This is a genomic window from Streptomyces albidicamelliae, assembly GCF_025642175.1.
GTDB lineage: Bacteria > Actinomycetota > Actinomycetes > Streptomycetales > Streptomycetaceae > Streptomyces > Streptomyces albidocamelliae.
This window is the reverse complement of record NZ_CP106795.1, coordinates 4,683,065-4,794,764: the sequence shown is the minus strand read 5'-3', so window position 1 is coordinate 4,794,764 and position 111,700 is coordinate 4,683,065. Positions and strand designations below refer to the sequence as shown.

General features: G+C 73.2%; 98 protein-coding genes and 6 pseudogenes (1 of these 104 only partly in view). 38 read left to right on the top strand and 66 right to left on the bottom strand.

Going from position 1 to position 111,700, the window contains the following annotated elements; all coding sequences use genetic code 11:
* Positions 1 to 64 precede the first annotated feature (64 nt).
* A complete protein-coding gene (locus N8I86_RS22105) occupies positions 65 to 853 on the top strand; it encodes an SDR family oxidoreductase (protein ID WP_073888374.1) in 789 nt (262 codons plus the stop codon).
* A 160-nt stretch (positions 854 to 1,013) separates the two neighbouring features.
* Positions 1,014 to 2,594, top strand: coding sequence for a sodium:solute symporter family protein (locus tag N8I86_RS22100; protein ID WP_263278525.1), 1,581 nt, complete (start codon positions 1,014 to 1,016; stop codon positions 2,592 to 2,594).
* A gap of 448 nt (positions 2,595 to 3,042) precedes the next feature.
* On the opposite strand, the gene N8I86_RS22095 is transcribed toward N8I86_RS22100, so the two are convergent.
* Positions 3,043 to 4,158, bottom strand: a complete 1,116-nt coding sequence (locus N8I86_RS22095; protein ID WP_073888371.1) for an ADP-ribosylglycohydrolase family protein — start codon at positions 4,156 to 4,158, stop codon at positions 3,043 to 3,045.
* Between the two features lie 207 nt (positions 4,159 to 4,365).
* Here N8I86_RS22095 and N8I86_RS22090 point away from each other — a divergent pair, with 207 nt between their 5' ends.
* A complete protein-coding gene (locus N8I86_RS22090) occupies positions 4,366 to 4,902 on the top strand; it encodes a DUF2165 domain-containing protein (RefSeq protein WP_263278524.1) in 537 nt (178 codons plus the stop codon).
* Here the strand turns inward: N8I86_RS22090 and N8I86_RS22085 are convergent.
* From N8I86_RS22085 to N8I86_RS22075, 3 genes are all read right to left on the bottom strand, one after another.
* Complete coding sequence (locus N8I86_RS22085; RefSeq protein ID WP_263278523.1) at positions 4,895 to 5,467, bottom strand: hypothetical protein; 573 nt, start codon at positions 5,465 to 5,467, stop codon at positions 4,895 to 4,897. The genes N8I86_RS22090 and N8I86_RS22085 overlap by 8 nt on opposite strands.
* Positions 5,468 to 5,526: 59 nt before the next feature.
* Positions 5,527 to 8,112 (bottom strand): bifunctional FO biosynthesis protein CofGH, encoded by a 2,586-nt coding sequence (locus N8I86_RS22080; protein ID WP_073888367.1) that lies wholly within the window; start codon positions 8,110 to 8,112, stop codon positions 5,527 to 5,529.
* A gap of 105 nt (positions 8,113 to 8,217) precedes the next feature.
* Positions 8,218 to 9,063: an LLM class F420-dependent oxidoreductase gene (locus N8I86_RS22075; RefSeq protein ID WP_263278522.1), complete on the bottom strand. Its 846-nt coding sequence runs from the start codon at positions 9,061 to 9,063 to the stop codon at positions 8,218 to 8,220.
* 98 nt (positions 9,064 to 9,161) lie between these two features.
* Between N8I86_RS22075 and N8I86_RS22070 the strand changes: the two genes are divergently transcribed.
* A complete protein-coding gene (locus N8I86_RS22070; RefSeq protein ID WP_263278521.1) occupies positions 9,162 to 10,553 on the top strand; it encodes a CehA/McbA family metallohydrolase in 1,392 nt (463 codons plus the stop codon).
* On the opposite strand, the gene N8I86_RS22065 is transcribed toward N8I86_RS22070, so the two are convergent.
* The gene (locus tag N8I86_RS22065; protein ID WP_263278520.1) at positions 10,540 to 11,058 is read right to left on the bottom strand and encodes a PadR family transcriptional regulator; all 519 of its coding nucleotides are present in this window, start codon (positions 11,056 to 11,058) and stop codon (positions 10,540 to 10,542) included. The two genes, N8I86_RS22070 and N8I86_RS22065, sit on opposite strands and share 14 nt — an antisense overlap.
* Before the next feature lie 126 nt (positions 11,059 to 11,184).
* Here N8I86_RS22065 and N8I86_RS22060 point away from each other — a divergent pair, with 126 nt between their 5' ends.
* Positions 11,185 to 11,754 carry a hypothetical protein gene (locus tag N8I86_RS22060; protein WP_263278519.1) on the top strand — a complete coding sequence of 190 codons (570 nt, stop codon included), beginning with the start codon at positions 11,185 to 11,187 and terminating at the stop codon, positions 11,752 to 11,754.
* An 80-nt stretch (positions 11,755 to 11,834) separates the two neighbouring features.
* Here N8I86_RS22060 and N8I86_RS22055 read toward each other — a convergent pair whose 3' ends face one another.
* The 4 genes from N8I86_RS22055 to N8I86_RS22040 all read right to left on the bottom strand — a co-directional run bounded on the left by N8I86_RS22055 (position 11,835) and on the right by N8I86_RS22040 (position 14,933).
* Positions 11,835 to 12,230, bottom strand: coding sequence for a hypothetical protein (locus tag N8I86_RS22055; protein WP_073888359.1), 396 nt, complete (start codon positions 12,228 to 12,230; stop codon positions 11,835 to 11,837).
* Positions 12,231 to 12,253: 23 nt separating this feature from the next.
* Positions 12,254 to 12,832, bottom strand: a complete 579-nt coding sequence (locus N8I86_RS22050) for a protease inhibitor I42 family protein (protein WP_263278518.1) — start codon at positions 12,830 to 12,832, stop codon at positions 12,254 to 12,256.
* A 66-nt stretch (positions 12,833 to 12,898) separates the two neighbouring features.
* Positions 12,899 to 14,515, bottom strand: coding sequence for a peptidoglycan-binding protein (locus N8I86_RS22045; RefSeq protein ID WP_123437088.1), 1,617 nt, complete (start codon positions 14,513 to 14,515; stop codon positions 12,899 to 12,901).
* 10 nt (positions 14,516 to 14,525) lie between these two features.
* On the bottom strand, positions 14,526 to 14,933 hold the full coding sequence (locus N8I86_RS22040; RefSeq protein ID WP_073888355.1) for a hypothetical protein: 408 nt from the start codon (positions 14,931 to 14,933) through the stop codon (positions 14,526 to 14,528).
* 136 nt (positions 14,934 to 15,069) lie between these two features.
* Between N8I86_RS22040 and N8I86_RS22035 the strand changes: the two genes are divergently transcribed.
* The gene (locus N8I86_RS22035; RefSeq protein WP_073888353.1) at positions 15,070 to 15,465 is read left to right on the top strand and encodes a nitroreductase/quinone reductase family protein; all 396 of its coding nucleotides are present in this window, start codon (positions 15,070 to 15,072) and stop codon (positions 15,463 to 15,465) included.
* 3 nt (positions 15,466 to 15,468) lie between these two features.
* Here N8I86_RS22035 and N8I86_RS22030 read toward each other — a convergent pair whose 3' ends face one another.
* From N8I86_RS22030 to N8I86_RS22005, 6 genes and pseudogenes are all read right to left on the bottom strand, one after another.
* Positions 15,469 to 16,920 (bottom strand): aldehyde dehydrogenase family protein, encoded by a 1,452-nt coding sequence (locus N8I86_RS22030; RefSeq protein WP_263278517.1) that lies wholly within the window; start codon positions 16,918 to 16,920, stop codon positions 15,469 to 15,471.
* Positions 16,917 to 18,647: an N-acyl-D-amino-acid deacylase family protein gene (locus N8I86_RS22025; protein WP_263278516.1), complete on the bottom strand. Its 1,731-nt coding sequence runs from the start codon at positions 18,645 to 18,647 to the stop codon at positions 16,917 to 16,919. The genes N8I86_RS22030 and N8I86_RS22025 overlap by 4 nt, the downstream gene beginning before the upstream one ends.
* Before the next feature lie 32 nt (positions 18,648 to 18,679).
* Entirely contained in the window at positions 18,680 to 19,798 is a 1,119-nt protein-coding gene (locus N8I86_RS22020; RefSeq protein ID WP_404830824.1) for an LLM class flavin-dependent oxidoreductase, read from the bottom strand.
* Between the two features lie 98 nt (positions 19,799 to 19,896).
* Positions 19,897 to 20,667, bottom strand: coding sequence for an SDR family NAD(P)-dependent oxidoreductase (locus tag N8I86_RS22015; RefSeq protein WP_263278514.1), 771 nt, complete (start codon positions 20,665 to 20,667; stop codon positions 19,897 to 19,899).
* A 15-nt stretch (positions 20,668 to 20,682) separates the two neighbouring features.
* Positions 20,683 to 21,605 (bottom strand): annotated as a pseudogene (locus tag N8I86_RS22010) (LLM class F420-dependent oxidoreductase).
* A complete protein-coding gene (locus N8I86_RS22005) occupies positions 21,602 to 22,834 on the bottom strand; it encodes an amidohydrolase family protein (RefSeq protein ID WP_263278513.1) in 1,233 nt (410 codons plus the stop codon). The pseudogene N8I86_RS22010 and the gene N8I86_RS22005 overlap by 4 nt, the downstream one beginning before the upstream one ends.
* 189 nt (positions 22,835 to 23,023) lie before the next feature.
* Here N8I86_RS22005 and N8I86_RS22000 point away from each other — a divergent pair, with 189 nt between their 5' ends.
* The gene (locus tag N8I86_RS22000; RefSeq protein ID WP_263278512.1) at positions 23,024 to 26,005 is read left to right on the top strand and encodes an AfsR/SARP family transcriptional regulator; all 2,982 of its coding nucleotides are present in this window, start codon (positions 23,024 to 23,026) and stop codon (positions 26,003 to 26,005) included.
* Positions 26,006 to 26,212: 207 nt separating this feature from the next.
* Positions 26,213 to 26,395 carry a sigma-like protein gene (locus N8I86_RS21995; RefSeq protein WP_073888337.1) on the top strand — a complete coding sequence of 61 codons (183 nt, stop codon included), beginning with the start codon at positions 26,213 to 26,215 and terminating at the stop codon, positions 26,393 to 26,395.
* Between the two features lie 88 nt (positions 26,396 to 26,483).
* On the opposite strand, the gene N8I86_RS21990 is transcribed toward N8I86_RS21995, so the two are convergent.
* A complete protein-coding gene (locus tag N8I86_RS21990) occupies positions 26,484 to 28,094 on the bottom strand; it encodes a FadD3 family acyl-CoA ligase (protein WP_241840726.1) in 1,611 nt (536 codons plus the stop codon).
* A gap of 84 nt (positions 28,095 to 28,178) precedes the next feature.
* On the opposite strand from N8I86_RS21990, the gene N8I86_RS21985 reads away from it, so the two are divergent.
* The 3 genes from N8I86_RS21985 to N8I86_RS21975 are packed head-to-tail and all read left to right on the top strand — an operon-like array spanning position 28,179 to position 30,517.
* The gene (locus N8I86_RS21985) at positions 28,179 to 29,333 is read left to right on the top strand and encodes a lipid-transfer protein (RefSeq protein ID WP_073888334.1); all 1,155 of its coding nucleotides are present in this window, start codon (positions 28,179 to 28,181) and stop codon (positions 29,331 to 29,333) included.
* A 6-nt stretch (positions 29,334 to 29,339) separates the two neighbouring features.
* Complete coding sequence (locus tag N8I86_RS21980; RefSeq protein ID WP_073888332.1) at positions 29,340 to 29,747, top strand: Zn-ribbon domain-containing OB-fold protein; 408 nt, start codon at positions 29,340 to 29,342, stop codon at positions 29,745 to 29,747.
* A complete protein-coding gene (locus N8I86_RS21975; RefSeq protein ID WP_073888330.1) occupies positions 29,744 to 30,517 on the top strand; it encodes an enoyl-CoA hydratase/isomerase family protein in 774 nt (257 codons plus the stop codon). The genes N8I86_RS21980 and N8I86_RS21975 overlap by 4 nt, the downstream gene beginning before the upstream one ends.
* Here N8I86_RS21975 and N8I86_RS21970 read toward each other — a convergent pair.
* From N8I86_RS21970 to N8I86_RS21960, 3 genes and pseudogenes are all read right to left on the bottom strand, one after another.
* Positions 30,514 to 31,134, bottom strand: coding sequence for a hypothetical protein (locus tag N8I86_RS21970; RefSeq protein WP_263278511.1), 621 nt, complete (start codon positions 31,132 to 31,134; stop codon positions 30,514 to 30,516). The genes N8I86_RS21975 and N8I86_RS21970 overlap by 4 nt on opposite strands.
* Before the next feature lie 134 nt (positions 31,135 to 31,268).
* Positions 31,269 to 33,613: pseudogene (locus N8I86_RS21965) on the bottom strand (outer membrane protein assembly factor BamB family protein).
* Positions 33,614 to 33,782: 169 nt separating this feature from the next.
* Positions 33,783 to 34,517 (bottom strand): VOC family protein, encoded by a 735-nt coding sequence (locus N8I86_RS21960; protein ID WP_185091286.1) that lies wholly within the window; start codon positions 34,515 to 34,517, stop codon positions 33,783 to 33,785.
* Positions 34,518 to 34,651: 134 nt separating this feature from the next.
* On the opposite strand from N8I86_RS21960, the gene N8I86_RS21955 reads away from it, so the two are divergent.
* A complete protein-coding gene (locus N8I86_RS21955) occupies positions 34,652 to 35,287 on the top strand; it encodes a TetR family transcriptional regulator (RefSeq protein WP_073888325.1) in 636 nt (211 codons plus the stop codon).
* 88 nt (positions 35,288 to 35,375) lie between these two features.
* Here N8I86_RS21955 and N8I86_RS21950 read toward each other — a convergent pair whose 3' ends face one another.
* Complete coding sequence (locus N8I86_RS21950) at positions 35,376 to 35,828, bottom strand: Lrp/AsnC family transcriptional regulator (RefSeq protein WP_073888324.1); 453 nt, start codon at positions 35,826 to 35,828, stop codon at positions 35,376 to 35,378.
* An 82-nt stretch (positions 35,829 to 35,910) separates the two neighbouring features.
* Between N8I86_RS21950 and N8I86_RS21945 the strand changes: the two genes are divergently transcribed.
* A complete protein-coding gene (locus N8I86_RS21945; RefSeq protein ID WP_073888322.1) occupies positions 35,911 to 36,528 on the top strand; it encodes a LysE family translocator in 618 nt (205 codons plus the stop codon).
* Positions 36,529 to 36,561: 33 nt separating this feature from the next.
* On the opposite strand, the gene N8I86_RS21940 is transcribed toward N8I86_RS21945, so the two are convergent.
* Together N8I86_RS21940 and N8I86_RS21935 are read right to left on the bottom strand one after the other, a co-directional pair.
* On the bottom strand, positions 36,562 to 37,044 hold the full coding sequence (locus tag N8I86_RS21940) for a nitroreductase family deazaflavin-dependent oxidoreductase (RefSeq protein ID WP_263278510.1): 483 nt from the start codon (positions 37,042 to 37,044) through the stop codon (positions 36,562 to 36,564).
* A pseudogene (locus N8I86_RS21935) lies at positions 37,044 to 38,227 on the bottom strand (acyl-CoA dehydrogenase family protein). Before N8I86_RS21935 ends, N8I86_RS21940 begins: the two are co-directional and overlap by 1 nt.
* Positions 38,228 to 38,340: 113 nt before the next feature.
* On the opposite strand from N8I86_RS21935, the gene N8I86_RS21930 reads away from it, so the two are divergent.
* Positions 38,341 to 39,513 carry a thiolase C-terminal domain-containing protein gene (locus N8I86_RS21930; protein WP_073888303.1) on the top strand — a complete coding sequence of 391 codons (1,173 nt, stop codon included), beginning with the start codon at positions 38,341 to 38,343 and terminating at the stop codon, positions 39,511 to 39,513.
* A 101-nt stretch (positions 39,514 to 39,614) separates the two neighbouring features.
* Positions 39,615 to 40,283, top strand: a complete 669-nt coding sequence (locus N8I86_RS21925; RefSeq protein ID WP_073888302.1) for a pyridoxine/pyridoxamine 5'-phosphate oxidase — start codon at positions 39,615 to 39,617, stop codon at positions 40,281 to 40,283.
* A gap of 289 nt (positions 40,284 to 40,572) precedes the next feature.
* Here the strand turns inward: N8I86_RS21925 and N8I86_RS21920 are convergent.
* The 4 genes and pseudogenes from N8I86_RS21920 to N8I86_RS21905 all read right to left on the bottom strand — a co-directional run.
* Positions 40,573 to 40,770: pseudogene (locus N8I86_RS21920) on the bottom strand (NUDIX domain-containing protein); the annotation flags it as partial.
* A gap of 81 nt (positions 40,771 to 40,851) precedes the next feature.
* Positions 40,852 to 41,709 carry a GNAT family N-acetyltransferase gene (locus tag N8I86_RS21915; protein ID WP_263278509.1) on the bottom strand — a complete coding sequence of 286 codons (858 nt, stop codon included), beginning with the start codon at positions 41,707 to 41,709 and terminating at the stop codon, positions 40,852 to 40,854.
* Between the two features lie 4 nt (positions 41,710 to 41,713).
* Positions 41,714 to 42,121 carry a Zn-ribbon domain-containing OB-fold protein gene (locus N8I86_RS21910; protein ID WP_263278508.1) on the bottom strand — a complete coding sequence of 136 codons (408 nt, stop codon included), beginning with the start codon at positions 42,119 to 42,121 and terminating at the stop codon, positions 41,714 to 41,716.
* A complete protein-coding gene (locus tag N8I86_RS21905; protein ID WP_263278507.1) occupies positions 42,121 to 42,570 on the bottom strand; it encodes a DoxX family protein in 450 nt (149 codons plus the stop codon). The genes N8I86_RS21910 and N8I86_RS21905 overlap by 1 nt, the downstream gene beginning before the upstream one ends.
* Positions 42,571 to 42,736: 166 nt before the next feature.
* Between N8I86_RS21905 and N8I86_RS21900 the strand changes: the two genes are divergently transcribed.
* The 4 genes from N8I86_RS21900 to N8I86_RS21885 all read left to right on the top strand — a co-directional run bounded on the left by N8I86_RS21900 (position 42,737) and on the right by N8I86_RS21885 (position 47,695).
* Entirely contained in the window at positions 42,737 to 43,915 is a 1,179-nt protein-coding gene (locus tag N8I86_RS21900; protein ID WP_073888298.1) for a flavin-containing monooxygenase, read from the top strand.
* Between the two features lie 105 nt (positions 43,916 to 44,020).
* Positions 44,021 to 46,249 carry an acetate--CoA ligase family protein gene (locus N8I86_RS21895; RefSeq protein WP_263278506.1) on the top strand — a complete coding sequence of 743 codons (2,229 nt, stop codon included), beginning with the start codon at positions 44,021 to 44,023 and terminating at the stop codon, positions 46,247 to 46,249.
* Positions 46,240 to 47,034 carry an enoyl-CoA hydratase/isomerase family protein gene (locus N8I86_RS21890; protein ID WP_263278505.1) on the top strand — a complete coding sequence of 265 codons (795 nt, stop codon included), beginning with the start codon at positions 46,240 to 46,242 and terminating at the stop codon, positions 47,032 to 47,034. Before N8I86_RS21895 ends, N8I86_RS21890 begins: the two co-directional genes overlap by 10 nt.
* A gap of 64 nt (positions 47,035 to 47,098) precedes the next feature.
* Positions 47,099 to 47,695 (top strand): flavin reductase family protein, encoded by a 597-nt coding sequence (locus N8I86_RS21885; protein ID WP_073888294.1) that lies wholly within the window; start codon positions 47,099 to 47,101, stop codon positions 47,693 to 47,695.
* A 14-nt stretch (positions 47,696 to 47,709) separates the two neighbouring features.
* Here the strand turns inward: N8I86_RS21885 and N8I86_RS21880 are convergent, their stop codons facing one another.
* Positions 47,710 to 49,017 (bottom strand): MFS transporter, encoded by a 1,308-nt coding sequence (locus N8I86_RS21880; protein ID WP_263278504.1) that lies wholly within the window; start codon positions 49,015 to 49,017, stop codon positions 47,710 to 47,712.
* Positions 49,018 to 49,088: 71 nt separating this feature from the next.
* Between N8I86_RS21880 and N8I86_RS21875 the strand changes: the two genes are divergently transcribed.
* Positions 49,089 to 50,087, top strand: coding sequence for a GlxA family transcriptional regulator (locus N8I86_RS21875; RefSeq protein WP_263278503.1), 999 nt, complete (start codon positions 49,089 to 49,091; stop codon positions 50,085 to 50,087).
* Here N8I86_RS21875 and N8I86_RS21870 read toward each other — a convergent pair.
* Genes N8I86_RS21870 through N8I86_RS21860 form a run of 3 tightly spaced genes read right to left on the bottom strand, consistent with a single transcriptional unit; the run spans position 50,084 to position 53,293 of the window.
* Entirely contained in the window at positions 50,084 to 51,178 is a 1,095-nt protein-coding gene (locus N8I86_RS21870; RefSeq protein WP_263278502.1) for a Zn-dependent alcohol dehydrogenase, read from the bottom strand. The two genes, N8I86_RS21875 and N8I86_RS21870, sit on opposite strands and share 4 nt — an antisense overlap.
* Positions 51,178 to 52,326: an acyl-CoA dehydrogenase family protein gene (locus N8I86_RS21865; protein ID WP_263278501.1), complete on the bottom strand. Its 1,149-nt coding sequence runs from the start codon at positions 52,324 to 52,326 to the stop codon at positions 51,178 to 51,180. The genes N8I86_RS21870 and N8I86_RS21865 overlap by 1 nt, the downstream gene beginning before the upstream one ends.
* A 55-nt stretch (positions 52,327 to 52,381) precedes the next feature.
* Complete coding sequence (locus N8I86_RS21860; RefSeq protein WP_073888285.1) at positions 52,382 to 53,293, bottom strand: SDR family NAD(P)-dependent oxidoreductase; 912 nt, start codon at positions 53,291 to 53,293, stop codon at positions 52,382 to 52,384.
* Positions 53,294 to 53,379: 86 nt separating this feature from the next.
* On the opposite strand from N8I86_RS21860, the gene N8I86_RS21855 reads away from it, so the two are divergent.
* Positions 53,380 to 54,306 carry a cyclase family protein gene (locus tag N8I86_RS21855; protein WP_263278500.1) on the top strand — a complete coding sequence of 309 codons (927 nt, stop codon included), beginning with the start codon at positions 53,380 to 53,382 and terminating at the stop codon, positions 54,304 to 54,306.
* 311 nt (positions 54,307 to 54,617) lie between these two features.
* On the opposite strand, the gene N8I86_RS21850 is transcribed toward N8I86_RS21855, so the two are convergent.
* The 4 genes from N8I86_RS21850 to N8I86_RS21835 form a co-directional block, all read right to left on the bottom strand.
* On the bottom strand, positions 54,618 to 55,091 hold the full coding sequence (locus N8I86_RS21850) for an ATP-binding protein (protein WP_263280137.1): 474 nt from the start codon (positions 55,089 to 55,091) through the stop codon (positions 54,618 to 54,620).
* Positions 55,092 to 55,646: 555 nt separating this feature from the next.
* Positions 55,647 to 56,534, bottom strand: a complete 888-nt coding sequence (locus N8I86_RS21845) for an acyl-CoA dehydrogenase family protein (RefSeq protein ID WP_073888279.1) — start codon at positions 56,532 to 56,534, stop codon at positions 55,647 to 55,649.
* A 2-nt stretch (positions 56,535 to 56,536) separates the two neighbouring features.
* Positions 56,537 to 57,670, bottom strand: coding sequence for an acyl-CoA dehydrogenase family protein (locus N8I86_RS21840; RefSeq protein ID WP_263278499.1), 1,134 nt, complete (start codon positions 57,668 to 57,670; stop codon positions 56,537 to 56,539).
* Complete coding sequence (locus N8I86_RS21835; RefSeq protein WP_123437112.1) at positions 57,670 to 58,866, bottom strand: amidohydrolase family protein; 1,197 nt, start codon at positions 58,864 to 58,866, stop codon at positions 57,670 to 57,672. The genes N8I86_RS21840 and N8I86_RS21835 overlap by 1 nt, the downstream gene beginning before the upstream one ends.
* Before the next feature lie 47 nt (positions 58,867 to 58,913).
* On the opposite strand from N8I86_RS21835, the gene N8I86_RS21830 reads away from it, so the two are divergent.
* Positions 58,914 to 60,461 (top strand): class I adenylate-forming enzyme family protein, encoded by a 1,548-nt coding sequence (locus N8I86_RS21830; protein ID WP_404830823.1) that lies wholly within the window; start codon positions 58,914 to 58,916, stop codon positions 60,459 to 60,461.
* On the opposite strand, the gene N8I86_RS21825 is transcribed toward N8I86_RS21830, so the two are convergent.
* The gene (locus tag N8I86_RS21825; protein WP_073888272.1) at positions 60,440 to 60,952 is read right to left on the bottom strand and encodes an EF-hand domain-containing protein; all 513 of its coding nucleotides are present in this window, start codon (positions 60,950 to 60,952) and stop codon (positions 60,440 to 60,442) included. The two genes, N8I86_RS21830 and N8I86_RS21825, sit on opposite strands and share 22 nt — an antisense overlap.
* Before the next feature lie 183 nt (positions 60,953 to 61,135).
* A complete protein-coding gene (locus N8I86_RS21820) occupies positions 61,136 to 61,516 on the bottom strand; it encodes an STAS domain-containing protein (RefSeq protein WP_073888270.1) in 381 nt (126 codons plus the stop codon).
* A gap of 352 nt (positions 61,517 to 61,868) precedes the next feature.
* Between N8I86_RS21820 and N8I86_RS21815 the strand changes: the two genes are divergently transcribed.
* Both N8I86_RS21815 and N8I86_RS21810 read left to right on the top strand, forming a co-directional pair.
* Entirely contained in the window at positions 61,869 to 62,441 is a 573-nt protein-coding gene (locus tag N8I86_RS21815) for a sigma-70 family RNA polymerase sigma factor (protein WP_263278497.1), read from the top strand.
* A complete protein-coding gene (locus N8I86_RS21810) occupies positions 62,438 to 63,895 on the top strand; it encodes a maleylpyruvate isomerase N-terminal domain-containing protein (RefSeq protein ID WP_404830822.1) in 1,458 nt (485 codons plus the stop codon). The genes N8I86_RS21815 and N8I86_RS21810 overlap by 4 nt, the downstream gene beginning before the upstream one ends.
* Before the next feature lie 45 nt (positions 63,896 to 63,940).
* Here the strand turns inward: N8I86_RS21810 and N8I86_RS21805 are convergent, their stop codons facing one another.
* From N8I86_RS21805 to N8I86_RS21795, 3 genes are all read right to left on the bottom strand, one after another.
* Positions 63,941 to 64,384, bottom strand: coding sequence for a VOC family protein (locus N8I86_RS21805; RefSeq protein WP_073888265.1), 444 nt, complete (start codon positions 64,382 to 64,384; stop codon positions 63,941 to 63,943).
* Positions 64,385 to 64,596: 212 nt separating this feature from the next.
* Positions 64,597 to 65,475: a formyltetrahydrofolate deformylase gene (gene purU, locus N8I86_RS21800; RefSeq protein WP_073888263.1), complete on the bottom strand. Its 879-nt coding sequence runs from the start codon at positions 65,473 to 65,475 to the stop codon at positions 64,597 to 64,599.
* Between the two features lie 66 nt (positions 65,476 to 65,541).
* Positions 65,542 to 66,042, bottom strand: a complete 501-nt coding sequence (locus N8I86_RS21795) for an SCO4402 family protein (protein WP_073888261.1) — start codon at positions 66,040 to 66,042, stop codon at positions 65,542 to 65,544.
* A gap of 117 nt (positions 66,043 to 66,159) precedes the next feature.
* On the opposite strand from N8I86_RS21795, the gene N8I86_RS21790 reads away from it, so the two are divergent.
* On the top strand, positions 66,160 to 67,485 hold the full coding sequence (locus tag N8I86_RS21790; protein WP_198960337.1) for an ABC transporter substrate-binding protein: 1,326 nt from the start codon (positions 66,160 to 66,162) through the stop codon (positions 67,483 to 67,485).
* A 51-nt stretch (positions 67,486 to 67,536) separates the two neighbouring features.
* Here N8I86_RS21790 and N8I86_RS39395 read toward each other — a convergent pair whose 3' ends face one another.
* Positions 67,537 to 68,598 carry a hypothetical protein gene (locus N8I86_RS39395; RefSeq protein WP_404830821.1) on the bottom strand — a complete coding sequence of 354 codons (1,062 nt, stop codon included), beginning with the start codon at positions 68,596 to 68,598 and terminating at the stop codon, positions 67,537 to 67,539.
* Between the two features lie 809 nt (positions 68,599 to 69,407).
* Positions 69,408 to 70,792 (bottom strand): annotated as a pseudogene (locus N8I86_RS21780) (transcriptional regulator).
* Between the two features lie 258 nt (positions 70,793 to 71,050).
* Between N8I86_RS21780 and N8I86_RS21775 the strand changes: the two are divergent.
* Genes N8I86_RS21775 through N8I86_RS21765 form a run of 3 tightly spaced genes read left to right on the top strand, consistent with a single transcriptional unit; the run spans position 71,051 to position 74,137 of the window.
* Entirely contained in the window at positions 71,051 to 71,716 is a 666-nt protein-coding gene (locus tag N8I86_RS21775) for a bifunctional DNA primase/polymerase (RefSeq protein WP_263278496.1), read from the top strand.
* A 58-nt stretch (positions 71,717 to 71,774) separates the two neighbouring features.
* Positions 71,775 to 72,551 carry an ABC transporter ATP-binding protein gene (locus N8I86_RS21770; protein ID WP_263278495.1) on the top strand — a complete coding sequence of 259 codons (777 nt, stop codon included), beginning with the start codon at positions 71,775 to 71,777 and terminating at the stop codon, positions 72,549 to 72,551.
* Positions 72,548 to 74,137 (top strand): transporter, encoded by a 1,590-nt coding sequence (locus N8I86_RS21765; RefSeq protein ID WP_073888251.1) that lies wholly within the window; start codon positions 72,548 to 72,550, stop codon positions 74,135 to 74,137. Before N8I86_RS21770 ends, N8I86_RS21765 begins: the two co-directional genes overlap by 4 nt.
* Positions 74,138 to 74,252: 115 nt before the next feature.
* On the opposite strand, the gene N8I86_RS21760 is transcribed toward N8I86_RS21765, so the two are convergent.
* The gene (locus tag N8I86_RS21760) at positions 74,253 to 75,140 is read right to left on the bottom strand and encodes an alpha/beta fold hydrolase (RefSeq protein WP_073888249.1); all 888 of its coding nucleotides are present in this window, start codon (positions 75,138 to 75,140) and stop codon (positions 74,253 to 74,255) included.
* A 287-nt stretch (positions 75,141 to 75,427) separates the two neighbouring features.
* On the bottom strand, positions 75,428 to 76,120 hold the full coding sequence (locus N8I86_RS21755) for a metal-dependent transcriptional regulator (protein ID WP_073888247.1): 693 nt from the start codon (positions 76,118 to 76,120) through the stop codon (positions 75,428 to 75,430).
* A gap of 287 nt (positions 76,121 to 76,407) precedes the next feature.
* Here N8I86_RS21755 and N8I86_RS21750 point away from each other — a divergent pair, with 287 nt between their 5' ends.
* Positions 76,408 to 77,163 (top strand): SIS domain-containing protein, encoded by a 756-nt coding sequence (locus N8I86_RS21750; RefSeq protein WP_123437121.1) that lies wholly within the window; start codon positions 76,408 to 76,410, stop codon positions 77,161 to 77,163.
* A gap of 45 nt (positions 77,164 to 77,208) precedes the next feature.
* Here the strand turns inward: N8I86_RS21750 and N8I86_RS21745 are convergent, their stop codons facing one another.
* From N8I86_RS21745 to pdxH, 3 genes are all read right to left on the bottom strand, one after another.
* Positions 77,209 to 78,612, bottom strand: a complete 1,404-nt coding sequence (locus N8I86_RS21745) for a PAS domain-containing protein (protein ID WP_073890315.1) — start codon at positions 78,610 to 78,612, stop codon at positions 77,209 to 77,211.
* 111 nt (positions 78,613 to 78,723) lie between these two features.
* Positions 78,724 to 79,176: a GNAT family N-acetyltransferase gene (locus tag N8I86_RS21740; protein ID WP_263278494.1), complete on the bottom strand. Its 453-nt coding sequence runs from the start codon at positions 79,174 to 79,176 to the stop codon at positions 78,724 to 78,726.
* A 285-nt stretch (positions 79,177 to 79,461) separates the two neighbouring features.
* Positions 79,462 to 80,148, bottom strand: coding sequence for a pyridoxamine 5'-phosphate oxidase (pdxH, locus tag N8I86_RS21735; RefSeq protein ID WP_073888241.1), 687 nt, complete (start codon positions 80,146 to 80,148; stop codon positions 79,462 to 79,464).
* A 176-nt stretch (positions 80,149 to 80,324) separates the two neighbouring features.
* On the opposite strand from pdxH, the gene N8I86_RS21730 reads away from it, so the two are divergent.
* Positions 80,325 to 81,425, top strand: coding sequence for a citrate synthase 2 (locus N8I86_RS21730; RefSeq protein ID WP_073888239.1), 1,101 nt, complete (start codon positions 80,325 to 80,327; stop codon positions 81,423 to 81,425).
* 55 nt (positions 81,426 to 81,480) lie between these two features.
* Here N8I86_RS21730 and N8I86_RS21725 read toward each other — a convergent pair whose 3' ends face one another.
* The 10 genes and pseudogenes from N8I86_RS21725 to N8I86_RS21680 all read right to left on the bottom strand — a co-directional run bounded on the left by N8I86_RS21725 (position 81,481) and on the right by N8I86_RS21680 (position 94,673).
* Positions 81,481 to 82,512: an isopenicillin N synthase family dioxygenase gene (locus tag N8I86_RS21725; RefSeq protein ID WP_263278493.1), complete on the bottom strand. Its 1,032-nt coding sequence runs from the start codon at positions 82,510 to 82,512 to the stop codon at positions 81,481 to 81,483.
* Positions 82,513 to 82,787: 275 nt separating this feature from the next.
* The gene (locus N8I86_RS21720) at positions 82,788 to 83,420 is read right to left on the bottom strand and encodes a TetR/AcrR family transcriptional regulator (RefSeq protein ID WP_073888235.1); all 633 of its coding nucleotides are present in this window, start codon (positions 83,418 to 83,420) and stop codon (positions 82,788 to 82,790) included.
* 4 nt (positions 83,421 to 83,424) lie between these two features.
* Positions 83,425 to 84,162 (bottom strand): enoyl-CoA hydratase family protein, encoded by a 738-nt coding sequence (locus tag N8I86_RS21715; protein ID WP_263278492.1) that lies wholly within the window; start codon positions 84,160 to 84,162, stop codon positions 83,425 to 83,427.
* Positions 84,159 to 85,727, bottom strand: a complete 1,569-nt coding sequence (locus N8I86_RS21710) for a 4-coumarate--CoA ligase family protein (protein ID WP_263278491.1) — start codon at positions 85,725 to 85,727, stop codon at positions 84,159 to 84,161. Before N8I86_RS21710 ends, N8I86_RS21715 begins: the two co-directional genes overlap by 4 nt.
* A gap of 24 nt (positions 85,728 to 85,751) precedes the next feature.
* A complete protein-coding gene (locus N8I86_RS21705; RefSeq protein WP_073888185.1) occupies positions 85,752 to 86,912 on the bottom strand; it encodes an acyl-CoA dehydrogenase family protein in 1,161 nt (386 codons plus the stop codon).
* A 7-nt stretch (positions 86,913 to 86,919) separates the two neighbouring features.
* Positions 86,920 to 88,773 carry an acetyl/propionyl/methylcrotonyl-CoA carboxylase subunit alpha gene (locus N8I86_RS21700; protein WP_263278490.1) on the bottom strand — a complete coding sequence of 618 codons (1,854 nt, stop codon included), beginning with the start codon at positions 88,771 to 88,773 and terminating at the stop codon, positions 86,920 to 86,922.
* Between the two features lie 8 nt (positions 88,774 to 88,781).
* Positions 88,782 to 90,380: an acyl-CoA carboxylase subunit beta gene (locus N8I86_RS21695; protein WP_073888182.1), complete on the bottom strand. Its 1,599-nt coding sequence runs from the start codon at positions 90,378 to 90,380 to the stop codon at positions 88,782 to 88,784.
* Positions 90,377 to 92,052: pseudogene (locus N8I86_RS21690) on the bottom strand (acyclic terpene utilization AtuA family protein). Before N8I86_RS21690 ends, N8I86_RS21695 begins: the two are co-directional and overlap by 4 nt.
* Positions 92,049 to 92,843 (bottom strand): TIGR03084 family metal-binding protein, encoded by a 795-nt coding sequence (locus N8I86_RS21685; RefSeq protein WP_073888178.1) that lies wholly within the window; start codon positions 92,841 to 92,843, stop codon positions 92,049 to 92,051. Before N8I86_RS21685 ends, N8I86_RS21690 begins: the two are co-directional and overlap by 4 nt.
* A 120-nt stretch (positions 92,844 to 92,963) precedes the next feature.
* Entirely contained in the window at positions 92,964 to 94,673 is a 1,710-nt protein-coding gene (locus N8I86_RS21680) for an NAD-dependent malic enzyme (protein ID WP_263278489.1), read from the bottom strand.
* A 133-nt stretch (positions 94,674 to 94,806) separates the two neighbouring features.
* On the opposite strand from N8I86_RS21680, the gene N8I86_RS21675 reads away from it, so the two are divergent.
* Genes N8I86_RS21675 through N8I86_RS21665 form a run of 3 tightly spaced genes read left to right on the top strand, consistent with a single transcriptional unit; the run spans position 94,807 to position 96,581 of the window.
* Positions 94,807 to 95,682: a helix-turn-helix domain-containing protein gene (locus N8I86_RS21675; protein ID WP_385327885.1), complete on the top strand. Its 876-nt coding sequence runs from the start codon at positions 94,807 to 94,809 to the stop codon at positions 95,680 to 95,682.
* A complete protein-coding gene (locus tag N8I86_RS21670; protein WP_263278487.1) occupies positions 95,612 to 95,803 on the top strand; it encodes a DUF397 domain-containing protein in 192 nt (63 codons plus the stop codon). The genes N8I86_RS21675 and N8I86_RS21670 overlap by 71 nt, the downstream gene beginning before the upstream one ends.
* Positions 95,804 to 95,837: 34 nt before the next feature.
* A complete protein-coding gene (locus tag N8I86_RS21665) occupies positions 95,838 to 96,581 on the top strand; it encodes a class I SAM-dependent methyltransferase (RefSeq protein ID WP_263278486.1) in 744 nt (247 codons plus the stop codon).
* 21 nt (positions 96,582 to 96,602) lie between these two features.
* Here N8I86_RS21665 and N8I86_RS21660 read toward each other — a convergent pair whose 3' ends face one another.
* The 4 genes from N8I86_RS21660 to N8I86_RS21645 form a co-directional block, all read right to left on the bottom strand.
* Positions 96,603 to 97,544, bottom strand: coding sequence for an EamA family transporter (locus N8I86_RS21660; RefSeq protein ID WP_073888168.1), 942 nt, complete (start codon positions 97,542 to 97,544; stop codon positions 96,603 to 96,605).
* A 151-nt stretch (positions 97,545 to 97,695) separates the two neighbouring features.
* On the bottom strand, positions 97,696 to 98,817 hold the full coding sequence (locus N8I86_RS21655; RefSeq protein WP_263278485.1) for a lipid II:glycine glycyltransferase FemX: 1,122 nt from the start codon (positions 98,815 to 98,817) through the stop codon (positions 97,696 to 97,698).
* Between the two features lie 82 nt (positions 98,818 to 98,899).
* Positions 98,900 to 99,664: a metallophosphoesterase family protein gene (locus tag N8I86_RS21650; protein ID WP_263278484.1), complete on the bottom strand. Its 765-nt coding sequence runs from the start codon at positions 99,662 to 99,664 to the stop codon at positions 98,900 to 98,902.
* Positions 99,664 to 102,570 carry an FAD-binding and (Fe-S)-binding domain-containing protein gene (locus tag N8I86_RS21645; protein WP_263278483.1) on the bottom strand — a complete coding sequence of 969 codons (2,907 nt, stop codon included), beginning with the start codon at positions 102,568 to 102,570 and terminating at the stop codon, positions 99,664 to 99,666. Before N8I86_RS21645 ends, N8I86_RS21650 begins: the two co-directional genes overlap by 1 nt.
* 156 nt (positions 102,571 to 102,726) lie before the next feature.
* Here N8I86_RS21645 and serC point away from each other — a divergent pair, with 156 nt between their 5' ends.
* Entirely contained in the window at positions 102,727 to 103,845 is a 1,119-nt protein-coding gene (gene serC, locus N8I86_RS21640) for a phosphoserine transaminase (protein ID WP_093475782.1), read from the top strand.
* A gap of 87 nt (positions 103,846 to 103,932) precedes the next feature.
* Here the strand turns inward: serC and N8I86_RS21635 are convergent, their stop codons facing one another.
* Positions 103,933 to 104,454 (bottom strand): hypothetical protein, encoded by a 522-nt coding sequence (locus N8I86_RS21635; protein WP_263278482.1) that lies wholly within the window; start codon positions 104,452 to 104,454, stop codon positions 103,933 to 103,935.
* Between the two features lie 131 nt (positions 104,455 to 104,585).
* Entirely contained in the window at positions 104,586 to 105,557 is a 972-nt protein-coding gene (locus N8I86_RS21630) for a WD40 repeat domain-containing protein (protein WP_263278481.1), read from the bottom strand.
* An 89-nt stretch (positions 105,558 to 105,646) separates the two neighbouring features.
* Here N8I86_RS21630 and N8I86_RS21625 point away from each other — a divergent pair, with 89 nt between their 5' ends.
* Positions 105,647 to 106,360: an SGNH/GDSL hydrolase family protein gene (locus N8I86_RS21625; RefSeq protein ID WP_263278480.1), complete on the top strand. Its 714-nt coding sequence runs from the start codon at positions 105,647 to 105,649 to the stop codon at positions 106,358 to 106,360.
* Positions 106,361 to 106,390: 30 nt separating this feature from the next.
* Positions 106,391 to 107,383, top strand: coding sequence for an aldo/keto reductase (locus N8I86_RS21620; RefSeq protein ID WP_073888154.1), 993 nt, complete (start codon positions 106,391 to 106,393; stop codon positions 107,381 to 107,383).
* 166 nt (positions 107,384 to 107,549) lie between these two features.
* Here the strand turns inward: N8I86_RS21620 and thpR are convergent, their stop codons facing one another.
* Entirely contained in the window at positions 107,550 to 108,122 is a 573-nt protein-coding gene (gene thpR, locus N8I86_RS21615; RefSeq protein WP_073888152.1) for an RNA 2',3'-cyclic phosphodiesterase, read from the bottom strand.
* A 39-nt stretch (positions 108,123 to 108,161) separates the two neighbouring features.
* Between thpR and N8I86_RS21610 the strand changes: the two genes are divergently transcribed.
* A complete protein-coding gene (locus N8I86_RS21610) occupies positions 108,162 to 108,677 on the top strand; it encodes a GNAT family N-acetyltransferase (protein WP_263278479.1) in 516 nt (171 codons plus the stop codon).
* A gap of 28 nt (positions 108,678 to 108,705) precedes the next feature.
* Here N8I86_RS21610 and N8I86_RS21605 read toward each other — a convergent pair whose 3' ends face one another.
* Both N8I86_RS21605 and N8I86_RS21600 read right to left on the bottom strand, forming a co-directional pair.
* The gene (locus N8I86_RS21605) at positions 108,706 to 110,052 is read right to left on the bottom strand and encodes an MFS transporter (protein ID WP_317633615.1); all 1,347 of its coding nucleotides are present in this window, start codon (positions 110,050 to 110,052) and stop codon (positions 108,706 to 108,708) included.
* Between the two features lie 26 nt (positions 110,053 to 110,078).
* The gene (locus N8I86_RS21600) at positions 110,079 to 110,516 is read right to left on the bottom strand and encodes a MarR family winged helix-turn-helix transcriptional regulator (RefSeq protein WP_073888146.1); all 438 of its coding nucleotides are present in this window, start codon (positions 110,514 to 110,516) and stop codon (positions 110,079 to 110,081) included.
* 154 nt (positions 110,517 to 110,670) lie between these two features.
* Between N8I86_RS21600 and N8I86_RS21595 the strand changes: the two genes are divergently transcribed.
* A complete protein-coding gene (locus N8I86_RS21595) occupies positions 110,671 to 110,853 on the top strand; it encodes a ribbon-helix-helix protein, CopG family (protein WP_073890313.1) in 183 nt (60 codons plus the stop codon).
* Positions 110,854 to 110,869: 16 nt separating this feature from the next.
* Here the strand turns inward: N8I86_RS21595 and N8I86_RS21590 are convergent, their stop codons facing one another.
* Positions 110,870 to 111,700: the 3' portion of an NCS2 family permease gene (locus N8I86_RS21590; protein WP_073888144.1), read on the bottom strand. The gene runs 621 nt beyond the window's last position; 831 of the gene's 1,452 nt are visible here — the last part of the coding sequence; its start codon lies off the right edge, out of view — the gene reads right to left on this strand; it ends in the stop codon at positions 110,870 to 110,872.

The following is a 111,700-nucleotide window of genomic DNA, read 5'->3' as shown; positions in this document are numbered from 1 at the left end:
CCTCCCGCGGTCGCCCATACTCTGACGCCCCGTCAGATAGAACGCCATACCCCGGGAGGCACCGATGTCCCTGCTCACCGGCAAGACCGTCGTCGTCTCGGGCGTGGGGGCCGGGCTCGGCCACCAGGTCGCCGCGGCCGTCGTACGGGACGGCGGCAACGCGGTGCTCGGGGCCCGCACCGAGGCGAACCTCGCCAAGAGCGCGGCCGACATCGATCCGGACGGCGGCCGAACGGCGTACCGGACGACCGACATCACCGACGAGAAGCAGTGCGAGGCACTTGCCGCGCTGGCCCGGGAGCGGTTCGGCTCGATCGACGCCGTGGTGCACGTGGCCGCCTGGGACTCCTACTTCGGCGGGGTCGAGGACGCGGACTTCGCGACCTGGCGGTCGGTCATCGACGTGAACCTGCTGGGGACGCTGCGGATGACGCGGGCGTGCCTGCCGGCCCTCAGGGCCGGCGGCGGCGGGTCGGTGGTGTTCATCGGGACGCAGTCGGCCGTCGCCGCGCCCTCGCAGGTGAAGCAGGCCGCGTACGCCGCCTCGAAGGGGGCGCTGACCAGCGCGATGTACTCGCTGGCACGGGAGCTGGGGCCGCAGCGGATCCGGGTCAACACGGTGCTGCCGGGGTGGATGTGGGGGCCGCCGGTGCAGGCGTACGTGCGGTTCGCCGCGCAGTCGGAGGGGGTGCCGGAGGACGAGGTGCTCGCACGGCTGACGGAGCGGATGGCGTTGCCGGAACTGGCGACGGACGGGGACGTGGCCGACGCGGCGGTGTTCCTGGCCTCGGACCGGGCGCGGTCCATCACGGGACAGTCGCTGCTGGTCAACGCGGGTGAGCTGATGCACTGAGCCGATCGGGCCAGTCGTTTCCTCGTTCATGTAGATGAACCGAGGTCATCTAGCCGAACAATTTTACGCGCTCTTGACCTTCCACTTCCTTGCCCAGTGTCCATGTTCGAAACCAGAGTTCACATGCCTGACCCTGGCTGCGAACCCTGGAAGGGGACACATGAACGGTCTCGACTGGGCCGTGCTGATCGGCTACTTCGGAGTGATGGTCGCGATCGGCGTCTGGTCGCACAAGCGCGTGGACAACGTCTCCGACTTCTTCACGGCCGGCGGCAAGATGCCCTGGTGGCTTTCCGGCATCTCGCACCACATGTCGGGCTACAGCGCGGTGATGTTCACCGGATACGCGGGCATCGCCTACACCTACGGCGTCACGTCGTTCATCACCTGGTCGTTCCCGATCGCGCTCGGCATCGCCATCGGCTCGAAGCTGTTCGCGCCGCGGATCAACCGGCTGCGTTCCCGGCTGCACGTGGCCTCGCCGCTGGAGTACCTGAAGAACCGCTACGACCTGCCCACGCAGCAGGCGCTCGCCTGGTCGGGCATGCTGTTGAAGATCGTCGACGTGGGCGCCAAGTGGGCGGCGATCGCGACCCTGCTGTCGGTGTTCACGGGGGTGTCCCTGAACCAGGGCATCGTCATCACCGGGGCGATCACCGCCGTCTACTGCACGATCGGCGGCCTGTGGGCGGACGCGCTGACCGAACTCGGCCAGTTCGTCATCCAGTTGCTGGCCGGCGTCTCCATGTTCGTCGCGGTCGTGCTGAAGCTGAGCGACCAGCACATCGGCTTCCTCGGCGCCTGGGACGAGCCCGCCCTGCACGGCCACGGCAAGCCGCTCGTCGGGCCGTACGGGACGGTGTTCCTGCTGGCGTTCCTCTTCATCAAGCTCTTCGAGTACAACGGCGGCATGCTCAACCAGGCGCAGCGCTACATGGCGACGGGCAGCGCGCACCAGGCCGAGCGCTCGGCGCGGCTGTCGGCGATCCTGTGGCTGGTCTGGCCGGTGGTCCTGTTCTTCCCCATGTGGATGTCCCCGCTCCTGGTCCACGCGCAGAAGCCGGACGGCTCGGACTCGTACGCGCTGATGACCGAGCAGTTGCTGCCGCACGGCCTGCTGGGCCTGGTCATCGTCGGATTCTTCTCGCACACCATGGCCATGTGCTCCTCCGACGCCAACGCGATCGCCGCGGTGTTCACCCGTGACGTGGCGCCGGTGCTGTCGGCACGGGCGCGTGGGTGGGGCGAGCGTTCGGGTCTGGTCGCGGCCCGGGTGACCACGGTCGTCTTCCTCGCGCTGTCCATGGCGGTGGCCACGCAGGTGAACTCGCCCGCGTTCAAGGACATCATCACGGTCGTCATCAAGTGGGTGGCCGGTCTCATGGGGCCGATCGCGATCCCGATGATGCTGGGTCTGCTCCGCGCGTTCCGCCGCTCCGGCCCCACGGCGGCGCTGACCAGCTGGGCGGCGGGTCTGCTGGCCTTCTGGCTGGTCAACTACCCGGTCAACTGGAACGTCGACGGCGGGGTGCCGCTCCAATACCAGGTCTCGGTGCCGCTCGCGGTCTCGCTGGTCCTGTACGTCCTCATCGGCTACCTCAAGCCGGAGGACACCCCGGAGCGCCTGGCCGTCATCGAGACGGTCAACACGGACGGGGGCGCTGCGCTGGCTGTGCCGGTGTCTTCGGGTGCCGGGGACGACGCGGCTGCCGCGACCTCGTCCGGGGGGAACGTGTCGTAGGACTGCTGCCGGGGGTGCGGGCGTGGGTGCGGGTACGTCGTGGCTGGTCGCGCAGTTCCCCGCGCCCCTAGGGGAATCGCCGGGGCGTCGGCCGAGGGGTGCCGGTCGTGCCTGCCGATGCATCGATCGTGCGGGTGCGTCCGGGCCGGTCGCGCAGTTCCCCGCGCCCCTCGGGGAGTCGCCGGGGCGTTGGCCGAGGGGTGCCGGTCGGACCTGCCGATGCATCGAACCGTGCGGGTGCGTCGGGGCCGGTCGCGCAGTTCCCCGCGCCCCTAGGACAGTCGCCGGGGCGTTGGCCGGGGGGTGCCGGTCGTGCCTGCCGATGCATCGATCGTGCGGGTGCGTCGGGGCCGGTCGCGCAGTTCCCCGCGCCCGTCGGGGAATCATCGGGCCCGTCGGCTGCGAGATTGTCGCCTGCGCACGCGTTCCCCGCGTCCCTGGGAGCGGGTCAGGCGCGGGGGTATCTGGTCAGCCAGGCCGGGGAGGAGCCGGCCGGGCCGTGCAGGGCGGGGCCCTGCGTCATCTCCATCGCGAAGTCGTCGGCGAGTTCCAGGACGGTCGGACGGCCCTCCAGCTCGGCCAGCCAGGCCGGCGGGAGGGCCGTCTCGCCGTGCAGGGCGCCCAGCAGGCCGCCGGTGAGGGCGCCGGCCGCGGCCGAGGGGCCACTCTGGTTCACCGCCAGGCACAGCCCGTGCCGTACGTCCTCCCCCACCAGCGCGCAGTACACGGACGCGGCCAGCAGCCCGTCCGCCGTGCCGTCCCCGGCCAGCTCCTCCACCCGGGCCGGGGTGGGCATGCCCTGCCGCACCGCGCCGAGGGCGTGCTGGAGGGCGTCGGAGACGGGCTGGTGCCCGGGGCGGACGGCGAGCAGGGCGAGCGCCCGCTGCACGGCGCCGTCCAGGCTCTCGCCGCGGGCCAGCGCGTGCACGATCACGGCGTACGCGCCCGCCGACAGGTTGGCGATGGGATGCCCGTGGGTCTGGGCCGCGCACTCCACGGCCAGCTGGACGACGAGCTGCGGCTCCCAGCCGACCAGCAGGCCGAAGGGCGCCGAGCGGGCGACCGCCTCGGGGCCGAGCTCCGTGGGGTTCTTGGGCTGCTCCAGGGTGCCCATCGTCTCGTCGCCGAGGCCGATGAGCAGCGCGCGGCTCGGCTCGCGCCGGGCGTACAGCCACTCCTCCCGCGCCAGCCAGCCGTCGTCCTTGCGGCGCTCGTCGGGTCCCCAGTCCCGCTGGGTGGCCGCCCAGCGCAGGTAGGCCCGGTGCAGATCGGTCGGCGGGTGCCAGGCGCCGGTGTCGCGGCGCACCTGGGCGCGGATCAGCCCGTCCACGGTGAACAGGGTGAGCTGGGTGTGGTGGGTGACCGTACCGCGCCGCCCGTGCCCGAAGGCGAGGTCGAGCAGGCCCTCCGGACCGTAGGCCGAGCGGATCTCCTCCAGGGACAGCGCGTCGGCGGGGCCGCCCAGCGCATCACCGACGGCGCCCCCGAGCAGCGTGCCACGCACCCTGCTGCGGAAGTCCTGCTGTTCGGCACGGCCCCAGACGGCGCCGGACGTCGCACTCACCAGATCTCCTCACGACACCGCCCGCCCGTACGACGCTAGGCACTGTAATCGACCGCGAACGGTCCGTTCAGCGGGGCGAACCGTCACCGACGGGTCATTCCCGACCGGCCGTGAGCGCTCCGGGCCCGGGCGCGACCGGGCCGGACCGGCCCGATTGTGGCTCAATGCGCGTGGGAACAGCGGGTGTTCGTCGGGGAGAATCCAGCCATGACCACCACCCCCACCACCGTCACCACCCCCACCGGCCGTACCTCCGGTACCGCCCTTCCGCTGGCCGCGGGCGTCCTCACCGGCATACTCGCCCTCTACATCGCCCTGGTCGCCCTCGGGAACATCACCGATTTCGGGACGAACCAGCAGTTCGTGCGGCACGTGCTCGCGATGGACACGACGTTCAAGGACGACGACCTGATGTGGCGGGCCGTCACGAGCACCGCTCTCCAGGACACCGCGTACGTCCTGATCATCGTGTGGGAGACCGTGGCCGCGCTGGTACTCGTCGCGGGCACCTGGTTCTGGGCGCGGCGGGACCACGACCGCGCACGGCGCCTGTCCACCTACGGTCTGCTGATGCTCGTGCTGCTGTTCGGCGCGGGGTTCATCGCCGTCGGCGGGGAGTGGTTCGCCATGTGGCAGTCGAAGACCTGGAACGGGCTGGACGCGGCGACCCGGGTGTTCCTGCTCAGCGGGGTCGCGCTGATCGTCAACCAGCTGCCGGGCGCCGTGCGCCGCGACGCTAGCTGACCACCGCGACCGTCGTCCCCTTCGCGCCGAAGTCCCACAGCGCCGACCCGTTCTGCTTGTTCAGCCGGACGGCGCCCAGCTTCTTGCCGTTCGCGGGCGGCGGCGAGGCGCCGTCGAGGGCGTTCGAGAAGGCTATGGACACGCCCGACACCTTGTTGAAGTACATGATGTGCTCCACCGCGGTGCCGTCCGAGCCCGTGAGCGACTGGGTACGCAGGGTGATCGAGTAGCTGCCGGGACGCGGGGCCACCGTGCCCGGCCACACCGGGAAGCTGCGGGCGACCTTGCCGGCCGCGTCGACCAGCCACACCCGCTTCTCGCCGAGCGAGTAGACGATCCGGCGGCCCGTGCCCGACCCGGCCGGCAGGGCGGGTACGGCCGGCGTCTTCGGCTTCGCGGACGGGTGGGCGCCCGCCGGCGCCGACGCCGTGGCGCTGGGCCTGGCCGCCGAGGAGGCCGTGGGATGCGGCCCGCGGTCCGCCTGGACGGCAAGGGCGATCACGGCCGCGGTCGCTCCCGCCGTCAGACCGGTGACCCAGGCCCACGAGGGCAGTCGGGCAGCCACGGGTACGCATCTCCTCCGCTACGGGTCCCCCCTTGGGATCGGGGGTCGGATCATCGTACTCAGTCCAGGACGGGCAGCAGATCCGGCAGGTGCCCGTCGGACGCCTCGGCCGCCCGCCGCCGCTCCTCGGGGACCTCTCCGTAGAGCGTGGTGCGCGGCCTGGCGGGGCGGCCCGCGGCCTCGGCGACCGCGACGAGCTCGCGGACCGACTTGTACGAGCCGTAGGAGGAGCCCGCCATGCGGGAGATCGTCTCCTCCATCAGGGTCCCGCCGACGTCGTTCGCGCCGGAGCGGAGCATCTCCGCCGCACCCTCCGTGCCCAGTTTCACCCAGCTCGTCTGGATGTTGGGGATCCAGGGGTGCAGCAGCAGCCGGGCCATCGCGGTCACCGCGCGGTTGTCCCGCATCGAGGGGCCGGGGCGCGCGATGCCCGCCAGGTACACCGGCGCGTTGGTGTGGATGAAGGGGAGGGTGACGAACTCCGTGAAGCCGCCCGTCCGCTGCTGGATCCCGGCGAGCGTGCGCAGGTGGCCGAGCCAGTGGCGGGGCTGGTCCACGTGGCCGTACATCATCGTCGACGACGAGCGGATGCCCAGTTCGTGCGCCGTCGTGATCACGTCGATCCAGGTGGCCGCCGGCAGCTTGCCCTTGGTCAGCACCCAGCGGACCTCGTCGTCCAGGATCTCCGCCGCGGTGCCGGGCACGGAGTCCAGACCGGCCTCCTTGGCGGCGGTCAGCCACTCGCGGACGGACAGGCCCGTCCTCGTCGCGCCGTTCACCACCTCCATCGGCGAGAAGGCGTGCACGTGCATGCCGGGGACACGCTCCTTGACCGCCCTGGCGATGTCGAAGTAGGCCGTGCCGGGCAGGTCGGGGTGGATGCCGCCCTGCATGCAGACCTCGACCGCGCCCACGTCCCACGCCTGCCGGGCGCGGTCCGCGACCTGTTCCAGCGACAGGGTGTAGGCGTCCGCGTCGGTGCGGCGCTGGGCGAAGGCGCAGAAACGGCAGCCGGTGTAGCAGACGTTGGTGAAGTTGATGTTGCGCGTGACGATGTACGTCACGTCGTCGCCGACCGCCGTCCTGCGCACGTCGTCCGCCACCCGGCACAGCGCGTCCAGCGCCGGGCCGTCCGCGTGCAGCAGGGCCAGGGCCTCGGCGTCGGTCAGCCGCGTCGGGTCGTCGGCCGCCGTGCGCAGCGCCTGCCGTACGTCCGTGTCGATGCGCTCCGGTGCCATGCCGGGGGCCGCCGCCTCGCGCAGGGCCTCCCAGTCGCCGTAGACCTCGTCGAAGTCGTCGCGCCGGTCGCGGGTGCGGCCCTCGGTGTCGATGGTGCGGTGCAGGTCCGTGCGGCCGGACGGCACGAAGGCCTCCTCCGGCTCCTGCCACGGCAGACCCCGCGGGAGGGCGCCGGGCAGCGCCAGACCGGTCTCCGGGTCGGCGAGGGCGGCCACGTGCGGGCGTACCCGCGGGTCCAGCCAGGGCTCGCCGCGGCGGACGAACTCCGGGTACACGCACAGGCGTTCGCGCAGCTCGAAACCGGCGGCCGCCGACCTCGCGGCCAGTTCCTCGATCTGCGGCCAGGGGCGCTCGGGGTTGACGTGGTCGATGGTGAGCGGGGAGACCCCGCCCCAGTCGTCGATGCCGGCGCCGATCAGGCGCTCGTACTCGCCGGCCACGAGGTTCGGCGGGGCCTGGAGGCAGGCGCCCGGGCCCATGATGTGCCGGGCGACGGCCACCGTGGCCACCAGGTCGTCGAGTTCGGCGTCCGGCATGCCGCGCATCGCCGTGTCCGGCTTGGCGCGGAAGTTCTGGATGATCAGTTCCTGGATGCCGTGGTGGGCCCGCGCCACCTTGCGCAGCGCGAACACGGACTCCGCGCGCTCCTCGTAGGTCTCCCCGATGCCGATGAGGAGACCGGAGGTGAAGGGGACGGAGGAGCGGCCGGCGTCCTCCAGCACCCGCAGGCGCACGGCCGGTTCCTTGTCCGGGGAGCCGTGGTGCGGGCCGCCGGGCTCGGACCAGAGCCGGGTCGCGGTCGTCTCCAGCATCATGCCCATCGAGGGGGCCACCGGCTTCAGGCGCTGGAAGTCCGTCCACGTCAGCACGCCCGGGTTGAGGTGGGGCAGCAGACCCGTCTCCTCCAGGACGCGGATGGAGATCGCGCGCACGTAGGCGATGGTGTCGTCGTAGCCGTGCGCGTCCAGCCACTCGCGCGCCTCGGGCCAGCGGTCCTCGGGCTTGTCGCCGAGGGTGATGAGGGCTTCCTTGCAGCCGAGCGCGGCACCCTTGCGGGCGATGTCGAGGACGTCGTCGGGGGACATGAACATCCCGTGGCCCGCCCGGCGCAGCTTGCCGGGGACGGTGACGAAGGTGCAGTAGTGGCACTTGTCGCGGCACAGCCGGGTGAGGGGGACGAAGACGCTCTTCGAGTAGGTGATGACGCCCGGCCTGCCCGCCGCGTCGAGTCCCGCGTCCCGCACCCGGGCGGCGGACGCGGCGAGATCGGTCAGGGCATCGCCGCGCGCCTGGAGCAGCACCGCGGCCTCGGCGACGTCGAGGGCGACGCCGTCCCGGGCACGTTTGAGGGCGCGACGCATGGAGTTCTCGGTCGGGCCGGTTCCGGAGGTCGCGGAAGTCGTCATCTCTCGAGCATACGTAGGGGGAAGGGCTGTTCAGCGAGGTCGGGGGTGCCGCCGGGACCGGCGGGCGCGCGCGGCACGCGCCGCGCCGTGCGCCGGCCGGCCCGGTCACAGGAAGGCCGCGTACGCGTCCAGCACCCGCAGGACCTCCGTCTCCCCAGCCGGGGGCAGTTGCAGGACGACCTCCTCGATGCCCAGCGCGGCGTAGTGCGCGAGCTTGCCCGGGGTGGGCAGGACGGCGTACGGGACGACCTGGAGGGCGGCCGGGTCGCGGCCCGCGTCGGCCCATGCGGCGCGCAGGACCGGCAGCGATTCGGACAGCCCGCGGCCGCCGATCGGCAGCCAGCCGTCGGCGTACTCGCCGATGTGCGCGAACAGGGTCGGCCCGGCGGCTCCGCCGACGAGCGTGCGGGGCCCGACGACCGGGCCGCGCGGCTTCTGCGCGGGCTTGGGGTGGGCGCTGCTGGCCCGTACGCTCGCGAACTCGCCGTCGTGGGCGACGGGTTCCTCGGACCACAGCGCGCGCATCAGCGCCATCCGGTCCCGGACCAGTTCGCGCCGGGTGCGCCAGCGCACTCCGTGGTCGGCGGCCTCCTCCACGTTCCAGCCGAATCCGAGGCCGAGGGTGAAGCGCCCGCCGGACAGATGGTCGAGGGTGGCGACCTGCTTGGCGAGGCCGATCGGGTCGTGCTGCGCGACCAGGGTGACGCCGGTGCCGAGGCAGAGACGCTCGGTGACGGCCGCAGCCTGGCCGAGGGCGACGAAGGGGTCGAGGGTACGGCCGTACTCGGGCGGCAGGTCGCCCCCGGCCGGGTAGGGGGTGGCCCGTTCGACGGGGATGTGGGTGTGCTCGGGCAGGTAGAGCCCGGCGTAACCGCGCTGTTCGAGCTCGCGGGCGAGCGCGGTGGGGGTGATGGTCTCGTCCGTGAGGAAGATCGTGACGGCGATACGCATGGGTCATCTGTACCGGGCACGGCCGGAACTGTCCATACCGACTGGTCGGCATTCGGTGTCGGCTGTCCCGTACGTCACCGGGCGCCTACCGTGGACCGGTGACCACCCTGCGCGGCACCCTCGCACCCGGCGCACCGGACTACGTCTACCTCCCCTTCGAAGTCCCGCCCGGTACGGCCGAGTTGCAGGTCTCCTACACCTACGACCGGCCCGCCGTCCCGCCGGGCACCCCCGGCAACGCGCTCGACATCGGACTCTTCGACGAACGCGGCACCGAACTGGGCGGGCGCGGCTTCCGGGGCTGGTCCGGCGGCGCCCGGACGGAGTTCCGGGTGCGGGCCGACGAGGCGACGCCCGGCTATCTGCCCGGCCCGCTGAACCCCGGCACCTGGCACATCGCCCTCGGCCCGTACACGGTCGCGCCCCAGGGGCTGCGCTACGAGGTGACGGTCACGCTCACCGGGGGCGGGCCCGGCCGGACGCCGACGCCCTCGTATCCGCCCGCCCGGGCCGCCGGCCGGGGACGCGACTGGTACCGGGGCGACTGCCACCTGCACTCCTGGCACTCCGACGGCCGGCGCACCCCGGCCGAGATCGCGGCGCTGGCCCGCGCCGCCGGTCTGGACTTCATCAACAGCTCCGACCACAACACCACGGCCGCGCACGCCCACTGGGCCGACGCGGCCGGGGACGACCTGCTGGTGCTGCTCGGCGAGGAGGTCACCACCAGGAACGGTCACGTCCTGGCCCTCGGCACCGATCCGGGCACCTTCGTCGACTGGCGCCACCGGGCCCGGGACCACCGCTGGGCCCGCTTCGCCCGGGAGATCCGCCGCGCCGGCGGGCTGGCCGTACCGGCCCATCCGCACGGCGACTGCGTCGGCTGCGCCTGGAAGTTCGGGTTCGCGGAGGCGGACGCCGTCGAGGTGTGGAACGGGCAGTGGACGCCCGACGACGAGGTGACCCTGGCCGCCTGGGACGCCCGGCTGGTCTCCTCGGCGCGCGCCGACCGGGCCTGGCTGCCCGCCATGGGGGACAGCGACGCCCATCGCGACCCGGACGTGGTCGGCCACCCCCAGACGGTGGTCCTGGCCGAGGACCTGACCCGGGAGGCGATCCTCGAGGGTCTGCGGGCCGGGCGGTCGTACGTGGCCGAGTCGCGGGCCGTCTCCCTGGCCTTCACCGTGACCGCCGAGGGGGGCCGCCGCGCGGGGATCGGCGAGCGGCTGACGGCTCCCGCCGACGCCCCCGTGACGGTACGGCTGGAGGCCCGGGGCGCCCCGCGCTGCTCCGTGCGGCTGGTGACCGACCAGGGCGTGGTGCTCACCGGGGAGCCGCTGCCCGTCGCCGGCGCCGGTGCGGTCGAGTGGCGCACCACCACGGCCCACGCCGCCTACGTGCGGGCGGAGTTGCGGCACGAGGCGGCGGCGGGTCCGCTGCCCGGGGCGATGGCGGCGTTCACCAACCCCGTGTTCCTCAAAGCGGCTTGATCTGGTCCGCCGCCCACTCGGCCCATTCGCGCCGCATCGCCTGGAAGCGCAGTCCGTACTCCAGCGCGATCCGGCCGTAGACCGAGAGGTTGTCGTCGTCCCAGTCGATGGAGTCGTGGAGCTGCCGAAGCTGCTCGTGCCCCTCCTCGGACATCGCGATCAGCTCGGTGAGGTACGCGTGTGCCTGGTCGGGCCGGAGCACGCCGAGGAAGAAGACGCGCAGCAGGATGTCGCTGCGGGTGTTGCGCTGGGGCGCGACCTCGGTGAGCCAGTGGCGCAGCTCCGCCATGCCCTCGTCGGCGATCCGGTACTCCTTGCGGCCGCGCGGGCCTTCGGCGGCCACCGTGATCAGCCCGGAGCCGGCCAGCCTGGTCAGCTCGGTGTAGATCTGGCTCTGGGTCGCCGGCCAGACGTTGGCCAGCGACGTCTCGAACGTCTTCAGCAGGTCGTAGCCGCTGGCGGGACGTTCCGAGAGCAGGCCGAGCAGTGCGTGTCTGAGGCTCATACCTCCACTTTACCTTCCACTGTTGACATGTCGAGACCCGACCTTCTACTTTTGACATGTCGAAAAAGGAATACCGTCGCACCGCAGACCGGAACACCGACCGCTTCCGACCGTCCGGGGGATCTCATGTCGTACCTGCGCACGTTCTTGCCGTGGATCGTCTTCGCCGTCGTCCCCTCGCGGGACTGGCAGTGGGGCGCCCTGGCCGCCCTGGTGGCCGCCGCCGCGCTCATCGCCCTGGAGAAGCGGTCCGGTGCGGGCTTCGACGCGCTGATCATCGAGACCGGTTCGGCCCTCTTCTTCGCCGCCCTCGCCGCCGTCGCCTTCGCCGACCCGCACTCGGGCGTGCACGGCTACTCGGCGGCCCTCTCCTCGGGTTCCCTCGCCGTCATCGCCGGCGTCTCCCTGGCCATCGGCCGGCCGTTCACCCTGGGCATCGCCAAGCGCACCACCCCGCGCGAGTACTGGGGCCTGAAGCCGTTCATCCGGACCAACGTGGTCATCACCGCCGTGTGGACCGCCGCGTTCGCCGTGACCGCCGCCGTCCTCGCCCTGCTGGCCCAGGCCGGGGACGCCCACTCCACCCCCGCCACCCTCGTGCAGATCGCCGGCTTCGCCGTCCCGATGGTGTTCACCGTCCGCTACGTCGCCCACGTCCAGGCGAAGGCCGGCGCCGCCGGGCAGGTGGCCCGGTGACCGCCGCCCCGAAGCACCTCTGCGGCAACTACGCCCCGGTCACCGAGGAACACGGCGACTGGCTGGCCGACGCGGACGCCCTAGGCGGTGCCGCCCCGGGCCGACCGGCGCAGGGCGACGATCTCGGCGACCGCCTCCAGCCAGCGGGCGGCCCGCGTCTCGGCCTCCGGGGTGGTGGCGGTCTGCGCCGCACCGCTCAGCCAGTCACGCAGCACGGCCGCCGGCTCGGGGGACGGCAGCGGCTCGGGCAGCCCGGCGGCGTACGCGAGACCGCCGGAGCGGACGATCTCCGCGACGAAGACCAGCGAGCGGGGCAGCACGCCGAGCCGGTCGAGGGTGACCGCGGCGGCGATCGCGCCGTCGCCGAACAGGGCCGTCCGGAACGCCTCCTCGGTCAGGCCGTAACGGAGCAGCAGGGTGACGTCCGTGCCGGCGAGCACCTCGTCGTCGCTGCGGCTTTCGGGAGCTGGGGACATGAGGGCCTCGGTTCCGGTCCGGGTCAGCGGACGGTGATCGTGAAGACGTAGTAGGCGGCGCGGGCGTTGGGGGTGCCGGTGGCGGTCGGGTACGGCGACGGGGACGCCGTGCCGTCGGGCGTGGGCCCCAGGGTGGACCGGTCGTGCGGGCCGGGTCCGGTGCACGTGTGCAGAGGGCAGTACAGCAGCCGTACGGTCGTCCTGCCCTCGGCGACCGCGGAGAACTCGAAGGAGCGGCTGCCGCCCGTGGCCCCGTCGGCGTCGCTGCCGTCCCCGGAGCTCCGCTCGCCCCGGAACCTCAGCACGGCCGCGTCCGGCCCGGGGTCGGCGAGGTACCAGTTCTGGCCGAGGGTCGCGGCGGACGGGACGGTGAGGGTGATCGCCTCGCCCGGCACCGCGGTGATGGTCCGGTCCCGCGGGCCGTACCGGGACGCGGGGGCGCCCTGGGAGGGGGTGCCCGTGGCCGGTGTCGTGGGGGCGGGGGTGCCGGAGGCAGGAGTGCTCGCGGCGGACGTGCCGTTCCCGCCCCCTGCGCCGCAGCCGGTGAGGGCCAGCAGGCAGACGAGGGCGGCGGAGCCGAGAAGAGTCGGGCGTGCGGTCATGGTCGATCGGTGTTCCTGGGTCTCTCGGTCCGGGTTCGTCGGTCCGGGTCTGTCAGGCCGGGTCCGTCAGTCCTGGGGCAGGTGGACGGCGTACGCGTCGGGCAGGCGGCTGTCGCTGGCCTTCGCCATGCCGCCGTTGACGAAGTCGTCCTCGCTGACCCAGGTGGTCTGGCCCCACGGGTTGTAGATCTCCAGCTTGTCGCCCTCCTGGCCGACGATCATCATGGCGTGGCCGGAGCGCTCGCCCTGGGCGTCGTAGCCCTCGACGCCGATCGGCACCGGCCTGCCCTCCGCCACCGCCTTCTCGATGTCCGGCAGGACGTTGCGCCGGGCGTCCGCGTCCCGGACCTCGTGCAGTTCGTAGGAGCTCCCGGTCTCGGGGCTGATCTCCTTGTTGACGACCTCGGTCTTGCCGTCCTGGCCCATGCCGTTGTAATTGGCGCCGCCGTGCCCCTCCTCGTGCACCCGGTGCTGCTCGTCCACCAGACGGCGCCGGAAGGCCGCCGGATCGTTCTCCTGGCCCGTCGGGCCGCCGGTGAGCGAGAGGGCGTACACCGGGTCGACCATGGCCCGGGCGGTGACGGTGGACGACGCGACACACGTGCCCTCACTGCCGTCGCCGCCCTGGGACCACTGCTGGGTGCCGAAGCTCTGCAGGTCGGTGTTGACGTTGGCGCCGTTGCCCGGGTCGGTGCCCTCGTCCTTGAGGCTGTCCCCCTTGGTGACGATCGGCGACAGGTGCTGCTGCAGCCACGCCGGGTCCTTGCCGTGGATCTTCCCGTCGAACGCCGCGACGTCGTCGACGCCGTGGCCCGCGGCGAGGGCCTTCATCAGGTACGCCTTCTCCTGCGGGGACGAGGCGTGCGCCAGCAGGGTCTCCATCCGGGTCCGGTCGGCCGCCGACAGCCTGTCCATGGCCCGGCCCGAGCGTTCCAGGTCGCCCGCGGTGAGGATCTCGTTGTAGTCGGCGGCGCCGGCCGGGCCGCTGGAGTCGGCGAGCATCAGCCGGTCCACGGCGGACAGTTCACCGGTGTGCATCTTCCCGGCCCGGGCCTCGGCCGCCCACTTGTTCAGGTCGCGGGTGGCGGCACGGACGGCGTCGTCCGCGGCGACGGCCGCCTTGTGCATCAGGTCGACCCCGGCGGCGGCCACGGAACGGGCCGACGCGAGAGCCCTCTTCTCCTCGTCCGTCTCGATCATCCGGTCGAGGAAGCCGTCCTTGCCGCCGAGCTGCTGCTTCGCCTGCCGCATCCTGGAGCGGCCCTCGGTGTCCTGCTTCCGCGCGTCCGCGAGCGCGTCGGCCAGGGCGATCAGCGCCTTGGCGCCGCCCTCGAACGCCTCGGCCATCTTCGTCGCCGCCCGGCCCGCGGCACCCACCGCGTCGGAGGCGAGGACGCCGGTGTCACCCACCCACACCTCCGGCAGCCCCTTGCGGGCCACCTTGTGCACGCGGTCGTGCACGTCCCCGGCCTTGTCCACCTGGCCCCGGTAGCGCTTGCCCAGCGATTCCAGCGTCGCGGTGTCGCCCACCGGCGCGCAGGCGAACAGCGCGCCGTCGATCTGGTCGAGCAGATCGTTCTTGGACCCGGCCTTGGGAATGCTCTCGCACAGCCCGGCCAGCCAGGAGCGGCGGCCGGCGGGGGTGTCCGTGGGCAGCGGGGGCAGCCCGAAGAATCCGGTCATCGATCCGTCCTCAGTACCGCGACAGGGCCGACGGCCGGCCGGCGTGCGCCGGCATCGTGGTGACGTCGTTCCCGGCGGGCGCCGGCATCGTCGTGAGTCCGTCGGCGCCCACCCGTACCGCCTCGGCCCGGGTGCCGACGGCGTGGTCGCCGCCCGTGTACGCGCCCTTGGCGAGGCGCACCTTGCCCGCGAGTTCGTGCAGCGCCGACTCCAGCGTGGCCGCGTCGGTCTCCCAGGCCGCGGCGAAGGCGTTGAACGCCGCCGCCGACTCGGAGCCGCCCAGCGCGTCCTCGGTGTAGCACATGGCGGGGCTGACCGCCGCGCGGATGTGTCCCGCGTCGTCCCCGGCCCCGTCCAGTTCCTTCGCCTGCCCGGACATGCCGGACCTGACCGTGTAGCCGTCCGAAGACGCGCCCATCACGCTCCCCCGTTGCGATAGATCATGGCTGCGGGGGAGGCTAACACGCGTCTTTCGTACGAACGTCCACGTATCACAGGCCCCGCACCGGGCCGACACAGCATCCGCGCCCGGAGAGAGCAGGGGAGTCACCGACATGCCAGGCCGTGCCGAGCTCAAGCACCGCATCGTGACCCGTTTCCAGCGGTACCTCGCCAACCCGGTCAACCGGCGGCTGCCGTTCCAGACGCTCCTGGAGACCACCGGCCGCAGCTCCGGGCTGCCCCGGCGGACCCCGGTCGGCGGGCGCCGGGTCGGCGACTCCTTCTGGCTGGTGTCGGAGTTCGGCACCAAGTCGCAGTACGTGCGCAACATCCAGGCCGACCCGGCGGTCCGCGTCCGCATCGCCGGCCGCTGGCACCGGGGCACCGCCCGCCTCCTGCCCGAGGACGACGCCCGGGCCAGGCTGCGCGCCCTGCCCCGGTTCAACAGCGCGGCGGTGCGGGCGTTCGGCACGGACCTGCTGACGGTGCGGGTGGACCTGGCGGACTGACCGTCAGCCCGGCCAGACGAGGGCCTGCACCTCGCTGTAGGCGTGCAGGGCGTACACGCCGACGTCCCGGCCGACCCCGCTCCTCTTGAAGCCGCCGAACGGCGCCTCCATGTTGCGGCCGACCGTGTTGACGCCGACACCGCCGGCCCGCAGCCGCCGCGCCACCCGGAAGGCCCTGGCCACGTCACCGGACCAGACGTAGTCGACGAGTCCGTAGTCGGAGTCGTTGGCGAGGGCCACCCCCTCCTCCTCGTCGTCGAAGGGGATCACCACGACGACGGGCCCGAAGATCTCCTCCCGGGCCACCCGCATGTCGTTGCCGCAGTCGGCGAGGAGGGTGGGCGCGACGTAGAACCCCCGCGCCAGGGGAGGACGTTCGCCACCGGTGACGACGACCGCCCCTTCCTTGCGGCCGAGTTCCACGTACGACTCCACGCGGGACCGGTGCTCGGCGGAGATCACCGGCCCCACGACGGTGTCCGGCTCCCCGGGGTCACCGACCTTCAGCCGGGCCGCGTATCCGGCCAGTCGCTCCACCAGCCGGTCGTACACCCCACGCTGGGCCAGCACCCGGGTGGGCGCGGTGCAGATCTGCCCGCTGTAGAAGGAGAACGTGGTGCCGATACCGGCGACGGCCGAGCCGAGGTCGGCGTCGTCGAAGACGAGCGCCGCCCCCTTGCCACCCAGCTCCATCAACTGGCGTTTCATGTCCCGTCCGCACACCTCGGCGATGCGCCGGCCGACGGACGTGGAACCGGTGAAGCTGACCATGTCGACGTCGTCGCAGGCCACCGCCGCCTCGCCCACCGCCGTGTCCCGGCCGGAGACGACGTTCACCACGCCCGGCGGCACCCCGGCCGCCTCCAGCGCCTCGGCCATCCGGTAGACCGAGAGCGGGTCCTGCGGCGCGGGCTTGACCACCACCGTGTTCCCCATGGCCAGGGCCGGGGCGACCTTGCCCGCCGGGTTGGCCCACGGGTTGTTGTACGAGGTGACGCAGGTGACCACGCCGACGGGCTGCCGTACCGCCAGGGCGCCCATCACAGCGGCCCCGCCCATCGGCCCCGCCTCGTTGATCTGCGGGAGGACGGCCCACTCGGCGGGCTCCACCGCGGCGTACCGGCGGAAGCGGGCCGCGGCCACCCCGACCTGCATGGCGCGGGCGGTCCCTGCCGTCGCGCCGGTCTCCGCCCGGGCGAGGTCGGCGTACGGCTCCAGGGAGTCCCGGATGACGCCGGCCGCCCGGGCGAGTACCGCCGCCCGCTCCTCCGGCCGGGTCCGCGACCACGGCCCGAACGCCTCGCGGGCCGCCGCGCAGGCCGCCCGCACCTGCTCCGGTGAGGCCTCGGGCGCCCAGCCGACGGTTCCCTCGGTGGCCGGATCGGTCACCGGGTAGTGCCCGCCGTCCGGTTCGGTCCACTCGCCGCCGACGAACAGCCGCTGTCCCTCGCTCACCGGGTGCTCACCGTCCGCGTGTCCCGTCCGGACCGCAGCACCCGGCCCGGCACGGCGCCGGTCACCACGTCGTCCCGGATCGCCTCGACGCCGTTGACCCACACCGCGCGCACCCCGATCGCCCGGGAGTCCAGCCGGGGGCTGTCACCCGGCAGGTCGTGCACCAGCCGGGCCTGCCCCGCGTCGATCCGCTCGGGGTCGAGGAGCACGAGGTCCGCGTGCCAGCCCTCCCGCACCCGCCCCCGCTCGCGGAGCCCGAACAGCCGCGCCGGGTCGTCGGTCAGCATCTTCACGGCCTGTTCCAGACCGGCCAGCTTCCGGCCGCGCAGACAGTCCCCGAGGAACCGGGTGGTGTACGGCGCCCCGCACATCCGGTCCAGGTGGGCGCCCGCGTCGGAGCCGCCCAGCAGCACGTCCTCGTGCTGCCAGGTCTCCGCGCGCAGCGCCCAGGAGGCGGGGTCGTTGTCGCTCGGCATCGGCCACAGCACCGTGCGCAGTCCGTCCTCGGCGCAGATCTCCACCAGGCACGCGAACGGGTCCTGCCCGCGCTCGGCGGCGATGTCCCGGACGACCCGGCCGGTCAGACCGCGGTTCGCCTCGCTGTAGGTGTCCCCGATGACGTACCGGCCGAAGTCCGCGAGTCGCCGGAAGACGCCCGCCTCCTTGGACCGGGCCCGCCGCAGCAGTTCGGCCCGGACCTTTGCGTCCCGCAGCCTCGCGATCCGTTCGGCCACGGGCAGTCCGAGGACCGGCCCCCAGCCGGGGATCAGGTTCAGGGCGCAGAAGGTGCCGAGGGACATGTTCATCGGGGTGAGGATGGGCATGGTCAGGGCGACGATGCGGCCGCCGGCCTTCCGGGCCCGTTCGCTCGCGCCGAGCTGCCGGGGCACGCGCTCCGGGACGGCCGCGTCGACGGTCAGGACGTTCCAGTTCAGGGGCCGCCCGGCGGCCGCGCTCATCTCCACGAGGAGATCGATCTCGGCATCGCTGAACTGGTCCAGGCAGCCGGCGACGATCGCCTCGATCTGCGTGCCCTCGTGCTCCCCGACGGCCCGCGCGAGCGCCAGCAGCTCGGCGGGTTCGGCGTGCCGGGAGGCCACGGGCCGCCCGTCCCCGTCCGAGTGGGTGCTGGACTGGGTGGTGGACAGTCCCCAGGCGCCGGCGTCCATGGCCTCGTGCAGCAGCGCGACCATGGCCTCCAGCTGCCGCCGGCTCGGCTGTCCCCCGACGGCGTCCGGGCCCATGACGTACCGCCGGAGCGCGCAGTGTCCCACCATGAAGCCGGCGTTGACCGCGATCCGCCCGTCGAGGGCGTCCAGGTACTCCCCGAACCCGTGCCAGCTCCACGGGGCGCCCTCCTCCAGGGCCACCAGGGACATGCCCTCCACCTTGGACATCATCCGCCGGGTGTAGTCGGCGTCCTCGGGGCGGTCGGGGTGCAGGGGCGCGAGGGTGAAGCCGCAGTTGCCGGCGGCGACGGTGGTCACGCCGTGGTTGAGGGAGGGGGTGGCGTACGGGTCCCAGAACAGCTGGGCGTCGTAGTGGGTGTGCGGGTCGACGAAGCCGGGGGTGAGGACGAGGCCGTGCGCGTCCTCGGTGGTGCGGGCCTCCCCGGTGACCCTGCCGACGGCGGCGATCCGCCCGTCGCGGATGCCGACGTCGGCGGTGCGGGCGGGGGCGCCGGTGCCGTCGACGACCGTCGCGCCCTTGATGACGTGATCGAACATGGGGCCTCCTTCCCGGCCGGGACCGGCGGCGCTCACACGGCGGCCCGGAACCGCGAGGTCCGGTGCACGGAGTCGGTGTCGATCCGGGGAATCACGTGCTCCCCGATCAGCCGGATCGTCTGCAGCGTCTCCTCCTTCGGCACCCCGACCGGCAGCCCGAAGCTCAGCTGGTCGGCGCCGGCCTGCTCCCAGCGCTTGCACTGGCGCAGCACCTCGTCCGGGTCGCCGCAGATCAGCAGCTCCTCCTCGATGAGCAGCTCCACGAACTCCGGGGTGTACGGGGGCAGCGTCTCCGGCCACACCGGGAACCCCTCGGGCCGCGGGAAGGTGTCGTGGTACCGGAAGACGAGCGAGGGCAGGTAGTGCAGCCCGCCGTTGACGGCGATCTCGATCGCCTCCGCGTGCGTCGGCGCGCAGATCGCGGTCGTCGTCACCATCACGTTGTCGTTGACGAAGTCCCCGATCGGCTCCGCGTCCACGACCGCCGTCTTGTACTGCTCCAGCACCCACTCCATGTCGGAGACCTTCTGGATGCTGAAGCCGAGCACGCCGAGCCCCTTCTTCGCGGCCATCGCGTAGGAGGGCGGCGAGCCGGCCGCGTACCACATCGCCGGGTGCGACTTCCCGTACGGCTTCGGGAGCACCTTCCTCGGCGGGAGCTGCCAGTGCTTGCCCTGGAAGCCCTCGTACTCCTCCTGGAGCCACATCTTGGGGAACTCGGCGACGGTCTCCTCCCAGATCTCCTTGGTGTGGTTCATGTCGGTGATGCCCGGCAGGAAGCCGAGGATCTCGTGGCTGCCCGCGCCCCGGCCGCTGCCGAACTCGAAGCGGCCCTCGCTGAGGTGGTCGAGCATGGCGACCTTCTCGGCGACCTTCACCGGGTGGTTGACCTGGGCGAGCGGGTTGAAGATGCCCGATCCCAGGTGGATCCGCTCGGTCGCGTGGGCGAGGTAGCCGAGGAAGACGTCGTTGGCGGACAGGTGCGAGTACTCCTCCAGGAAGTGGTGCTCGGAGGCCCAGGCGTACTTGAAGCCGGACGCGTCCGCCTGGATGACGTACTCGGTCTCCTCCATCAGCGCCTTGTGCTCGGCGAGCGGGTCGGTCTCGGCACGCTTGCCCACGTATCCCTGTACAAAGAGCCCGAATTCCACGGCGGTTCACCGTCCCAATATTTCTGACGCTCCGTCAGTTCTTGGCTGTCGGCCGACTGTCGCACCGGCCGCCGCGACCGTCAATAGCTGACGGTCAGTCAGATAACGCTGACCCCGGCGAGCCAGCCGCCGTCGATCACGAACGGCTGGCCGGTGATGTACGAGGAGTCGTCCGAGGTGAGGAAGAGGGCGAGCCGGGCCACCTCCTCCGGCTGTCCGACCCGGCCCAGCGGCACGAGCTTGCGGTACAGCTGGTCCAGGGCCCGGCTCATCTCCTCCGGGTCGGCGTCCGGGTCCAGCCGTGCCGGGTTGGACATGGCGGTGTCGATGGCACCGGGACAGATGGCGTTGACCCGGATCCTGCGCGCGGCCAGCTCCAGCGCGGCCACCCGCGTCAGCCCGAGCACCGCGTGCTTGGTCGCCGCGTACGTCCCCACCGCGGCCATGCCCGTCAGCGCCGTGTACGACGCGGTGTTCACGATCGTGCCGCCGTCGTCGAGCTCGGGGGCCACCGTCTTCATGCCCAGGAAGCAGCCGACCTGGTTGACCTGCACGACCTGCATGAACTCGTCCAGCGGGGTGTCCACGAGGGCGTTGAACCGCAGGATGCCCGCGTTGTTGACCAGCCCGTCGAGCCGCCCGTACGCCCGCTTCGCGGCCCGCACCGCGTCCCGCCAGCCCTCCTCCGTACCCACGTCCAGGTGCACGTACAGCGCGTCGATCTCCCCGGCCAGCGCCTCCCCCTGCTCGTCCAGCACGTCGGCGACGACCACCCGGGCACCCTCCGCCCGGAAGAGCCGCGCCTCCTGCTCGCCCTGCCCGCGCGCCGCCCCGGTGACGATGACGACCCGCCCGTCCAGCTTGCCCATGCCGGCTCCTCCCGCTCAGTCCAGCCGGGGCGCGACCTCGGCCCCGAACACGCCGATCTGCTCGATCAGTTCGGCCCGGCTCCGGCTGCGGAACCGCACCTGGATCTGGTCCACGCCCATCGCCCGGTACGCCCGCAGCGACTCGGCGATCTCCTCCGGGGTGCCGGTGAGGGTGCGCCTGCCGACCTCCCAGCCGGCCCGGCCCACGTACAGCGGCTCGGCGATGGCGCCCACGGCGAAGGGCCCCTCGGCGCCGTGCTCGGACCGCAGCGCCCGGATCCGCGCGATCTGCGCGGGCAGCCGCTCCCGCGGGTCCCCTGCGGCAGCCAGCCGTCGCCCTTGAGCGCCGCCCGGCGGACGGCGGCGGGCGACGAGCCGCCCACCCACACGGGCACGGACGGCTGCGCGGGGCGGGGCCGCTGGCCGAGTCCGGCGAAGTCGTGGAACGTGCCGTGGTGCTCGGGGAACTCCTCCGGGCCGAGCGCGGCGCGCAGGGCGTCGATGCTCTCGTCGAGCACGGCACCCCGCCGCGCGAAGTCCACCCCCAGCGCCTCGAACTCCTCCCGCACGTGCCCGGCCCCGACACCGAGGACCAGCCGCCCGCCGGAGAGATGGTCGAGGGTGGCGTACTGCTTGGCGGAGAGCAGCGGGTGGCGCAGTCCGACCACGGCCACATGGCTGAGCAGCCGGACGCGCGCGGTCACGGCGGCGAGATGGGCGAGGGTGGCGACCGGGTCGTACCAGACCGTGCTCATCGCCCCGGCCAGCCGGCGCGGTACGCCCACGTGGTCGCAGACGGCCAGGTAGTCGAACCCGGCGTCCTCCACCGCCCGGGCGACCGCGACCAGGTCCGCCGGTCCGGCCGCGGCCTCCCACGCCTCCGCGTACAGGGTGCTCTGCGACTGGACGGGCAGCTGGATGCCGTACGCGAGCGTCACGCCGACCCCTTCCAGAGCCCGTCCTCGCTCAGCCCCAGCAGCTCGATCGCGTTGCCCCGGACGATCCGCTCGACGACGTCGGCCGGCAGGTGGCCCATCTGCGCCTCGCCGACCTCGCGGGACTTGGGCCAGGTGGAGTCGGAGTGCGGGTAGTCGGTCTCGTACAGGACGTTCCCGACGCCGATGGAGTCCAGGTTCCTCAGCCCGAAGGCGTCGTCGAAGAAGCAGCCGTACACGTGCTCGGCGAACAGCTCCGACGGCGGCCGGCGGACCTTGTCGGCGACCCCGCCCCAGGCCCGGTTCTCCTCCCACACGACGTCGGCGCGTTCGAGGATGTACGGGATCCAGCCGATCTGGCCCTCGGCGTACATCACCCGCAGCCCCGGGAAGCGCTCGAACTTGCCGCTCATCAGCCAGTCCACCATCGAGAAGCAGCAGTTGGCGAAGGTGATGGTGGAGCCGACGGCGGGCGGGGCGTCCGCGGAGGTGGAGGGCATCCGGCTGCTGGAGCCGATGTGCATGGCGACGACCGTGCCGGTCTCGGCGCAGGCGGCGAGGAACGGGTCCCAGTCGTCGGTGTGCACCGAGGGCAGGCCGAGGTGCGGGGGTATCTCGGAGAAGGCGACGGCCCGGACACCGCGCGCGGCGTTGCGCCGCACCTCCTGGGCCGCAAGCCGGGCGTCCCACAGGGGTATGAGGGTGAGCGGCACGAGCCGCCCGCGCGCCTTCGGACCGCACCACTCCTCGACCATCCAGTCGTTGTAGGCGCGCACGCAGAGCAGGGCGAGCTCACGGTCCCGCGCCTCGGTGAAGGTCTGCCCGCAGAAGCGGGGGAAGGTCGGGAAGCACAGGGCGGACTGCACGTGGTTGACGTCCATGTCGGCGAGCCGGGCGGGCACGTCGTACGAACCCGCGCGCATCTGCTGGTAGGTGATGACCTCCAGGCGGATCTCGTCCCGGTCGTAGCCGACGGCGGTGTCGAGGCGGGTGAGCGGACGGTGCAGGTCCTCGTAGACCCACCAGTCGCCGACGGGGCCGTCGGTGCTGCCGGGTTCGCCCATGACGGGCTTGAAGCGCCCGCCCAGGAAGGTCATCTCCTTCAGCGGGGCGCGCACGATCCGGGGCCCCACGTCCAGGTACTTCTTCGGCAGCCGGTCCTGCCAGACGGTGGCGGGCTCCACGGTGTGGTCGTCGACGGAGATGATCAGCGGGAACTGTGTGGTCTCCATGCCGTTCACGGTAGCGCCGATCTGACGACCCGTCAGCTGATGACGAGCGGCCGGCGGATGCGAAGAGGGTGTGAACGCCTTGTGCACCGATGCATACCGGCCTGTGATCGGCGTCTCCCACGGCTGACGCAACTGCCCGGAACAAGGCAAACTGACGGGGTTGTTCATGATGCCGAGGGGGGCGAACGCATGGACGGTGGGCCGCGAGTACCTGAGCAGCGGCGTACCGGCTCCGTGGCCGGGGCCGAGGCCGGCACCGCCACGGAGCCGGACGCGCTGCGCTTCAGCGTGCTCGGTCCGGTGCGGGCCTGGCGCGGCGTGGAGGCGCTGAACACCGGTTCCCCCCAGCAGCGCGCCCTGCTGGCCGCCCTGCTGCTGCGCGAGGGCCGTACGGCGACGGCGGCGGAGCTGATCGACGCGCTGTGGGGCACCGAGCCGCCGTCCCAGGCGCTGGCCGCGCTCCGCACGTACGCCTCCCGGCTGCGCAAGGTGCTGGACCCCGGCGTCCTGGTCAGCGAGTCCGGCGGCTACGCGGTGCGCCGGCTGCGCGAGGGCGCTCTCGACCTGGCCGCGGCCCAGGAGCTGGCCGCGGAGGCGGAGAAGGCACGCGGCGCCGGGGACCTCCGGCACGCCCGTGCGGCCCTCGGCCGGGCCCTGGACCTGTGGGACGGCGAACCGCTCGCGGGCGTGCCCGGACCGTACGCGGAGGCGCAGCGGGCCCGGCTGGAGGAGTGGCGCCTGGGCCTGCTGGAATCCCGCCTGGACATGGACCTGGAGCAGGGCTGCCACGCGGAGGCGGTCTCGGAGCTGACGGCGCTGACCGCCGCCCACCCGCTCCGCGAGCGCCTGCGCGAACTGCTCATGCTGGCCCTGTACCGCGGCGGCCGGCAGGCGGAGGCGCTCGCCGTGTACGCCGACACCCGCCGCCTCCTCGCGGAGGAGCTGGGCGTGGACCCGCGCCCGGGTCTCAGCGAACTCCAGCAGCGCATCCTCCAGGCGGACCCGGTGCTGGCGGAGCCGTCCGCCCCGGCGTCGGAGCCCGCCGCCGCGCCGGTGCGCCCGGCGCAACTTCCTGCTTCTGTACCGGACTTCACCGGACGCGCGGCCTTCGTGACCGAGCTGAGCGAGGTGCTGTCCGCCGCCTCCGAGACCGAGGGCCGGGTGATGGCCGTCTCGGCACTGGCCGGTATCGGCGGCGTCGGCAAGACGACCCTCGCGGTGCACGTGGCCCACCGGGCCCGCGCCGCCTTCCCCGACGGCCAGCTGTACGTCGACCTCCAGGGCGCGGGCCCGCGCCCCGCCGAGCCGGAGACGGTCCTCGGCTCCTTCCTCCGCGCCCTCGGCACGGCCGACTCGGCCGTGCCGGACTCGCTGGAGGAGCGGGCGGCCCTGTACCGCTCGGTGCTGGACGGCCGCCGCGTCCTGGTCCTGCTCGACAACGCGAAGGACGCGGCCCAGGTACGGCCCCTGCTGCCCGGCACGGGGGGCTGCGCGGCCCTCGTCACCTCCCGCGTGCGGATGCTCGACCTGGCCGGCGCGCACCTGGTCGACCTGGACGTGATGTCCCCCGACGAGGCGCTCGCCCTCTTCACCAAGATCGTGGGCGAGGAACGGGTGGCGGCGGAGCGCGAGGCCGCGCTGGACGTGGTGGCGGCCTGCGGCTTCCTGCCCCTGGCGATCCGTATCGCGGCGTCGCGCCTCGCGGCCCGCCGCACCTGGACGGTCTCCGTCCTCGCGGCCAAGCTCGCGGACGAGCGGCGCCGGCTGGACGAGCTCCAGGCGGGCGACCTGGCGGTGAAGGCCACGTTCGAGCTGGGCTACGGCCAGCTGGAGCCGGCCCAGGCGCGCGCGTTCCGCCTGCTCGGCCTGGCCGACGGCCCGGACATCTCCCTGGCCGCCGCGGCCGCGGTCCTGGACCTGCCCGCGGAGGCCACGGAGGACCTGCTGGAGTCCCTGGTCGACACGTCCCTCCTGGAATCGGCGGCTCCCGGCCGCTACCGCTTCCACGACCTGGTCCGCCTCTACGCGCGAGCCTGCGCGGCCCGCGACGAACAGCCGCCGAGCGAACGGGGCGCGGCGATGTCGCGACTGCTGGACCACTACCTGGCGACGGCGGCGCAGGTCTACGCGATGGAGCGCCCCGGTGACCGTACGGTCACCCACCTCGAACACGTGCGGCGGCCGGGCAGCGCCTTCGCCGGCGCCTCGGCGGCGCTGGACTGGCTGCACACCGAGGCCGAACCGCTTCTCGCGTGCGTACAGCAGTCGCTCGAAGCGCCCACCCTGCGGCGGGCCGTCGATCTCCTGCTGACGACCATAGATCTGGCGGAGTCCGGGGCCAGTGCGCGCCGTTACGAGGCGACCGCCGTCGCCGCGCGGGACGCGGCGGCCGCGCTCGGGGACCCGCACGCCGAGACCCGGGCCCGGATCACCCTCGCCCAGGTCCTCAGCCAGTCGGGGCGGTTCGACGAGGCCCGGCTGGAGGCCGAGCACGCGGACGCGCTGAACGAGACCGCCCGGGACCCGTGGACGAGCAGCACGGCACCCAACCAGCTGGGCATCATCGCCAACTGCACGGGCCGGTTCGCGGACGCGGGGACGTATCTGCAGCGGGCCATCGAGGCGTTCCGCGCCGACGGCAACAAGCCGGGCGAGGGAAGTGCCGTGTGCAACCTGTCCCGTTCCCTCGCCTCGATGGGGCGCAGTGGGGAGGCCGTGGAGCTCGCGAAGCGCGGCGTCGACATCTACGACGAACTCGGGATGTCCGTCCGCCTGGCCAACGCGCACTACGCGCTGGGCATCGTGCTCACCCAGGCCGGGTCGCTGTCCGAGGCGTTGGTGCAACTGTCCGAGGCACTGCGGATGTTCACGGACAGCCGGCAGCGCCTGTGGGAGGGGACCACGCACTTTCGCATCGCCCAGGTTCACCTGGTGTCCGAGCGCGCCGCCCTGGCCGCCCAGCACGCCGAACAGGCCCTGGCGATCGGCTGCATCGGCGGGGACTGGATGCGGGCCAACGCCCTGACCATGCTGGGCAGGGCCCTGGAGGCACTCGGGCAGTCCGACCGGGCCCGGGTCTGCTGGCAGGAGGCGCTGTCCCTGTACGAGCAGGCGGGGTCCGTCGAGGCGGCCGAGGTCCGGAGCCTGCTCGCGCCGTTGGCGGCGGCCTGAGAGGCGGCCCCCACAGGGGCGTTCATCGAACGTTTATGACTGCCTGTCACTCTCTAGGAGTCGAGCCGCCGTTCTCGGGGGGCAGGCGGATCGACCGGGCCTCGCGGCTACTCTGAGGCCTCCTGGAACGCCCGTTCGGCGACCCTCGGGGGAGTTTCCGAACGGGCGTTCCCGTCTCTGCGCCACATATCTCTTGGAGTACCAGCCATGAGCAACGACAAGAAGATCGTCACCATGAAGGACCAGCACACGCCGGCCCCGCCCGCCCTGGACGAGCCGGTCACCACGATGGACCAGCACACCCCGGCCCCGCCCGCACTGGACGAGCCGGTCACCACGATGGACCAGCACACCCCGGCCCCGCCGGCCCTGGACCTCGATCGCAAGTAGACCACCACCCCGACGGGGATCGGCCGCGGCGGCGCGGAGGGGGAGCCGTCGCGGCCGTGGTGTGTCCGGAGGGTCCACCGCAGCGGCCTCAGCGTGCCGGTGGCCCGCTCCCCCGCAGCACCCCCTTCACCACCTTCCCGCTCGCGTTCCTCGGGAGTTCGGGGACGAACTCCACCGATCTCGGGACCTTGTAGTTCGCCATCTCCCGGCGGGACCAGGCGATCAGGTCGTCGGCGGTGAGGGAGGCGCCGGGGCTGCGGACCACGAAGGCCCTGCCGACCTCTCCGAGGCGGGCGTCCGGGACGCCGATCACCGCCACGTCGGCCACATCGGGGTGCTGGCCCAGCAGTTGCTCGATCTCGGCGGGGTAGGCGTTGAAGCCGCCGACGATGAACATGTCCTTGATGCGGTCGGTGATCCGCAGGTTGCCCCCGGCGTCGAGGACGCCGACGTCGCCCGTGCGCAGCCAGCCGTCGGCGGTGACCGCCTCCGCGGTGGCGGCCGGGTCGGCCCAGTAGCCGCGCATCACGTTGAAGCCGCGCACCAGCACCTCACCGGGCGTGCCGGGCGGCACCCGTCCGCCCGCGGCGTCGGCGACCCGAACCTCCGTGCCGGGGATCGCCCGGCCGGACGTCGAGGCGATCACCGACGGGTCGTCGCCGCGCCGGCACATCGTGACGATGCCGCTCGCCTCGGAGAGGCCGTAGGCGGTGAGGACCGTGCCGATGCCGAGTTCGCCGCGCAGGCGTTCCACCAGGCGGAGGGGGACCACGGCCGCTCCGGTGACGACCAGGCGGAGGGCCGAGAGGTCGTGGGCGTCGCGGGCCGGGTGGTCCAGGAGGGACTGGTGGAGGGTCGGCGGGCCCGGCAGGACCGATATCCGCTCCGCCGCGATGTTCGCCAGCGCCGTGTCCACGTTGAACACCGGCTGCGGGATCATCGCCGCCCCGCGCATCAGGCAGGCGATCACCCCTGCCTTGTAGCCGAAGGTGTGGAAGAAGGGGTTGACGATCAGATAGCGGTCGGTGGACCGCAGTCCGGCGAGGTCGGCCCAGATCTCGTACGCGCGCAGGGTCTGGGCGTGGGTGGTCATCGCCCCCTTGGGACGGCCCGTCGTACCGGAGGTGAAGACCATGTCGGACAGGTCCGAGCCGCTCAGCTCGGCTTCCCGCGCCCGCACTTCCGCCGCCGTCACCCCTTCACCCGCCGCCAGGAAGTCCTTCCAGGTGCGGAAGTCGGGCGGTGCGTCGTCGGAGAGGACCACCACCTGGTCGAGGTCCGGCAGGCCGGGCAGCGGGCCCCGGCCGTCGGGCACCCCCTCGCCGGCCGCCCGCCGCAGCGAGGCCACGTACGACGTGCCGAGGAACGTGCCCGTGACGAACAGCAGCCGGGTCCCGCTGCGGCGCAGGACGTCGGCGGCCTCGGCGCCCTTGAAGCGGGTGTTCAGCGGCACCAGCACCGCGCCCGCCGACACGGCGCCGAGGGCGGCGACGATCCAGTCGAGGGAGTTGGGCGCCCACACGGCCACCCGGTCGCCCCTGGCCACCCCGCAGGCCAGGCAGGCCGCCGCGGCGCGTTCGATCCGGGCGCCGAGTTCGGCGTACGTGGTCCTCGTCCGGCCCTCGACCACGGCCTCGGCGTCCGCGTACCGCTCGGCCGCGGACCGCACCAGTCGCGGGACGGTGCCCCAGTCACTCACAGCAGACCTCCCCGTGGTCGCGCACAGCTGACTGACCGTCAGATTAGCGGTAACCTGACGCACTGTCAGGAGAGGGGGCCTCGCATGGCAGGGACGGGACTCAAGGACGCCACGGCCGTCGTCGGCATAGGACAGACCGCATTCGCCAAGCACCTTCCGGAGGACGAGCGAACCCTCGCCTGCCGGGCCGTGCTCGCCGCGCTCGACGACGCCGGGATCGCACCCGGCGAGGTCGACGCCCTGGCCTCCTACACCATGGAGGAGACCGACGAGGTGGAGCTGGCGAAGGCGGTCGGCTTCGGCGATCTGACCTACTTCGGCAAGGTGGGGTACGGCGGCGGCGGCTCCTGCGCCACCGTCGCCCACCTCGCCGCCGCCATCGCCGCCGGGCAGGCCACGGTGGGCGTGGCGTGGCGGTCCCGCAAACGGGGCAGCGGACCCCGGCCCTGGACCAGTACGGCCGTCCAGCTGCCTACTCCCGGTCAGTGGACGCGGCCCTTCGGGCTGCTGCGGCCCGCGGACGAGATCGCCATGCTGGCCCGCCGGTACATGCACGAGTACGGCGCCACCCGCGACCATCTGTTCAACGTGGCCCTGGCCTGCCGCAACCGGGCCAACCAGAACCCGGCTGCCGTCATGTACGAACGGCCCCTGACCCGCGAGATGTACATGACGTCCCGGTGGATCAGCGAGCCGCTGTGCCTGTTCGACAACTGCCTGGAGACCGACGGTGCCCTCGCCTGCGTGGTGGTCTCCGCGGAGCGGGCGCGGGACTGCCGGCAGCGGCCGGTGTACGTGCACTCCGTCGCCCAGGGCCTGCCCGCCCAGCACCACGGCATGGTCAACTACTGGAACGACGACCCGCTCACCGGGCCCGCCTGGACCGCGGCCCGGCACCTGTGGAAGCAGGCGGACCTCACCCCGGACGACGTGGACGTGGCGCAGATCTACGACGCGTTCACCGCGCTGATCCCGCTCTCCCTGGAGGGCTACGGCTTCTGCGCACGCGGGGAGGGGGGCGCCTTCACCGAGCAGGGCGCCCTGGAGATCGGCGGGCGGCTGCCCGTGAACACCGGGGGCGGCGGGCTCAGCGAGGCCTACGTGCACGGCTTCAACCTCATCAACGAAGGGGTGAAGCAGCTGCGCGGCACCAGCACCGCGCAGGTCCCCGGCGCCGCCACCTGCCTGGTCACGGCGGGCGAGGGCGTCCCCACCTCCGCGCTTCTGCTGAGGAGTTGACCCGTCATGCTGAGTCCGGTCACCGACACCGACGGCGCCCCCTTCTGGGAGTACGCGGCCCGGGGCGAACTGCGCGTCCAGGCCTGCGCCGACTGCGGCGAGCTCCGGTTCCCGCCCCGGCCCTGCTGCCCCCACTGCCAGTCCTTCGCGAGCCAGTGGCGGCCGGTGTCGGGGCGCGGGCGGGTGTGGTCGTACGTCGTGCCGCACCCGCCGCTGCTGCCCGACTACGCGGCGCAGGCGCCGTACAACGTGGTCCTCGTGGAGCTGGAGGAGGCCCCGCGGATCCGGCTGGCCGGCAACCTGGTCACCGGGCCGGGGGCGCCGCTCGGCTCCCTCGACCCGGGCCGGATCCGGATCGGCGCCCGGGTGCAGGTGGTGTTCTCCGGCGGGCTGCCGCAGTGGGTGCTCGCGTGAACACCGTGCGCCTCGACGTCGACGAGGACACCGCGGTCGCCGTCGTCACCCTGGACCGGCCGGCGCGGCTGAACGCCGTCGACCTGGAGATGGTGGCGGAACTGGCCGGTGTGTGGCGGGCGTTGCGGTTCGACGACTCGGTGCGGGCGGTGGTGCTGACCGGGGCCGGGGAGCGGGCGTTCTGCACGGGCATCGACCGGGACGCGGTGGTGCCGCAGCCGTCGTCGCCGTACATGCAGGACGATCCGCTGCTGGGGCTGGGGCCGAAGGCGAACGGCCTGTGGAAGCCGGTCGTGGCCGCCGTGCGCGGGATGGCGTGCGGCGGCGCGTTCTACCTCCTCGGCGAGAGCGAGTTCGTCGTCGCCGACACCACGGCCACCTTCTTCGACCCGCACACGACGTACGGGATGGTCAGCGCCTACGAGTCGGTGCTCATGGCGCAGCGGATGCCGTACGGGGAGGTCGCGCGGATGGCGCTGATGGGGACGGCCGAGCGGATCTCCGCGCGGCGGGCCCACGAGATCGGGCTGGTCTCGCGGCTCACCGCGGAGGGCGAGGCCCTGGCCGAGGCGGTGCGCTGCGCCGCCGTCATCGCCTCCCACCCGCCCGAGGGGGTGCAGGGGACCGTGCGGGCGCTGTGGGCGGCCGGGGAGGCGGCGCGTGCGCAGGCGTTCGCGCAGGCGCCGCATCTCATCGCGCTGGGCAACCTGCCGGCCGAGCGGCAGGCCGAGCTGTTCGCCGCCCGCCGGCCCGGGTTCGAGGTGCGTTAGGAGCTGACGTCCGCCTCCGGTTCGGCCTCGCAGTGGTCGACCTTCAGCCGGAGGCGGTCGCCCACCGGCACCCGGGTGGTCGCCGTGCCCCTCGCGGGCACCTTGACCGTGTAGGAGGAGTTGTCGAGGATCTGGGTGCCCTGGTCGTCGTAGAAGAGGACGTGGGCCTGGAACTCGGCCGCGCGGCCGTTCGGGTTCGCGATCTCGACCGTCGCGTACGGCTTCTTCGCGGTCGCGCAGGCGACCAGCTTCGCCGTCCCGTCCTTCAGCGCCCGGCCGCTCGTCGCGGAGGAGGTGGCGGTGGCCCGGTGGGTGGGTCGCCGGTGGTAGGTCCTCCCGCCGGTGCTCCCGGTCGTCCCGGAGCCGCCCGTCGCGCTGCTGCCGCCGGTCGTACCGACGCCGCCGGTGCCGTAGCTGTCGTCGTCCGAGTCGTCGTACGTCCCGCCGCCCGAGGTGGACGAGGACGAGCTGTCGTGGTCCTGGTGGGAGCTGCTGCAACCGCCCCCACCGCTTCCGTGGCGGCCGTGGTGGCCCCGCGAGAATCCGCTGAGGCTGAGGACCAAGAGGGTCAGTACGGCCGTGTACCTGAGCGCGCGCGTCCGTGTTTGCAGGTGCATGCCAACACCATAGCCAGCGGCGGCCCGCCGTGTACCGCCTGGCGGGGAACGGTCACCCCAGGTAGCGTCGGCCCTGGGACGGCCGCCGTCCGGAGCCCTTCCGTGCGACCGGTACGGCGGCCGTCGCGCTCACCTCAGCCGGTCCGTGCCGTGCCCGTGCCCTTCTCCGCGTCCAGCGCGTAGACGCACCGGTCCTTGCTGCACGCGTACACCACACCGTCCTTGACCACCGGGGAGCCGGTGATCTCGCCGCCCGTCGCCAGCTTCCAGCGCAGCCGGCCGTCGTCGGCCTTCAGGGTGTACAGCAGGTGGTCGGTGGAGCCGAAGTGGATGCGGCCCTCGGCCACCGCCGGTGCGCCCACGACGTCGCCGCCGGCCTGGAAGCGCCACTTGGGCGTGCCGGTGACCGCGTCCAGGGTGTAGAGACCCTTGCCGCTGCCGACGTGCACGTGCCCGCCGGCGACCAGGACCGGTTCGACGGAGGAGCGGGACTCGGTGGCGATGCGCCAGCGGTCGCGGCCGTCGGTGGCGTCCAGGGCGTAGACCGTGCCGAGGTAGTCGGCGAGGTAGACCCCGCCGCCGGTGACGGCCGGGCCGGGGGCGAAGGCCGGCGGGCTGAGGAAGACCGCGGGGGCCTCGAAGTGCCAGCGCACCATGCCGCCGGCCGCCTCGATGGCGAGGACGCGGGTGCCGGCGGAGATGTAGACGTAACCGTCGTCGGCCGGGTTCAGGCGCACCGGGACCCCGCCGCAGGAGGCGGCGTCACCGATGGGGTACGACCAGCGCTCCTCGCCGGTGCGGGCCTCCAGGGCGCGCAGCCGGGCGTCCTGCCAGACGTAGACCGTGCCGTCGTGGACGAGCGGGCCGGCCTCGGGCGACTCGAAGTCGGTCTGGCAGCCGCTGATCTCCCACAGCTTCTGCCCGCCCGTGGCCTCCCAGGCCTGGACGCCGCCGCCGCGGGTGCCGGTGACGACCGTGCCGCGGTCCGCCGTCAGGGAGTACACCCAGGCGTCCGTGGACAGCCGCCACAGGTCGGTGCCCTCGCGGGCGTCCAGGGCGAACAGGGTGGGGCCGTCGGAGGCGTGGATACGGCCGTCCGCCACCGCCATCGACCAGGCCACGTCCCGCGTCTTGAAGCGGCGGCGGCCGGTGCCCACGTCCAGGGCGTGCACCTCGAAGGAGGTGACGTAGACGAGGTCGCCGTCGACCGCGGGGGTGCCCCAGACGTCGTTGGACATGCGGAACCGCCAGGGCCGCCAGCCGCTCGCCGTCTCCGGAGGCATGGGCGGGGCGGGCGGTACGGCGGGGTCGGCGCCGGCCACGCCGGGGCGCGGACGGGACCAGCTGGCGACCAGGCCGGCCTCGGGCGGGGGCGCCTTGACGGCGGCTGCGCGGGCGTCGGCGACCCGGGGGCCGGGGCCGATGGGCACCTTGGCGCCGGCCAGTTGCACCGGGCCGGTGCCGGGGGCGCCGACCGGCACGGGGGCCGGGCCCGGGGGTCGTACGGGGGCGGCGGGGGCACGGCCGCGCGGCCGCCGCTGCGGGGGCCGGGCGCGGTGGCCGGGGCGGGCTTGATCGCCGGGCGGCCGCCGCGGCGGGACTCGATGAGGCCGACGGCCTTCTCGGGCAGCCAGGCGGAAGCGGTGCCGCTGTCGTCGGAGCCGGAGCCGAAGAGGTGCGGGGCGAGCTGGGCCTGGAGGTCGGCGGGGTTGGGCCGGCCGGTGGCCTCCATCTGCATGCAGGACTCGATCAGGGGGCGCAGCTCGTCCGGCAGACCGGTGAGGTCCGGGCCCTCGCGGAGCAGCATGAAGACGGTCTCGACCGGATTGGCGCCGTGGAAGGGCGGGTGGCCGGTGGCGGCGAAGACCAGCATCGAGCCCAGCGAGAAGACGTCGCTGGCGCCGGTGACGCTGCGGGAGTCCTTGGCCTGCTCGGGGGACATGTAGGCGGGGGTGCCGACGGCGACGTTCGTCATGGTCAGACGGGTGTTGGAGACCCCGGAGGCGATGCCGAAGTCGATCACCCGGGGGCCGTCCTCGACGACGAGCACGTTGGACGGCTTGAGGTCGCGGTGCACCAGTCCGGCGCCGTGGATGGACTGCAGGGCCTCCGCGACGCCCGCCGCGAGCCAGCGCACGGCCTGGGCCGGGAGGGGCCCGCACTCGTTCACTATCTCCTCGAGCGAGGGCGCGGGCACGTAGGCGGTGGCCAGCCAGGGCACGGCGGCGCGCGGGTCGGCGTCCACGACGGCCGCCGTGTAGAACCCGGAGACCGCGCGGGCCGCCTCCACCTCACGGGTGAAGCGCACCCGGAACAGCTGGTCCTCGGCCAGTTCGGTGCGCACCGTCTTGATCGCCACGCGCCGGCCGGACGCCGAGCGCGCGAGATAGACCAGCCCCATGCCGCCGGCACCCAGCCGGCCCAGCACCTCGAACGGCCCGATCCGCCGCGGATCGTGCTGTGTCAGCTGATCCACCACTTGCCTGCCACCTCCCCGTACGAGCCGCGCCACCCACATATGTACGCGACCGAAGTGCAGCGTCTCACCACCGCACCGCCTCGGCGGCACGCACCCCGATTCTTCCTGTCCGGGCCCCTGGTTGCGAACCCGGTGACAATTCGGGGTGTCTTCCGTCAAAGCGGGCGTTTCACCGCTGGAGCAGCGCGAAGGACGCTCCCTGATTGTCGGTGACGACGGCCACACGTCCGTACGACGTCTCGAAGGGTGGCGCCTGCACCCGCCCGCCCAGCCGTACGACCGTCCCGAGCGCGCCGTCCAGGTCCGTGACCCGGAAGTGGGTGACGAAGTGCGGGGGCATCTCGGCGGCGAAGACCTCGGTGACGTCGGCGCGGCCGAAGTCGGGCTGGGCGCCACCGCCGAACAGGGCCTCGTGGAAGAGGTCGCCGTAGAAGGTGTTGGCGGCGGCGGTGTCGCGGGTGTAGAGCTCGGCCCAGACGAACGTGCCGGGCTCGCGCCGCCGGCCGAAGCCGGGGTGGGTGCCGGGCTGCCAGAGTCCGAAGATCGCGCCCTCCGGGTCGGCGGCGAGCGCGGCGACGCCGAGGTCGCCCACCGGGAACGGCGCCATGACCACCTGCCCGCCGGCCGCCGTGATCCTGCGGCCGAGGGCCGTCGCGTCCGAGGTCGCGAAGGAGACCGTCCAGACGGTGGGCATACGGCCGTCCCGCTTGGGGGCCAGCGAGGCGACGAGGTCGCCGGCCAGCCGGGCCCACACGGAGGAGCCGTACGCCTCCTCGAAGGACCACCCGAAGAGCTCACCGTAGAAGCGCTTGCCCGCCTCCACGTCGGGCAGCTCGGCGTTCACCCAGCAGGGGACGCCCTCGGGGTACGCCTCTTCGTGCACGGATGCCCTGTTTTCGGCCATGCCGTCAAAGTAACCGGGTCGCGCGCACCGCGCAGACCAGGCACACCACCCCCAGAGCACCCGTGCACCCCATTTGCAGTCGGCCGAATCGCGCTCCGATCACCCCTCGGTAAGCTGACGGCATGACAGGACAAGTGCGTACCGTCGACGGCCGCGTGGCCGGCCGGCGTGGGCAGGCGACCCGGCAGAAGCTGCTCGACTGCCTCAGCGAGATGCTCAGCTCCTCCCCCTACCGGGATGTCAAGGTCATCGATGTCGCCCGGAAGGCGGGGACTTCGCCCGCGACCTTCTACCAGTACTTCCCGGACGTCGAAGGCGCCGTCCTGGAGATCGCCGAGCAAATGGCGGCCGAGGGCGCCGGGTTGACCGAACTGCTCGAAGGGCGCACCTGGGCCGGCAAGGCGGGGTGGGCGACCGCGCAGGAACTCGTCGACGGCTTCCTGGAGTTCTGGCGCAAGAACGACGCGATCCTGCGCGTGGTCGACCTCGGCGCGGCCGAGGGGGACAAACGGTTCTACAAGCTCCGTATGAAGATCCTGAACTCGGTCAACAACTCCCTCGCGGACTCCATCACGGAGCTGCAGGCCAAGGGCAGGGTCGACAAGGACGTGAACCCGGCGGCGGTGGCCGGTTCGCTGGTCGCGATGCTCGCGGCGGTGGCCTCCCACCAGAAGGGCTTCTCGTCCTGGGGCGTGAAGCAGGCCGAACTCAAGCCGAACCTGGCGCTGTTGGTGCACCTGGGCGTGACGGGCAAGAAGCCCACGCGGTAGCGCACCCCTTTCCTTTTTCCGGCGCCGAGTCCTGTCTCGCGGGCGGTGGTCCACATGACGTGGGCCGCCGCCCGCCGTGCTGCCGGGGTCAGGCCGGCAGCGGCCGGTCCTGGACCACGTGCTTCATCACCAGGGTCGACGTCAGGCGCTGCACCCCCGGCAGGGTCGCGAGCCGCTCGTCGTACAGCCGCTGGAAGGCCGCGAGGTCGGCGGTGGCCACCCGGAGCAGGTAGTCGGGTTCGCCGAACAGCCGCTGGGCGTCCAGCACATGATCCAGTTCGCTGACGGCCCGCTCGAACTCGGCGACCGTGTCCCGGTCCTCCTGCCGCATGGACACGAAGACCAGCGCCTCGAAGGTCAGCCCGAGCGCCGCCGCGTCCACGACCGCCCGGTAGCCCTGGATGGCGCCGGAGCGCTCCAGCTCGCGCAGCCGCCGGTGGCAGGGCGAGACGCTCAGGCGCACGCGGGCGGCCAGCTCGGTCACGGTCAGCCGCCCGTCCTGCTGCAGCTCGGCAAGGATTTTGCGGTCTACGTCGTCCATGAGACAGATATTTGCCCAGATTCCGCGATCATGGGCAAACTTCAGGAACACTTTCGGGCCAATCGCGCCTAATGTCCCCGGCATGGACTCGGGACTGCTCTTCTCCTTCCTCGCCGTCGACCTGCTGCTGGTGTGCGTGCCGGGCGCCGACTGGGCGTACGTCATCGCGACCGCCCTGCGCGGCAGCTCGGTGGTGCGCGCGGTGGCGGGCCTGGTCTGCGGGTACGCCCTGCACACCGTCCTGGCGACGGCGGGCCTGGCGGTGCTGGTGGCGGGCTCGCCGCGGCTGCTGACGGCCCTGACGGTGGCGGGGGCGGGGTACCTGCTGTGGCTGGGCTGGTCGGTGCTGCGCCGGCCGGCCGTCCCCGGGGCGGCGGAGGCGCCCGCGCCCGCCGGCCGGCTCTTCCTCCGCGGCGCGACGATCAGCGGGGCGAACCCCAAGGGCCTGCTGCTCTACCTCTCCGTGCTCCCCCAGTTCCTCACCGTCGACGGCACGCATCTGCCCGTGGCCGCGCAGACCGCGGCGCTGGGCCTGCTGCACATGGCGTGCTGCGCGGCCGTCTACCTCGCCGTCGGCGTCCTCGCCCGCGCCCTGCTGGCCGCCCGTCCGGCGGCGGCCCGCGCGGTGACCCGCACCTCGGGCGCGGCGATGCTGGGCATCGGCGCGTTCCTGCTGGTGGAGCGGCTGGCGACGCTCTAGCCGTACGGCCCGCCGGGAGCGCCGGCCCGCCCTTCAGGGCGCCGCGGTGAGCCGGAAGAGCCGGATCTCCCTGGTCACCCGGGCCTGGTAGGTGGCGTACGGCGGCCAGAACGCCAGCAGGGACCGCCAGGCCGCCGCGCGCTCCTCCCCGGTGAGCAGCCGGGCGGTGACCGGGACGTCCCGGCCCTCGACGTTGATCGAGGCGTCCGGGTGCGCGAGGAGGTTGTGGGTCCAGGCGGGGTGGCCGGTCCGGCCGAAGTTGGAGCCCACGAGGAGCCAGCCGCGGCCGTCCTCCTGCGGCATGCACGCGAGCGGGGTCCGGCGGGGCAGCCCGCTGCGGGCGCCGGTGGAGGTCAGGATCACGCCGGGCAGCAGCTGGGCGCTGAGCAGCACCCGCCCCCGGGTGAGCCGGTGCACCCCGCGGTCAAGGGCCGGGATCACATGGGGTGCGACCCTGGCGAACAGGCGGGTCGACGACACCTTCTGCACGAGCCGGACACCGGCGGCGCGGACCATCAGACCGCCACCTCCCCGCGCGCGAAGAGCCCGGCGGTCTCGGCGGCCCGGTCGCGCAGCCGGTGCACGGGCCCGAAGAGCAGCTCGTCGCCGGCCGCCCGTTTGAAGTACAGGTGGGCGTCGTGCTCCCACGTGAAACCGATCCCGCCATGCAGCTGGATGCCCTCGGCGGCGGCCGCCCGCAGTGCCTCCAGCGCCTGGGCGAGCGCGAGCCGGCCCGCCTCCTCGCCGTGGGCGGCGGCCCAGGCGGCGTAGCAGGCGGCGGACCGCGCGGCCTGCACCGCCACGTACACGTCCGCCAGCCGGTGCTTGACAGCCTGGAAGGAGCCGACGGGCCGCCCGAACTGCACCCGCTGCCCGACGTACTCGACCGTACGCTCCAGAGCCCGGCCGGCCGCCCCGGCGGCCTCGGCGGCGAGCACGGCGGCGACCGCGTCCCCGAGCGCGGCGAGCGCCGGCAGGACGTCGGCGTCGTCGTCGCCCAGCAACTCGGCGGGCACATCGCGCAGTTGCACCTGCCCCTGCGGCCGGGTGGCGTCCAGGGCGGTCTGCCGGGTCCGTACGAGTCCCGCGGCGTCCCCGGCCACCAGGAACAGCCGCGTCCGGGACCGGGCGAAGCCGCCGGTGTGCGCGGCGACCAGCAGCAGTCCGGCGCTGTGCCCGTCCAGCACCTGGTCGGCCTGTCCGTACAGGGCCCACCCGTCGGGGGTCCGCCGGGCCTGCACCCCGCCGGCCCGTCCCCGCCCGCGCGGTAGCCGTCGTTCCGGCCGGTCAGGGCGAGGGCGGCGGCGAGGTCCGGCCCGGGGACGGCGAGGGCGGCGGTGAGGCCGCCCGCGGCCAGCCGGGGCAGCAGGCCGGCCCGCTGGTCCTCCGTGCCCAGGGCGAGGATCAGCGGGGCGGCGAGGACGGACGTGGCGAGCAGCGGCGAGGGGGCGAGGGCGCGTCCCGTCTCCTCGCAGGCGAGGACCAGTTCGGTGACCGAGCAGCCGACGCCGCCGTACCGATCGGGCAGGGCGAGGCCCGGCAGTCCGAGCCGGTCGGCGAGGGCCGACCACAGGAGGGGGTCGTACCCGGCCGGGGTGTCCACGGCCGCCCGGAGCTCCCGCGGGCCGCAGCGTCGGTGCAGCAGTTCGCGCAGGGTTCGGCGGATCTCGTCCTGCTCTGCGGTGAGGCGCGTGTCCATGGCTGATCCCTCCGGACCGTATCTGACGGTGCGTCATGTTAGGTCGCCACCGCGGGGATGCCCAGAGACGCGACCCTGCCGCCCGCACCGGTATCTGATGTACCGTCAGATTCATGACGCCAGGGACCAGGAAAGTCGCCGTGGTGGGTGCGGCCCTCGCCGACTGCGGCCGCGTGGACGACGCGACCCCGTACACCCTGCACGCCCAGGCGGCCCGCCGCGCCCTCGCGGACGCCGGTCTGGACCGCGCCCGGGTGGACGGCTTCGCCTCGGCGGGACTGGGCACGCTGGCCCCGGTGGAGGTCGCCGAGTACCTGGGCCTGCGGCCGACCTGGGTGGACTCCACCTCCGTCGGCGGCTCGACCTGGGAGGTCATGGCGGCCCACGCGGCGGACGCGATAGCGGTGGGCCACGCGAACGCCGTCCTGCTGGTCTACGGCTCGACGGCGCGCGCGGACATCAGGGCGGGCCGCAGAACCGGCGACCTGTCCTTCGGTGCCCGCGGCCCGCTGCAGTTCGAGGTGCCCTACGGCCACACCCTGATCGCCAAGTACGCGATGGCGGCCCGGCGCCACATGATCGAGTACGGCACGACGATCGAGCAGCTGGCGCAGGTCGCGGTGCAGGCACGGGCGAACGCCGCCCTCAACCCGGAGGCGATGTTCCGGGACCCGGTCACCGTCGACGAGGTGGCGGCCGGCCCGCTGATCGCGGACCCCTTCACCAAGCTGCACTGCTGTCTGCGCTCGGACGGCGGCGCGGCGGTGCTGCTGGCGGCCGAGGAGTACGTACGGGACTGCCGTACGGCCCCCGTCTGGGTCCTCGGCACCGGTGAGCACGTCTCCCACGCCACCATGTCCGAGTGGCCGGACTTCACCGTCTCCCCGGCCGCGGTGAGCGGCGCCCTGGCCTTCGAGCGCGCCGGTGTCCGCCCGTCCGAGATCGACTTCGCCGAGATCTACGACGCCTTCACCTACATGACCCTGGTGACCCTGGAGGACCTGGGCTTCTGCGCCAAGGGCGAGGGCGGCGCGTTCGTGGAGAAGGGCCGCCTGCTGGTGCGGGGCGGGGACCTGCCGGTGAACACGGACGGGGGCGGCCTCTCGGCCCAGCACCCCGGTATGCGGGGGCTGTTCCTGCTGGTGGAGGCGGTACGGCAGCTGCGCGGGGAAGCCGGGGAGCGGCAGGTGCGGACGCGGGACGGGCTGCCGCCGCGGCTCGGGGTGGCGTCGGGGACCGGAGGCTGGTTCTGCTCCTCGGGGACGGTGGTGCTGGGCCGGGAGTGAGCGCCGGCCCGCACCGACATGTCCCGCACCGGCCCGCCGAGCGGCCTGAGCCGTGCGCGCCCCGGCCGAGCGCGACCGCCCCGCCGGGCGATACTCGCCCCATGGCACACGAGGATCTCCACGAACTGCTCCGGACGCAGCGGGTCTGGGCCCCCGGGACGACGCAGCTGCGGCCCTTCGACCCGGCCACCGCTCCTCCCACACCGCTGACGTTGTTCACGCACTGGTTCGCGGAGGCGGTCGCGGCGGGGCAGCCCGAGCCGCACACGATGTCGCTGGCCACGGTGGACGAGGACGGGAAACCGGACGTCCGGATCGTGATGCTGCACGGCGCGGACGTCGACGGCTGGTCCTTCGCCACGCACGCCACCAGCCGGAAGGGCCGGGCCCTGCGCGCCCACCCGGACGCCGCCCTGGCCTTCTACTGGCCGGTGCTCGGGCGCCAGGTGCGGGTGCGCGGGGCGGTCACCCAGGCGCCGTCCGAGGAGAGCCAGGCCGACCTGCACGCACGGACCACCGGGGCGCTGGCCGCCGCGCTCACCGGCCGGCAGAGCGAGGAGCTGGACTCGCTGGAGGAGCTCGGCCGGGCGTCGGAGGCGGCCTGGGAGAAGGCCCGCGAGAACCCGTCGGAGCCCTCCCCGACCTGGACCCTGTACCGGCTGCGCCCCGAGACGGTGGAGTTCTTCCAGGGCGACGCGGACAGGCGGCACGTACGGCTGGAGTACCGGAGCACCGGGTTCGGCTGGAGCAGGGTGCTGCTGTGGCCGTGAGCCGGCCGACGCGGGCGGGTCCCGGCCGGCTCCAGGGCCCGTCCGGCACCAGGGCGCGCAGGACGGCCGTCAGCCGGGGCGGCTCGACGGGGTCCGGCGGCCGGCCCGGCTCGGACCACGCGGCCCACGCGCGGGTGTCCGGGTTCGCCCGCTCGTCGGGGAGCTGGCAGGTCCGCACCACCGGTGGCCGTACGGTGCCGAACCGCGCGAGGAAGAACCGCTCCGTCCCGACGTGCCGTCCGCCGTTCCCCCACAGGTCCCGGTCGACCGGCACCGAGTGGTCGAGGACCGCGGCCGGGTCGAGTCCGGTCTCCTCGGCCGGCTCGCCCCGCGCCGTCTCCAGCGGTGTCTCGCCGGGCTCGATGCCGTCGCCGGGCGGCTCCCGGAGCCACGATCCGTCGAACGGGTCGCGCCGGCGCAGGAGCAGCAGGCGGACGGCGGGGTCCAGGCAGACGACCCGTGCGGCGGGCTGGTGTGAGGTCTCCACCGGCCCGACGCCATGCGCTCCGCGGCCCGCTGCCGAGACCGTCCGCGTGAACCCGGCGCGAGGCCGCCTCCGCCGGCGGCGTCAGCCGCCGAACCGCCACACCGCGAAGTCCGCGACCGGCCGGTACCCGATCCGCTGGTAGAGGGCGTTGCTCGTCGGGTTTGCCAGGTCCGTGTAGAGGAGGATCTCCGGTACGCCGGAGTCCCGCGCGGCCCGGCTCACCTCCGCCGTGGCCGCGCCCGCGTAGCCGCGTCCGCGCAGGGCGGCCGGGGTGTAGACGGGGGCGATCCGGACCTGCCCGGCGATCTCCGGGGTCGCTCCGGCCAGCGAGACCGGGGTGCCGTCCGGTGTCTCCCACAGGGTGGCCCCACCGCCGGCGACACGGGCGTCGGCCCACTCGGCGGGGTCCTGCGGCTCCGCTCCCACCGCGTCCGTGAACTCCCCGTACCAGCGGATCAGCAGGTCGCGGTCCGCCGGGCCCGCGATCCGCGCCCGGCCTTCCGGCGCCGGGGTGGGAACGGTCAACTCGTCCAGCCGGTACAGCCGTTGCCGCTGGTGGACGACGGCCTCGGCGCCGGTGCGCCGCTGCCAGGCCGCCGCGAGGGCCGCCGCCGTGTCCCGTTCGCCGGAGACCCCCGGCACCGGGTGCCCGGCGTCCGCCAGCCGGGCCGCCAGGGCGCCCGCCCCGTCCGGGGTGAGCGGGGTGACGTGGAGGGGGAAGGGCGGTGTGTGCAGCAGCACGGCCCTTACCCCGTCCGCCGTCTCCAGCACGCCGAACAGGGGCGGTTCGCCGCCGTAGACGTGCGGGCCGCGGCGGCGGAGCGCGTCCGTCACCGTCAGCGGAACCGTGTGCAGGGCCGGCTCGGAGCGCAGGAAGTCGCCCGCCCGGTCGAGGAGTTCGTCCAGGTCTTCGGTCAGGTGCCAGTCGTCGGGGTGCATCCGGTCATGATCGGCTCTCACCCTCCGGTCCGAACACCGGATTTCCCTCGCGGAACGTCACGCGCAGCGGCATTCCGGCCGCCAGTTCCGCCTCGGCGCACTCCACCAGCTGCGTCATCATCCTCGGCCCCTCCGCCAGGTCGACCACGGCCGCCGTGTACGGGGTGCGTTCGCCGAAGGGAGGCAGGTCGTTGCGGTGGACCGTGGACCAGGTGTAGAGGGTGGCCCGGCCGCTCGCCTCCTCCCACCCGACCCGCTCGCTCCAGCAGTACGGGCAGAACTCGCGGGGGTAGTGGTGGGCCCGGCCGCAGTCCGCGCAGCGCCGGATCAGCAGCCGGCCCTCGGCCGCCGCCGCCCAGTAGAGGCGCGTGAAGGCGTCGGGCTCGGGAAGGTCGTAGCGCGCCGCGCCCATCAGAACCAGCCCAGCCAGGCGTCCACCGACCAGGTCTGCCAGGCCATCCCGAAGAAGCCGGCCAGTGAGATCAGCGCCATCATCGAGTTCTGGCCCTGCTCCGCCCAGTCGTGGATCATGAGGACGAAGTAGATCGCGTTCAGCAGGAGGCCGCCGAGCAGGGCGACGGGGGTCAGGAATCCGGCGATCAGGCCGAGGCCGAGGGACAGTTCGGCGTAGGCCACGACGTACGCCATGAGTTTCGGGTGCGGTTTGACCACCGTGTCGAAGCCCGCCCGGACCAGGGCCCAGCGGTGCTTCGCCGCCACGTCCGCCGCCCACGCGATGCCGCTCCCACGCTCGAACCAGGCCCTCTTGTCCTTGTGCCGCCAGCTCTCCAGCCACCACAGGCCGAGGCCGATACGCAGCACCGCCAGCCACTGAGCGCCGTCCAGCCATATCGAGTCCATGGATCTGACGGTACGTCAGATAGGGCACCTTGCCGAGCCCTCCGCCGGGGGTTCGTGTGGGCTGCGTCACGAGCGGCGGTCACATCTCCACACACGTGATCAATCCGCAACCAATTCCGGTCTTGACCGAGACCCATCAAGCGGACGTGTGATTACGCTCCCGCTCATGGCAGCCTCCCGTCCCGCTCCCGCACACCTCTCCCCGACCCCGGCGGACCGCCCGGTCTACGTCATAGGCGCCGGTCCGGGCGGCCTGGCCGCCGCGTACGCGCTGCGGGCCCGGGGCATACGGGCGGTGGTGCTGGAGAAGGCCGACCGGGTGGGCGCCTCCTGGCGCGGGCACTACGACCGGCTGCATCTGCACACCACCCGCCGGCTGTCCGGACTGCCGGGCCTGGCGATGCCCCGCCGGTTCGGGCGCTGGGTCTCCCGCGACAACGTGGTGCGGTACCTGGAGAAGTACGCCGAGCACCATGAGCTGGAGATCGTCACCGGCGTCGAGGTGCACCGCGTGGAGCGGAGCGGGGACGGCACGGGCTGGCTGCTGCACGCCTCCGGCGGACGGGAACTGACCGGCAGCGCCGTCGTCGTCGCCACCGGCTTCAACCACACCCCGCGCATCCCGGACTGGCCCGGGCGGGAGGGGTACGACGGCGACTTCCGGCACGCCGGCGAGTACCGCGACGCCGAGCCGTACGCCGGCCGTGACGTGCTCGTCGTCGGTGTCGGCAACACCGGCGCCGAGATCGCCGTGGACCTGGCGGAGGGCGGGGCCGCCCGGGTGCGGCTGGCGGTGCGCACCGCTCCGCACATCCTGCGCCGGTCGACCCTCGGGTGGGCCGCCCAGTACACCGGTGTGCTGGTGCGGCGGCTGCCGGTGGGGCTCGTCGACCGGCTCGCGGGCCCGGTGGGCCGCATGAGCACCCCCGACCTGTCCGCGCAGGGGCTGCCCCGCCCGGACACCGGTCTCTACACCCGGGTGAAGCAGGGTGCCATCCCGGTGCAGGACGTCGGCCTGATCGACGCCGTGCGCCGGGGGAAGGTGGAGGTGGTGGCCGCCGTCGAGGCCTTCGAGGACGGCAAGGTGGTCCTCGCCGACGGCAGCCGCCTCTCGCCGGACGCGGTGATCGCGGCCACCGGGTACACGCGGGCCCTGGACGGGCTCGTCGGGCACCTGGGCGTACTGGACGAGCGCGGCAGGCCGGTGGTGCACGGCGGGCGCACACCGGAACAGGCCGCCGGGCTGTATTTCACCGGTTTCACCAACCCCATCAGCGGAATGTTCCGGGAGATGGCCCTCGACGCCGGACGGATCGCCAAGTCGGTGGCGAAGTCGCTGAGGTAGCCGCCGGGCAACTTTGCCGTGCCGACCCGTTCCTGACGAGTCGTCAGTTCAGTAATCTGACAATGCGTCAGTTTTGTTGGCTGTCTCACAGGAGCGGGCGGAACGATGCTTGGATCAACCCACGGCACCCTCACCACCGACTCCCGCCGGGCCCGGGTCATCGCCTGCGGTGAGCAGCGGCCCGGCCCGGCCGTCCACGGCCGTACCGACGATCCGGCCGATCTCGACGTCAGCGGACGTCCGCTGTACGCGGACGTGCCCGACCTCGCGCGGTTCTTCCGGCCCGAGTCCGTCGCCGTGGTCGGCGCCTCGGACGCCGAGGGCCGGCCGAACACCGGGATCACCCGGCAGCTGCTGGCCTGGGCCGAGCGGGTCGGAGCCCGGGTGCATCCGGTGCATCCGAGCAGGGCCGCCGTGTTCGGCGTCCCGTGCGTGGCCTCGGTCGCCGAGCTGCCCGAACAGGTCGACCTGGCGGTCCTGCTGGTCGCCGACCCGCTCCCCCTGGTCGAGGAACTGGCCGAGGCCAAGGTGCGGTTCGCGGTCGCCTTCGCCTCCGGATTCGCGGAGACCGGCGAGGCGGGCGCCGAGGCCCAGCGGCACCTCGCGGACGCCGTGCGCCGCTCGGGACTGCGGCTGCTCGGCCCGAACACCAACCTCAACGCCTTCGAGCGCTTCCGGGAGGACCTGCCGGGCCCCGCCATCGCGCTGATCACCCAGTCCGGCCACCAGGGCCGGCCCGTCTTCGCCCTCCAGGAACTCGGCGTCCGCCTCTCGCACTGGGCGCCGACCGGCAACGAGGCCGACCTGGAGACCGCGGACTTCGTCTCCTGGTTCGCCGAGCAGCCCGAGGTCGGCGTCATCGCCGCCTACGTGGAGGGGCTGAAGGACGGCCGCGCCTTCCTGCTGGCGGCGGACCGCGCCGCCCGCCGCAAGGTGCCCGTGGTCGCCGTGAAGGTGGGCCGGACCGAGACCGGGGCCCGTACGGCCGCCTCCCACACCGGCAAGCTGACCGGCGCCGACGACGTGGTGGACGCGGCGATGCGGCAGTACGGCGTGATCCGCGTCGACGGCCTGGACGAACTCCAGGACACCGCCGCCCTGCTGGCCCGGGCCCGCACGCCCCGGGCCGACGGGGTCGCCGTCTGCTCCATCTCCGGCGGCACCGGCGCCCACGTGGCCGACCTCGCCACCGCGGCCGGCCTGCGCCTGCCCCGGCTGTCCGAGGCCAAGCAGGCCGAACTGCACCAGTGGATACCCGAGTACCTGAGCGTGGCCAACCCGGTGGACAACGGCGGTCACCCGGTCGGCGACGAGCGCGGCCGGAAGATCATCGACGCGATCCTCGCCGATCCCGCGGTCGGGGTGCTGATCTGCCCCGTCACCGGCCCCTTCCCGCCGCTCAGCGACCGGCTCGTCCGGGACCTGGTCGACGCCGCCGAGGAGACCGACAAGCTGGTGTGCGTGGTGTGGGGCTCACCGGTCGGCACCGAGCCCGCGTACCGCGAGGTCCTGCTCGGCTCCTCCCGCGTGGCCACCTTCCGGACCGTGGGCAACTGCCTGTCCGCCGTCCGTGCGTGGCTGGATCACCACCGCTTCGTGAGCGGCTACCGCTCCCCCTTCGACGACGCCCCGCGCACCCTGTCGCCCTCCTTCCGCAAGGCCGAGGCCCTGATGCAGCCGGGCCGGCAGCTCAGCGAGCACGCGGCCAAGCAGCTGCTGCGCGCCTACGGCATCCGGGTGCCGCGGGAGCAGCTGGTGACCAGTGCGGCGGCCGCCGTCCGCGCCGCCGGGCAGGTCGGCTACCCCGTGGTGATGAAGGCCTCCGGCGCCCAGATCGCCCACAAGACCGAGCTCGGGCTGGTGAAGATCGCACTGACCTCGGCGAGCCAGGTCCGGGACGCCTACCGCGAGCTGACCGACATCGCCCGCTACGAGGGCGTCGCGCTGGACGGCGTGCTGGTGTGCCAGATGGTCGAGCAGGGCGTGGAGATGGTCGTCGGGGTCACGCACGACGAGCTGTTCGGGCCGACGGTGACCGTGGGGCTCGGCGGCGTGCTGGTGGAGGTGCTGCGCGACGCGGCGGTCGGGGTCCCGCCGTTCGGTGAGGAGCAGGCCCGGGACATGCTCGCCGGGCTGCGGGGCCGGGCGCTGCTCGACGGGGTCCGGGGCCGGCCTCCGGCGGACCGGGAGGCGTTGGTGGAAGTGGTCCTGCGGGTGCAGCGCATGGCCCTGGAACTCGGTGACCACATCGCCGAGCTGGACATCAACCCGCTGCTGGTGCTGCCCCGGGGGCAGGGCGCGGTGGCGCTGGACGCGCTGGTGGTGTGCCGGTGACCGGGGTCGCCCACGAGGTCCGCGAGCAGGTCTCCCACATCACGCTGACCCGCCCCGAGGCCCTGAACGCGCTCACGCCCGCGATGCGGGACCGGCTCGTCGACCTGCTGACGGCGGCCTCCGCGGACCCGGACGTCCGGGCGGTGGTCCTCACCGGCACCGGACGCGGCTTCTGCGCGGGCGCGGACCTGCGCGTCGGTGGGTCCCCCGCCGGCGAACGGATCACCGGGGACGTGTCCCGCACCCTGCGCCTGGGCGCGCAGCGCCTGATCGCCTCGGTGCTGGACTGCGAGAAGCCGGTGCTGGCCGCGGTGAACGGCACGGCGGCCGGGCTCGGCGCGCACCTGGCCCTCGCCTGCGACCTGGTCCTGGCGGCGGAGTCGGCCCGTTTCATCGAGGTGTTCGTCCGCCGCGGCCTGGTCCCGGACGGCGGCGGCGCCTATCTCCTCCCCCGGCTGATCGGCCCGCGGCGGGCGAAGGAGCTGATGTTCCTCGGCGACGCGGTCCCGGCCGCGGAGGCGGAGCGGCTCGGCCTCGTCAACCGGGTCGTCCCGGACGGCGACCTGGAGAAGACGGCACGCGAGTGGGCGGCCCGCCTGGCCGCGGGTCCCACCCGGACCCTGGCCCTGACCAAGGCCCTGGTGAACGCGTCCCTCGACACCGACCGCACCACCGCCTTCGCCGCGGAGGCCACCGCCCAGGAACTCAACCTGACCACCCGGGACGCCGTCGAGGGCCTCGAGGCCTTCGCGGAACGCCGGGCAGCGAAGTTCCGGGGGCGCTGACCCCCCGCCCCGGCCCGCTCCCGGCCTTCCTTTCTGACGTTCCGTCAGCTTCAATGGAGGGATGATGGGACACGCAGGGGCGGCGGCCGCCGCCGTCCGGTATCTGGGGCCCAGGTCCGTAGAGGCGCTGCCGCGGCCGGAGTTGCGGTGTGTGCGGGAGGACGAGCGGGCGCCCGTGGATCCGGGCGAGTTCCGGCGGGTGCTGGGGGCCTTCGCGTCCGGCGTCACGGTGATCACCGCGCCGGCCGGGGACGGCTCCGGGGGCCCCGCCGGGTTCGCCTGCCAGTCCTTCTCCTCCCTCTCCCTCGAACCGCCCCTCGTCTGCTTCATGGTGGGCCGTTCGTCCACGACCTGGCCGCGCATCGCCCGCGCCGGCGTCTTCTGCGTCAACGTGCTCGGCGCCGGCCAGGAGGAGCTGTGCCGCGGCTTCGCGGTGAGCGGCGCGGACAAGTTCGCGGGGGTGGCGTACGACACCGCGCCCGTCTCCGGCGCCCCCCGGCTCGCCGGCGTGGCCGCCTGGATCGACTGCACCGTGCACGCCGTGCACACCGGGGGCGACCACCTGATCGTCGTGGGCCGGGTGGACGCCCTCGGGGCAAAGGGGCCGGGCGATCCGCTGCTCTTCCACCGGGGCCGGTTCGCCCGGCTGGACGGCGGCTGAGGCACCGGCCTCCGTCAGACCGCGGCGGGCAGCCGCGGCGCCGGGGTGCGGCGGATCACCAGGGACATCAGGGCCGCCGCCGCGCACAGGGTGCCGGAGGCGTACCAGACCAGGTCGTAGGAGCCGAAGACGTCACGGGCGACGCCGCCGAGGAAGGCGACGAGCGCCGCTCCCACCTGGTGGGAGGCGAGGACCCAGCCGAAGACGATGGCGCTGTCCTCGCCGAACCGCTCACGGCACAGGGCGAGGGTGGGCGGCACGGTGGCCACCCAGTCGAGGCCGTAGAAGACGATGAAGAAGAGCATCGGCGGATGCACGGCCGGGCCCAGCAGCATCGGCAGGAACACCAGGGAGAGGCCGCGCAGGGCGTAGTAGACGGCGAGCAGCCGGCGCGCTTCGTAGCGGTCGGTGAACCAGCCGGAGGCGATCGTGCCGACCACGTCGAACACCCCGATGACCGCGAGCAGCGAGGCCGCCGTCGTGATGGGCATGCCGTGGTCGTGTTCCGCGGGCACGAAGTGGGTCTGCACCAGGCCGTTGGTGGACGCCCCGCAGATCGCGAACGTGCCGGCGAGCAGCCAGAAGGTGCCGGTGCGCATGGCGCCGGACAGGACCGAGACCGTACGGCGGGCCGCCCCGGTGACCGGAGCCGGCTTGGGCACGAACTCCGCGGCGCCGTACGGCTTCAGGCCGACGTCGGCCGGATGGTCGCGCAGCAGCAGCCAGACGAAGGGGACGACGGCGAGCGCGGCCAGGGCGACCGTGACGGACGCGGGGCGCCAGCCGTGGCGGTCGACGATCCAGGACAGCAGCGGCAGGAAGATCAGCTGCCCGGAGGCGGAGGCGGCGGTGAGGATGCCGCTGACCAGTCCGCGCCGCTCGGTGAACCAGCGGTTGGTGACGGTCGCCGCGAAGGCGAGGGCCATCGCGCCGGTGCCGAGTCCGACCATCAGGCCCCAGCACAGCAGCAGCTGCCAGGCCGCCGTCATCCACACGGTCAGGCCCGAGCCGGCCGCGATCACGCACAGCGCGACGGCGACGACCCGGCGGATGCCGAAGCGGTCCATCAGCGCGGCGGCGAAGGGGGCGCTGAGGCCGTACAGCGCGAGGTTGACGGAGACGGCCGCGCCGATCGTGCCGCGCGACCAGCCGAAATCCTCGTTCAGCGGGTCGATGAGCAGACCGGGCAGGGAGCGGAAGGCGGCCGCGCCGATGATCGTGACGAAGGTGACGGCGGCGACGGTCCAGGCGCGGTGCACGCGGCTGGGCCGCCCGGCGGGCGGGACCTCGACGGGGGCTGCGGCTGGGCTTGTCTGAGTCACGTCATAGAGCTTCCGGTCCGCGGCCCCGCGCAACGAGTGGCCCGAAGGACAGTGTTCGCTAGGATCGGGCCATGACTGCCGACGAGGAGTTCCGTCCGCACCGGGTCGCCGTCCTCGCCCTGGACGGGCTGCTGCCCTTCGAGCTGGGCATCCCGCACCGCATCTTCGGCCGTCCCACGGACGGCCGGGGGCGGCTCCTGTACGACGTCGTGACGTGCTCGGTACGGCCGCCCGGCCCGGTGGAGACCGACGCCGACTTCGCCGTGCACGTCCCCCACGGCCCCGAGGCCCTGGCGAGCGCCGACACGGTGATCGTCCCGGCCTCCTACGAACTGGGCCCGGTCTTCGAGGAGGGCCGGCTGACCGACGAGCTGGCCGCGGCCCTGGCCCGCATCCGTCCCGGCACCCGGCTCGCCTCCATCTGCACCGGCGGGTACGTCCTCGCGGCCGCCGGCCACCTCGACGGCCGCCCGGCGACCACGCACTGGGCCGACGCCGAGCGCTTCCAGCGGCTGTTCCCGAAGGTCAGGGTCGACGCCGACGTGCTGTTCGTCGACGACGGGGACGTGCTGACCTCGGCCGGGGTGGCCGCCGGCATCGACCTGTGCCTGCACATGGTGCGCCGCGACTTCGGCACGGCCGTCGCCAACGACGTGGCCCGCCGCACGGTCGTACCGCCGCACCGCGACGGCGGCCAGGCGCAGTACATCGAGCGCCCGGTGCCCGACCCGGGGCTGTCGACCACGACCGCGGCCCGCGCCTGGGCGCTGGGCCGCCTCCACGAGCCGATCCAGCTGCGCGACATGGCCGGGCAGGAGTCGATGTCGGTCCGCACCTTCACCCGCCGGTTCCGCGAGGAGGTGGGCGTCAGCCCCGGCCAGTGGCTCACCCGGCAGCGGGTGGAGCGCGCCCGCCATCTGCTGGAGTCCACCGAGCTGTCCATGGACCAGGTGGCCCGCGAGGCCGGGTTCGGCACGGCCCAGTCGATGCGCCAGCACCTCCAGCAGGCCCTGGGGGTGACCCCGACGGCCTACCGGCGCACGTTCCGGACGGCGGTGCACGCGGTCTAGGACGTGACCGGCCGGGCGCCCGGGGCGGGCCGGGAAACGGCCTGGAACGTGAGCACCGCCCGTGCCACCCGCCCCGCCTCCGCGTCGGCGCGGGCCTTCTCGAAATCCTCCACCGGGTAGGTCGCCGTCACCAGTTCGTCGAGCAGCAGGCGGCCCTCGCGGTACAGATCGGCGTAGAGGGCGATGTCCCGCTGGGGACGCGAGGAGCCGTAGCGGCAGCCCAGCACGGACTTGTCCAGGTAGAGCGAGGACACGAGGAAGGACGCCTCGGCCGTCGCCGGCGGCACACCGAGGAGGACCGCCTGGCCGTGCCGGTCGAGGAGGTCGATGGCGGCGCGGATCAGCTCCACCCGGCCGACGCACTCGAAGGCGTGGTCGGCACCCGTCGGCAGGAGGTCGCGGACCCCCGCCACGGACGTCAGGAAGTCGGTCGCGCCGAACCGCCGGGCCGCCTCCTCCTTGGCCGGGTTGGCGTCCACGGCCACGATCCGCAGGGCGCCCGCCAGCCGCGCGCCCTGCAGCACGTTGAGCCCGATCCCCCCCGTGCCGATGACCACGACGCTGTCCCCCCGGTCCACCCGGGCCCGGTTCAGCACCGCGCCCACCCCCGTGAGCACCCCGCACCCGATCAGCGCGGCCGAAGCGAGCGGGATGTCCTTCGGGATCCGCACCGCCTGCACGGCCTTGACGACCGTGCGCTCGGCGAAGGCCGAGTTGGACGCGAACTGGTACACCGGGTCCGCGCCCCGGGAGAACGGCCTTCCCGGGCGCCCGATCGCCTGCCGGCACATCGTCGGCCGGCCCCGGTCGCACTCCGCGCACGTCCCGCAGTTGGCGAGCGTGGACAGCGCCACGTGGTCACCGGGCACGACGTGCGTGACCCCGGCACCGACCGCCTCGACCACCCCCGCGCCCTCGTGGCCCAGCACCACGGGCACCGGGAAGGGGATGGTGCCGTCCACCACGGACAGGTCGCTGTGGCACAGCCCCGCCGCCGAGACCGCCACCAGCACCTCACCGGGCCCCGGCTCGCGCACCGCCAGGTCGTCGACCACGCGGACCCCACTGCCGTCGAACACCACACCACGCATCACACGGCCCCCTTGGGCTCTCTGGGCAGACCGAGCACCCGCTCGGCGATGATCGTGCGCTGGACCTGGTCCGAGCCGCCGTAGATGGTGTCGGCCCGGGAGAAGAGGAACAGGTGCTGGGCCGCGTCGAGTTCGTACGGCGCGGCCGGCGACCACGCGGTGGGGCCCGCCGCCGCCGTCGCCCCCCTGACCCCTACGGCCAGCTCCCCGAGCCGCTGGTGCCAGGTGGCCCACAGCAGCTTGGCGACGCTGGGCGCGCCCGGATCGCCGGAGCCGCCGAGGGTGCGCAGCGCGTTCCAGCGCATGGTGCGCAGCTCGGCCCACTGCCGTACGAGCCGCTCGCGCAGGACGGGGTCGTCGAGGCCCCCGGTCTCGGCGGCGGTGGCCACGACCTTCGCCAGCTCCTCGGCGAAGCCGATCTGCTGGGCCAGGGTGGACACCCCGCGTTCGAAGCCGAGGAGGCTCATCGCGACCTGCCAGCCCCGCCCCTCCGCCCCGACGACGTGCTCCGCGCGCGCGTGCGCGCCGTCGAAGAAGACCTCGTTGAACTCGCTGGTGCCGGTCATCTGGCGGATGGGCCGCACCTCGACACGGCCCGGCTGGTCCATCGGCACGAGCAGGAAGCTCAGTCCGTGATGGCGGCGGGAGCCGGGGTCGGTGCGGGCGAGCACGAAGCACCACTCGGCCTCGTGGGCGAGGGAGGTCCAGATCTTCTGGCCGGTGATCCGGTAGTGCGGCCCCTCCCGTACGGCAGCGGTACGGACGCCGGCCAGGTCGGAACCGGCGCCGGGTTCGCTGTAGCCCTGGCACCACAGTTCCTCGCCCGCGGCGACCGGGGGCAGGAACCGGGCCTTCTGCTCGTCGGTGCCGTGCACGAGGAGGGTGGGGGCGAGCAGGTTCTCCCCGATGTGCCCGGAGCGCGGCGGCGCGCCCGACCGGGCGTACTCCTCGGCCCAGGCGACCTGCTGGGTGAGCGTGGCGGCACGGTTGCCGTACCCCTGCTCGGGCCAGCCGAGCCCGATCCAGCCGGCCTTGCCGAGCGTCCGCTCCCAGGTCCGCCGGTCCGTGCCGGCGCCGGCGTGGGCGGCGAGCCAGTCCCGGACCTCGGCGCGGAACGTCTCGTCTTCCTGACTGAACCCGAAATCCATCTGGACCGCCTTGAGTCGAGTGTCCGGAGCTGGATGGCCGCGAGCGCGCCGGGCGCTAGGCGTTCGGCCGGGTACCGCTGCGCGCCGCCTGCTCCATCGCGGCCACCCGCGCGAGCATCGGCATCGGGTCCACGCCCACGGAGCCGGGCAGGAACTGCGCGATCCGCTCGGGCGTCCATCCGCCGGAGGCGAACGCGGCCCGCAGCTCGCGCGGCTGGGCCCACACCGCGATCTTCGGTCCGGCGATCGTGTACACCTGCCCGGTGACGCCCTGCTCCTTCGCGCCGTCGGACAGCAGGTAGACCACGAGCGCGGCGACGTCCTCCGGCTCGCCGATCTCCGCCAGCTCCGTCGGCACGTTCGCCGACATCCTCGTACGCGCCACCGGGGCCACCGCGTTGGCGGTCACCCCGTACTTGTGCAGGCCCAGCGCGGCGCTGCGGACCAGCGAGATGATCCCGCCCTTGGCCGCGCTGTAGTTGGCCTGGGAGACCGAGCCCTGGTGGTTCCCGCTGGTGAAACCGATGAGCGTGCCGGACTTCTGGGCGCGCATCACGGCGGAGGCGGCCCGGAAGACGGTGAACGTGCCCTTGAGGTGGGTGGCGACGACGGGGTCCCACTCCTCCTCGGTCATGTTGAACAGCATCCGCTCGCGCAGGATGCCGGCCACGCAGACGACCCCGTCGAGACGGCCGTAGGAGGCCAGGGCCGTGTCCACGACCCGCTGCCCGCCGGCCATGGTGGCGATGTCGTCGGCGACCGCGACCGCCGCGCCGCCCGCCGCCTCGATCTCCTTGACGACGGCCGCGGCGACCTCGCTCGCCGGTGCGGTGCCGTCGGCGGCGACCCCGTAGTCGTTGACGACGACCTTCGCGCCCTCGGCCGCGGCGGCCAGGGCGACGGCACGCCCGATCCCGCGTCCGGCGCCGGTCACGGCGACCACCTTGCCTGCCAAGAAGTTCCCCACGTCCGGCCCCTTCCCGCGGTTTCTGACGGTCCGTTAGATTTTATGGCGCGTCGGACGCGCGGACACAAGCCCCGGGGAGGCACCGGATGGCACTGCCGGAGGAGTTCCACGAGATCGCCGAGCGGGTGAACAACTGGGGGCGCTGGGGCGCCGGCGACGAGATCGGCACGCTGAACCTCATCACCGACGAGGTGGTGCGGCAGGCCGCCGCCGGAGTGCGCAGCGGCCGTCGCGTCCCGCTCGCGCTGCCGCTGCGGCAGGACGGCGTGCAGACCGGGATGATCCCGGGCCGGGTCAATCCGCTGCACGCCATGGTGCAGACGAACCAGGAGCTGTTCGGGCCGGGGACGGTGGCGTGCAGCGACGACGTCGTGACCATGGGGCTGCAGGCGGGCACCCACTGGGACGCGCTCCCGCACGTCTCGCACTCCGGGCGGATCTACAACGGCCGTCCGGCGCACACGGTCAGCGCGCACGCCGGTGCCGAGTTCGGCGGCATCGACAAGGCGCGGCACGTCGTCTCGCGCGGGGTGCTGCTGGACGTGGCCCGCGCGCGGGGCGTGGACCGGCTGGCGGGGGATCACGCGGTCACGCCGGAGGACCTGGCGGCGGCGGAGGAGTTCGGCGCCGTCCGCGTCCGGGCCGGTGACATCGTGCTCGTCCGCACCGGACAGGTGCAGGTGTACCTGGCCGGGGACAAGCACGGATACGGCTATCCGTCGCCGGGTCTTTCGGTGCGCTGCCCGGAGTGGTTCCACGCGCGCGACGTGGCGGCCGTCGCGAACGACACGCTCACTTTTGAAATCTTTCCTCCCGAGATCGACAATCTCTGGTTGCCGGTGCACGCCCTGGACCTGGTGGAGATGGGGATGCTCCAGGGACAGAACTGGAATCTCGAAGAGTTGTCCACAGCCTGTGGAGAAGAGCGGCGGTACGCGTTCCTGCTGTCGGCGATGCCCGAGCCGTTCGTGGGCGCGACGGGGACCCCGGTGGCCCCGGTGGCGATCCTCTGAGCGTGAGAGTGCGAGTGCGGGTGAGGGTGCGGGGCTCGGCGCCGGGACACCGGCGTCCGCGGACGTCCCGCGACCGGCCCGGCCGGCGGCGTGTCTCCCCGGAGTCGCGCGCACGCCGCCGGCCGGTGCGACCCACACTCGGCGAGGACCACCCTGCTGCGGCCCTCGCCGTCCCCTCGCGGCGAATCGACGCCCACCAGCGTGATCAGTCGGCCAGGGGCAGTCAACGCCGGAACGGCGATTTGCCGCCTACGCCCGGTTCACGAGACCCGCGCACGGGTGCACCCCCGGCGCATCCCGGCGCCGGAGGGCTACACGGCTTCGAAGGCGAGGTCCTCGTAGGCGGCCAGGCCGCCCCCGTACGCCATCGCCGCGCTCCGCCGAGGGCCCGAACAGCGGTCCAGTTCGCACCAGATGCTCTTGCCGGCACCGTCCGGGTTCCAGCCCCAGCGGTCGGCCAGGCAGTCCACGAGCGCCAGGCCCCGGCCGCCGGTCGCGTCGTCGGCGGCGCACCGCGGCACGGGGGCGCGGGAGCTGCTGTCGGCCACCTCCACCCGGACCGTGGCCGAGGGCGCCGCCTCCGCCACGGGGACCGGCAGGCAGAGGCGCAGCACGGCCGGACGGCCGGTGTGCACCACGGCGTTGGTCACCAGCTCGGAGACGAGCAGGATCAGGGTCTCGGCCAACGGCTCGTCGACCCCTATGCCCGACCCGGCGAGTCGCGAGCGGGCCCACCTCCTGGCCCGTCCCACCTCCGCGGGGTCGGGCCGGATCTCCAGCTGCACTTCAAGCACCTGCACCGCTCACACCATCCGAACCGGCGGACACATGAACCGACGCCGGCCGGACGCCGCGGTGCGAACCGCGGCGATCGGCACGACGAGGGCCACGATCGTAGCCATTTTCTGCATGGCCAGGACAACGGGCCAGAGCAAGGGTCACGGACCGTGATTCCCTTACAAGACAGCATGGTTGACGTACAGTCACCCCAACAAGCGCTTCGGGCATATTCCAGCGCGAAGGAGTACGCGTAGGGCATACTGTGCGACGCTCGTGCCGGGGAGTCGAACAGGCGGGGACCGGCACTCCGACCGCCCCGTGAACAGCGGCGCGCACCGCGCTGACCGGCACCACCCCAGGGGCACCGCCGGCACGGCTCGTGCTCGCAGCCACTCGCATCCCACACAAGGTACCCGAGCGGACAGCCGACTCCGGGACGTGACGAGTCCCGGGAAGGACACAACCCGGTATCGACGCTCAGTGATTCCACGGCGCCACGATCCGCGACATCTTGGGCCAAGGCTTCGTCAGGTGGGGCGGCCCGGGGCGCCGTCGCCCGCTCAGGTCCCGAGCCGCGCCGCGAGGAGTTCCTCGCTCCAGGTGCTCCCGCCGCAGCGACGGGCCCGCACCCAGGCCCGCTTCAGGTGCAGGTGGACGTCCGCCTCCCAGGTGAACCCCATGCCGCCGTGCACCTGGAGACAGTCCCGGGCCCCGCGGACGGCGGCCTCGTCGGCGAGCAGCCGGGCGGCGGCGATGTCGGCGGGATCGGCGGTCACCGCGGCCGCGTAGACGGCCGCACGCGCGGTCTCGGCCCGCACCAGGAGGTCCGCGCACAGGTGCTGGACGGCCTGGAAGGCCCCGACCGGCCGTCCGAACTGCTCTCGCGTCCGGGCGTGTTGCACCGCCAGCTCGCACACCTGTGTGGCGGTGCCCAGTTGCTCGGCCGCGGTGAGGAGGGCGGCCAGCGGATCCGGGGCCCCGGCGGCGGGCGCGCTGCCGCCGTCCGCGGGCAGCCGGTGCAGCGGGGTGAGCGGGTCGACCGAGCGCATCGGGACGGCACCGGCGACCTCCCCCCGTACGACGTCGGCCGCCTCCAGCCACTCCACCAGCACCCCGTCCACGGCGGCCACGACCGTCTCCCCGGTGGCCGCGCCGGGCACCGTGCCGGCCGCGAGGTGCGTGGCCACGAGCGGCCCGGGCAGCAGGGCGCGCCCCGCCTCCTCGAAGGCCAGCACCGCCTCGGGCAGGCCCGCCCCGGCCCCGCCGTCCGCCTCCGGCAGCCGCAGCGCGAAGAAGCCCGCCCGCCCCAGTGCCCGCCACAGCCCCCGGTCGACGCGGCCCGGCGCGTCGACGGCCGCGCGCAGTTCGTCCCGCCCGAAGTGCCGTCCCAGCATCTCCCGTACGCCCGTCCGCAGCGCGCGCTGGTCGTCGGTGAGTCGGAAGCGCACGCTCATCTCCCCCTGGGCAGGCCGAGGATGCGCTCGGCGACGATGTTGCGCTGGATCTGCGAGGTGCCGGCGGCGATGGTGTACGACAGCGCGGAGAGCCGGTCGAGGACCCACGGCCGGTCCAGGTCGAGGCAGCCCGGGCCGAGCACGTCGGCGGCGGTGTCGTACAGGTCCTGCCGGGCGTGCGAGTACCGGAGCTTGAAGACCGAGCCGCCGACGCCCGGCACCCCGCCGCCGGCCTCCGCCTCGCTCACGTTCCACTGGGTCAGCCGCCACAGCGCCCGGAACTCCGCGTCGAGCCGTCCGAGCCGCCGGCGCAGCGCCGGGTCGTCCCACGTGCCGTTGCGCCGGGCCTCGCGGGCGAGTCCGCCGAGGACACGGCGGCAGGCGACGACCTCCCCGACGAAGGCGGTGCCGCGCTCGAAGGAGAGGGTCACCATGGTCACGCGCCAGCCGTCGTTCTCGGCGCCCACCCGGTGGGCGGCGGGCACCCGCACCTCGTCGAGGAACACCTCGGCGAACTCCGCCGACCCGGCGAGCGTGCGCAGCGGCCGCACGGTGACGCCCTCGGCGTCCATGGGCAGGGCGAGCCAGGTGATGCCCCGGTGGCGGGGCGCGTCCGGGTCGGTGCGCACCAGCAGTTCGCACCAGTCGGCGACCTCGGCGTGCGAGGTCCAGATCTTGGACCCGGTCACCACGTAGTGGTCGCCATCGCGCCGTGCCCGGGTGCGCAGCGCGGCGAGGTCGGACCCGGCGCCCGGTTCGCTGAACCCCTGGCACCACACCTCCTCCCCGCGCAGGATCGGCGGCAGCCAGCGCTCCCGTTGCGCGGGTGTGCCCTCGGCGGCGATGGTCGGGCCCGCGTGCAGCAGTCCGACGAACCCGGCGCCGACGTAGGGGGCGCCGGCCCGCTCGGTCTCCTCCAGGAAGATCAGCCGGGTGGTCGGGGAGGCGTCCCAGTGGACGTCGGCGTACCCGGCGTCGTACAGCATCCGCTGCCAGCCGAGGTCGTAGGCGCGGCGGCCGGGCCAGTCGTCGGGCGGGGGCGCGGCCGGCAGGGTGGGCAGCACCTTGGTGAGCCATTGCCGCAGCCGGGCCCGGAACTCCTCCTCCTCGGGCGTGCAGGAGAGGTCCATCAGCGGTCGAGGTCCAGGCCGAGCATGCGGATGGCGTTGCCCCGCATCAGCTTGTGGACGGTCTCGTCGTCGAGGCCCTTCACATGGTCGAGGGCGACCTCCTTGGTGTGCGGGAAGGTCGAGTCGACGTGCGGGTAGTCGGTCTCGAAGGTGGCGTTGTCCCGGCCGACGGCGTCGATCGAGGCGACGCCGTGCTTGTCGCGGAAGAAGCAGCAGTAGATCTGCCGGTAGTAGTACGTCGACGGCGGCTCGGGGACCAGATCGCGCACCCCGCCCCAGGCGCGGTGCTCCTCCCACACGTCGTCGGCGCGCTCCAGGGCGTACGGGACCCAGCCCATCTGCCCTTCCGAGTAGGCGAGGGTGAGCCGCGGGAACTTCACCAGGACCCCGCTGAAGAGGTAGTCCATCATCGAGGCCATCGCGTTGTTGAAGCTGAGCGAGGCCTGCACGGCGGGCGGCGCGTCCGGGGAGGCGGCGGGCATCTGCGAGCTGCTGCCGATGTGCATGTTGACGACCGTGCCGGTGTCCTGGCAGACGGCGAAGAAGGGGTCCCAGTACCCGGAGTGGATGGACGGCAGTCCGAGGTGGGTGGGGATCTCGGAGAAGGTGACGGCCCGCACCCCGCGCGCGGCGTTGCGCCGGATCTCGGCGACGGCCAGGTCCACGTCCCACAGCGGGATCAGGCACAGCGGGATGAGCCGGCCGCCGCTGTCCCCGCACCACTCCTCCACCATCCAGTCGTTGTAGGCGCGGACGCAGGCGAGGGCGACCTCCTTGTCGTGCGCCTCGGCGAAGGTCTGGCCGCAGAAGCGCGGGAAGGTCGGGAAGCAGAGGCTGGCCTCGACGTGGTTGAGGTCCATGTCCGCGAGGCGCGCCTTCGGGTCCCAGCAGCCGCGCCGCATCTGCTCGCGGGTGATGCCCTCCAGGGTCATCTCGTCGCGGTCGAAGCCGACGGCGGCGATGTTGCGCTTGTACGGGAACTTCAGGTCCTCGTAGATCCACCAGTCCGTCTGCTGGCCCTCGGGGTCCATGGTGATCCGGTACTTCCCGCCGACGTAGGCCAGCTCCCCGATCCCGGCGGTCAGCGGCCTGGGGCCGCGGTCGCGGTACCGGGCGGGCAGCCAGGTCTCGAAGAGGTGGGCGGGCTCGATCACGTGGTCGTCGACGCTGATGATGCGGGGCAGTTCGGTCGCCATGGGTCCCCTCCGCCGGACGGTACTTATCTGATGGTCCGTCAGATAGCATGGTACCTGACGAGTCGTCAGCCAAGGAGGGGGCAGACGTGAACGAGACCCCGCACTCCCTGAGTTCCGCCCGCACGCTGTGGGACCTGGTCGTCCGCCGTGCCGTCCTCACCCCCGGCCTCCCCGTTCTCCTCCAGGGCGAGCGCCGGCTGACCTTCGGCGAGCTGCGCAGGCGCGCCGAGCGCGTCGCGGCGGGCCTGTACGGGATGGGCGTGCGGCCCGGCACGGTGGTCGCCTGGCAGCTGCCCACCCGGATCGAGACCGCCCTGCTCTCCTTCGCGCTGGCCCGGCTCGGCGCGGTGCAGTCCCCCGTCATCCCCTTCTACCGGGACCGCGAGGTCGCCTTCGCGCTGCGCGCGTCACGGGCGGAGTTCTTCGCGGTCCCCGGCGTGTGGCGGGGCCACGACCACACGGAGATGGCCCGGCGGCTGGGCGCCGAGGGGGTCTTCGAGGCGTACGACGACCTGCCCGACGGCGACCCGTCCGTCCTCCCGGCCCCGCCGGCCGACGGCACCTCGGTCCGCTGGATCTACTGGACCTCGGGCACCACCTCCGACCCCAAGGGCGTGCTGCACACCGACCGCTCCCTGATCGCGGGCGGCTCCTGCCTCGCCCACGCGCTGCGGCTGACCGGGGCGGACGTCGGCTCGATGGCCTTCCCCTACGCCCACATAGCCGGCCCCGACTACACGGTGATGCTGCTGCTGTACGGCTTCCCGGCGGTGATGTTCGAGCACTTCGCGCTGCCGGAGGCGCTGGCGGAGTACCGGCGGCACGGTGTGACGGTGGCCGGCGGCTCCACCGCCTTCTACTCCCTGTTCCTCGCCGAGCAGCGCAAGCGGCCGGGCGCGAAGGTGATCCCGTCGCTGCGGCTCCTTGCGGGCGGCGGCGCCCCCAAGCCGCCCGAGCTGTACCACTCGGTGGTCCGCGAGATGGACGTCCAGCTCACCCACGGCTACGGCATGACCGAGGTGCCGATGATCACCATGGGCGACCCGGAGGACACCCCCGAGAACCTCGCCACGACCGAGGGCCGGCCGCCCGCGGGCATGGAGATCCGGATCGTCGACGGCGAGGTGCGGCTGCGCGGCGAGGCCGTCTGCCGGGGCTACCTGGACCCCGCTCAGACCGCGGAGGCCTTCGACGAGGAGGGCTTCCTGCGCACCGGCGACCTGGGGCGGCTGACCGGCTCGGGGCATCTCGTCCTCACCGGCCGGCTGAAGGACGTGATCATCCGCAAGGGCGAGAACATCTCCGCCAAGGAGATCGAGGACCTGCTGGCCGCGCATCCGTCGGTGGGGGACGCGGCGGTGGTCGGCCTGCCGGACGCGGAGCGCGGGGAACTGGTGTGCGCCGTGGTGGAACTCCGCTCCGGCGCGGCCGGGTTGACGCTGCCGGACGTCGTCTCCCATCTGCGGGAGCGGGGCCTGTCCGTGCACAAGCTGCCGGAGCGGCTGGAGGTGGTGGCCGCCCTGCCGCGCAACGACACCCTGCGCAAGGTGCTCAAGTACCGGCTTCGGGAGCGCTACTCGGGCACCGTGAAGTAGCGGGCGAACGCCGGGATGACGTCCGGCTCGCCGACGCTGCCGTCGCCGTCGGCGTCGAGTCCGGCGGCGGTGGCCCCGGCGACGTCCTCCGGCACACGCAGCACGCGCAGGACGCGCGCGGTGTCCGCGACGGACAGGCGGCCGTCGCCGTCCGTGTCCGCGACCGCGAGCGCGGCGTGCAGGAAGGGGCGGGCGATCTCGCCGAAGCGCTCGGGGTTGTCACGCAGCCGCTTGACCGCGCCCGTGACGAACTCCTCACGGGTGATCCGCTGGTCGCCGTCCCGGTCCGCGATGCCGGCCATGCCCTGCCAGAAGGCCTCCGCACCGGCGTACAGCGCCTGCCCCTTGTCGGAGCGGGCCGTCACGCCGAACTCGGTGAGCAGGGCCTTGGCCGCCGCGCTGAAGTCCTCGCGGTCGATGGTGCCGTTGCCGTCCTGGTCGAAAGTGGCGAACCGGGCGGCGATCCTGCGCTCGTACTCGGTGCTGACCATGTCTGTTCGATCCGCCTTACCTGTCCGTGGGGTGATCTGGCAGGGAGCGTACGACGCGGGGGGCCGTCGGGCGGCGGGAAACCGACGGTTGTGCCAAGACCGGGGGAATTCTGCGACACCAGTGTGGCCTTGTCGGGAAGGCGCCGGTATGTCTCGGGCCGGCCCGCCCCGGGCGGGCGCGGGTCAGGCCGAGAGGGGGCCGGCCTCGTCCGTGGTCGCGGAGTCGAGGTCGGGGTGGACGTCGAAGAGCCGGCGGACGCCGAGCGCGCCGAGGACCCGGTTGACGTGCGAACCGTCGTCGGCGCCCCGGTCCGGCAGGATCAGCCGCAGCCGGCCCTGGCAGGAGCGGAGCAGCCGGCGGGCGGCGACGAGCACGCCGACCCCGCTGGAGTCGCAGAAGAACACGTCGGAGAGGTCCACGACGAGGTCGTGGCTGCCCTCCGCCACGACGTCGTGCACGTGTTGCCGCAGTACCGGCGAGGTCATCAGGTCCAGTTCCCCGGACACCCGGAGCACGGCCCACTCGCCCTGTTCGACGCCGGTCACCTTGAATGTCACGGCAATGCCCCTCCGCTCGCCGGATCTCCCGGAACCGCCCGGAAACGGAAGCAGTTCCTACGCTTCATTTCGCGCAGCTGCCCAGCGGCCGTTCCCTGAAACGCGGAGCGACAAACCGGCAGAGGTCGACAAGGGACTTGTTTCGGTCACTATCGATCCTGTTCGATCGGAGATGCGCACGCTTTGCGTGAAGGTTGTGTGAAGAGGGCACTATCACCTGCGGTGCTTCGGGGGGCGCACATTGACACAAAGGGGCGTGCGTTGTCGGACGTGCCGACTACATTCGAGAGGGCAGCGCAGACACGCTGGACGGGCCGGGACACGGACGACCGGGACACGGACGAGGGGAGGGGACCGCATGGCCGGGAAGGACGCACCACCCCGCTGGGACCGCAAGATGCAGCAGCGGCTCGCCCGCGGTGAGGCGGCGGCCCTCGGCGAGCTGTACGACCGGTTCGCCTCGCTCGTGCACAACCTCGCCCACCGCGTCCTCGGCGGCGAGAACGCCGCCGACACCGTCACCCGCGAGGTCTTCGCCCACGTCTGGGAGCACCCGGAGACCTACGACCCCAAGCAGGGCCCACTGCGCTCCTGGATCGCCGCCGTGACCCACCGGCTCGCGGTGCAGCGGCTGCGCGACAGCGAGACCGCCGCGCTCCCCCGCCAGGGCGGGGGCTCCCCGGAGGAACTGGAACTCAAGGTGCGCCGCGCCTCCGTCGCCGCCCGCGCCGACTACATCGTCCACTCCATGCCCGCCCCGCTGCGCGCGGCCCTGGAACTGGCCTACTTCCAGCGGCGCGACTACCGCCAGACCGCCACCGACCTCGGCGTCACCGAGGACGAGGCCCGCCGCCGGCTCCGCCTCGGCCTGCAACTGCTCTCCACCGCGCACGACGCCGGGAAGCCCCCGGGATACGGGGGTGCGGTGTGAGCGGGACGGGACGGTTCGAGGCCCAGGACGAACCCGGCGGGCACGACCGCCGCGACGACCACGACCACTACGAAGGCCGTGACGGCCGCGACGGCTTCGGAGAGGCGGGCCGGCGCGGGGAGCACGAGGGGTTCGAGGCCGCGGGCGGCCGGGGTGAGCGGGAACACACCGGCGACGGCGCGGGCTCCGGCTCGGGCGAGGTGCCGTCCGGACCCGGCGGGCCCGATCCCGCACGGCCCCCGCGCATCCCGATGCCCCGCGCCTCCGTCGAGGACGGCGGGCGCCCGCTGCCCGACCTCGCCGACCTGGGGGACCTCCTGCCCGTGCCGCTCGACCTCTCCCACGACGTCCTGAAATCGCTCCTCGGCGCCTGGGCGCTGGCCGCCTGCTCGGCCGCCGAGACGGCCGCCGTCGAGGTGCACCTGGGCGACTGCGGAAGCTGCGCCGACGAGGCCCGCCGGCTGCGCGAGGCGGTCGGACTGCTGCACCAGCCGGAGAGCCTCGACCTCGATCCGACGCTGCGCACCCGCGTCCTGGAGACCTGCCTCGACCGCCGGCCGCCGCGCATCCCGCTGCCCGAGTGGGCGGCGCCCTACGACGCGGAGACCGCCCGACTGGACGCACTGCTCCAGGACTTCGGGGACGCGGAGTGGCACGCGCCGGTGCGGCTGCGGTGGTTCGAGGCCGACGGCGCCACCAGCCGCCGTACGACCGTCGCCGGCGTGATCGCGCACCTGCTGTCGGTGGACGGGCTGATCGCGGCCGCGATCGGCCTGGAGGACCCACTGGCCGGCATCCCGGCACCGGCTCAGGGCGGCCAGGCCGGCCCGGCCGGGCGGACGGAGGCGTTCTGGCAGGCCTCGCACTTCCCGCCGACCCGCTCCGTGCGGGCGCCCTGGCGGGAGCAGAGCCACGGCCTGGTGCGGACGGTGGCCTTCACCGGCAGCCACGCGGGCGGGCTCGCGGTGTCGTACGGCGACTTCGCACTGCCGCTGCACGACGCGATGCTGGACCGCGCCTTCGAGTGCTGGGTGCACGCGGAGGACATCGCGGAGGCGGTGGACTACCCCTACGAGCCGCCCGCGCCGCGGCACTTGAACAGGATGATCGACCTGGCGGCACGGATGCTGCCGGTCGCGCTCGCGGAGCGGCGGCGGACGGGGCTCTCCACGCCGGGTCCCACCGCCCACCTCGTCCCCGCGGGAACACCGGGGCGCACGCTGCGGCTGGAGATCGAGGGCACCGCGGGCGGCGAGTGGCTGATCCCCCTGGACTCACCGGCCGCGGTGGGCTCGGCGGACCGCGAGGTCGCCCATGTCGCCCTGGACGGCGTCGAGTTCTGCAAGCTGGCGGCCGGCCACCTGTCACCGGAGGAAGCCGCGGCCGGCCAGGACGGCGACCGCCAGGCGATCAGGGACGTGCTGTACGCGGCCGCCGGGCTCAGCAGGATGTAGGGCCGGCCACGGCCCTCTTCCCGGCCACGCGCCCTCTCCCCCGCGTCAGCGGCCGGGGAGGCGTTCGGTGATCTCCTGGAGTGTCCAGGCGTTGCCGTCCGGGTCGGTGAACGACGCGAACGAGCCGTAGCTGGTCCGGTCGGGGTCCGGGCCGGGCACCTGGTGCTTGGTGCCCGCGTGGTGGAAGACTCCGCCCGCGTCGTGGAACACCTCGCTCACGTCGACGCCCTTGCCGGCCAGCTCCGCACGCGCCGCCTCGACGTCCGCGACGACGAGGTGGAGACCCTCGACGGACCCCGGCGCGGCCGCGCTCACCTCGCTGCCGAAGATCACCGAGCACCCGGACCCCGGCGGTGTCACCTGCACCACCCGGAAGCCGCCGTCACCGGAGACGTCGGCGTCCAGCCGCCATCCCAGGCCCGCGTAGAAGTCCTTGGACCGGTCGACGTCGGCGACGGGGATCACTACGACTTCGAGTTTCATGTCCACGGTGGAGTCCTCCTGCCCGTACGGCAGCTCTGCACGTCACCGGTCGCCACGTGTCCCGCGCTCAGGCGGCGTCGGACCGGCCTGCCATGCGGTGGGCGAGGGAAAAAGACCCCTTCACGATACTGCGCCACCGCGACGGCGCCACTTCGGACGCCGTGCGGTGCGGGCCCGGGGGACGGCCCGGAACCCGGGCCCCCGAACTCCCCGGTGTGTCAGGCGAAGACGACCGTACGGCGGCCGTTGAGCAGGATGCGGCGCTCCGCGTGCCACTTCACCGCCCGCGCCAGCGCCTGGCATTCCACGTCGCGGCCGATGGCCACCAGCTGGTCCGGAGTCACGTCGTGGGCGACGCGCTCCACCTCCTGCTCGATGATCGGGCCCTCGTCGAGGTCGGCCGTGACGTAGTGCGCCGTCGCGCCGATCAGTTTCACGCCCCGCGTGTGGGCCTGGTGGTACGGCTTCGCGCCCTTGAAGCTCGGCAGGAAAGAGTGGTGGATGTTGATGATCCGGCCGCTGAGCTTCTTGCACAGGTCGTCCGAGAGGACCTGCATGTAGCGGGCGAGGACGACCAGTTCGACCTTCTCCTCGCGCACGATCTCCAGCAGCCGCGTCTCGGACTCCGCCTTGGTGTCCTTGGTCACCGGGATGTGGTGGAAGGGGATGTTGTAGGAGCCCACCAGCTCCTCGAAGTCCGTGTGGTTGGAGACCACGCCCACGATCTCCACGGGCAGCGCGCCGATCCGGGCCCGGAACAGCAGGTCGTTCAGGCAGTGCCCGAACTTGCTGACCATCAGGACGATGCGCATCTTCGCGTCGGCCCGGTTGATCTGCCAGTCCATGTGGAAGGAGTCACCGATCGCGGCGAAGCTCGCCCGCAGCTTGTCCACCGTCACGGGCGCGTCGGCCGAGAAGTGCACGCGCATGAAGAACAGACCCGTGTCGTGGTCGCCGAACTGCTGGCTGTCCTCGATGTTGCAGCCGGTCATGAAGAGATAGCTGGACACGGCGTGCACGATGCCCTGCTTGTCCGGGCAGGACAGCGTGAGGACGTACTGATCGGCCGGGGCGGCGCTCGCGGACTGCTCGTTCATGCACTACAGGGTCCCACACCGGCCCCGTACCGGCCGCCGCCGTCCGCCACCCGGACCGCCCGTCCGCTACGCGGACCGGGTGAGGATCCGCAGCACTTCCAGCGTCTTCGGCGCCGTGTCCGGATCGTCGCCGTCGCTCGCCGCCATCCGCACGTGCGCGTCCCGCGCCGCCCGCACGGCCTCCGGCCAGCCGGGGTGCTCCAGGTACGTGGCGACGGGGGCGTCCGGCCCGGCCTGGTGCATGATCCGCAGGACCCGCAGCACGGCGGTGTCGACGAGCGCCGCCTCCTGCGAGTCGCGGAATATGGTGCCGACGTATTTCTCCGCCGACCAGTTGTCCAGCCAGGTGTCCTCCACCAGCCGGTACACGGCGTCGGTGACGTCGCCGTACCCGTCCACACCGGCCAGCCAGACGTCCCGCTGGAACACCGGGTCGGAAAGCATGTGCAGCGCCGAGCGCACGTTGCTGCGCCAGCGCCACCACGGCATGTCGTTCAGGGGCATGCCGCCCATGGTGGGGGAGCGACGGCCGCGACGGGAAGAGTTCTCCGAACCTTGCACGGTCATCGATCGTACGTTCCTCGCCACAGCAGTCCCACCGGCCCCTGCAATTCACCTCGATGTCACTTTTCGTTGACTGAGGGTCACTCTCGGGTTAGTGATGTGAGGGAATCGTGCGTGTCCATGACCGGCAGGCGACGCACTCCTAGTACTTTCCTCCACTCCTTTTCCCGCCCCGGCAGAGCCGGCGCCCTGTACCTGGGCGCGATGGCCCTCTGTGCGTCGTTCACCGCCGGATGCGGGGTCATCCCCGGTGCCACGGGGGGCTCCGGGGATGATCCGGTCAAGGTGATGACCTGGGCGCCGCAGGACACCGACGCCACGAACAAGCCCGGCATGCCCGCCATGGCCCGCGCCTACGCCAAGTGGATCAACGCCCAGGGCGGCCTCAACGGCCGTGAGCTCGAGGTCCTGACCTGCAACGACCACAACGACAGCGTGGGCGCCGCGAAGTGCGCCCGCCGCGCGGCGAAGGAGGACGTCGTCGCGGTCGTCGGGTCCTACAGCCAGTTCGGCGACTCCTACCTCGCCCCGCTGGAGGGCGCCGGCATCCCCTACATAGGCGGCTACGGCGTCACCAACGACGAGTTCACCGGCCCCATGTCGTACCCGGTCAACGGCGGTCAGCCGGCCCTGCTGGCCGGTCTCGGCCGGGCCCTCGCCGGGACGTGCGGCAACGTCTCGCTGGTCCGCCCCGACAGCATCGCGGGCGACGAGCTGCCCACGATGCTCGACTCCGGACTGAAGGCGGGCGGGCACGCGAACGCGGACGACCAGCTGGCCGCCGAGGACGCCACCGAGTACGGCGGCCAGGCCGACCGGGCGCTGCGCGACGCCACGGAGAACGTGCTGAAGAAGGGCTGTGTGGTGCCCGCGCTCGGGGACCGCACCGACACCTTCATGGACTCCTTCCGGCGGGCCCGGGAGGACTTCCCCGACGTGCGCATGGCGACCGTGCTCGGCAGTGTCGACCAGACGGTGATCAACGCCACGGGCGGCGCGTCCAGTCCGTACGAGGGCGCCTACATCACCGGCTGGTACCCGCCCGCGTCGGACGCGCGGTGGGCCCAGATGAAGAACGTGATCAACAAGGAGGCCTTCGGCGACAACCGCATCGACCCCGCGGACGCCGGAGTGCAGACCACCTGGATCGCCTACACGGTGCTCAAGGCCGTCCTGGAGAAGATCGGCGAGGGCGAGGTCAGCGCCGACACGGTGCGCCGCACCCTCAACGACGATCTGCGGGTCTCCACCGGGGGCCTCACCCCGACGCTGCACTGGCCCTATGAGAGCAAGCTCGCCGGGGTCGGCTTCCCCCGGCTGGTCAACGCGAACGTGACCCTTCAGGTGGTCCAGGGCGGCAGGCTGGTCGCGGCCCGCAAGGGCATCGGCGGCAGCAACGGCATCGCCGACATGACGAAGACGCTGGAGAGCGCGGACGTGCAGTGAGGCCCGGCCGGGGCGGGTACGCCCGCCCCGGCCGGGCTCACGGCGCGGGCCTCACAGCTGGGTGGGCTGGCGCTGGGTCAGGCCGTACTTCTGCGCGATGGCGTTCCACAGCGCGGCCGCCTTGGTCTTCTGCGCGCTGGCGGTGCCGCTCTCCCGGTTGCCGGCCGCGGTCTCGCCGGTGGTGCGGGCGTGGCCCTTGTGGCAGCCCTTGTGGCCGCCCTTGACCTGGCCGGCCCAGGCCGCGTAGTGGTTGTCGGCCGCGGCGGACGCCTGCCAGGCCCTGGTCAGGGCCGCGGTCAGCTCGCCGTTGGCGGGCAGCTTGTCCACGGACAGCTTGCCGAGCCGGGTGACCAGGGCGTTGCGCTGCCTGGCCGCGTCGCGCAGGTTGGTGGCGGACTGGTCGAGGTTGGCGCACTGCCGGACGTCGCCCACCGCCTTGATCACCGAGGCGCGGCTGCTGCCGCTGTCGGCGAGCAGCTTGTCCAGCGCGACGGCCTGCTGCCGGGCGGGGTCGGCCGTGGGCGAGGCGGAGCCCCGGGTGGCCGGGGACGCGGCGGCGACCGGCTTGTCGTCGCTGCCCTGGTCCTTGCCGCCCCCGCTGCTGAGCAGCGCGCCGGCGCCCACACCGACGAGGACGATGCCGAGCCCGACGGCGGCGATCAGCGGCGCCCGTGACCGGCCGCTGCGCCGGCCGTCGTCGCCGTCGTCGTGCATCGCCCCGTAGGAGTCCCGTGGCGGGCCGTACGACGACTGCGCCGGGCCCGGGTAGGCGTCCGGCTGCTGGACGCGCGGGAGCTGCTGGGTGGATCCGGCCGGGGCGTCCCCGTGCGCGGGGCCGCCGCGGAAGAGGTTCTCGAACTCGGCGGGCGGCTGCCGGTCGCCGCCCTGCGCCTGGCCGGTGTACGGCGGGATGAACTGCGTGGCGTCCGCGTCGGAGTGCGCGGGCGCCGCCTGCTGCTGCGCGCGGCCCAGATAGCGCGTCTCCTCACCGGCGGACTCCGGCGGCAGCGCCCCCGGCGTCACGGGCGGGATGTACTGGGTCGCCCCGTCGGCCGCGGCGGCCTGCACGGGCGGGATGTACTGCGTCGCCCCGTCGGCGGCGGCCGCCTGCACGGGCGGTAGGTACTGGGTCGCGCCGTCCGCCGCCGGGACCGGCGGGATGTACTGCGTGGCGCCGTCGGCCGTGGGCGGCAGCGGGCCCGCGGCCGGGTACGCCCCGGCGCGGCGGGCGGCAGTGGCGCGGGCGGGGCCTGGTACTGCTGCTGGGGCTGCTGGTACTGCTGCTGGTACGGGTCGGGCGCGCCGTACCCGGGCTGCTGACCGCCGCCGTACTGCGCCTGCCCGTCACCGGCGCCGTGCGCGGGCGCCTGGCCGCCGTACCGCGGCTCCTGGCCGCCGGCGCCGTAGGACGGTGTCCGACCGTCGTAGGGCGCGGCCGGAGCGCCCTCGGGGGCAGCGGACCGGGGCCCGCGGCGGCCGGCGGGTGCGCGCCGGAGGCGTCCCACTGCGGGGCACCCGCCGGGGACCAGCCCTCACCCGGCTGGGGGTCCTGCTGCCCGGGGCCCCAGGAACCGCCCCACGCCTGCCCGCCCGCCGGGGCGGCCGGGCCCGGCGTTCCCGCCGCGCCCGGCAGCAGGGGCTCGCCTCCGTCGGAGGGCAGCACGATGCCTTCGCGCGCGGGCTGCGCCGAGGGCTCCTCGCCCTGTCCACTCTGCGTCACCGGGACTCCTACTAATGGGGGACCTTGTGAATCGTCGGCTCACGCTACCGGGTCCCCCGAGCCGGGTGCCACGCAGCTCAGGACGCGATCTTCTTCCCTGTGACGGCAGTAACAGAACAGGCCCGCGAAGCGCTGGTCAACGGCACCCGGCGCACACCCGGGTGCCGTTTCCCTCACGTTCACGCGATGGCGGACCCGGCGTTCAGGCGGCCTGCTGGAGGTCGAGGCGGGCCCCGAACTCGCGTACCACCGCCTCGTCCCGGAAGGGCTCCAGCCGTTGCTGAAGGTCCTCCAGGTACTCGGCGCCCCGGTTGGAGCGGAGCGTCTCCAGCAGTTCGACGGCCTTCAGGCCGGTGCTGCAGGCCTGTTCGATCTCGCGCTGCTGCACCTGGGCCGTGGCGAGCAGCACGTACCCGATGGCGCGCCGGCGGGCCCGGGACTCGGGATGCCCCGCCAGCGACTGCTCCGCGTACCGGGCCGCCGCCTCGGGCTGTCCCAGGTCGCGGTGGCAGTGCGCCAACTCGTCGGCGAGGTAGGCCTCGTCGAAGTGGGCGATCCACACCGGGTCGTCGCCGCGGGACGCGTCCGCGCCCTCCATCGCGGTCACCGCACGCCCGCCGGCCGCCTGTGCCGCGCGCACGTCGCCGAGGAGGGCGTGCCCCGCGCCTCCGCCGCGTGGAACATCGCCTCCACGCGCGGCGACACGTGCCCGCGCGCGCCCTCCTGCGCCGCCCGCGCCAACTGGGCGATCTCCCGCGGGTTCCCGAGCTGCGCGGCGAGGTGGCTCATGGACGCGGCGAGGACGTAGCCCCCGTAGCCGCGGTCCCCGGCCGCCTGCGCGAGCCGCAGCGACTGGATGTAGTACCGCTGGGCCAGGCCCGGTTGCCCGGTGTCCACGGCCATGTACCCGGCGAGCTCGGTCAACCGGGCGACGGAGGCGAAGAGTTCACGCCCCACCGCCTCCCGGTACGACCCGGCGAGCAGCCCGGAGACGACGCTGTTGAGGTAGTGCACGACGACCGGGCGGACGTGCCCGCTGCCGTACTGGTGGTCGAGGTCGACCAGTGCCTGGGTCATCGACCGGACGGCCGCCACGTCGGCCTGGCCCACCCGCGGGCCCGCCTGCCGGGCCACCTGGGCGTCCGGCGACGAGATCAGCCAGTCGCGGCTGGGCTCGACCAGCGCGGAGGCGGCGACGGACGAGCCGGACAGGAAGTCCCGGCGCCCCACGTCGCTGCGCCACAGCTCGCAGACCTGCTCGATGGCCCCCAGTACCGTCGGCGAGAACTGGAGACCGACCCCCGAGGCGAGGTTCTTGCCGTTGGCCATGCCGATCTCGTCGATCGTGACCGTACGGCCGAGCTTGCGCCCGAGCGCCTCGGCGATGATCGCCGGGGCCCGGCCCCGCGGCTGCTGGCCGCGCAGCCAGCGGGCCACGGACGTCTTGTCGTAGCGCAGGTCGAGACCGTGCTCGGCACCGCACATGTTGACCCGCCGGGCGAGCCCGGCGTTGGAGCACCCCGCTTCCTGGATGAGTGCCTGCAGCCGTTCGTTCGGCTGCCGTGCCACGAGAGGCCTTGCGGCCATGTGCTACCCCCTGCGAACCCCTGGAGCGTGACCGTTCGGGACGATCACTGCCCAGCTGACATACCGTCAATGCGTGACATGTGCGGTTTGCCGGGGTAACGGCGGATGCCACCCCCACCTCTGGCTACCCTTCGCCCGCCCTGCTTCCTCCCGCGCGCCCCCACCCGTGCACCCGTGCGCCCCGGCTGCCGGGCCGGTGCTCCTCCCCCGCGCGCGCTCCAGCCGTAACTCCAGGTGGGTGCGGGAGTTGAGTGGAGCGTGGAAGAGACGATCGCGGGCGCCCAGAACACTCAGTTGACCGGTCACATTCCGCAGCAGCGCGGGGAATCGCTGCTGGAGACCGCCGTACGCTACGCCGAGGAACGGCACTGGGACGTGTTCCCGGGCACCTGGCTGGAATCCGTCGACGGGACGCAGCGCTGCTCGTGCGGTGAGGCCGCCTGCCCCGCGCCGGGTGCGCACCCCGCGCGCCCCGACTGGGCGACCCTGGCGACCGGCAGTGCGACCGTCGCCCGCCGGATGTGGCAGAAGCAGCCCACGGCGTCGATCCTGCTGCCGACGGGACGGACCTTCGACGCGCTGTCCGTCCCGGAGAGCGCCGGCTTCCTCGCGCTGGCCCGGATGGAACGCATGGAGCTGACGCTGGGCCCGGTCACCCTCTCCCCCGACCGCCGGATGCACTTCTTCGTGCTGCCGGGCGCGTCCGCGAAGGTGCCGGACCTGGTGCGGACACTGGGCTGGTCGCTCACGTCCCTGGACCTGGTCGCGCTGGGCGAGGGGGCGTACGTGGCCGCTCCGCCCACCCGGTTCGGGTCCCGCGGCGCGGTGCAGTGGGCGTGCCGGCCCACGCCCGCGAACCGATGGCTGCCCGACGCCGAGGAGTTGATCTCCCCGCTGGCCTACGCGTGCGGACGGGACCGCTGACGGGCACCGTTCCCCGCACCCCCGCACCCGGCACGGCCGCCCTGGCTAGCCTTCATGCATGACCGAAGCTGCAGTACGTGTGCGGGGGCTCTGGAAGCGGTTCGGGCAGCAGGTGGCTGTCGGGGGAATCGATCTGGAGCTGCCGGCCGGGAAGTTCGTCGGGCTGGTCGGGCCGAACGGCGCCGGGAAGACCACCACCCTCTCCATGGTCACCGGGCTGCTGCGGCCCGACGACGGAACCGTGGAGATCGTCGGCCACGACGTGTGGCGCGACCCGGTGGCCGTCAAGGCACGGATCGGCGTGCTGCCCGAGGGACTGCGGCTGTTCGAGCGGCTCTCCGGACGGGAACTCCTCGCCTACTCGGGGCGGCTGCGCGGACTGCCCGGCGACGAGGTCGACAAGCGGGCCACACAACTGCTGGACGTCCTCGACCTGGCGGGCTCCCAGCACAAACTGGTCGTCGACTACTCCACCGGCATGCGCAAGAAGATCGGGCTCGCCGCCGCCCTCCTCCACAACCCCGAAGTGCTCTTCCTGGACGAGCCGTTCGAGGGAGTCGACCCGGTGTCCGCGCAGATCATCCGCGGCGTGCTGGAGCGCTACACCGCCTCCGGGGCCACCGTGGTGTTCTCCTCGCACGTGATGGAGCTGGTCGAGTCGCTGTGCGACTGGGTGGCCGTCATGGCCGCCGGACGCATCCGCGCCACGGGCCCCCTGCCCGAGGTGCGCGGCACGCACCCCACCCTCCAGGGGGCGTTCCTCGAGCTGGTCGGGGCGAGCGGCCGGCACACCGGTTCCGACCTGGACTGGCTGGGCGGCGGTGCGGCCCGATGACGAGCCCGACCGCCACCGTCGTACGACTGAAACTCGCCCTGCTGCGCAACGGACTGCGGCAGTCCGGCGGCCGGCGGGCCGCGTTCGCCGCCTCCGCCGTCGTCGCCCTCCTGTTCGCGCTGTCCCAGCTCGCCGGGCTGATCCTGCTGCGCGGGCGACCGCACGCCGATGTCGTCGCCGTGATCGGCACGGCCGTCCTGGCACTCGGCTGGGCGGTGCTGCCGCTGTTCTTCCCGACCGGCGACGAGACCCTCGACCCGACCCGGCTGGTCCTGCTGCCGCTGCACCCCCGGCCGCTGGTACGCGCCCTGCTCGCGGCCTCGCTGGTCGGGATCGGCCCCCTGTTCACGCTGCTGGTCCTCACCGGCTGCGCGCTCGCCCTCGCCCACGGCCCCGCCGGGTACGCCGTCGCGGTCGCCGCCGTCGCGCTCGCCCTGCTGGTCTGCGTGGCCCTCGCACGGGCCGTCGCCGCCGCCAACGTACGGCTGCTGACCAGCAGGCGGGGCCGCGACCTCGCCGTGCTGAGCGGACTGGTGATCGCGATCGGCGCCCAGCTCGTCAACTTCGGTGCACAGCGCCTCGGTTCGGCCGGACTGGAACCGCTACGGCCGGCCGCGGACGTCCTGACCTGGGTCCCGCCGGCCTCGGCGATCGGGGCGGTACGCTCCGCGAGCGAGGGCGCGTACGGCGTCGCGGCCGGCCAACTGGCCGTCTCGCTCGCCGGTCTGGCGCTGCTGCTGGCTGCCTGGGCGCGCAGCCTGACCCGGCTGATGACCGCGCCCGACGGGTCCACCCTCCAGCCCCTCGACGCCCCGGGCCGAGACCGCTCCGGCACCGCCGGACCGGCCCGGCTGCTGCCGGGCGGACGCACGGGCACGGTCATGGAACGCAGCCTGCGCTACATCTGGCGCGACCCGAAGACCAAGGCCGCGTGGGTGACCTCGCTGGCGATCGGACTCATCGTGCCGGTGTTCAACGCCGTGCAGGGCACCGGGTCGATCTACTTCGCCTGCTTCGCCGCCGGGATGCTCGGCATCCAGATGTACAACCAGTTCGGGCAGGACACCTCCGCGTTCTGGATGGTCGCCATGACCGTGTCCTCCGCCCGGGACGCCTACGCCGAGCTGCGTGGCCGGGCGCTGGCCCTGCTGCTGGTCACCCTCCCGTACGCCGTCCTCGTGACCGTGCTGACGACCTCGCTGCTGGACGCCTGGGCCCGGCTCCCGGAGGCCCTGGGACTGTCGTTCGCGCTGCTCGGCGCGATGCTGGCGACCGGCGCGTGGACCTCGGCCCGCTTCCCGTACTCCATCCCTCAGGAGGGCCACAAGAACGTCGCCCCCGGCCAGGCGGGCCTCGCCTGGATCGCGATCTTCGGCGGCATGGTCGCGGCGGCCCTCCTCTGCTCCCCCGTCATCGCCCTCACCATCTGGCTCCACGTGACCGCCGACGGCGCCGCCCGGGCCTGGCTGCTGCTGCCGGCCGGCACGGGCTACGGAGCGGCCCTCACGCTCCTCGGCCTGCGCCTGGCGGCCCCCCGCACGGCGGCCCGCCTCCCGGAGATCCTCACGGCGGTGAGCAAGGGCTAGCCGAACCTCCGGGCATCGGGCACGGCAGCTCCCCGAGGGTCGCGGGGGCACTGTGCGAACGACCATGGCGTACCCGCGGCCACCGCACCACGGACGACCCGGGACGATCAGATGCTCAGTCCTCGGCCAGCGCGTCGAGGAACGGCTCGACGACCGACCGCCACCCCTCCGGATGGTCGTAGTGCGCGAGGTGGCCCGCGTCCACCTCCGCGTACTCACCGCGCGGCAGCACCCGCACCATCTCCTGCGCCTCCGCGCGCCCCAGCTCGCCGTCGAGAGCACGGACGACGAGTGCGGGGCACCGCACCTGCGCCAGCTCCTCCCAGTGCGCGTCGTAGACCCACGTCTCCCGGGACCGCAGCATCCGCTCCGGGTCGAAGACGGGGCGCCAGCCGTCCTCGCACTCCTGCATGACCTCGGCGTAGAAGGCGCCGCGGGCCGGATGGGGGCGCTCCACCCAGGGGTCGTCCTCGCCGAACCACTTGCGGACGTCGGCGAGGGTGGCGAAGGGGACGGGCCAGGCCCGGAACCAGTCGGCCCAGTCGCGCTGCGAGGCCGCGCCGAGCGCGGAGGCCCGCATGTCGAAGATGATCACACCGCGCACGAGGTCGGGGCGCTTGGCGGCGAGCTGCCAGGCGGTCAGCGCGCCCATGGCGTGGCCGATGAGGACGGCGGGGGCGAGGCCCAGCTGCTCCACGGCGGCCTCCGCGTCCTCGACGTAGGCCTCGCGGGTGTAGTCGGCCTGCGGGGGCTTCTCGCTCCGGCCGTGGCCGCGCTGGTCGAGAGCGACCGCGCGATGGCGTCCGGCGAGCCTGCGGGCGACCTCCGCCCAGTGGGAGGCGCGGCCCATCAGGCCGTGGAGTAACAGGACACCCGGGGTGCCCTGCCCGTGCCCGGCCGGATCCCGTCCCGCCTCGTGCGGCTCCGCCTTGGGCGGTTCGGCGAAATCCCAGGCGGCCAGCCGCACACCGCCCGCTCCCGTCACGTCGATACGCCGTGCCATGGGCCTGGTACCCCCCAGCTCGCCTGCCTCGCACCGGTGTTCTGCCGTCGTACTGCCGCCGCAGACTATCGAATGCCCATTCGAAGATTCTGTCTGCGCGGACAACACCCCTCATTCGAGTGACACCCCTCAAGGAATGATCGCCGCCGCCGAGGGGATCTTTCAGGCGGGAGGCGGACCACTCGGGGAAAAGCGGTCCGAGGGGACGACCCTGAGAGCTCGGGGCTCCGGGTCGGAACAGGGGAGGACAGGCCCCGGCGCCACACGGCGCCGGGGCCCTCCCTTGCTCAGCGCTTGGCGACGAACACGTGCGAGGCGACGTCCGCCTCCAGCTCGGCCGCCTCACCGCCGCTGCCCACCAGCACCCCGCCGGCCGACTCCGTCACGCTCACCACCGAACCGGGCTGCACACCCGCCCGCCGCAGCGTGTACATCAGCTGCGCGTCCGTCTGGATCGGCTCGCCGATACGCCGGACCACGACCGTCTTCCCGTCCGTGCCCGGATCCAGGTCCGCCAACGAGACCATGCCCTCGTCCAGGAACGGATCGGCGCCGTCCTTCTCGCCCAGCTCCTCCAGACCCGGGATCGGGTTGCCGTACGGAGACTCGGTCGGATGCCGCAGCAGCTCCAGCACACGCCGCTCCACGGCCTCGCTCATCACGTGCTCCCAGCGGCACGCCTCCGCGTGCACCTGCTCCCACTCCAGGCCGATCACGTCGACCAGCAGACACTCCGCCAGCCGGTGCTTGCGCATCACGCGCGTCGCCAGCCGGCGGCCCTCGTCCGTGAACTCCAGATGACGGTCGCTCGCGACGGCCACCAGGCCGTCGCGCTCCATCCGCGCCACCGTCTGGCTCACGGTCGGCCCACTCTGGTCGAGCCGCTCCGCGATGCGGGCGCGCATGGGAACGACGCCTTCCTCTTCGAGCTCGAGGATGGTGCGGAGGTACATCTCCGTGGTGTCGATCAGTCCGGACATACGTGCCCCTCGATAACCTCTGCCGGCAGCCCGGCCGCGTGCGCTGGCCCTGCCACCAATTCTGCCGGATCCCACTGACAAGCGGGGGGGACCGGCGAAACGAGGGCCGGGAGGCCGCCCCGCCGGCACCGGCCCGTGAGCCCGACCGTACGGCCCCCGCACCCCTGACCGGCACCCGCACCGGGCGCCACCGGGGCATCCTCACACGAGAACCCCGGCCGTATTGACACCACACTGGTCCAGACCTCACGGTGATCCACGACACAGACGCTGCGAAGGGGCACCGCATGAGCGACGGCACGCCTGCCGACCTGTTCTTCGACGCTGCCATCACCCTGCTGCAACGGGTCCGCGAGGAGGAGGCCGCGGCGATCACCACCGCCGGCACCCTGCTCGCCGACACCGTCGCCGCCGGCGGCCGCCTGTTCGCCTTCGGCGCCGGACACTCCTCACTCGCCGCCCAGGACGTCGTCTACCGCGCCGGCGGCCTCGCCCTGATGAACCTGCTCGCCGTACCCGGTGTCGTCGGCGTCGACGTCACCCCGGCCACCCTCGGCTCCGCCCTCGAACGCGTCGACGGCCTCGCGAGCGCCGTCCTCGACACCTCACCGGTCCGCGCCGGCGACGCCCTGCTGATCATCTCCCTCTCCGGCCGCAACGCCCTCCCCGTCGAGATGGCCATGAGCGCCCGCGCCCGGGGCGTGCGGGTCATCGGCGTCACCTCCGTCGCCTACGCCTCACAGACCAGCTCCCGGCACGCCTCCGGCACCTTCCTCAAGGACCACTGCGACGTCGTCCTCGACTCGAAGATCGCGGTCGGCGACGCGGAACTGACCCTCGACACCATCCCGGCGCCCTTCGCCCCCGCCTCCACCGTCGTCACCGCGGCCCTCATGCAGGCCGTCATGGCCACCGCCGCCGCCACCCTGGCCGACCGCGGCATCGAACCCCCGCTCCTGCGCTCCGGCAACGTCGACGGCGGCCACGAATGGAACGGCCGCGTCATGCGCGAGTACGGCGACCGGATCTTCTACCGCCACTGATCACCGGCACCGACCGCGGCGCCCCCTGGGGGGACCGGGACCGCCCTACTCCCCCGCCGCACCCCGCCGGACCGCCTCCGCCAGGTCCAGCGCCACCGCGATGCGCCCCGCCACGTCCTCCGCGTAGGCCGTGTCCGACCGCTCGAACCGGCTGCGGCCCGCCCCGCGCAGGAACGTCACCACACCCAGCGTCCGCCCCCGGCTCCGCAGCACCGCGCACAACCCGTGCACCGCGTCCCCGGGCCACTGCCGCTCCAGCGCCCACGCCCGCGCCCGCTCCGCCGGGACCGACCCCGCGTCCGCACGCACCGTCCCGGCCCGCTCCACGCAGCTCAGCGCCGGATGCCCCGCCTCGTACCGCACGGGCAACCCGGCCGCACCGGTCGGCACACTCGGGCCCGGCGCCCCCGCGGGCGTGGCGGCGAGCCGCACCAGCCGCACCGGAGCCGCGTCCTCACCACCCGCCGGCGGCGCACCCGCCAGCCGGTCGACCAGCGCGTGATCGGCGAAACCGGCGAGAGCGAAGTCCAGGTGGACCGTCACCGCCTCCACCGGGTCCTCGCACTCGGCCGCCGCACGGGCCGCGCGATGCGACTGGTTCGTACGGAACCGCAGCAGAGCCGCCTCCTGCTCGGCCTGCTTGGCCTCCGTCACGTCCAGGAACAGCCAGCCGACCCCCAGCGGCACCGGCTCCTCCGCCAGCGGCGACGCCAGCCGCAGGAACCCGCTCCGCCAGCACCGCCGCTTCTCACCCTCCGGAGTGCGCACCGCCACCCACATCTCGGCCGGCGCGGGCGGCGCACCCTCGGCCAGCACATGCGTGAGCGCGGCCTCCAGCTCCTCCACACCCTGCGCGAGCAGCTCACCGAGCGGCCGGCCCAGCGCGGACGTACGCCCGATGCCCAGCGAGCGCGCCGCGTGCGCGTTCACCACGGCCGGCCGCAGATCGGCGTCCACCAGGACCACACCCCACGCCGCGTCCTCGAACAGCGCCTCGCTCAACGCGATCGACCGCTCCAGATCGATCTGCGCGTGCACCTCGCTGAACGCGCAGTACACACCCGCCGGCTTGCCCTCCGGCCCGCGCACCGCGGCGGACTGCGTCCGCACGAGCACCCGGCCGCCGTCCTTCGTGACCAGCGCGAACTCGTGCACCTGCCGCCCCGGCGCGTGCATGGCCGACATCAGCCGGGCCTGCACCTCCTCGGCGTCCGCGCTGCGCACCGCCCACCCGGCGAACCCGTGCCGCCCGACGGCCTCGGCGGCGGTCCACCCGAGGATCCGCTCCGCCTCCCGGTTCCAGTGGGTCACGACCCCGTCGGCGTCGAACGCGCACAGCGCCGCGTCCATGCCGTCCAGCAGCGCGGCGAGCAGGTCGGACCCGCCGGGCTCGCCGGGCTCGTCCGGCCCCAGCTCGTCCGTGGTCCCACTCCGCCGGGAAGCACTCACCTGGACCCCCTGGAGGCTGCGTCGGCGCACGTCGGCGCTCGGTTCGCTCACTGGCCTTCATTCAACTCGAACGTGACACAGCCCACATCCTGTTCCCGCAAGATTGCCGAATCAATGCCGGTCGACTTCCGGAGCGAGCCGCAGGTCCACCCACTCGTCCCGCTCCCCGTCCAGTACATAGCGTTCGATCTCCACGAACCCGCGCCGCACCGCGAACCGCAGCCCCTCCTCGTTCGCCGCCAGCACACACGTCTCGATCACCCCGGCACCCAGCCCACGCGCACGCGCCAGCCCGTTCTCGTAAAGCGCCGTACCGAACCCCTGCCCCCGGTGCCCCGGGAGCACACGTGCGATCACGGTGGCCACCCCCTCCACCGGCGGCCGCACGGTGGAGCACCCGACGAGCACGTCCCCCACGTAGGCGTTCTCCAGCCGGTACCGCCCCACCCGCTCCCGGGCGTCCGCCACCGACATGGCGGCGACCGGCACCACGACGTTGTGCACGTGCCGCCACTGTTCGAGCATGAGGTCGCCTTCAACGGTGGCGAGCCGGAGTCCGGTCATGTGCGGGACCGTACCGAAAAACAGTTGAGACCCTCCTCCCGGTTTCCTAGGGTGTGACGTACACAGAAGGGAGGTGGTTCGGCAGATGTATGAGAACCGGACGCGTGAGGTGGCTGCGGGCTAGCGGTCCGCCACCACATCCAGTGCGGTGCCGGACCAGCACGTGACAGAGACGTGCAGCCGGCCCAATCCCAAGCAGTCACCCGACCCGCGAGCTCGCCGGTACGTCCGGCCGGCTCCTCCGCCGTCAGACGGAGGACCAGAGCCCGCGGGTCGTCTGCGTTCTCAGGGGCTCAGGCGTTCCGTCTGCCAGGTTCCGGACGGGGTGGCGGTGTAGCGCAGGCGGTCGTGGAGGCGGTTCTCGCGGCCCTGCCAGAACTCGATCGTCTCCGGGGTGATGCGGTAGCCGCCCCAGTGCGGGGGGACCGGGACCTGTTCGCCCTCGGGGTAGCGGGACGCGAGGTCGTCGTAGGCGGCCTGGAGTTCCGCGCGGGAGGCGATGGCCGTGGACTGGGCGCTGGCCCAGGCGCCCAGCTGGGAGCCGTGCGGGCGGGTGCGGAAGTAGGCGGCGGTCTCGTCGCGGCCGGTGCGCTGCGCGGTCCCGGTGACGATGACCTGGCGGGCCAGCGGGTGCCAGGGGAAGAGCAGCGAGATGTGCGGGTTCTCCGCGAGGTCGCGGGCCTTCCGGGAGTTGTAGTTGGTGTAGAAGACGAAGCCGTCGGTGTCGAACTGCTTCATCAGGACCGTGCGTGAGCTGGGGCGGCCGGCGGCGTCCGCGGTGGAGACGATCATCGCGTTGGGTTCGTAGACCGTGCCGTGGAGGGCCGCGCGGGCGGCGTCCTCGAACCAGCGGGCGAACTGGTCCATGGGGTGCGTGGCCAAGTCCTGTTCGGCGAGGCCCTCTGCCCGGTACTGCTTGCGCATGGCGGCGGGGTCGAGGACGGGGTCCAGGAGGGGTTCGCGGTCGGTCACGCGGTCATCCTGCCGTATCGGACGGTCGTGGCACCGGGTGTCGAGTGGTCTCCCCAAGTGCGGCACCGGGAGTTATCGTGCTGGTTCCCTTGCGGTATGGGTGACCACGGGTGACCACCGGCCGATCGGGGCATCACCGGGGTGACCGCCGCCGACACATCACGAGGAGCCGCCTGATGTCCGATTTCGTACCCGGGCTCGAAGGAGTCGTCGCGTTCGAGACGGAGATCGCCGAACCCGACAAGGAGGGCGGTGCCCTGCGCTACCGGGGCGTCGACATCGAGGATCTGGTCGGGCACGTCTCCTTCGGCAACGTGTGGGGACTGCTGGTCGACGGGGCCTTCAATCCCGGTCTGCCGCCCGCGGAGCCGTTCCCGATCCCGGTGCATTCCGGTGACATCCGGGTGGACGTGCAGTCCGCGCTGGCCATGCTCGCGCCGGTGTGGGGTCTGAAGCCGCTGCTGGACATCGACGCGGAGCAGGCGCGCGCGGATCTGGCCCGGGCCGCGGTGATGGCGCTGTCGTACGTCGCCCAGTCCGCGCGGGGGCAGGGTCTGCCGATGGTGCCGCAGCGGGAGATCGACAAGGCGGGCTCGGTCGTGGAGCGGTTCATGATCCGCTGGCGGGGTGAGCCGGACCCGAAGCACGTGGCCGCCGTGGACGCGTACTGGACGTCGGCCGCGGAGCACGGGATGAACGCGTCGACGTTCACGGCGCGGGTCATCGCCTCCACCGGTGCGGACGTGGCCGCCGCCCTGTCGGGCGCGGTCGGTGCGATGTCGGGTCCGCTGCACGGCGGGGCGCCGTCGCGGGTGCTGGGGATGATCGAGGAGATCGAGCGGACCGGGGACGCGGAGGCCTACGTCAAACAGGCTCTGGACCGGGGTGAGCGGCTGATGGGGTTCGGGCACCGGGTGTACCGGGCGGAGGATCCGCGGGCGCGGGTGCTGCGGCGCACGGCGCGGGAGCTGGGGGCGCCGAGGTTCGAGATCGCGGAGGCGCTGGAGAAGGCCGCGCTGGAGGAGTTGCACAATCGCCGGCCGGACCGGGTGCTGGCGACGAACGTGGAGTTCTGGGCGGCGATCATGCTGGACTTCGCGGAGGTGCCGGCGCACATGTTCACGTCGATGTTCACGTGTGCGCGGACCGCGGGGTGGTCGGCGCACATCCTGGAGCAGAAGCGGACGGGCCGGCTGGTGCGGCCGTCGGCCCGGTACGTGGGGCCGGGGGCGCGGCGGCCGGAGGACGTCTCGGGGTACGCGGACATCGCCCACTAGGGGAGGCGGCGGGGGCGCGGGGCGGCTGCCGCCCGCGCCCCCTCTCGCTCGTCGCTCATGCCGGGGTGAGAAGGCCCGTGTGGTGCCTCTCGGCCACCAGCGGGTGCGCCCTCAGCTTGCCCTTGAGTTCGTTGTAGCCGTATTCGGCGTACAGGGGGTTGGTGGGGTCGTCGGTGATGCCGGGGGCGGTGGACGCGTGCGGGAAGGGCAGGGGTTCGATCCGGGCGTCCAGGCGGGGGTTGTAGAAGAACGGCACGGAGAAGCGTTCGGTGGCGCCGGGCGGGCTGACCACTCGGTGGTTGGTGGCCAGCAGGTAGCCGTCGGTGGCGACTTCGAGGAGTTCGCCGAGGTTGACGACGAAGGCGTTCTCGATGGGCGGGACTTCGTGGAAGCGGCCGTCCTCGCGCTGGACCTGGAGGCCGCCGACGGTGTCCTGGAGGAGCAGGGTGAGGAAGCCGTAGTCCTTGTGGGCGCCGACGCCCTGGTCGGTGCCGTCCCCGGCGCTGCCGGGGTAGCGGACGAGCTTGAGGTGCGGGTGGGCGTGCTCGCCGAAGATCGGGTCGTAGAAGCCGGCGGGGGCACCGATGGCGGTGAGCAGTTCGTGCAGGAGGCGCTGGGCGACGGCGCTGAGCCTGTCGATCCAGGCGAGGGCGGCGGTGCGCAGTTGGGGGAGGGCGGCGGGCCACTGGTTGGGGCCCTGGAGCCACCAGTAGGAGGGTTCGCCGGGGCCGGGTTCGCGGGCGGGGCGTTCGGCGCCTATGTCGAGCTGGTCGCGCCAGTCGCGGGCGCCGGCGGTGCGTTCGTCGCCGGTGCGGGTGTAGCCGCGGAAGTGGGGGGAGTTGACGTTGTCGATGGCGAGCCGGTCGGCTTCGGGGAGGGTGAAGAAGGCGCGCATCGCGGTGAGCAGGGCGTCGGTCTCGGCGCGGGTCACGCCGTGTCCGACGAGCTGGAAGAAACCGACGTCGTGGGCGGCGCTGTGCAGCTGGGCGTGGAGCAGGGCGCGGGCCCGGGGGTCGCGGTCGGCGGCCGACAGGTCGATGATCGGGAGCTGGTCGTACGACGGGGTCGTCGCGGTGTGCTGGGTCATGATGCGTCCGCAGGGTGTACGGGGCACGGGTGGCCGCGGGGGTGTGGCGGCCCCGGGTGCCGGAAGTAAGGGAGAAAGAGAAGAAGGCAGGGGGCTGTGTCAGGCGGAGAAGCGCCGACAGCCCATGCTCGTGACGCGCACGTAGTCCACGTGGCGGCGTCGGACGAGCATCGGAAGCATGGGCCAAGGGTACTGCGTGCCGTCGGATACGCCTGTGGCGCGGCTCACTGGGGGCCGCCGGGGGTGCCGGTGATCAGTGGCCGGTGGCGGGTGGCTCAGGCGAGTGCCTGCTCCAGGAGGGCGGCCCACTGGGCGACGACGCGCCGGCGGCGGGTGGTGTCGTCGGTGAGGAGGTTGGCGAGGCCGAGGCCGCGGGCCATGTCGAGGAAGCCCTGGACGGTTTCGCGGACACCGGGGCGGGATTCGTCGGCGTCGAGGAGGTCGACGGCGATGCGGTGGGTCTCGCGGCCGACGCGGGCCTCGAGTTCGGTGACGCGGGCGCGCAGCTGGTCCTCGTTGGAGGCGGCGACCCACAGGTGGAGGGCGGCGCGGAAGAGGGGGCCGGTGTAGAGGTCGACGACGGCGGTGACGACGGCGCGGGTGTCTCCGGTGGTGCCGTGCGGGAAGAGCGCGCGCAGGGCGGTGGAGCGTTCTTCGGCGACGTATTCGACGGCCGCGGTGAAGAGGTCCTCGCGGGTGGGGAAGTGGTGCTGGGCGGCGCCCCGGGAGACGCCGGCGCGTTCGGCGACGACGGACACCGTGGAGCCTGCCCAGCCGTGTTCGGCGAGGCAGGCGACGGCGGCTTCGAGGAGTCGTTGCCGGGTGGCGCGGCTGCGGTCCTGTTTGGGGCTGCGGTCGGGTTTGGGGTGGGATCCGGGCGGGCGTCCGTGTTCCGCCGTCGTGCTCACGTGTTCACACCACCCATGCCGCGTCCCGTCGTTCGAGGAAGGCCGTCATCCCCTCCCGGGCCTGGTCGGAGGAGAACAGCCGGGCCGAGAGTGCGGTGAGGTCGGCCGCGTCCCGGTCGAATGTCTCCAGCACCCTAGCCGTGAGCAGCCGTTTCGTCTCCGCGAGGGCCTGGGGCGAGGAGCGGCGCAGGCCGTCGAGGAGGGGGGCGAGGGCTTCGTCGGCGTCGTCGGCGGTGGCTGAGAGCAGGCCGAGGCGGAGGGCTTCCGGTGGGCCGAAGCGTTCGCCGGTGAGGTAGTAGCGGGCGAGGGTGCGGGGGTCGGCGCGGGGCAGCAGGGGCAGGGAGATCACCGCGGGGGCGACGCCGATGCGGACCTCGGTGAAGGCGAAGGTGGCGGTGTGGGCGGCGGCGGCCAGGTCGCAGGCGGCGAGCAGGCCGAGGCCGCCGGCGCGGACGTGTCCGGTGATCCGGGCGGCGACGGGTTTGGGCAGGGCGACGATCTGCCGGAGCAGGCCGACGAGGGCGTCGGGGTGGGGCGGGTCGCGGAGGTCGGCGCCGGCGCAGAAGGTGTTGCCGGTGTGGGTGAGGACGACGGCGCGTACGTCGTCGTCGGCGGCGCAGTCGGTCAGGGCGGCGGCGAGGGCGTCGACGAGGGGCGCGGAGAGTGCGTTGCGGGTGTCGACGGCGTCGAGGCTGAGGGTTTCGACGGCGCGGTCGCGGGTGCGGCCGACGGGCGGGGTCATGCGTGCTCCCTGAGTTGCCGGCGCAGGATCTTTCCGGAGGCGGCGCGGGGTACGGCGTCGAGGAAGGTGACCTGCCGGACCCGTTTGTAGGGGGCGACGTGTTCGGCGACGTACAGCATGACCTCGTTCTCGTTCAGGCCGTCGGCGGTGGGCTGGCGGACGACGAAGGCGTGCGGGACTTCCGTGCCGTCCTCGTTGTAGGCGCCGATGACGGCGGCGTCGGCGATGCCGGGGTGGGTGAGCAGCAGGGCTTCCAGTTCGGCGGGGGCCACCTGGAAGCCCTTGTACTTGATGAGTTCCTTGACGCGGTCGACGACGAAGAGCCAGCCGTCGGTGTCGACGTGGCCGACGTCGCCGGTGTGCAGCCAGCCGTCGGTGTCGATCATGGCGTCGGTGGCGTCGGGGCGGCCGAGGTAGCCCTTCATGACCTGGGGGCCGCGGATGAGGATCTCGCCGGGTTCGCCGGTGCCGAGGTCCTTGCCGGGGTCGTCGAGGGAGACGATGCGCATCTCGGTGCCGGCGATGAGCCGGCCGACGGTGCCGGCGGGGGCCTGGTGGAGGCGGTCGAGGGGGACGACGTGGGTGCCGGGGGACAGCTCGGTCATGCCGTAGGCCTGGCCGATCGGGGGCAGGCCGAGGCGTTCGGCACAGGCGCGGGCGAGCTGGGCGTCGAGGGGGGCGGCGGCGCTGATGACGTACTGCAGCGAGGACAGGTCGTAGTGGGTGACCGCGGGGTGTTTGGCGAGGGCGAGGACGATGGGCGGGGCGACGTAGAGGCCGGTGATGCGGTGGGTCTGGATCGCGGCGAGGAAGGTTTCGAGGTCGAAGCGGGGCAGGACGACGACGGTGGCGCCGTGGCGCAGGGGCGCGTTCATGAGGGCGGTCAGGCCGTAGATGTGGAAGAACGGCAGGACGGCGAGGATGCGGTCGCCGGGGCCCGCGGGGACGGCGGGTTCGAGCTGGGCGAGGTTGGTGGCGATCTGCCGGTGGGTGAGCATCACGCCCTTGGGGATGCCGGTGGTGCCGGAGGAGTACGGCAGTGCGGCGACGTCCTCGGCCGGGTCGATGTCGATCCGTGGTTCGGGCGCGGTGGTGGCGAGCAGGTCGATGAGGGAGCGGTGTCCGGGTGCCTGGTCGCACACGAATATCTCCCTTATGCCGCCCGCGAGTTCGGCGGCGCGGCGGGCGGCGGCCAGCAGCGGGGAGACGGTGATGATCCAGTGGGCGCGGCTGTCGGCGAGCTGTTTGGCGAACTCCTCGGGTGTGGCGAGGGGGTGCACGGTGGTGACGGAGGCGCCCGCGCGGGTGGCCGCGTAGAACGCGGTCGGGAAGGCGATGGTGTTGGGGCTGTGCAGGGCGAGGACGTCGCCCTTGCGGACGCCGGCGTCGGCGAGGGCGGCGGCGAGGCGCCGGTGGAACCGGTCCACCTGCTCGTACGTGAGGGTGGTGCCGTCCGTGCCGTCGACGAGGGCGGGCCGGTCGCCGAATGCGGCGGCCCCGCCGAGGACGGCTTCGTGGATGGGGAGTTCTACGGGCGGAACGTCTGCGTACTCGCTGCGGAACACGGTTCCTCCTCGCGCTCAGGTCGGTCAGTACGACTTGGGCAGACCCAGGGTCTGGTGGGAGACGTAGTTGAGAATCATCTCCCGGCTCACCGGAGCAATACGAGCCACGCGTGCGGCGGTTATCAATGAGGCGAGGCCGAATTCGCGGGTGAGTCCGTTGCCGCCGAGGGTGTGCACGGACTGGTCGACGGCCTTCACGCAGGCTTCTCCGGCCGCGTACTTGGCCATGTTGGCGGCCTCGCCCGCGCCGATGTCGTCGCCGGCGTCGTAGAGGTGGGCCGCCTTCTGCGTCATCAGCCGGGCGAGTTCCAGGTCGATGTGGGCCTGGGCGAGGGGGTGGGCGATGGCCTGGTGGGCGCCGATGGGGGCTTTCCAGACGGTGCGGTCGCGGGCGTACTCGACGGCCTTGCCGAGGGCGTGGCGGCCCATGCCGATCGCGAACGCGGCGGTCATGATCCGTTCGGGGTTGAGTCCGGCGAACAGTTGCAGCAGTCCGGCGTCCTCGTCGCCCACGAGGGCGTCGGCGGGCAGCCGTACGTCGTCGAGGACGAGCTCGAACTGCTTCTCGGCCGCTTTGAGTTCCATGTCGATGGGGTTCTTGTGGAAGCCCTCGGCGTCGGTGGGGACGATGAACAGGCAGGGCTTGAGGCGTCCGGTGCGGGCGTCCTCGGTGCGGCCGACGATCAGGACGGCGTCGGCCATGTCGACGCCGGAGATGAAGACCTTGCGGCCGGTGAGGAGCCAGTCCGCGCCGTCCTTGCGGGCGGTGGTGGTGATGCGGTGGCTGTTGGAGCCGGCGTCGGGTTCGGTGATGCCGAAGGCCATGAGTCGGGTGCCGTCGGCGAGTCCGGGGAGCCAGGTGCGCTTCTGCTCCTCGGTGCCGAAGCGGGAGATCACGGTGCCGCAGATGGCCGGGGACACGACGAGCATGAGGAGCGGGGAGCCGGCGGCGCCCAGTTCTTCGAGGACGATGGACAGGTCGGTGATGCCGCCGCCGCCTCCGCCGTACTCCTCGGGGAGGTTGACGCCGAGGTAGCCCAGCTTGCCCGCCTCGGACCAGAGTTCGGTGAGGTGCTTGCCCTCGGCGATGGTGCGGGTGAGGTAGTCGCGGCCGTAGCGCTTGCCGAGGGCGGCGACGGCGGATCGGAGGGCCTTGTGCTCTTCGGACTCGATGACGGCGGTCATGGGGCTCCTAGGACGAGGTTTCCTGTACGACGGCGAGCAGCGTGCCCGGCTCGACCTGCTGGCCGGCCTTGGCGTGCAGGGCGCTGAGCGTGCCGGTGACCGGCGCGGTGATCCGGTGCTGCATCTTCATCGCCTCCAGCCAGATCAGGGGCTGGCCGGCCTGCACGGTCGCGCCTTCCCGCAGGTCTTCGGCGATGCGGACGACCGTGCCCGGCATCGGTGCGAGCAGGGAGCCGGGGGTGAGCTGGGCGGTGGGGTCGGGGAAGCGGGGCAGGGCGGTGAGGCGGGTGGTGTTGACGTACACCTGGTCGCCGTAGCGGGCGATCTCGAACCGGTGCCGGACGCCGTCGGCTTCGAGGACGGCCGTGTGCGCGTCGGCGTGGACGACGCGGACGCCGTCGGCGGCGAGTCCGTGACGGGTGTGCCGGTAGCTGACCTCGATCTCCTCGCCCGCCAGCTCGTAGCGTTTGGTCTGTGGCTGGGCGGGGACGTTGCGCCAGCCGCCGAAGCGGGAGCGGCCGTGGGCGTCGGCGAGGGCGGCGGCCAGCGGGGCGAGGGGGTCGGGGGCGGACCCGGTGAGTTCGGCGAGGTGGCGGTCGTAGAAGCCGGTGTCCATGCGGGCGGTGGTGAACTCGTCGTGCCGCAGGGAGCGGACGAGCAGGTCGCGGTTGGTGACCGGGCCGTGCAGGGCGGTGCGTTCGAGGGCCCCGGCCAGTTTGCGGATGGCTTCCGCGCGGGTGGAGGCGTGGGCGACGATCTTGGCGAGCATCGGGTCGTAGTGGACGCCGATCTCGTCGCCGTCGGTGTAGCCGGTGTCCAGGCGGACGCCCGCCGGTACGGCGAGGTGGTGCAGGGTGCCGGTCTGGGGGGCCCAGTCGCGGGCGGGGTCCTCGGCGTACAGGCGGCCCTCGACGGCGTGGCCGTGCGCGGCGGGCGGGTCGGCGGGCAGGGGGTGGCCCTCGGCGACGCGGATCTGTTCCGCGACCAGGTCGATGCCGAACACCGCCTCGGTGACGGGGTGTTCGACCTGGAGGCGGGTGTTCATCTCCAGGAAGTGCGCGCGGCCGTCGGCGACCAGGAACTCGACCGTGCCGGCACCGACGTAGGAGACGGCGCGTGCGGCGCGTACGGCGAGTGCGTACAGCTCCTCGGTGAGCGCGTCGGGCAGTCCGGGGGCCGGGGCCTCCTCGACGACCTTCTGGTGGCGGCGCTGGAGGGAGCAGTCGCGGGTGCCGAGGGGCCGGACGGTGCCGTGGGTGTCGGCGAGGATCTGCACCTCGACGTGCCGGCCGTGCTCGATGTACGGCTCCACGAAGACCTCGCCGTCGCCGAAGGCGCTCGCGGCCTCGGTGCGGGCGCCGTCCAGTGCGTCGGGCAGTTCGTCGAGGCGGCGCACGATGCGCATGCCGCGGCCACCGCCGCCCGCGGCGGCCTTCACCAGCAGCGGCAGGTCGTCCTCGGTGACGTCGGCCGCCGCGAGGGGGGCGAGGCCCATGAGTTCCTTGGCGCGGGTCTTGGACGCCATGGCCTCGATGGCCCGTGGCGGCGGGCCGATCCAGGTCAGGCCGGCGTCGGTGACGGCGCGGGCGAAGTCGGCGTTCTCGGAGAGGAAGCCGTAGCCGGGGTGGACGGCGTCCGCGCCGGCGGCCAGGGCGGCCTTCACGACGAGGTCGCCGCGCAGGTAGGTGTCCGCGGGGGCGGCGCCGGGCAGCCGTACCGCCGTGTCGGCCGTGCGGGTGTGCAGCGCGTCGGCGTCGGCGTCGGAGTGCACGGCGACGGTGCGGATGCCGAGTTCCGCGCAGGTGCGGAAGATGCGGCAGGCGATCTCGCCGCGGTTGGCGACGAGGACAGAAGTGATCACTGGGTTCCTCACATCCGGAAGACGCCGAAGCCGCCGCGCGCGCCCTCGTAGGGGGCGGTGTGGAGGGCGGACAGGCACAGGCCGAGGACGGTGCGGGTGTCGCGCGGGTCGATGACGCCGTCGTCGTAGAGCCGCCCGGACAGGAACATGGGCAGCGACTCGGACTCGATCTGCTGCTCCACCATCGCGCGCAGGGCGGCGTCCGCGTCGTCGTCGTAGGGCTGTCCCTTGGCCGCCGCCGACTGCCGGGCGACGATCGAGAGGACGCCCGCGAGCTGCTGCGGGCCCATGACGGCGGACTTGGCGCTGGGCCAGGCGAACAGGAAGCGGGGGTCGTAGGCGCGGCCGCACATGCCGTAGTGCCCGGCGCCGTAGGAGGCGCCCATGAGCACGGACAGGTGGGGGACCCGGCTGTTGCTCACCGCGTTGATCATCATCGCCCCGTGCTTGATGATGCCGCCCTGCTCGTACTCCTTGCCGACCATGTAGCCGGTGGTGTTGTGCAGGAAGAGCAGCGGGATGTCGCGCTGGTTGGCGAGCTGGATGAACTGGGCGGCCTTCTGGGACTCCTCGCTGAACAGGACGCCCTGGGCGTTGGCGAGGATGCCGACGGGGTAGCCGTGCAGGCTCGCCCAGCCGGTGGCGAGGCTCGTGCCGTACAGCGGCTTGAACTCGTCGAAGTCGGAGGCGTCGACGATCCGGGCGATGACCTCGCGCGGGTCGAAGGGGGTCTTCAGGTCGCCGGGGACGATGCCGAGGAGTTCCTCCGGGTCGTACTTCGGCGGTGCGGCCGGGCCGGGGTCCGGGTGCGCCTTGCGGTGGTTGAGGCGGGCGACGACGCGGCGGGCCTGCCGCAGGGCGTCGGGCTCGTCCACGGCGAAGTAGTCGGCGAGGCCGGAGACGCGCGCGTGCATCTCGGCGCCGCCGAGGGACTCGTCGTCGCTCTCCTCGCCGGTGGCCATCTTCACCAGCGGCGGCCCGCCCAGGAACACCTTGGCGCGTTCCTTGACCATGATCACGTGGTCGGACATGCCGGGGACGTAGGCGCCCCCGGCGGTGGAGTTGCCGAAGACGACGGCGACGGTCGGGATGCCGGCGGCGGAGAGCCGGGTGAGGTCGCGGAAGATGGCCCCGCCCGGGATGAAGATCTCCTTCTGCGAGGGCAGGTCGGCGCCGCCGGACTCCACGAGGCTGATGCAGGGCAGCCGGTTGGCGAGGGCGATGTCATTGGCGCGCAGGGCCTTCTTCAGGCTCCAGGGGTTGCTGGCGCCGCCGCGCACGGTCGGGTCGTTGGCCGTGATCAGGCACTCCACGCCCTCGACCACGCCGATGCCGGTGACCAGGGAGGCGCCGACGGTGTAGTCGCTGCCCCAGGCGGCGAGCGGGGACAGCTCCAGGAAGGGGGTGTCGGGGTCGAGGAGCAGTTCGATGCGTTCGCGGGCGAGCAGCTTGCCGCGCGCCCGGTGCCGGGCGACGTACTTGTCGCCGCCGCCCGCGAGCGCCTTGGCGTGCTCGGTCTCCAGGTCGGCGAGCTTGGCGAGCATGGTCTCGCGGGCCGCCCGGTGGTCGGCGCCCGCGGGGTCCAGGGAGGTGCTGAGAACCGTCACAGGAGGGTCTCCGGGATGTCCAGGTGGCGGGAGCGCAGCCATTCGCCGAGGGCCTTGGCCTGCGGGTCGAAGCGGTGCTGGGCGGCGACGCCCGCGCCGAGGATGCCTTCGACGACGAAGTTGAGGGCGCGCAGGTTGGGGAGCACGTGCCGGGTGACGCGCAGGCCGTCGCTCTCGGGGATCAGCTGGCGGAAGCGGTCGGTGGTGAGTTCGTGGGCGAGCCAGCGCCAGGCCGCGTCCGACCGTGCCCACACGCCGACGTTGGCGTCGCCGCCCTTGTCGCCGCTGCGGGCTCCGGCGACCAGGCCGAGGGGGCGCGCCGGGTCGGTCCGGGCGGCGGGGGCCCGGGCGGCGGCGGTGGCGGTACGTCGTCCAGGGCGCGTGTCTCGCGGGGCGGCGGGACGGGGACCCGGCGTCCGTCGGGCAGGACCGCCTCGTGGCCGACGGCGTCCTGGGGGACGTACACGTCCTCGAAGACCCCGTAGGGTGCGCCCTTCCCGGGTGGGGCGAGCACGTGGAAGCCCGGGTAGCCGGCCAGCGCCAGTTCGACGGCGGCCCCGCTCAGCGCCCGTCCGACGGCCTGCTGGTCCGGGTCCCGTACGACGAGCCGCAGCAGGGCGCTCGCGGTCTCCTCGGTGTCGGCGTCGGCCCGGTCGGTGCGGACCAGCTCCCAGCGGGTCTCGGCGGGCGGCGACTTGGCGAGTGCGTCGGACAGCTGCTCGCGGACCAGGTCCGCCTTGGCCTCGATGTCGAGCCCGGTGAGGACGAAGACGACCTCGTTGCGGAAGCCGCCCAGCCGGTTGCGCCCCACCTTGAGCGTCGGCGGTGGCGCCTCTCCGCGCACTCCCTCGATCCGCACCCGGTCCGGTCCGTCCTGGCTCAGCCGTACGGTGTCCAGCCGGGCGGTGACGTCGGGTCCCGCGTACCGGCCGCCCCCGGTCTCGTACAGCAGCTGGGCGGTGACCGTGCCGACGTCGACGAAGCCGCCGGTGCCGGGGTGCTTGGAGACGACGCTGCTGCCGTCGGCGTGGATCTCGGCGAGCGGGAAGCCGGGACGGCGTACGTCGCCCTCCCGGAAGAAGGCGTAGTTGCCGCCGGTGGCCTGCGTGCCGCACTCCAGGACGTGCCCGGCGACGACCGCGCCGGCGAGGCGGTCGTGGTCCCCCGGCCGCCAGCCGAAGTGGGCGGCGGCGGGACCGGTGACCAGGGCCGCGTCGGTGACCCGGCCGGTGACCACCACGTCCGCGCCGGCCCGCAGGCACTCGGTGATGCCGAACCCGCCGAGGTAGGCGTGGGCGGCGAGGGTGCCGGGGTGCGCGGCGGTGAGGTCGTCGCCCTCGACGTGCGCGACCTTCGCCGGGATGCCGAGCCGGCCCGCCAGCTGCCGGACGGCGTCGGCGAGTCCGGCCGGGTTGAGGCCACCCGCGTTGGTGACGATCCGCACGCCGCGTTCGTGGGCGAGGCCGAGGCAGTCCTCCAGTTGGCGCAGGAAGGTGCGGGCGTACCCGGCGGAGGGGTCCTTCAGCCGGTCGCGGGCGAGGATCAGCATGGTCAGCTCGGCGAGGTAGTCGCCGGTGAGGACGTCGAGTTCGCCACCGGTGAGCATCTCGCGCAGGGCGTCGGCGCGGTCGCCGTAGAAGCCGGAGAAGTTGCCGATGCGCAGCGGGTTCACTCGGTGCCCTCCTTGGGCGGGCGGCCGGTGCCGGGCGGGCCCGCGAAGGCCTGGGCGATGTCGAGCCAGCGGTCGGCGCCGGGGCCCTCGGCACTCAGCGCGAGGTCGCCGCGGTGGGCGCGCTGGGTGACCAGGAGGCAGAAGTCGAGGGCGGGGCCGGTGACGCGCTGCGGGGCGTCCTCGGGGCCGTACGCCCACGTCCCGCCGTCGGGTGCGGTCAGTTCCACCCGGAACTCCTCCGCGGGCGGGGTGAGTCCGTGCACGCCGAAGGCGAAGTCGCGGGTCCGCACCCCGAGCCGCGCCACGTGCCGGAGCCGCCCGGTGGGCGGGCGCACCACGCCCAGGGCGTCGGCGACGTCCAGCGCGTGGGCCCAGGTCTCCATCAGCCGGGCGGTGGCCATGGACGCGGCGGACATGGGTGGGCCGTACCAGGGGAAGCGGCCGCCCGGTGGTGCCTCGCGCAGGGCCGCGTCCAGCGCGGTGCGTCCGGCGCGCCACGATGCCAGCAGCTCCGCGACCGGGAGCCGGGCGCCGTCCTCCGCGCCCTCGTCGACGAACGAGCCGGGGCGGGTGAGGGCCTTCTCGACCAGCGTGTGGAAGGCGTCGGCGTCGGTGACGGCCAGCAGCGCCGAGTGGTCGGTCCAGGCGAGGTGCGCGATCTGGTGGGCGACGGTCCAGCCGGGCGCGGGAGTCGGAAGCGTCCACTGCTCGGAGCTCAACTGTGCGACGAGCAGGTCGAGTTCGTCGCTCTCGGCACGCAGGTCGTCGATGACGGGCGTCGGGTCGGCCATGGGAGGGAGCATGGCAGCGGGCCCAGAAACAATCAAGCGTGCTTGCATGAATTCATCGGGCGGGCCACAGGAGGCCCGCCGGCTTCGAGCGGTCTCGGGGTACGGCCGGTCCGCCGTCGGTCAGACGGCCTCCACCGGCGGGTACACCGGCTCCCAGCGCGCCGCGCGCACGGCCGCCTCGACGTCGTCCGGGACGGTCCGGGCGACGCCTTCCTCGACGGCCGTCCGGGCCACGGCCACGGCGACCGCCTCGGAGGTGCCGCGCAGTTCCCGGATCGGCGGCAGGAGCGGCGCGTTCAGCAGCGCGACGTCCGCGTCACCGGTCCGGCGGGCCACCGCGTCCGCCGCCGCACGGAGCATGCGGTCGGTGATCCGGGAGGCCCGCACGGCGATCGCCCCGAGGCCCAGGCCGGGGAAGACCAGGGCGTTGTTGGCCTGCCCGATCTCGTACGTCGTCCCGTCCCGCTCCACCGGGGCGAAGGGGCTGCCCGTGGCGACCAGCGCCTTGCCGTCGGTCCAGTCGAGCAGGTCGGCGGGGGTGGCCTCGGCCAGTTCGGTGGGGTTGGACATGGCCAGGATGATCGGCCGCCCGGTGTGGGCGGCCATCTCGCGGACGATGTCCTCGGTGAAGGCACCCGCCTGGCCGGAGGTGCCGATGAGGACGGTCGGGCGGACCCGGCGGACCACCTCGCCGAGCGGGATCCCGGGCAGGTTCTCGTCGCGCCGCCAGCCGTCGGTCCCGTCCACCGGGCGTGCGTACAGCAGTTGGAAGTCGCGCAGCGCCTCACCCTGGTCGGCGGTGAGCAGGCCGTAGCGGTCGACGCACCAGAAGCGGTCGGTGGCCTGCTCGACGGACAGGCCCTCCCCGACGAGGGCGTCCCGCAACTGGTCGGCGACCCCGATACCGGCGGTGCCCGCGCCGAAGACCACGATCCGGTGCTCGGGCAGCGGCACACCGGTGGCGCGGACACCGGAGAGGACGGCGGCCAGGTTGACCGCGCCGGTGCCCTGGATGTCGTCGTTGAAGGTGCAGACCCGGTCGCGGTAGCGGTCGAGGACGCGGCGGGCGTTGGCGGGGCCGAAGTCCTCCCAGTGCAGCAGGGCGTTCGGGAAGAGCTTGGCCGCGGTGGTGACGTAGGCGTCGATGAAGGCGTCGTAGGTGTCCCGGTCGGCGCGCGGGTGCCGGTTGCCCAGGTAGAGGGGGTTGTCGAGGAGTTCGGGGCGGTTGGTCCCGACGTCGAGCATGACGGGCAGGGTGCGGCGCGGGTCGATGCCGGCGGCGGCCGTGTAGACGGCCAGCTTGCCGACCGCGATGTCGATGCCGCCGACACCCCAGTCGCCGATGCCGAGGATGCCCTCGCCGTCCGTGGCCACGATCAGGTCGACGTCGTCGGCGCCGAGGCCGCTCGCGCGCAGGGACCGTTCGACGTCCTCGGGGGCGTCCACGGAGAGGTAGACGCCGCGGGGGCGGCGGTACTCGGTGCTGTAGCGGCGGATCGCCGTGCCGACCGTCGGGGTGTAGACGATGGGCAGCATCTCTTCCAGGTGGTCGCCGACGAGCCGGTAGAACAGCACCTCGTTGCGGTCGTGCAGGGCGGTCAGGTACACGCTCTTCGCGAGGTCGCCGGCCTGGTCCCGGAACTGCCCGTAGGCGCGGTCGGCCTGCTCGTCCTGGGTGAGCACGCGCGGGGGGACCAGCCCGACCAGGTCCAGCGCCCGGCGCTGCTCGCCGGTGAACGCCGTACCGCGGTTGATCCGGGGATCGGCGAGGACGGCCCGGCCGCGGGCGGTGATCCTGAGGGGTCGGGGGGAGCCGCTGTTCCCGGTCACTGGATCACCTCTCCGGTTCCGATTCTCCTTTCCAGGGTGACGGAGGGAGGGAGGATCCGCAGGGTGACGTTCACCCGTTGCCGACTCCCCGGCGCATGCCGCTCGCTACTCTCGGTGAGGGGAGGTGGTGGGTGTGCGCAGCCGCGAACTGGACCCGAGCGCGTCGCCGCTGGACTACTACGGCTACGAGCTGCGGCGGGCGAGAGAGTCGGCCGGGCTGACGCTGGCGCAGCTCGGTGCGGTCGTCTTCTGCACGGGGTCGCTGATCGGCCAGATCGAAACGGCGGCGAGGGTGCCGCAACGGGACTTCTCCGAGCGGTTGGACGCTGCGCTGGGGACGGGTGGGTTGTTCTCGCGCCTGGTGGGGATGGTGCTGCGGAGCCAGTTGCCGAGCTGGTTTCAGCAGTACGCCGACATGGAGGCCAAGGCGACGTACATCTCGACCTACCAGTGCCAGCTCGTGTACGGCCTTCTGCAGACTGAGTCGTATGCACGGGCAGTTCTCGGTGTAGACCAGTCGGACCGGCTCGACGCGATGGTGGCAGCACGACTGGACCGCCAGCGGCTCCTCAGCCAGGAGCAGCCACCTGTGTTGTGGGTGGTCCTCGACGAGGCGGTGCTGTACCGGGAGGTCGGCGGCCGAGAGGTCATGCGCGAGCAACTCGTCCATCTGGCAGGGCTCTACGGCAGACCGTGGATGGAACTCCAGGTTCTGCCGTTCTCGGTGGGCCAGAACACCGGATTGATGGGCTCGTTCAACCTCCTGCGGTTCGAAGGGCACCCCGACCTCTACTACAGCGAGAACTACGACTCGGGGCACATGACGGCCAATCCGCAAGTGATCAGGGAGCGTTCCCTCGGCTACGCTCGCCTCCAGGCGGAAGCCCTCTCCCCAAGGGAGTCGGCGGCCCTGATTGGCCGGGTGCTGGAGGAGCGCTATGGACACGAGCCGGGACTTGACGGGCACGATATGGCGAAAGTCGTCCTACAGCGGCAGCAACGGCGGTGATTGCGTCGAGGTAGCCCACCTCGCCCCCCTCACCGCCGTCCGCGACTCCAAGGCCCCCGCCCCCACCCTCCTGTTCCCGCCCACGGCCTGGTCGGCCTTCGTGGAGTCGGTGAAAGGCTGAGCCGCCGCCCGCGGCCGGAGATAACGTCCCACCCGTGACACGAGACGACGGTTACTTCGGGGAAGCGGTCGCGGCGCGGTACGACGAGTCGTCCGCGGAGATGTTCGCGGACGACGTCGTGGAGCCGGTCGCCGGGTTTCTCGCGGGGCTCGCCGGGGACGGTGGGCGGGCGCTGGAGTTCGGGGTCGGGACCGGGCGGATCGCGCTGCCGTTGGCGCGGCGCGGGGTCGAGGTGCACGGGATCGAGCTGTCCCGGGCGATGCTGCGGCGGCTGCGGGACAAGCCGGGCGGTGACGCGATCGGCGTGACGGTCGGGGACTTCGCGTCGGCGAAGGTGGACGGCGTCTTCTCCGTCGCCTACCTCGTCTACAACACGATCATGAACCTGACCTCCCAGGACGCCCAGGTCGACTGCTTCCGCAACGCGGCGGAGCATCTCGCGCCCGGCGGCTGCTTCGTCGTCGAGGTCGGGGTGCCGGATCTGCGCCGGCTGCCGCCCGGGCAGGACGCGGTGCCGTTCCGGGTGGACGGCGGGCGGCTCGGCTTCGACCTGTACGACGTGGCGACGCAGTCGATGAGTTCGCACCACGTGGAGGTCGTGGACGGGCGCGGCCGGTACCTGGAGATCCCGTTCCGCTACGTGTGGCCCGCCGAGCTGGACCTGATGGCCCGGATCGCGGGGCTGCGCCTGCGCGAGCGGTGGGACGGCTGGACCCGGGAGCCCTTCACCGGTGACAGCCGGCAGCACGTGTCGGTGTGGGAGAAACCCGCCGCCTGAAAGCTCCGGCAGCGGGACGCGTCACGCCTCCGGGACCTTCGGCAGCGGCTTCCCCCGGCCCACCTGGGTCCGTACCGCGCCGATGCTCGCCGCGATGACCAGGGCGATCGCCGCCGCCTCCATGGCGGACAGGGCCTGGTCGAGGATCAGGAAGCCCGCCGTCGCCGCGAGGGCCGGCTCCAGGCTCATGAGGATCGCGAACGTGGAGGCGGGCAGGCGGCGCAGGGCGAGGAGTTCGAGGGTGTAGGGCAGGACCGAGGAGAGCAGGGCGACCGCCGAGCCCAGGGCGACGGTGGTCGGGTTCAGCAGGCGGCCGCCCGACTCGGCGATGCCGAGGGGCAGGAAGAGCAGGGCCGCGACCGCCATGGCGAGGGCGAGACCGTCCGCCTGCGGGAAGCGGCGGCCCGTGCGCGCGCTGAAGACGATGTACGCCGCCCACATGGCGCCGGCCCCGAGGGCGAGGCCGACACCGACGGGATCGAGCCCGCCGAAGCCTCCGCCGCCCAGCAGGAAGACGCCCGCGAGCGCGAGGCCGGCCCAGATCGCGTTCACCGCCCGGCGGGAGGCCAGCACGGACAGGGCCAGCGGGCCGAGGACCTCCAGGGTGACCGCCGGGCCGAGCGGAATGCGGGCGACCGCCGAGTAGAAGAGGCCGTTCATCGCGCCCATGGCGATGCCGAACACGATCACCGTGCCCCAGTCGGTGCGGGAGTGCCCGCGCAGCCGGGGCCGGCACACGACGAGCAGGACCACGGCCGCGACGAGCAGCCGCAGGGTCACCACCCCGAGCGCGCCCGCCCGGGGCATCAGCGTCACCGCGAGGGCGCCGCCGAACTGCACCGAGACGCCGCCCGCCAGCACGAGTCCGACCGGGCCGAGGGAGCCGAGACGGCCCGGGGTGCCACCGCCCGGGGATGCGGGTGCGTGGTGCGTCGGTGGCGCGGTGGCGCTGCGGGTGCTCACGTGGCGGTCCTGGCTGGCTCGGAAGCGGATCTGTTCACCTTGATGTACTGCCGAGTCCAGGGTAGTAGACCCTTGTCAGGAGTGTGAAGCGCTTATGTCACTGTCCTGGATGCTGAGACGGCCGCCTCTCGGATGCCGAACCGGACCGTTCTCAGCGGCGGGTCATGTAGACGTCGAGCGCCTTGTGCAGCAGGCGGTTCAGCGGGAGGTCCCACTCCCCCACGTACTCCACGGCCTCGCCGCCCGCGCCCACTTTGAAGCGGAGCAGACCGAGCAGGTGGTTCGACTCCTCCAGGGTGTCGGTGATCCCCCGGAAGTCGTAGACGTGCGCCCCCAGCTCATGGGCGTCGCACATCATGCGCCACTGCATCGCGTTGTTGGGCTGCACCTCGCGCCTGCGGCTGGTGGAGGCGCCGTAGGAATACCAGACGTGCCCGCCGACGACCAGCATCGTGGCCGCGGCGAGCACCTCGCCCTCGTGGTGGGCGAGGTACAGCCGCATCCGGTCGGGGTGTTCGGCGGTGAGCGCGGTCCACATCCGCTGGAAGTACGGCAGCGGGCGGGGGATGAACCGGTCCCGTTCGGCGGTCTCGGTGTAGAGGTCGTAGAAGACCGGCAGGTCGTCGTGGCCCCCGCGGACGACCTTCACGCCCGCCTTCTCGGCCTTGCGGACGTTGCGCCGCCACTGCTGGTTCAGCCCCCGCTGGACGTCGTCGAGGGACCGCCCGGCGAACGGCACCTGGCACACGTACCGCGGCTGCCCGGCGGCGAAGCCCTCCTCCCCGCCCGCCTCGCTCCGCCGCCAGCCCATCCGGCGCAGCCGGGCGGCCAGGTCGACGGCGCCCTGTTCGTACGACGTGGGCGGCACGTCCGCCAGCCGGTGCGCGGCCGGGTCCGCGATCGCGGCCTTGACCGCCTCCGGGCTCCAGCGCCGCGCCACCACGGGCGGCCCCATCTTCACCGAGAAGGCGCCCCTGCCCTTGAGGTACGCCACCATCGGCTCCAGCCGGCGCTCCAGATCGGGCGCGGCCCAGTCGATGACCGGCCCCTCGGGCAGATAGGCCAGATAGCGCCTCACCTTGGGCAGGGGGCGCAGCAGCACCAGCCCCACCCCGGAGAGCCGGCCGTCCGGCTCGAACCAGCCCAGGCTCTCCGCCTCCCAGTCGGCCTTCACATCGCCCCACGACGGCACCTGCATGTGGCTGGCCGAGGGACGCGCCTCCACGAAGGCCAGATGCTCGGCGCGGCTGATCGGCCGGACGGTGGGACTCATGCGCGGGGCTCCTTGGAATTCAGGGATCACCCTTCAGGGATCACCCTTCAGAGATCACCGGGAAGATCGCGGTCGTCCCACCCTACGAATCACCCCTGCCGTCCCTCGGCCCCCACGCGTCCAGCACCTCCGTGTCGGTCGCGCGGGCGTGCAGGAAGTAGCCGGCCCACTCGGCGATGTCCGGGTAGGCGCACTCCCGGACCAGCCGGGCCACGGCCGCCGGTACGTCGTACGGCGTGACGCGCAGGTCGGTGCCGGGTCCGAGGAGGCACCAGTGGGCGCCCGGCCGGCCGTAGGGCATGCCGACGCTGCCGGGGTTGACCACCAGGCGGCCGTGGGCGAGGCGGACGTAGGGCATGTGGGTGTGGCCGCAGACCACCGTGCCGATTCCCGCGTCGAGGCCGGTGAGGACCTCGGCCCAGCGCGCGGGGCGGGAGTCGACGAGCACGACCTCCTCGTCGTCGCGGGGGGTGGCGTGGCAGAACAGGACGGTGCCGAGACCGCGGACGCGCAGGGTGAGCGTGCGGGGCAGGGCCGCGAGGAAGTCCACCTGTTCCCCGGTGAGTTCGCGTGCGGCGAAGGGGCCGATGGGGTCGGGGATCTCCGTCCGCTCGCCCCGCCGGTACTCCACCAGCTCCCGGTCCGCGTTCCCGCCGATCCACAGCACCCGCTCGCCCTGCGCCCGCAGCAGGTCCAGCACGGCGCCCGGCTGCGGGCCCGCCGTGATGTCCCCAGTGAGGACGATCCGGTCGGCGGCGGCCACCTCGGGCTCCGCCAGCACGGCTTCCAGGGCGGGCAGCACACCGTGGACGTCGGACAGGACGGCCAGCCGGACGTACTCCTCCATCAGCCGGCTCCTCCCCCCTGGGCCTCACGGTCCGGCACGTCCGCCGGCTCCTCGTCCAGCGCCGCCGCCAGCACTTCCGCCAAGTGCCGGCCGCGCACGCCCGCGAGCTGCTCCAGCTGGGTGCGGCAGGAGAAGCCGTCCGCGAGGATCACCGTGTCCGCCGGTGCCGCGTGCACCGCCGGCAGGAGCTGCTCCTCCGCGCAGGCCCGGGACACCTCGAAGTGGCCCTTCTCGAAGCCGAAGTTGCCCGCGAGGCCGCAGCAGCCTCCGCTCAGCTCGCCGGTGAGGCCCGCGGACTCGCGCAGCCCGCGGTCGGGCTCGTCACCGAGGACCGCGTGCTGGTGGCAGTGGGTCTGCCCGGCGGCAGGGCGGTCGACGGCGGGCGGTGTCCAGTCGGGGGCGTACCGCCGCAGCACCTGCGCGAAGGTGACGACGGACGCGGCCAGCCGGGCGGCGCGCGGGTCGTCGGGCAGCAGCTCGGGCAGGTCGGTGCGCAGGGCCGCCGCGCAGCTCGGTTCCAGGACGACGACGGGGACGCCGGCCCGCAGCACCGGTTCCATCAGGTCCAGCGTGCGGCGCATGACCGTGCGGGCGCGGTCGAGTTGGCCGGTGGAGACATAGGTGAGGCCGCAGCAGACCCGGCCCCGGCGGGCGGCGAGCAGCGCGGTCGCCGCCCTGGTCCTGCCGTCCCCGATGGCACCCCGGCGCGGGACGAGCGTCGGCGGCAGCGCCACCCGCAGCCCGGCGGCCTCCAGCACCCTGACGGCGGCCCGGCCGACGGACGGTGACAGATGCTCGGTGAACGTGTCCGGCCAGAGCACGACCAGTGTGCCGCAGTCGCTCCGGACGGGTTTCCTCCGGCGCCACCATCCGGTGAACGTCCGCGTCGCCAGGCGGGGCAGCCGCCGTTCGGGAGCGATACCGCCCAGGTGCTTGGCGAGCCGCGCCGACGGGCCGCCCGCGGCGAGCGCGTTGAGCAGCGGGGCCGTCCGCGTGGCGGCGGCCAGGCGCAGCCATTCCGGCAGCCTGCCCATGCTGTGGTGGGCGGCGGGGCGGCGGCGGCCCGCGTAGTGATGGTGCAGGAACTCCGCCTTGTAGGTGGCCATGTCGACGCCCACGGGGCAGTCGGAGCGGCAGCCCTTGCAGGACAGGCACAGGTCCAGGGCGTCCCGCACCTCCGTGGACCGCCAGCCGTCGGTGACCAGTTCACCCGCGAGCATCTCGTGCAGCAGCCGGGCCCGGCCGCGGGTGGAGTGCTCCTCCGCACCGGTCGCCCGGAAGGAGGGGCACATCACGGCGGGGCCGCCCGCCGTGGCCGTACGGCACTTGGCGACGCCCACGCAGCGGCGGACGGCCGCGCCGAAGTCGCCACCGTCCGCCGGGTACCCGAACTCCACGTCGACCGGGCGGCCCGGAAGGACGGAGAAACGCAGGTGGGAGTCGAGGGGGGCGGGGCGGACCAGTATGCCGGGGTTGAGCAGGTCGTCCGGGTCCCACAGGGCCTTGGCCCGCTCGAACAGGCGGACCGTCTGCGCGCCGTACATCCGGGGCAGCAGCTCCGCGCGGGCCTGCCCGTCGCCGTGCTCCCCGGACAGGGAGCCGCCGTGGGCCACCACCAGGTCGGCCAGGTCCTCGGAGAAGCCGCGGAAACGGCCGACGCCCGCCTCGGTGAGCAGGTCGAAGTCGATGCGGACGTGGATGCAGCCGTCGCCGAAGTGGCCGTACGGCGTGCCGCGCAGGCCGTGGTGCGCCAGCAGTGCGCGGAAGTCGCGCAGATAGGCGCCGAGCCGCGCGGGCGGCACCGCGCAGTCCTCCCAGCCGGGCCAGGCCTCGCTGCCGTCCGGCATCCGGGTGGCCGTGCCGCTGGCGTCCTCGCGGATGCGCCACAGCACCCGCTGGGCGGCCGGGTCGGTGACGACCAGCGCGTCCGCGGTGCCGGCCGCCCGCACGATCTCCTCGGCACGCGCGCGTGCCCCCGCCGCCGACTCCCCGCCGGTCTCGACGAACAGCCAGGCGCCGCCCCGGGGCAGCCCCGCCGGTTCGCGCACCAGGTCGGCCGCCATGCCCTCGACGGTCAGCGGCCCGTGGGGCAGCAGTCCCGCCGCGGCCTCGGCGGCGGCGCTCTCGTCGCCGTACCCCAGCACGGCCAGGGCACGGGCGCGAGGGGCCTCCACCAGGTCCACGACGGCCTCGGTGAGGATGCCGAGGGTGCCCTCGGAGCCGCAGAAGGAGCGGGCGACGTCGGCGCCCTTCTCGGGCAGCAGCGCGTCCAGCGCGTACCCGGAGATGCGGCGGGGCAGGTCCGGGAATCCCGTGCGCAGGCGGGCCAGGTCGCCCTCCACCAGCTCTCGCAGGCCGTCCGGTGCCCCGGCCCAGTCCCGGCCGAGCCGCAGCCGCCGGCCGCGCGCGGTGACGACGGACAGCTCGCGGACACTGTCCGCGGTGGTGCCCCAGGCGACCGAGTGGGAGCCGCACGAGTTGTTGCCGATCATCCCGCCGAGCGTGCACCGGCTGTGCGTGGAGGGGTCCGGGCCGAACCGCAGCCCGTGCGGGGCGGCGGCCTCCTGGAGCCGGTCCAGGACCAGTCCGGGCTGCACGACGGCCGTGCGGCTGCCCGGGTCCAGCTCCAGCAGGCCGGTCATGTGCCGGGTGAAGTCCAGCACCACACCCGTGCCCGTCGCCTGCCCGGCGATCGACGTGCCACCGCCGCGCGCCACCACCGGCACTCCCCGCGCCCGGCACACCTCCAGCGCGGCTTCCACGTCGTCGGCGTCTCTCGGCGCGACCACACCCAGCGGAACACGCCGGTAGTTGGACGCGTCCATGGTGACCAGCGCCCGGGCGGTGACGTCGAAGCCGACCTCACCCCGGACGGCCCTGCGCAGCGCGGTCGCGAGATCTGTCATGCGTCCAGCATGCATCCGGACACGGACGGTCACCGCGAGTTGTCCACAGCCCCGCCGTAATTGTCGTACGACATCACAAGTCCACGTCCCGGTGATCTCGTCTCATCGGACGGACACGTCTCCACCCGGCGATCCACCAGCGGTTAACCTCCTTGCGTGGCCGACATCCAGATCCCCTCTGACATCAAGCCCGCCGACGGACGCTTCGGCGCGGGTCCCTCCAAGGTGCGCACCGAGGCGCTGGACGCCCTCGCCGCCACCGGTACCTCCCTCCTCGGCACCTCCCACCGCCAGGCGCCCGTGAAGAACCTGGTCGGCAAGGTCCGCGAGGGCATCTCCGAGCTGTTCTCCCTGCCCGAGGGCTACGAGGTGGTCCTCGGCAACGGCGGCTCCACCGCCTTCTGGGACATCGCCACCCACGGTCTGATCGAGTCCAAGTCCCAGCACCTCACGTTCGGCGAGTTCTCCTCGAAGTTCGCCAAGGCCGCCAAGCTCGCCCCCTGGCTGGCCGAGCCCACCGTCGTCTCCGCCGACCCGGGCACCCACCCGGAGGCGCGCGCGGAGGCGGGCGTCGACGTGTACGCCTTCACGCACAACGAGACCTCCACCGGTGTGGCCATGCCGATCAAGCGCGTGGCCGGCGCCGACGAGGGCGCGCTCGTGCTGGTGGACGCCACCTCCGGCGCGGGCGGCCTCCCGGTCGACATCGCCGAGACCGACGTCTACTACTTCGCCCCGCAGAAGTCCTTCGCCTCCGACGGCGGCCTGTGGATCGGCGTCTTCTCCCCGGCCGCGATCGAGCGCGCCGAGCGGGTGCACGCGTCCGGCCGGCACGTGCCGGAGTTCTTCTCGCTGCCCACGGCGATCGACAACTCCCGCAAGAACCAGACCTACAACACCCCGGCCCTCGCCACCCTCTTCCTGCTGAACGAGCAGCTGGAGTGGCTCAACGGCCAGGGCGGTCTCGCCTGGTCCACGGCCCGCACCAAGGACTCCTCGACCCGCCTGTACTCCTGGGCGGAGGAGTCCAAGTACGCGACCCCGTTCGTGGCGGACCCGGCCAAGCGCTCGCAGGTCATCGGCACCATCGACTTCTCCGACGAGATCGACGCGGCCGCCGTCGCCAAGGTGCTGCGCGCCAACGGCGTCGTGGACACCGAGCCGTACCGCAAGCTGGGCCGCAACCAGCTGCGCGTCGCGATGTTCCCGGCGATCGACCCGGCGGACGTCGAGGCGCTGACGAAGTGCGTCGACCACGTGATCGAGAAGCTGTAGCCGGTACCGGTCGTACGACGACGAGAGGCGCCCGGCGGACAACCGGACGCCTCTTCTCGTCGCGGTCGCGCGGACCGGGAACCGGCGTCAGGGCGCGGGCGGTCGAGCCACCGCGGCGCTGATGCCCGTGATCTCGCCGGTCCCCGAGAGGGTGACGGCGACACGGACGGGCTGGACCGGATTGGGGGGCACGATCGGGCTCGGCGGGACGATCCGCAAAAACCTGGGGAAGACGACCAGCGGGGAGACGGGGTCCGGCGGCCAGAAGACGGAGTTCTCGTCGGCGCCGACGAACTGGTAGGTGCGGCCGGTCGTCCGGCCGACGCCGGTGGTGTTCTGCAGACGGCTGACGATCCGGGCGACTCCACCGCCGCCCGTGTCGGTGCGGGTGACCACCGCGACCGCGACGCGGCCTGTGACGTCGATCGTCTCCGGGCCGCCGGTCAGTGGTCCGTTCAGCGTCAGCGTGGCCGATCGCGCGTGGACGGCGACGGCCTCGGCCCCGGCGGGCGCCGCCTGCCGCGGGGCGGCTTCGGCGGAGGCGGTGGCCGCGGGGACGGCCAAGCCCAGGGCGGCGGCGATCAGGCCGGTCCGTCTGGCGGCCCGCATGACATGACCCTGCATCAGGGCTCCCGTTCGGTGGGGCCGGACCACATCCGGCCCCCCTGTCCCGCGAAACGCCTTCAGCCTGCCCGATCCGGCGCGCCGCCGCCCGGCCGGTGCGGCCGGACAAGTGGGGGTCAGTCGCGGCGGCGCAGCCGGCGCAGGCCGAGGAGGGCCGCCACGCCGACGGCGGCCACGACGGCCCCGACCTGGAGGCCCGTGCTGCCGGCCTTGCCCTCCCCGGATCCGGAACTTCCGTTCACCGAGGGCGACTTGCCGTCCGCGCGCGCGGGGGCGTCCTTGGCCTGGACGGCGCTCTGTGCGCCCTCGCTGCCGTACATCAGCTTCGTCCCGTCGGCGGAGTAGGTGAGGGACTCGCCCTGCCCCTGCCACGGCACCTCCAGGCGGCCCTCGCGCCTGATCCGGCCGCCGTCGAAGCCGTAGAGGATCCCGCCGAAGTAGCCGCGCACGGCGAGCTGTCCGCCGTCCGGGGAGAACGCGGCGTCCGTGGCCCACAGGTCGACCGGGGCGACCGGCCGGAAGACGTTCGCGCCGGAGGTGGAGAGGGTGGCCGGGCCCTCGTACAGGTGCCCCCCGTCCTCCTTCTTGTCGATGATGTACACCCGCCCGGTCCTCGGGTGGACGAGCAGCGACTCGGCGTCGCGCGGCCCGTTCTCGTACTTCACGACGTACTGCGTGGCGGTGACCGTCTCGTCCTTGAGCACCTTGGGCTCGGGCAGCCGGTAGATCCACACGTACGGCCACTTGCCGCCGAGGTTGTCGCCGATGTCGCCGACGTAGATCTCGTCGTGCGGTCCGATGGAGATCGCCTCGACGTCGCGCGGGGCGCCGATGCCGCGCAGGGTCAGCCGGGCCACGGTCCGCCCGGTCCGGCTGTCCACGGCGTACAGGTACGGCCCGTCGTCGCTGTCGTTGTGCGTCCAGTAGATCCCGGGGTGCAGCCGGGAGGCGGCCAGCCCGCTGGACTCGGTGATCCTGGGGTCCTTGAGGGTGAACCCCTGGTCGCCTCCGCCGCCGGCGGCGGAGGCGGGCAGCGCGCAGGCACCGGTGAGCAGCACCCCGGCGAGGACGGCGAAGGATCGACGCATGCCCCCAAGCCTGCCATCACCGCGGGTGGTTCGCGGGACGTGGTGGGCCTCACACCCCACGCGCGGCCGGGACCGTCCATCATGAGCGGATGCTCAGGATCATGCCCGTAGGCGACTCGATGACGATCGGGAGCGCGGGCGAACACACGTGGCGGCACCGGCTGTGGCGGCACCTGTGCACGACGTACGGCGGCCCGTTCACCCTCGTCGGCCCGCGCGAGGAGCTGTACGACAAGGACGCCGACGCCCCGACGTCCCTCGCCTACGCCGATCCCGGCTTCCCGCGCGCCCACCTCGCGGGCTGGGGCGAGGGCTGGCTCCACATGGCCCCGCTGATCGGCGACGCGGTCCGCGCGCACCGCCCCGACATCCTGCTGGTCTCCCTGGGCCTGATCGACCTGGGCTTCTACACGAACGCCGAGCAGACGGCCGAGAACGTCCGGGCGTTCATCGCCGAGGCCCGCGCGGTCCGCCCGCGCATCCGCATGGTGCTGCTCCCCGTGATCCCGAACATCCGGGCCGACGCGGACGAATCCTTCGCCACCGAGGTGGACGCCTTCAACGTGCTGCTCGCCAAGACGGTGGCCGACGTGGACGAGCCCCGCGCACCCGTCCTGCTGGCCTCGGCACCCGAGCCGTGGGACATCCACACCGACACCTACGACGGCACCCACCCGAACGCGAACGGCGAGCACCGCATCGCGGAGGCGTTCGCCACGGCGATGCGGGAGGCGTGGGACATCGGCAAGCCCTACGCCCGGCCCGGACCGACCCCGGCCCCGGCACGGCGGCCCCTTGCCTAGAGCGCACTCCACGCCGTTGGCTGGGGAACCATGAAGTACACGCAGCTTGGACGCACGGGACTCAAGGTAAGCCGACTCGTCCTCGGGACGATGAACTTCGGGCCGCAGACCGACGAGGCCGACAGCCACGCCATCATGGACGCGGCGCTCGACGCCGGCATCAACTTCTTCGACACCGCCAACGTGTACGGCTGGGGCGAGAACAAGGGACGCACCGAGTCCATCATCGGGAACTGGTTCGCGGGCGGCGGCGAGCGCCGCGACAAGGTCGTCCTCGCCACCAAGGTCTACGGCAACATGGGCACGGACGGCGAGGCCTGGCCGAACCACGACAAGCTCTCCGCGCTCAACATCCGGCGGGCCGTGGACGCCAGCCTGAAGCGGCTGCGGACCGACCACATCGACCTGTACCAGTTCCACCACGTCGACCGGAACACGCCCTTCGACGAGATCTGGCAGGCCGTCGACACCCTCGTCCAGCAGGGCAAGATCCTGTACGTCGGGTCGTCGAACTTCCCCGGCTACAAGATCGCCCAGGCCAACGAGGCCGCGGCCCGCCGCGCCGGCACGATCGGGCTCGTCAGCGAGCAGTGCCTGTACAACCTCGCCGAGCGCCGCGCCGAGATGGAGGTGATCCCGGCCGCGCAGGAGTACGGCCTCGGCGTCATCCCATGGTCGCCGCTGCACGGAGGTGTCCTCGGCGGTGTGATCAAGAAGCAGGTGGAGGGCGGCCGCCGGGCCTCGGGACGGTCCGCCGACGCCCTCGCCGACTCCGCCACCCGGGCACGGATCCAGTCCTACGAGGACCTGCTCGACAAGCACGGTCTGGAGCCCGGTGAGGTGGCCCTGGCCTGGCTGCTGACCCGACCCGGGGTCACCGGCCCCATCGTCGGCCCGCGCACCGGCGAGCAGCTGGAGTCGGCCCTCAGGGCCGTCGAGCTGGAGCTCGGCGAGGAGCTGCTGGCCGGCCTGGACGAGATCTTCCCGGGTCCGGGTCCGTCGCCGGAGGCGTTCGCCTGGTAGCGGGCCCCGAGGGCACGCGGGGAGCTGCGGCGCGGGCCACCGGCCGGCCGCGGTTCCCCGGGCCGGGAGCTACCTGACGGCCGCCGCGACGGCGACCACAACGAACATCAGCACAAGCACACCGGCCATGATCCGGTTCCGCGTCTTCGGGTCCACGCCCACGAGCCTAACCAACCCCGCCGAGTGGCCGGCGGGCAACCGCCTCGTACCGCGGCTGCTCCCCCGGCACTCCGGACCGCGGCAGATTGCTGCGCACCAGCACCAGCTCGTCCACCGTCCAGGGCCGGCCGGCGAAGCCGTGCAGCAGCTCGGTGTACGGCCGCACGTCGAGGGAGTCCCGGCCGCGCGCCACCGTCAGGTGGGCCTTGTACCGCCGGTGCTCGCCCATCGGCACACCCGCCTTCCGGGCCGCCGCCTCCGCCCGGTCGGCCAGCAGCCGCAGTGCCTCCACGTCCCCCGCTGCCCCCGTCCACAGGGCCCTGCCGTGACCGAACTGGCCGCCGCCGGACAGGGCCAGCTCGAACGGCGCCGTGCGGCGGGCCGCGCCCGCGAGGCGCTCCGACAGCTCCGGTACGAGATCGTCGGCGACCTCGCCGTAGAAGGCGAGGGTGAAGTGCCAGCCCGGGCGGTGGGTCCAGCGCAGCCGCTCCGCGCCGGGAAGCCGCCGCAACTCGGCGACCTCGGCGGCGAGTTCCTGGACGACGTGCTCCGGCGGGAGCACCGCCGCGAAGAGTCTCATGCCTTCACCTTCCCAGACCGGCGTGGGCATGATGGGCCGATGACGATCATCATCCGCGAAGGCGGCCCCGACGACGCTCCCCTGATCCTCGCCATGCTGGACAGCTCGGTGGAGTGGCTGGTCTCACAGGGCCGGACCGGGCAGTGGGGGACCAAGCCCTGGTCGGACGACCCCCGGGCGGTGGACCTGGTGCGCCGGTACGCCACCACGGGCACGCCGTACTTCGCCGAGGTGGACGGCGTCCCGGCGGCCACGCTGACCCTCAGCGAGGGCCCGGGCCCCTATCTGGAGCCCGCCGACGAGCCCGAGCGCTACATCCATCTGCTCGCCTCCGACCGCCGGTTCAAGGGGCGGGGCGCCGGTGCCGCGCTGCTCACCCACGCGGCCGAGGTGACCCGGCGGGCGGGGATATCCCTGCTGCGGGTGGACTGCTACGCGGGCGACGACGGCAAGCTGGTCGCCTACTACGAGGGCAACGGATTCATCCGGACCGAGCCCTTCACCCACGGGGAGAACGCCTGGCCGGGCCAGGTGCTGGCCCGGAGGGTCCTGTAGCGGACCCTCCGGCGCGGGCGCGGCGGGCTCAGGCCGCCGTAGTCAGCTGTTCCCGCTCGCGTGGGACGAAGCGGACCCGCGGATGGCCCCGGTGCCAGCCCACCGCGAGGCGCAGGCCCCCGATGCGGGTGAGGACCAGTCCGACGCCGGCCGCGGCGACGGCGGAGACCACGCCGCCGAGGGCGAAGCCGACCCGGGCGCCGTAGGTGTCGGTGATCCAGCCGACCACGGGTGCGCCCAGCGGCGTCCCGCCCATGAACACCATCATGAACAGGGCCATCACCCGGCCGCGCATGGCCGGGTCGGTGGCCATCTGCACGGCGGTGTTCGCGGTGACGTTCACCGTGAGCCCGAAGATCCCGATGGGCACCATGAGCAGCGCGAACAGCCAGTACGACGGCGCGACGGCGGCCAGCGTCTCCAGGGTGCCGAAGGCCACTGCGGCGGCGATCAGGACCCGCAGCCGGGCCGTGCCGCGCCGGGCGGCGAGCAGGGCGCCGATCAGGGAGCCGACGGCCATCAGGGTGTTGAAGAGGCTGTAGGAGCCGGCGCCCGAGCGGAACACGTCGTCCGCGTAGGCCGACAGCCACACCGGGAAGTTGAAGCCGAAGGTGCCGATGAAGCCGACCAGGACGATCGGCCAGATGAGCTCCGGCCGCTTGGCGACGTAGTCCAGACCCTCCCGCAGCTGGCCCTTGCCGCGGGGCGCGCGCTCGACCACGTGCAGGTCGCGGGCGCGCATCAGCAGCAGGCCGGCGATGGGCGCGGCGAAGGACAGGCCGTTGGCGAGGAACGCCCAGCCGGTGCCCACGCCGGTGATCATCAGGCCGGCGGCGGCGGGGCCGACCAGGCGGGCCGACTGGAAGTTCGCGGAGTTCAGGCTGACCGCGTTCTGCAGCTGCTCGGGGCCGACCATCTCGGAGACGAACGACTGCCGGGCCGGGTTGTCGAGCACGGTGGCGAGGCCGACGGCGAAGGCGGCGACGTACACGTGCCACACCTGGACGTGGCCCGACAGGGTCAGGAAGGCGAGCGCGAGGCCCGTGACGGCCATCGAAGCCTGGGTGACCAGCAGTGTCGGCCGCTTGGGCAGGCGGTCCACGAGGACGCCGCCGTAGAGGCCGAAGAGCAGCATCGGCAGGAACTGCAGGGCCGTGGTGATGCCCACGGCCGCCGAGGAGCCGGTGAGGCTGAGGACGAGCCAGTCCTGTGCGATGCGCTGCATCCAGGTGCCGGTGTTCGAGACGACCTGGCCGAGGAAGAAGAGGCGGTAGTTCCGGATCTTCAGCGAGCTGAACATCGAGGACTTGCGGGGAACGGGGGTGGTAGGGGTGCTCGGTGCGGGGGCGGAAGGTGCTCCGGATCCCGAACTCAAAGGGGTCGCCTCCTCGAATGGCGTGCTTAAAGGTGTGCGAGCTTCTCCAGCACGGGGGCGGCGGCGCGCAGTTTGGCCCACTCGTCCTCGTCGAGGCCCTCGACGAGGCCCGCCAGGAACGCGTTGCGCTTGCGGCGGCTCTCCTCGAGCATGGTCTCGGCCTGCTCGGTCTGGGTGACGACCTTCTGGCGCCGGTCCTCCGGATGCGGCTCCAGCCGGACCAGGCCCTTGCCCTCGAGCAGCGCGACGATGCGGGTCATCGAGGGCGGCTGGACGTGCTCCTTGCGGGCGAGCTCGCCCGGGGTGGCACTGCCGCAGCGCGCGAGGGTGCCGAGCACCGACATCTCGGTCGGGCTCAGCGACTCGTCGACCCGCTGGTGCTTGAGCCGACGGGACAGCCGCATCACGGCGGAGCGGAGGGCGTTCACGGCGGCAGCGTCGTCGCCATGGGTAAGGTCCGGCATGTTCTTTAGCGTAACTCATTACTCTCGCTAAAGACCACTCGACACGCACGCGATGCCCGTGACCCTGGCCACTGAACCCTCCGATCACCCGTATGGGTGAGTCGATATCGGAAAGTGACGCATGGGGTGGCCGGATGTGGCGACCCTCGTAGCCATGGGGACCACTGTGCTCAGCCTGCGGATGGACGGGGAGCTGCTCGAAAGGCTCCGGCACCACGCGGCGAAAAGGGGGATGAGCGTGCAGGACTATGTGGTCCGCACGCTCATCCGGGACGACTTCGACGAACGCTTCCAGTCCGCCGTCGAGGAGACGGAGAGGTTCTACGGCGTCACGTGACGCCGCAGATCCCCCGTCAGGTGAGGCCGAGGGCCGGCATCAGGTAGTAGAAGGCGAACACCGCCGAGACGACGTACATCGCGGCCGGGATCTCCCGGGCCCGGCCGGCGGCCAGACGCAGCACGGTGAAGGTGATGAAGCCCATCCCGATGCCGTTGGTGATCGAGTAGGTGAACGGCATCATCAGCATCGTGATGAAGGCCGGGATGGCGATGGTGTAGTCCGCCCAGTCGATCTCCTTGACGGAGTTCGACAGGATCAGGAAACCGACCGCGATCAGCGCCGGGGTGGCCGCCTGGGACGGCACCATCGTGGCGACCGGCGTGAGGAACAGCGCGACCGCGAAGAGACCGCCGGTGACGACGTTGGCGAGGCCCGTGCGGGCACCCTCGCCGACCCCGGCCGTGGACTCCACGAACGCGGTGGTGGCCGAGGAGGAGCTGGCACCGCCCGCCGCGACCGCGAGGCCGTCGACGAACAGGACCTTGTTGATGCCGGGCATGTAGCCCTGGGCGTCGGTCAGCTTGGCCTCGTCGCTGACGCCCATGATCGTGCCCATGGCGTCGAAGAAGCACGACAGCAGGACCGTGAAGACGAAGAGGACGCCGGTCAGCACGCCGACCTTGGAGAAGCCGCCGAACAGGCTGACCTGGCCGATCAGGCCGAAGTCGGGGGTGGCGACCGGGTTGCCGGGCCACTTCGGGACGGTCAGGCCCCAGGACGGGATGGTGGCGACCGCGTTGATGATCACCGCGAGGACGGTCATGCCGACGATCGAGATCAGGATCGCGCCCGGCACCTTGCGGACGATCAGCGAGAAGGTGAGCAGCGCGCCCAGGATGAAGAT

What these genes read in the sequence shown, in the direction of transcription:
- N8I86_RS22040 (WP_073888355.1), bottom strand. Translation starts at nt 14,933, where the DNA reads ATGGGCGCGTCTTCGGACGGCTACACGGTCAGGTCCGGCATGTCCGGG.
- N8I86_RS22050 (WP_263278518.1), bottom strand. Translation starts at nt 12,832, where the DNA reads ATGACCGCACGCCCGACTCTTCTCGGCTCCGCCGCCCTCGTCTGCCTG.
- N8I86_RS21830 (WP_404830823.1), top strand. Translation starts at nt 58,914, where the DNA reads ATGGTACCTGACGAGTCGTCAGCCAAGGAGGGGGCAGACGTGAACGAG.
- N8I86_RS21910 (WP_263278508.1), bottom strand. Translation starts at nt 42,121, where the DNA reads ATGGGCGCGGCGCGCTACGACCTTCCCGAGCCCGACGCCTTCACGCGC.
- N8I86_RS21980 (WP_073888332.1), top strand. Translation starts at nt 29,340, where the DNA reads ATGCTGAGTCCGGTCACCGACACCGACGGCGCCCCCTTCTGGGAGTAC.
- N8I86_RS21770 (WP_263278495.1), top strand. Translation starts at nt 71,775, where the DNA reads ATGACCGAAGCTGCAGTACGTGTGCGGGGGCTCTGGAAGCGGTTCGGG.
- N8I86_RS21760 (WP_073888249.1), bottom strand. Translation starts at nt 75,140, where the DNA reads ATGGCACGGCGTATCGACGTGACGGGAGCGGGCGGTGTGCGGCTGGCC.
- N8I86_RS21865 (WP_263278501.1), bottom strand. Translation starts at nt 52,326, where the DNA reads ATGGATTTCGGGTTCAGTCAGGAAGACGAGACGTTCCGCGCCGAGGTC.
- N8I86_RS21905 (WP_263278507.1), bottom strand. Translation starts at nt 42,570, where the DNA reads ATGGACTCGATATGGCTGGACGGCGCTCAGTGGCTGGCGGTGCTGCGT.
- N8I86_RS21725 (WP_263278493.1), bottom strand. Translation starts at nt 82,512, where the DNA reads ATGACCCAGCACACCGCGACGACCCCGTCGTACGACCAGCTCCCGATC.
- N8I86_RS21835 (WP_123437112.1), bottom strand. Translation starts at nt 58,866, where the DNA reads ATGGCGACCGAACTGCCCCGCATCATCAGCGTCGACGACCACGTGATC.
- N8I86_RS21825 (WP_073888272.1), bottom strand. Translation starts at nt 60,952, where the DNA reads ATGGTCAGCACCGAGTACGAGCGCAGGATCGCCGCCCGGTTCGCCACT.
- N8I86_RS21915 (WP_263278509.1), bottom strand. Translation starts at nt 41,709, where the DNA reads ATGCACCCCGACGACTGGCACCTGACCGAAGACCTGGACGAACTCCTC.
- N8I86_RS21645 (WP_263278483.1), bottom strand. Translation starts at nt 102,570, where the DNA reads ATGACAGATCTCGCGACCGCGCTGCGCAGGGCCGTCCGGGGTGAGGTC.
- N8I86_RS22025 (WP_263278516.1), bottom strand. Translation starts at nt 18,647, where the DNA reads ATGTTCGATCACGTCATCAAGGGCGCGACGGTCGTCGACGGCACCGGC.
- N8I86_RS21885 (WP_073888294.1), top strand. Translation starts at nt 47,099, where the DNA reads ATGGGACACGCAGGGGCGGCGGCCGCCGCCGTCCGGTATCTGGGGCCC.
- N8I86_RS21655 (WP_263278485.1), bottom strand. Translation starts at nt 98,817, where the DNA reads ATGAGTCCCACCGTCCGGCCGATCAGCCGCGCCGAGCATCTGGCCTTC.
- N8I86_RS21685 (WP_073888178.1), bottom strand. Translation starts at nt 92,843, where the DNA reads ATGGCCGACCCGACGCCCGTCATCGACGACCTGCGTGCCGAGAGCGAC.
- N8I86_RS22000 (WP_263278512.1), top strand. Translation starts at nt 23,024, where the DNA reads ATGGACGGTGGGCCGCGAGTACCTGAGCAGCGGCGTACCGGCTCCGTG.
- N8I86_RS21815 (WP_263278497.1), top strand. Translation starts at nt 61,869, where the DNA reads ATGGCCGGGAAGGACGCACCACCCCGCTGGGACCGCAAGATGCAGCAG.
- N8I86_RS22055 (WP_073888359.1), bottom strand. Translation starts at nt 12,230, where the DNA reads ATGTCCCCAGCTCCCGAAAGCCGCAGCGACGACGAGGTGCTCGCCGGC.
- N8I86_RS21895 (WP_263278506.1), top strand. Translation starts at nt 44,021, where the DNA reads ATGCTTGGATCAACCCACGGCACCCTCACCACCGACTCCCGCCGGGCC.
- purU (WP_073888263.1), bottom strand. Translation starts at nt 65,475, where the DNA reads ATGAACGAGCAGTCCGCGAGCGCCGCCCCGGCCGATCAGTACGTCCTC.
- N8I86_RS21740 (WP_263278494.1), bottom strand. Translation starts at nt 79,176, where the DNA reads ATGACCGGACTCCGGCTCGCCACCGTTGAAGGCGACCTCATGCTCGAA.
- N8I86_RS21930 (WP_073888303.1), top strand. Translation starts at nt 38,341, where the DNA reads ATGACGCCAGGGACCAGGAAAGTCGCCGTGGTGGGTGCGGCCCTCGCC.
- N8I86_RS21855 (WP_263278500.1), top strand. Translation starts at nt 53,380, where the DNA reads ATGGCACTGCCGGAGGAGTTCCACGAGATCGCCGAGCGGGTGAACAAC.
- N8I86_RS22015 (WP_263278514.1), bottom strand. Translation starts at nt 20,667, where the DNA reads ATGGGCAAGCTGGACGGGCGGGTCGTCATCGTCACCGGGGCGGCGCGC.
- N8I86_RS21765 (WP_073888251.1), top strand. Translation starts at nt 72,548, where the DNA reads ATGACGAGCCCGACCGCCACCGTCGTACGACTGAAACTCGCCCTGCTG.
- N8I86_RS21985 (WP_073888334.1), top strand. Translation starts at nt 28,179, where the DNA reads ATGGCAGGGACGGGACTCAAGGACGCCACGGCCGTCGTCGGCATAGGA.
- N8I86_RS21600 (WP_073888146.1), bottom strand. Translation starts at nt 110,516, where the DNA reads ATGCCGGACCTTACCCATGGCGACGACGCTGCCGCCGTGAACGCCCTC.
- N8I86_RS22035 (WP_073888353.1), top strand. Translation starts at nt 15,070, where the DNA reads ATGCCAGGCCGTGCCGAGCTCAAGCACCGCATCGTGACCCGTTTCCAG.
- N8I86_RS21620 (WP_073888154.1), top strand. Translation starts at nt 106,391, where the DNA reads ATGAAGTACACGCAGCTTGGACGCACGGGACTCAAGGTAAGCCGACTC.
- N8I86_RS21630 (WP_263278481.1), bottom strand. Translation starts at nt 105,557, where the DNA reads ATGCGTCGATCCTTCGCCGTCCTCGCCGGGGTGCTGCTCACCGGTGCC.
- N8I86_RS21595 (WP_073890313.1), top strand. Translation starts at nt 110,671, where the DNA reads ATGGGGACCACTGTGCTCAGCCTGCGGATGGACGGGGAGCTGCTCGAA.
- N8I86_RS21960 (WP_185091286.1), bottom strand. Translation starts at nt 34,517, where the DNA reads ATGGCCGAAAACAGGGCATCCGTGCACGAAGAGGCGTACCCCGAGGGC.
- N8I86_RS22105 (WP_073888374.1), top strand. Translation starts at nt 65, where the DNA reads ATGTCCCTGCTCACCGGCAAGACCGTCGTCGTCTCGGGCGTGGGGGCC.
- N8I86_RS22100 (WP_263278525.1), top strand. Translation starts at nt 1,014, where the DNA reads ATGAACGGTCTCGACTGGGCCGTGCTGATCGGCTACTTCGGAGTGATG.
- N8I86_RS21870 (WP_263278502.1), bottom strand. Translation starts at nt 51,178, where the DNA reads ATGCGTGGTGTGGTGTTCGACGGCAGTGGGGTCCGCGTGGTCGACGAC.
- N8I86_RS22060 (WP_263278519.1), top strand. Translation starts at nt 11,185, where the DNA reads ATGTCGTACCTGCGCACGTTCTTGCCGTGGATCGTCTTCGCCGTCGTC.
- N8I86_RS22045 (WP_123437088.1), bottom strand. Translation starts at nt 14,515, where the DNA reads ATGACCGGATTCTTCGGGCTGCCCCCGCTGCCCACGGACACCCCCGCC.
- N8I86_RS22065 (WP_263278520.1), bottom strand. Translation starts at nt 11,058, where the DNA reads ATGAGCCTCAGACACGCACTGCTCGGCCTGCTCTCGGAACGTCCCGCC.
- N8I86_RS21610 (WP_263278479.1), top strand. Translation starts at nt 108,162, where the DNA reads ATGACGATCATCATCCGCGAAGGCGGCCCCGACGACGCTCCCCTGATC.
- N8I86_RS21995 (WP_073888337.1), top strand. Translation starts at nt 26,213, where the DNA reads ATGAGCAACGACAAGAAGATCGTCACCATGAAGGACCAGCACACGCCG.
- N8I86_RS21755 (WP_073888247.1), bottom strand. Translation starts at nt 76,120, where the DNA reads ATGTCCGGACTGATCGACACCACGGAGATGTACCTCCGCACCATCCTC.
- N8I86_RS21650 (WP_263278484.1), bottom strand. Translation starts at nt 99,664, where the DNA reads ATGGAGGAGTACGTCCGGCTGGCCGTCCTGTCCGACGTCCACGGTGTG.
- N8I86_RS21625 (WP_263278480.1), top strand. Translation starts at nt 105,647, where the DNA reads ATGCTCAGGATCATGCCCGTAGGCGACTCGATGACGATCGGGAGCGCG.
- N8I86_RS22090 (WP_263278524.1), top strand. Translation starts at nt 4,366, where the DNA reads ATGACCACCACCCCCACCACCGTCACCACCCCCACCGGCCGTACCTCC.
- N8I86_RS21795 (WP_073888261.1), bottom strand. Translation starts at nt 66,042, where the DNA reads ATGACCGTGCAAGGTTCGGAGAACTCTTCCCGTCGCGGCCGTCGCTCC.
- N8I86_RS22075 (WP_263278522.1), bottom strand. Translation starts at nt 9,063, where the DNA reads ATGCGTATCGCCGTCACGATCTTCCTCACGGACGAGACCATCACCCCC.
- N8I86_RS22005 (WP_263278513.1), bottom strand. Translation starts at nt 22,834, where the DNA reads ATGGAGACCACACAGTTCCCGCTGATCATCTCCGTCGACGACCACACC.
- N8I86_RS21900 (WP_073888298.1), top strand. Translation starts at nt 42,737, where the DNA reads ATGGCAGCCTCCCGTCCCGCTCCCGCACACCTCTCCCCGACCCCGGCG.
- N8I86_RS21925 (WP_073888302.1), top strand. Translation starts at nt 39,615, where the DNA reads ATGGCACACGAGGATCTCCACGAACTGCTCCGGACGCAGCGGGTCTGG.
- N8I86_RS21940 (WP_263278510.1), bottom strand. Translation starts at nt 37,044, where the DNA reads ATGGTCCGCGCCGCCGGTGTCCGGCTCGTGCAGAAGGTGTCGTCGACC.
- N8I86_RS21950 (WP_073888324.1), bottom strand. Translation starts at nt 35,828, where the DNA reads ATGGACGACGTAGACCGCAAAATCCTTGCCGAGCTGCAGCAGGACGGG.
- N8I86_RS21750 (WP_123437121.1), top strand. Translation starts at nt 76,408, where the DNA reads ATGAGCGACGGCACGCCTGCCGACCTGTTCTTCGACGCTGCCATCACC.
- N8I86_RS21875 (WP_263278503.1), top strand. Translation starts at nt 49,089, where the DNA reads ATGACTGCCGACGAGGAGTTCCGTCCGCACCGGGTCGCCGTCCTCGCC.
- N8I86_RS21945 (WP_073888322.1), top strand. Translation starts at nt 35,911, where the DNA reads ATGGACTCGGGACTGCTCTTCTCCTTCCTCGCCGTCGACCTGCTGCTG.
- N8I86_RS21705 (WP_073888185.1), bottom strand. Translation starts at nt 86,912, where the DNA reads ATGACCGCCGTCATCGAGTCCGAAGAGCACAAGGCCCTCCGATCCGCC.
- N8I86_RS21840 (WP_263278499.1), bottom strand. Translation starts at nt 57,670, where the DNA reads ATGGACCTCTCCTGCACGCCCGAGGAGGAGGAGTTCCGGGCCCGGCTG.
- N8I86_RS22080 (WP_073888367.1), bottom strand. Translation starts at nt 8,112, where the DNA reads ATGACGACTTCCGCGACCTCCGGAACCGGCCCGACCGAGAACTCCATG.
- N8I86_RS21715 (WP_263278492.1), bottom strand. Translation starts at nt 84,162, where the DNA reads ATGACCCCGCCCGTCGGCCGCACCCGCGACCGCGCCGTCGAAACCCTC.
- N8I86_RS21635 (WP_263278482.1), bottom strand. Translation starts at nt 104,454, where the DNA reads ATGCGGGCCGCCAGACGGACCGGCCTGATCGCCGCCGCCCTGGGCTTG.
- thpR (WP_073888152.1), bottom strand. Translation starts at nt 108,122, where the DNA reads ATGAGACTCTTCGCGGCGGTGCTCCCGCCGGAGCACGTCGTCCAGGAA.
- N8I86_RS21790 (WP_198960337.1), top strand. Translation starts at nt 66,160, where the DNA reads ATGACCGGCAGGCGACGCACTCCTAGTACTTTCCTCCACTCCTTTTCC.
- N8I86_RS21730 (WP_073888239.1), top strand. Translation starts at nt 80,325, where the DNA reads ATGTCCGATTTCGTACCCGGGCTCGAAGGAGTCGTCGCGTTCGAGACG.
- N8I86_RS21670 (WP_263278487.1), top strand. Translation starts at nt 95,612, where the DNA reads ATGGACACGAGCCGGGACTTGACGGGCACGATATGGCGAAAGTCGTCC.
- N8I86_RS21970 (WP_263278511.1), bottom strand. Translation starts at nt 31,134, where the DNA reads ATGCACCTGCAAACACGGACGCGCGCGCTCAGGTACACGGCCGTACTG.